116 protein-coding genes (2 of these 116 only partly in view) are annotated in these 111497 nt (G+C 70.9%); 52 read left to right on the top strand and 64 right to left on the bottom strand.

Translation table 11 applies throughout. From position 1 onward, the window contains the following. The 3 genes from BLV96_RS40105 to BLV96_RS40095 all read left to right on the top strand — a co-directional run. Positions 1–1055, top strand: the 3' portion of a protein-coding gene (locus BLV96_RS40105; RefSeq protein WP_086677147.1) for an acyl-CoA dehydrogenase family protein. Its footprint begins 82 nt before the window's first position; the window shows 1055 of its 1137 coding nt (coding positions 83–1137); its start codon lies off the left edge, out of view; the stop codon is at positions 1053–1055. Positions 1056–1140: 85 nt separating this feature from the next. Further along, a complete protein-coding gene (locus tag BLV96_RS40100) occupies positions 1141–1692 on the top strand; it encodes a Uma2 family endonuclease (protein ID WP_086677146.1) in 552 nt (183 codons plus the stop codon). A 54-nt stretch (positions 1693–1746) separates the two neighbouring features. Further along, on the top strand, positions 1747–2274 hold the full coding sequence (locus BLV96_RS40095; RefSeq protein ID WP_086677145.1) for a Uma2 family endonuclease: 528 nt from the start codon (positions 1747–1749) through the stop codon (positions 2272–2274). A 54-nt stretch (positions 2275–2328) separates the two neighbouring features. Here BLV96_RS40095 and BLV96_RS40090 read toward each other — a convergent pair whose 3' ends face one another. The 3 genes from BLV96_RS40090 to BLV96_RS40080 are packed head-to-tail and all read right to left on the bottom strand — an operon-like array spanning position 2329 to position 4927. Continuing rightward, positions 2329–3546 (bottom strand): amidohydrolase, encoded by a 1218-nt coding sequence (locus tag BLV96_RS40090; RefSeq protein ID WP_086677144.1) that lies wholly within the window; start codon positions 3544–3546, stop codon positions 2329–2331. 11 nt (positions 3547–3557) lie between these two features. Further along, positions 3558–4055, bottom strand: coding sequence for a GNAT family N-acetyltransferase (locus tag BLV96_RS40085; protein WP_091390244.1), 498 nt, complete (start codon positions 4053–4055; stop codon positions 3558–3560). After that, positions 4022–4927, bottom strand: coding sequence for an aldose 1-epimerase family protein (locus BLV96_RS40080; RefSeq protein WP_086685052.1), 906 nt, complete (start codon positions 4925–4927; stop codon positions 4022–4024). The genes BLV96_RS40085 and BLV96_RS40080 overlap by 34 nt, the downstream gene beginning before the upstream one ends. Positions 4928–4994: 67 nt before the next feature. On the opposite strand from BLV96_RS40080, the gene BLV96_RS40075 reads away from it, so the two are divergent. Genes BLV96_RS40075 through BLV96_RS40065 form a run of 3 tightly spaced genes read left to right on the top strand, consistent with a single transcriptional unit; the run spans position 4995 to position 7227 of the window. Next, positions 4995–5573, top strand: a complete 579-nt coding sequence (locus BLV96_RS40075; protein WP_086685054.1) for a TetR/AcrR family transcriptional regulator — start codon at positions 4995–4997, stop codon at positions 5571–5573. Further along, on the top strand, positions 5573–6406 hold the full coding sequence (locus BLV96_RS40070) for an MBL fold metallo-hydrolase (protein WP_086685057.1): 834 nt from the start codon (positions 5573–5575) through the stop codon (positions 6404–6406). The genes BLV96_RS40075 and BLV96_RS40070 overlap by 1 nt, the downstream gene beginning before the upstream one ends. Beyond that, positions 6403–7227, top strand: a complete 825-nt coding sequence (locus BLV96_RS40065) for an MBL fold metallo-hydrolase (RefSeq protein ID WP_086685060.1) — start codon at positions 6403–6405, stop codon at positions 7225–7227. The genes BLV96_RS40070 and BLV96_RS40065 overlap by 4 nt, the downstream gene beginning before the upstream one ends. Here the strand turns inward: BLV96_RS40065 and BLV96_RS40060 are convergent. The 3 genes from BLV96_RS40060 to pdxH form a co-directional block, all read right to left on the bottom strand. Continuing rightward, positions 7224–7778 (bottom strand): DUF3558 family protein, encoded by a 555-nt coding sequence (locus BLV96_RS40060; RefSeq protein ID WP_086685063.1) that lies wholly within the window; start codon positions 7776–7778, stop codon positions 7224–7226. The two genes, BLV96_RS40065 and BLV96_RS40060, sit on opposite strands and share 4 nt — an antisense overlap. Positions 7779–7802: 24 nt before the next feature. After that, positions 7803–9050 (bottom strand): MFS transporter, encoded by a 1248-nt coding sequence (locus BLV96_RS40055; protein WP_086685066.1) that lies wholly within the window; start codon positions 9048–9050, stop codon positions 7803–7805. 881 nt (positions 9051–9931) lie between these two features. Further along, entirely contained in the window at positions 9932–10609 is a 678-nt protein-coding gene (gene pdxH, locus BLV96_RS40050) for a pyridoxamine 5'-phosphate oxidase (protein WP_086680267.1), read from the bottom strand. A 218-nt stretch (positions 10610–10827) separates the two neighbouring features. Between pdxH and BLV96_RS40045 the strand changes: the two genes are divergently transcribed. Further along, positions 10828–12489, top strand: a complete 1662-nt coding sequence (locus tag BLV96_RS40045; protein ID WP_086680265.1) for a purine-cytosine permease family protein — start codon at positions 10828–10830, stop codon at positions 12487–12489. Between the two features lie 46 nt (positions 12490–12535). Here the strand turns inward: BLV96_RS40045 and BLV96_RS40040 are convergent, their stop codons facing one another. Beyond that, positions 12536–13246, bottom strand: a complete 711-nt coding sequence (locus tag BLV96_RS40040) for a TetR/AcrR family transcriptional regulator (protein WP_086680263.1) — start codon at positions 13244–13246, stop codon at positions 12536–12538. Positions 13247–13335: 89 nt separating this feature from the next. Between BLV96_RS40040 and BLV96_RS40035 the strand changes: the two genes are divergently transcribed. Next, on the top strand, positions 13336–14436 hold the full coding sequence (locus BLV96_RS40035; RefSeq protein WP_086680261.1) for a lipase family protein: 1101 nt from the start codon (positions 13336–13338) through the stop codon (positions 14434–14436). 74 nt (positions 14437–14510) lie between these two features. Here the strand turns inward: BLV96_RS40035 and BLV96_RS40030 are convergent, their stop codons facing one another. Genes BLV96_RS40030 through BLV96_RS40005 form a run of 6 tightly spaced genes read right to left on the bottom strand, consistent with a single transcriptional unit; the run spans position 14511 to position 18888 of the window. Further along, positions 14511–15209 (bottom strand): urease accessory protein UreD, encoded by a 699-nt coding sequence (locus BLV96_RS40030; RefSeq protein WP_086680259.1) that lies wholly within the window; start codon positions 15207–15209, stop codon positions 14511–14513. Continuing rightward, the gene (ureG, locus tag BLV96_RS40025; protein WP_086680257.1) at positions 15206–15892 is read right to left on the bottom strand and encodes an urease accessory protein UreG; all 687 of its coding nucleotides are present in this window, start codon (positions 15890–15892) and stop codon (positions 15206–15208) included. Before ureG ends, BLV96_RS40030 begins: the two co-directional genes overlap by 4 nt. Continuing rightward, positions 15882–16553, bottom strand: a complete 672-nt coding sequence (locus tag BLV96_RS40020; protein WP_086680255.1) for an urease accessory protein UreF — start codon at positions 16551–16553, stop codon at positions 15882–15884. The genes ureG and BLV96_RS40020 overlap by 11 nt, the downstream gene beginning before the upstream one ends. Beyond that, positions 16553–18268 (bottom strand): urease subunit alpha, encoded by a 1716-nt coding sequence (locus BLV96_RS40015; protein WP_086680253.1) that lies wholly within the window; start codon positions 18266–18268, stop codon positions 16553–16555. Before BLV96_RS40015 ends, BLV96_RS40020 begins: the two co-directional genes overlap by 1 nt. Position 18269: 1 nt before the next feature. Then, on the bottom strand, positions 18270–18575 hold the full coding sequence (locus BLV96_RS40010; protein ID WP_086680251.1) for an urease subunit beta: 306 nt from the start codon (positions 18573–18575) through the stop codon (positions 18270–18272). A gap of 10 nt (positions 18576–18585) precedes the next feature. After that, on the bottom strand, positions 18586–18888 hold the full coding sequence (locus BLV96_RS40005; RefSeq protein WP_086680249.1) for an urease subunit gamma: 303 nt from the start codon (positions 18886–18888) through the stop codon (positions 18586–18588). 289 nt (positions 18889–19177) lie between these two features. Here BLV96_RS40005 and BLV96_RS40000 point away from each other — a divergent pair, with 289 nt between their 5' ends. After that, complete coding sequence (locus BLV96_RS40000; RefSeq protein ID WP_086680247.1) at positions 19178–20326, top strand: citrate synthase 2; 1149 nt, start codon at positions 19178–19180, stop codon at positions 20324–20326. 52 nt (positions 20327–20378) lie between these two features. On the opposite strand, the gene BLV96_RS39995 is transcribed toward BLV96_RS40000, so the two are convergent. Then, positions 20379–20963 (bottom strand): TetR/AcrR family transcriptional regulator, encoded by a 585-nt coding sequence (locus tag BLV96_RS39995; protein ID WP_086680245.1) that lies wholly within the window; start codon positions 20961–20963, stop codon positions 20379–20381. A gap of 14 nt (positions 20964–20977) precedes the next feature. After that, the gene (locus BLV96_RS39990; protein ID WP_086680243.1) at positions 20978–22672 is read right to left on the bottom strand and encodes an SDR family oxidoreductase; all 1695 of its coding nucleotides are present in this window, start codon (positions 22670–22672) and stop codon (positions 20978–20980) included. Between the two features lie 230 nt (positions 22673–22902). Between BLV96_RS39990 and BLV96_RS39985 the strand changes: the two genes are divergently transcribed. Genes BLV96_RS39985 through BLV96_RS39965 form a run of 5 tightly spaced genes read left to right on the top strand, consistent with a single transcriptional unit; the run spans position 22903 to position 27746 of the window. Beyond that, positions 22903–23742, top strand: coding sequence for an ABC transporter ATP-binding protein (locus tag BLV96_RS39985; protein ID WP_086680241.1), 840 nt, complete (start codon positions 22903–22905; stop codon positions 23740–23742). Next, entirely contained in the window at positions 23739–24611 is an 873-nt protein-coding gene (locus tag BLV96_RS39980; protein ID WP_244180848.1) for an ABC transporter permease, read from the top strand. The genes BLV96_RS39985 and BLV96_RS39980 overlap by 4 nt, the downstream gene beginning before the upstream one ends. Beyond that, a complete protein-coding gene (locus BLV96_RS39975; RefSeq protein WP_086680239.1) occupies positions 24608–25765 on the top strand; it encodes a sensor histidine kinase in 1158 nt (385 codons plus the stop codon). Before BLV96_RS39980 ends, BLV96_RS39975 begins: the two co-directional genes overlap by 4 nt. Next, on the top strand, positions 25762–26382 hold the full coding sequence (locus BLV96_RS39970) for a response regulator (RefSeq protein WP_086680236.1): 621 nt from the start codon (positions 25762–25764) through the stop codon (positions 26380–26382). The genes BLV96_RS39975 and BLV96_RS39970 overlap by 4 nt, the downstream gene beginning before the upstream one ends. Positions 26383–26405: 23 nt before the next feature. After that, positions 26406–27746 carry a serine hydrolase domain-containing protein gene (locus BLV96_RS39965; protein ID WP_086680234.1) on the top strand — a complete coding sequence of 447 codons (1341 nt, stop codon included), beginning with the start codon at positions 26406–26408 and terminating at the stop codon, positions 27744–27746. A 149-nt stretch (positions 27747–27895) separates the two neighbouring features. Here the strand turns inward: BLV96_RS39965 and BLV96_RS39960 are convergent, their stop codons facing one another. Further along, a complete protein-coding gene (locus tag BLV96_RS39960; protein WP_143051091.1) occupies positions 27896–28765 on the bottom strand; it encodes a hypothetical protein in 870 nt (289 codons plus the stop codon). 197 nt (positions 28766–28962) lie between these two features. Here BLV96_RS39960 and serC point away from each other — a divergent pair, with 197 nt between their 5' ends. Beyond that, positions 28963–30087 carry a phosphoserine transaminase gene (serC, locus tag BLV96_RS39955; protein WP_086680230.1) on the top strand — a complete coding sequence of 375 codons (1125 nt, stop codon included), beginning with the start codon at positions 28963–28965 and terminating at the stop codon, positions 30085–30087. On the opposite strand, the gene BLV96_RS39950 is transcribed toward serC, so the two are convergent. The 6 genes from BLV96_RS39950 to BLV96_RS39925 form a co-directional block, all read right to left on the bottom strand. Further along, on the bottom strand, positions 30080–31297 hold the full coding sequence (locus tag BLV96_RS39950; protein ID WP_244180847.1) for a glycosyltransferase 87 family protein: 1218 nt from the start codon (positions 31295–31297) through the stop codon (positions 30080–30082). The genes serC and BLV96_RS39950 overlap by 8 nt on opposite strands. Positions 31298–31345: 48 nt before the next feature. Continuing rightward, on the bottom strand, positions 31346–32863 hold the full coding sequence (locus BLV96_RS39945; RefSeq protein ID WP_244180846.1) for an amidohydrolase family protein: 1518 nt from the start codon (positions 32861–32863) through the stop codon (positions 31346–31348). Positions 32864–33071: 208 nt separating this feature from the next. Continuing rightward, positions 33072–34277, bottom strand: coding sequence for an ABC transporter permease (locus BLV96_RS39940; protein ID WP_086680228.1), 1206 nt, complete (start codon positions 34275–34277; stop codon positions 33072–33074). Beyond that, positions 34274–34960: an ABC transporter ATP-binding protein gene (locus BLV96_RS39935; RefSeq protein ID WP_086680226.1), complete on the bottom strand. Its 687-nt coding sequence runs from the start codon at positions 34958–34960 to the stop codon at positions 34274–34276. The genes BLV96_RS39940 and BLV96_RS39935 overlap by 4 nt, the downstream gene beginning before the upstream one ends. Continuing rightward, on the bottom strand, positions 34957–36051 hold the full coding sequence (locus BLV96_RS39930) for a peptidoglycan-binding protein (protein WP_208608453.1): 1095 nt from the start codon (positions 36049–36051) through the stop codon (positions 34957–34959). The genes BLV96_RS39935 and BLV96_RS39930 overlap by 4 nt, the downstream gene beginning before the upstream one ends. Continuing rightward, positions 36048–36590 (bottom strand): hypothetical protein, encoded by a 543-nt coding sequence (locus tag BLV96_RS39925; protein ID WP_086675162.1) that lies wholly within the window; start codon positions 36588–36590, stop codon positions 36048–36050. The genes BLV96_RS39930 and BLV96_RS39925 overlap by 4 nt, the downstream gene beginning before the upstream one ends. A gap of 110 nt (positions 36591–36700) precedes the next feature. On the opposite strand from BLV96_RS39925, the gene BLV96_RS39920 reads away from it, so the two are divergent. From BLV96_RS39920 to sepH, 3 genes are all read left to right on the top strand, one after another. Continuing rightward, positions 36701–37363: a response regulator transcription factor gene (locus BLV96_RS39920; RefSeq protein WP_086675163.1), complete on the top strand. Its 663-nt coding sequence runs from the start codon at positions 36701–36703 to the stop codon at positions 37361–37363. Further along, positions 37360–38508, top strand: coding sequence for a sensor histidine kinase (locus BLV96_RS39915; protein ID WP_086675164.1), 1149 nt, complete (start codon positions 37360–37362; stop codon positions 38506–38508). Before BLV96_RS39920 ends, BLV96_RS39915 begins: the two co-directional genes overlap by 4 nt. 192 nt (positions 38509–38700) lie before the next feature. Continuing rightward, positions 38701–39543 carry a septation protein SepH gene (gene sepH, locus BLV96_RS39910; protein WP_086675165.1) on the top strand — a complete coding sequence of 281 codons (843 nt, stop codon included), beginning with the start codon at positions 38701–38703 and terminating at the stop codon, positions 39541–39543. Here the strand turns inward: sepH and BLV96_RS39905 are convergent. From BLV96_RS39905 to BLV96_RS39895, 3 genes are read right to left on the bottom strand one after another with little or no spacing between them, the layout of a single operon-like run. Beyond that, the gene (locus BLV96_RS39905; protein WP_086675166.1) at positions 39540–39893 is read right to left on the bottom strand and encodes an MmcQ/YjbR family DNA-binding protein; all 354 of its coding nucleotides are present in this window, start codon (positions 39891–39893) and stop codon (positions 39540–39542) included. The genes sepH and BLV96_RS39905 overlap by 4 nt on opposite strands. An 18-nt stretch (positions 39894–39911) precedes the next feature. Then, complete coding sequence (locus BLV96_RS39900) at positions 39912–40523, bottom strand: DUF2537 domain-containing protein (protein ID WP_086675167.1); 612 nt, start codon at positions 40521–40523, stop codon at positions 39912–39914. Positions 40524–40534: 11 nt separating this feature from the next. Then, a complete protein-coding gene (locus BLV96_RS39895; protein ID WP_086675168.1) occupies positions 40535–41341 on the bottom strand; it encodes a TrmH family RNA methyltransferase in 807 nt (268 codons plus the stop codon). 212 nt (positions 41342–41553) lie between these two features. Here BLV96_RS39895 and BLV96_RS39890 point away from each other — a divergent pair, with 212 nt between their 5' ends. From BLV96_RS39890 to BLV96_RS39870, 5 genes are all read left to right on the top strand, one after another. Further along, positions 41554–43053 carry a glutamate-cysteine ligase family protein gene (locus BLV96_RS39890; RefSeq protein WP_208608452.1) on the top strand — a complete coding sequence of 500 codons (1500 nt, stop codon included), beginning with the start codon at positions 41554–41556 and terminating at the stop codon, positions 43051–43053. Between the two features lie 49 nt (positions 43054–43102). Continuing rightward, positions 43103–43699 (top strand): TetR/AcrR family transcriptional regulator, encoded by a 597-nt coding sequence (locus BLV96_RS39885; protein WP_086675170.1) that lies wholly within the window; start codon positions 43103–43105, stop codon positions 43697–43699. A 74-nt stretch (positions 43700–43773) separates the two neighbouring features. Then, positions 43774–44433 (top strand): biliverdin-producing heme oxygenase, encoded by a 660-nt coding sequence (locus BLV96_RS39880; protein ID WP_086675171.1) that lies wholly within the window; start codon positions 43774–43776, stop codon positions 44431–44433. Between the two features lie 189 nt (positions 44434–44622). Next, positions 44623–45246, top strand: a complete 624-nt coding sequence (locus BLV96_RS39875) for a superoxide dismutase (RefSeq protein ID WP_086675172.1) — start codon at positions 44623–44625, stop codon at positions 45244–45246. Between the two features lie 103 nt (positions 45247–45349). Then, positions 45350–46156: an arylamine N-acetyltransferase family protein gene (locus BLV96_RS39870; RefSeq protein ID WP_086675173.1), complete on the top strand. Its 807-nt coding sequence runs from the start codon at positions 45350–45352 to the stop codon at positions 46154–46156. A 210-nt stretch (positions 46157–46366) separates the two neighbouring features. On the opposite strand, the gene BLV96_RS39865 is transcribed toward BLV96_RS39870, so the two are convergent. From BLV96_RS39865 to BLV96_RS39855, 3 genes are all read right to left on the bottom strand, one after another. Further along, a complete protein-coding gene (locus BLV96_RS39865) occupies positions 46367–46588 on the bottom strand; it encodes a hypothetical protein (protein ID WP_086675174.1) in 222 nt (73 codons plus the stop codon). 185 nt (positions 46589–46773) lie between these two features. Further along, positions 46774–48030 carry an MFS transporter gene (locus BLV96_RS39860; RefSeq protein WP_086675175.1) on the bottom strand — a complete coding sequence of 419 codons (1257 nt, stop codon included), beginning with the start codon at positions 48028–48030 and terminating at the stop codon, positions 46774–46776. Positions 48031–48143: 113 nt separating this feature from the next. Continuing rightward, on the bottom strand, positions 48144–48575 hold the full coding sequence (locus BLV96_RS39855; RefSeq protein ID WP_086675176.1) for a MarR family winged helix-turn-helix transcriptional regulator: 432 nt from the start codon (positions 48573–48575) through the stop codon (positions 48144–48146). Between the two features lie 100 nt (positions 48576–48675). On the opposite strand from BLV96_RS39855, the gene BLV96_RS50085 reads away from it, so the two are divergent. Continuing rightward, positions 48676–49251, top strand: coding sequence for a hypothetical protein (locus BLV96_RS50085; RefSeq protein ID WP_086675177.1), 576 nt, complete (start codon positions 48676–48678; stop codon positions 49249–49251). On the opposite strand, the gene BLV96_RS39845 is transcribed toward BLV96_RS50085, so the two are convergent. Beyond that, on the bottom strand, positions 49252–50721 hold the full coding sequence (locus BLV96_RS39845) for an NCS2 family permease (RefSeq protein ID WP_086675178.1): 1470 nt from the start codon (positions 50719–50721) through the stop codon (positions 49252–49254). It lies immediately after the preceding gene. A gap of 82 nt (positions 50722–50803) precedes the next feature. Here BLV96_RS39845 and BLV96_RS39840 point away from each other — a divergent pair, with 82 nt between their 5' ends. Further along, positions 50804–51031 carry a DUF2530 domain-containing protein gene (locus tag BLV96_RS39840; protein ID WP_086675179.1) on the top strand — a complete coding sequence of 76 codons (228 nt, stop codon included), beginning with the start codon at positions 50804–50806 and terminating at the stop codon, positions 51029–51031. Between the two features lie 3 nt (positions 51032–51034). Here BLV96_RS39840 and BLV96_RS39835 read toward each other — a convergent pair whose 3' ends face one another. After that, the gene (locus BLV96_RS39835) at positions 51035–53854 is read right to left on the bottom strand and encodes a sacsin N-terminal ATP-binding-like domain-containing protein (RefSeq protein WP_086675219.1); all 2820 of its coding nucleotides are present in this window, start codon (positions 53852–53854) and stop codon (positions 51035–51037) included. Further along, positions 53835–55889: a DUF3027 domain-containing protein gene (locus BLV96_RS51500; RefSeq protein ID WP_341866141.1), complete on the bottom strand. Its 2055-nt coding sequence runs from the start codon at positions 55887–55889 to the stop codon at positions 53835–53837. Before BLV96_RS51500 ends, BLV96_RS39835 begins: the two co-directional genes overlap by 20 nt. Before the next feature lie 51 nt (positions 55890–55940). Here BLV96_RS51500 and BLV96_RS39825 point away from each other — a divergent pair, with 51 nt between their 5' ends. Genes BLV96_RS39825 through BLV96_RS39815 form a run of 3 tightly spaced genes read left to right on the top strand, consistent with a single transcriptional unit; the run spans position 55941 to position 59141 of the window. Then, the gene (locus tag BLV96_RS39825) at positions 55941–56720 is read left to right on the top strand and encodes a glutaminyl-peptide cyclotransferase (RefSeq protein WP_086675180.1); all 780 of its coding nucleotides are present in this window, start codon (positions 55941–55943) and stop codon (positions 56718–56720) included. 49 nt (positions 56721–56769) lie between these two features. Next, positions 56770–58653, top strand: a complete 1884-nt coding sequence (locus tag BLV96_RS39820) for an MFS transporter (protein ID WP_086675181.1) — start codon at positions 56770–56772, stop codon at positions 58651–58653. 11 nt (positions 58654–58664) lie between these two features. After that, complete coding sequence (locus BLV96_RS39815; protein WP_086675182.1) at positions 58665–59141, top strand: DUF2771 family protein; 477 nt, start codon at positions 58665–58667, stop codon at positions 59139–59141. A 10-nt stretch (positions 59142–59151) separates the two neighbouring features. Here the strand turns inward: BLV96_RS39815 and BLV96_RS39810 are convergent, their stop codons facing one another. Further along, positions 59152–59538 carry a cold-shock protein gene (locus BLV96_RS39810; RefSeq protein WP_013230216.1) on the bottom strand — a complete coding sequence of 129 codons (387 nt, stop codon included), beginning with the start codon at positions 59536–59538 and terminating at the stop codon, positions 59152–59154. Positions 59539–59670: 132 nt separating this feature from the next. Here BLV96_RS39810 and BLV96_RS39805 point away from each other — a divergent pair, with 132 nt between their 5' ends. Next, positions 59671–59907, top strand: coding sequence for a hypothetical protein (locus BLV96_RS39805; protein WP_167379892.1), 237 nt, complete (start codon positions 59671–59673; stop codon positions 59905–59907). On the opposite strand, the gene BLV96_RS39800 is transcribed toward BLV96_RS39805, so the two are convergent. Next, positions 59904–60521, bottom strand: coding sequence for an HAD family hydrolase (locus BLV96_RS39800; protein ID WP_086675183.1), 618 nt, complete (start codon positions 60519–60521; stop codon positions 59904–59906). The two genes, BLV96_RS39805 and BLV96_RS39800, sit on opposite strands and share 4 nt — an antisense overlap. Before the next feature lie 95 nt (positions 60522–60616). On the opposite strand from BLV96_RS39800, the gene BLV96_RS39795 reads away from it, so the two are divergent. After that, positions 60617–61216: a TetR/AcrR family transcriptional regulator gene (locus tag BLV96_RS39795; protein WP_086675184.1), complete on the top strand. Its 600-nt coding sequence runs from the start codon at positions 60617–60619 to the stop codon at positions 61214–61216. After that, positions 61213–62181: a R2-like ligand-binding oxidase gene (locus BLV96_RS39790; protein ID WP_086675185.1), complete on the top strand. Its 969-nt coding sequence runs from the start codon at positions 61213–61215 to the stop codon at positions 62179–62181. Before BLV96_RS39795 ends, BLV96_RS39790 begins: the two co-directional genes overlap by 4 nt. Positions 62182–62224: 43 nt before the next feature. On the opposite strand, the gene BLV96_RS39785 is transcribed toward BLV96_RS39790, so the two are convergent. The 5 genes from BLV96_RS39785 to BLV96_RS39765 form a co-directional block, all read right to left on the bottom strand. After that, on the bottom strand, positions 62225–63364 hold the full coding sequence (locus BLV96_RS39785) for a hypothetical protein (protein WP_086675186.1): 1140 nt from the start codon (positions 63362–63364) through the stop codon (positions 62225–62227). Between the two features lie 86 nt (positions 63365–63450). Then, on the bottom strand, positions 63451–65109 hold the full coding sequence (locus BLV96_RS39780; protein WP_086675187.1) for an AMP-binding protein: 1659 nt from the start codon (positions 65107–65109) through the stop codon (positions 63451–63453). A 38-nt stretch (positions 65110–65147) separates the two neighbouring features. Continuing rightward, a complete protein-coding gene (locus BLV96_RS39775) occupies positions 65148–65792 on the bottom strand; it encodes a hypothetical protein (RefSeq protein WP_086675188.1) in 645 nt (214 codons plus the stop codon). Then, positions 65785–66519: an HMG-box domain-containing protein gene (locus tag BLV96_RS39770; RefSeq protein ID WP_086675189.1), complete on the bottom strand. Its 735-nt coding sequence runs from the start codon at positions 66517–66519 to the stop codon at positions 65785–65787. Before BLV96_RS39770 ends, BLV96_RS39775 begins: the two co-directional genes overlap by 8 nt. Continuing rightward, positions 66516–66857, bottom strand: a complete 342-nt coding sequence (locus tag BLV96_RS39765; RefSeq protein WP_244180845.1) for a PadR family transcriptional regulator — start codon at positions 66855–66857, stop codon at positions 66516–66518. The genes BLV96_RS39770 and BLV96_RS39765 overlap by 4 nt, the downstream gene beginning before the upstream one ends. Positions 66858–66964: 107 nt before the next feature. Between BLV96_RS39765 and BLV96_RS39760 the strand changes: the two genes are divergently transcribed. The 11 genes from BLV96_RS39760 to BLV96_RS39710 all read left to right on the top strand — a co-directional run bounded on the left by BLV96_RS39760 (position 66965) and on the right by BLV96_RS39710 (position 75465). Further along, entirely contained in the window at positions 66965–68590 is a 1626-nt protein-coding gene (locus BLV96_RS39760) for an AAA family ATPase (protein WP_086675191.1), read from the top strand. Beyond that, positions 68587–68802 (top strand): DUF2997 domain-containing protein, encoded by a 216-nt coding sequence (locus BLV96_RS39755; RefSeq protein ID WP_086675192.1) that lies wholly within the window; start codon positions 68587–68589, stop codon positions 68800–68802. The genes BLV96_RS39760 and BLV96_RS39755 overlap by 4 nt, the downstream gene beginning before the upstream one ends. Next, positions 68790–69365: a 4Fe-4S single cluster domain-containing protein gene (locus BLV96_RS39750; RefSeq protein WP_086675193.1), complete on the top strand. Its 576-nt coding sequence runs from the start codon at positions 68790–68792 to the stop codon at positions 69363–69365. Before BLV96_RS39755 ends, BLV96_RS39750 begins: the two co-directional genes overlap by 13 nt. After that, a complete protein-coding gene (locus tag BLV96_RS39745; RefSeq protein ID WP_086675194.1) occupies positions 69362–69799 on the top strand; it encodes a hypothetical protein in 438 nt (145 codons plus the stop codon). Before BLV96_RS39750 ends, BLV96_RS39745 begins: the two co-directional genes overlap by 4 nt. Continuing rightward, complete coding sequence (locus tag BLV96_RS39740) at positions 69796–70998, top strand: hypothetical protein (protein ID WP_086675195.1); 1203 nt, start codon at positions 69796–69798, stop codon at positions 70996–70998. Before BLV96_RS39745 ends, BLV96_RS39740 begins: the two co-directional genes overlap by 4 nt. A gap of 33 nt (positions 70999–71031) precedes the next feature. Next, on the top strand, positions 71032–71724 hold the full coding sequence (locus BLV96_RS39735; protein ID WP_244180844.1) for an ESX secretion-associated protein EspG: 693 nt from the start codon (positions 71032–71034) through the stop codon (positions 71722–71724). 46 nt (positions 71725–71770) lie between these two features. Then, complete coding sequence (locus tag BLV96_RS39730; RefSeq protein WP_244180841.1) at positions 71771–72292, top strand: hypothetical protein; 522 nt, start codon at positions 71771–71773, stop codon at positions 72290–72292. Beyond that, positions 72289–72849: a DUF3558 family protein gene (locus tag BLV96_RS39725; RefSeq protein WP_086675196.1), complete on the top strand. Its 561-nt coding sequence runs from the start codon at positions 72289–72291 to the stop codon at positions 72847–72849. The genes BLV96_RS39730 and BLV96_RS39725 overlap by 4 nt, the downstream gene beginning before the upstream one ends. Positions 72850–72863: 14 nt before the next feature. Continuing rightward, entirely contained in the window at positions 72864–74276 is a 1413-nt protein-coding gene (locus tag BLV96_RS39720) for a hypothetical protein (RefSeq protein ID WP_086675197.1), read from the top strand. A gap of 65 nt (positions 74277–74341) precedes the next feature. After that, positions 74342–75091: a PhzF family phenazine biosynthesis protein gene (locus BLV96_RS39715; protein WP_086675198.1), complete on the top strand. Its 750-nt coding sequence runs from the start codon at positions 74342–74344 to the stop codon at positions 75089–75091. Beyond that, positions 75091–75465 carry a YccF domain-containing protein gene (locus tag BLV96_RS39710; protein WP_086675199.1) on the top strand — a complete coding sequence of 125 codons (375 nt, stop codon included), beginning with the start codon at positions 75091–75093 and terminating at the stop codon, positions 75463–75465. Before BLV96_RS39715 ends, BLV96_RS39710 begins: the two co-directional genes overlap by 1 nt. Here BLV96_RS39710 and BLV96_RS39705 read toward each other — a convergent pair whose 3' ends face one another. Together BLV96_RS39705 and BLV96_RS39700 are read right to left on the bottom strand one after the other, a co-directional pair. Continuing rightward, positions 75466–76266 carry a metallophosphoesterase gene (locus tag BLV96_RS39705; RefSeq protein ID WP_086675200.1) on the bottom strand — a complete coding sequence of 267 codons (801 nt, stop codon included), beginning with the start codon at positions 76264–76266 and terminating at the stop codon, positions 75466–75468. Between the two features lie 37 nt (positions 76267–76303). Then, on the bottom strand, positions 76304–77098 hold the full coding sequence (locus BLV96_RS39700; protein ID WP_086675201.1) for an HAD-IIA family hydrolase: 795 nt from the start codon (positions 77096–77098) through the stop codon (positions 76304–76306). A 192-nt stretch (positions 77099–77290) separates the two neighbouring features. On the opposite strand from BLV96_RS39700, the gene BLV96_RS39695 reads away from it, so the two are divergent. Continuing rightward, positions 77291–79060, top strand: a complete 1770-nt coding sequence (locus tag BLV96_RS39695; RefSeq protein ID WP_086675202.1) for a multicopper oxidase family protein — start codon at positions 77291–77293, stop codon at positions 79058–79060. A gap of 2 nt (positions 79061–79062) precedes the next feature. Here the strand turns inward: BLV96_RS39695 and BLV96_RS39690 are convergent, their stop codons facing one another. The 5 genes from BLV96_RS39690 to BLV96_RS39670 are packed head-to-tail and all read right to left on the bottom strand — an operon-like array spanning position 79063 to position 82676. Continuing rightward, positions 79063–80130, bottom strand: a complete 1068-nt coding sequence (locus tag BLV96_RS39690) for a sulfate/molybdate ABC transporter ATP-binding protein (protein ID WP_086675203.1) — start codon at positions 80128–80130, stop codon at positions 79063–79065. Beyond that, positions 80127–80894, bottom strand: coding sequence for an ABC transporter permease (locus BLV96_RS39685; RefSeq protein ID WP_086675204.1), 768 nt, complete (start codon positions 80892–80894; stop codon positions 80127–80129). The genes BLV96_RS39690 and BLV96_RS39685 overlap by 4 nt, the downstream gene beginning before the upstream one ends. Before the next feature lie 58 nt (positions 80895–80952). Then, on the bottom strand, positions 80953–81762 hold the full coding sequence (modA, locus tag BLV96_RS39680) for a molybdate ABC transporter substrate-binding protein (RefSeq protein ID WP_086675205.1): 810 nt from the start codon (positions 81760–81762) through the stop codon (positions 80953–80955). Beyond that, positions 81759–82163 (bottom strand): TOBE domain-containing protein, encoded by a 405-nt coding sequence (locus BLV96_RS39675; RefSeq protein ID WP_086675206.1) that lies wholly within the window; start codon positions 82161–82163, stop codon positions 81759–81761. Before BLV96_RS39675 ends, modA begins: the two co-directional genes overlap by 4 nt. A 33-nt stretch (positions 82164–82196) precedes the next feature. Continuing rightward, entirely contained in the window at positions 82197–82676 is a 480-nt protein-coding gene (locus tag BLV96_RS39670; protein WP_086675207.1) for a MarR family winged helix-turn-helix transcriptional regulator, read from the bottom strand. 151 nt (positions 82677–82827) lie between these two features. Between BLV96_RS39670 and moaA the strand changes: the two genes are divergently transcribed. The 3 genes from moaA to BLV96_RS39655 all read left to right on the top strand — a co-directional run bounded on the left by moaA (position 82828) and on the right by BLV96_RS39655 (position 85802). Next, positions 82828–83835, top strand: a complete 1008-nt coding sequence (moaA, locus tag BLV96_RS39665; RefSeq protein ID WP_086675208.1) for a GTP 3',8-cyclase MoaA — start codon at positions 82828–82830, stop codon at positions 83833–83835. Position 83836: 1 nt separating this feature from the next. Continuing rightward, positions 83837–84097 carry a MoaD/ThiS family protein gene (locus tag BLV96_RS39660; RefSeq protein ID WP_208608451.1) on the top strand — a complete coding sequence of 87 codons (261 nt, stop codon included), beginning with the start codon at positions 83837–83839 and terminating at the stop codon, positions 84095–84097. A gap of 1072 nt (positions 84098–85169) precedes the next feature. Beyond that, positions 85170–85802, top strand: coding sequence for a LysM peptidoglycan-binding domain-containing protein (locus tag BLV96_RS39655; protein ID WP_086675209.1), 633 nt, complete (start codon positions 85170–85172; stop codon positions 85800–85802). 391 nt (positions 85803–86193) lie between these two features. On the opposite strand, the gene BLV96_RS51350 is transcribed toward BLV96_RS39655, so the two are convergent. Then, entirely contained in the window at positions 86194–86649 is a 456-nt protein-coding gene (locus BLV96_RS51350) for a MarR family winged helix-turn-helix transcriptional regulator (protein WP_086675210.1), read from the bottom strand. A 51-nt stretch (positions 86650–86700) separates the two neighbouring features. Here BLV96_RS51350 and BLV96_RS39640 point away from each other — a divergent pair, with 51 nt between their 5' ends. After that, positions 86701–87144 (top strand): nitroreductase/quinone reductase family protein, encoded by a 444-nt coding sequence (locus tag BLV96_RS39640; protein ID WP_208608450.1) that lies wholly within the window; start codon positions 86701–86703, stop codon positions 87142–87144. Here BLV96_RS39640 and BLV96_RS39635 read toward each other — a convergent pair. The 6 genes from BLV96_RS39635 to BLV96_RS39610 all read right to left on the bottom strand — a co-directional run bounded on the left by BLV96_RS39635 (position 87131) and on the right by BLV96_RS39610 (position 92646). Continuing rightward, on the bottom strand, positions 87131–88051 hold the full coding sequence (locus BLV96_RS39635; protein WP_086675212.1) for a molybdenum cofactor biosynthesis protein MoaE: 921 nt from the start codon (positions 88049–88051) through the stop codon (positions 87131–87133). The genes BLV96_RS39640 and BLV96_RS39635 overlap by 14 nt on opposite strands. Further along, complete coding sequence (gene moaC, locus BLV96_RS39630; RefSeq protein WP_086675213.1) at positions 88048–88518, bottom strand: cyclic pyranopterin monophosphate synthase MoaC; 471 nt, start codon at positions 88516–88518, stop codon at positions 88048–88050. Before moaC ends, BLV96_RS39635 begins: the two co-directional genes overlap by 4 nt. Before the next feature lie 9 nt (positions 88519–88527). Next, the gene (locus BLV96_RS39625) at positions 88528–89139 is read right to left on the bottom strand and encodes a putative PII-like signaling protein (RefSeq protein WP_086675214.1); all 612 of its coding nucleotides are present in this window, start codon (positions 89137–89139) and stop codon (positions 88528–88530) included. Positions 89140–89398: 259 nt separating this feature from the next. Next, on the bottom strand, positions 89399–90892 hold the full coding sequence (locus BLV96_RS39620; protein ID WP_086675215.1) for an alpha/beta hydrolase: 1494 nt from the start codon (positions 90890–90892) through the stop codon (positions 89399–89401). 77 nt (positions 90893–90969) lie between these two features. Next, positions 90970–92361, bottom strand: a complete 1392-nt coding sequence (locus BLV96_RS39615) for an NAD-dependent malic enzyme (protein ID WP_086675216.1) — start codon at positions 92359–92361, stop codon at positions 90970–90972. A 105-nt stretch (positions 92362–92466) separates the two neighbouring features. Beyond that, complete coding sequence (locus BLV96_RS39610; RefSeq protein WP_086675217.1) at positions 92467–92646, bottom strand: hypothetical protein; 180 nt, start codon at positions 92644–92646, stop codon at positions 92467–92469. Between the two features lie 152 nt (positions 92647–92798). On the opposite strand from BLV96_RS39610, the gene BLV96_RS39605 reads away from it, so the two are divergent. Beyond that, complete coding sequence (locus BLV96_RS39605; RefSeq protein ID WP_091390242.1) at positions 92799–95036, top strand: helicase-associated domain-containing protein; 2238 nt, start codon at positions 92799–92801, stop codon at positions 95034–95036. On the opposite strand, the gene BLV96_RS39600 is transcribed toward BLV96_RS39605, so the two are convergent. The 6 genes from BLV96_RS39600 to BLV96_RS39575 all read right to left on the bottom strand — a co-directional run bounded on the left by BLV96_RS39600 (position 95033) and on the right by BLV96_RS39575 (position 101724). Next, a complete protein-coding gene (locus BLV96_RS39600) occupies positions 95033–95911 on the bottom strand; it encodes a DUF742 domain-containing protein (protein ID WP_091390239.1) in 879 nt (292 codons plus the stop codon). The two genes, BLV96_RS39605 and BLV96_RS39600, sit on opposite strands and share 4 nt — an antisense overlap. A 6-nt stretch (positions 95912–95917) precedes the next feature. Continuing rightward, complete coding sequence (locus BLV96_RS39595; RefSeq protein WP_091390236.1) at positions 95918–96334, bottom strand: roadblock/LC7 domain-containing protein; 417 nt, start codon at positions 96332–96334, stop codon at positions 95918–95920. 367 nt (positions 96335–96701) lie between these two features. After that, on the bottom strand, positions 96702–97310 hold the full coding sequence (locus tag BLV96_RS39590) for a GTP-binding protein (protein WP_086676271.1): 609 nt from the start codon (positions 97308–97310) through the stop codon (positions 96702–96704). Next, positions 97291–98070 carry a DUF742 domain-containing protein gene (locus tag BLV96_RS39585; RefSeq protein ID WP_086676269.1) on the bottom strand — a complete coding sequence of 260 codons (780 nt, stop codon included), beginning with the start codon at positions 98068–98070 and terminating at the stop codon, positions 97291–97293. The genes BLV96_RS39590 and BLV96_RS39585 overlap by 20 nt, the downstream gene beginning before the upstream one ends. A 25-nt stretch (positions 98071–98095) precedes the next feature. Beyond that, complete coding sequence (locus BLV96_RS39580; protein WP_086676266.1) at positions 98096–98557, bottom strand: roadblock/LC7 domain-containing protein; 462 nt, start codon at positions 98555–98557, stop codon at positions 98096–98098. A 20-nt stretch (positions 98558–98577) separates the two neighbouring features. Next, the gene (locus BLV96_RS39575; protein ID WP_086676264.1) at positions 98578–101724 is read right to left on the bottom strand and encodes a sensor histidine kinase; all 3147 of its coding nucleotides are present in this window, start codon (positions 101722–101724) and stop codon (positions 98578–98580) included. 728 nt (positions 101725–102452) lie between these two features. Between BLV96_RS39575 and BLV96_RS39570 the strand changes: the two genes are divergently transcribed. From BLV96_RS39570 to BLV96_RS39555, 4 genes are read left to right on the top strand one after another with little or no spacing between them, the layout of a single operon-like run. Further along, entirely contained in the window at positions 102453–103460 is a 1008-nt protein-coding gene (locus BLV96_RS39570; protein WP_167379890.1) for an ABC transporter substrate-binding protein, read from the top strand. 5 nt (positions 103461–103465) lie between these two features. Further along, positions 103466–104236: an ABC transporter permease gene (locus BLV96_RS39565; RefSeq protein WP_086676261.1), complete on the top strand. Its 771-nt coding sequence runs from the start codon at positions 103466–103468 to the stop codon at positions 104234–104236. Further along, positions 104233–105066 carry an ABC transporter permease gene (locus BLV96_RS39560; protein ID WP_086676259.1) on the top strand — a complete coding sequence of 278 codons (834 nt, stop codon included), beginning with the start codon at positions 104233–104235 and terminating at the stop codon, positions 105064–105066. Before BLV96_RS39565 ends, BLV96_RS39560 begins: the two co-directional genes overlap by 4 nt. 19 nt (positions 105067–105085) lie before the next feature. Further along, positions 105086–105949, top strand: coding sequence for an ABC transporter ATP-binding protein (locus BLV96_RS39555; RefSeq protein WP_086676257.1), 864 nt, complete (start codon positions 105086–105088; stop codon positions 105947–105949). 53 nt (positions 105950–106002) lie between these two features. Here the strand turns inward: BLV96_RS39555 and BLV96_RS39550 are convergent, their stop codons facing one another. The 6 genes from BLV96_RS39550 to BLV96_RS39525 all read right to left on the bottom strand — a co-directional run. After that, positions 106003–106470 carry a hypothetical protein gene (locus BLV96_RS39550; RefSeq protein ID WP_086676255.1) on the bottom strand — a complete coding sequence of 156 codons (468 nt, stop codon included), beginning with the start codon at positions 106468–106470 and terminating at the stop codon, positions 106003–106005. A gap of 1 nt (position 106471) precedes the next feature. Beyond that, positions 106472–108058, bottom strand: a complete 1587-nt coding sequence (gene mdlC / locus BLV96_RS39545) for a benzoylformate decarboxylase (protein ID WP_086676253.1) — start codon at positions 108056–108058, stop codon at positions 106472–106474. Positions 108059–108067: 9 nt separating this feature from the next. After that, the gene (locus BLV96_RS39540; RefSeq protein ID WP_086676251.1) at positions 108068–108229 is read right to left on the bottom strand and encodes a DUF397 domain-containing protein; all 162 of its coding nucleotides are present in this window, start codon (positions 108227–108229) and stop codon (positions 108068–108070) included. A 2-nt stretch (positions 108230–108231) separates the two neighbouring features. Further along, complete coding sequence (locus BLV96_RS39535) at positions 108232–109074, bottom strand: helix-turn-helix domain-containing protein (protein ID WP_086676249.1); 843 nt, start codon at positions 109072–109074, stop codon at positions 108232–108234. A gap of 82 nt (positions 109075–109156) precedes the next feature. Next, positions 109157–110803 carry a S53 family peptidase gene (locus tag BLV96_RS39530; RefSeq protein WP_086676247.1) on the bottom strand — a complete coding sequence of 549 codons (1647 nt, stop codon included), beginning with the start codon at positions 110801–110803 and terminating at the stop codon, positions 109157–109159. A 167-nt stretch (positions 110804–110970) separates the two neighbouring features. Continuing rightward, on the bottom strand, positions 110971–111497 hold the final stretch of the coding sequence (locus BLV96_RS39525; protein WP_482746380.1) for an NsdA family TPR-like regulatory protein. Its footprint extends 727 nt past the window's final position; the window shows 527 of its 1254 coding nt (coding positions 728–1254); the start codon falls outside the window, past its right edge; its stop codon occupies positions 110971–110973.

Raw genomic sequence — 111497 nt, 5'->3', positions numbered from 1 at the left:
CGCCCCGAGCGGCGGCGGCCGAGGAGGCCGAGCAGTTCCCGCGGGAGCAGTTCCGCCTCCTGGGCAAGTCCGGCCTGCTGGGGCTGCCGTACGCGGAGCGCTGGGGCGGCGGCGAGGTGCCGTACGAGGTGTACCTGCAGGTCCTGGAGGAGATCGCGACCGCGTGGATGACGGTCGGCGTCGGCCTGTCGGTGCACACGATGTCCTGCTACGCGCTGGCGGAGTACGGCACGGACGCGCAGCGAGCGGAATGGCTGCCGGAGATGCTGGAGGGCTCGCTGCTGGGCGCGTACGCGCTGTCGGAGACGCACGCGGGTTCGGACGCGGCCGCTTTGTCGACACGCGCGCGTCTCGACGGCTCGGACTACGTCGTCAACGGGACGAAGGCGTGGATCACGCACGCGGGAGTCGCGGACTTCTACACGACGATGGTCCGGACGGGTTCTTCCGAGATCTCGTGCCTGCTGGTCGACTCGGCCACTTCGGGCCTGTCGGCGGCCCCGCGCGAGCGCAAGATGGGCCTGACGGGCTCCCCGACGGCCCAGATGGTCTTCTCCGACGCCCGGGTGCCTGCGTCGCGACTGCTGGGTTCCCCGGGCGACGGCCTCCGGATCGCGCTGTCGTCGTTGAGCTCGGGCCGGCTCGGCATCGCGGCGTGCGCGGTGGGCTTGGCGCAGGCGGCGCTGGACGAGGCGGTGGCGTACGCGAAGGGGCGGACGCAGTTCGGCCGGTCGATCATCGACTTCCAGGGGGTGGAGTTCCTGCTGGCCGACATGGCGGCGGTGGTCGAGTCGTCCCGGGCTTGCTATCTGGAGGCGGCGCGCCGGCGTGACCGCGGGTTGCCGTTCCAGCGCCAGGCGTCGATCGCGAAGCTGGTGGCGACCGATGGGGCGATGAAGGTGACGACGGACGCCGTGCAGGTTCTGGGTGGGGCCGGGTACACGCGGGACTTCCCGGTGGAGCGGTACATGCGGGAGGCGAAGGTGCCGCAGATCTTCGAGGGGACCAATCAGATCCAGCGGGTGGTCATCGCGCGGGAGCTGAAGAAGGCGTAGCCGGTTGAGGGAAGGGTGTCGCACGCTCGGTACAGATAGCGTTACTCACGGTCGGCTCGGGGGGCCGGTCACGTGAGGAGGCGCGATGACCGCAGTTCCGGTTCGGCTGTTGACCATCGAGGAGTATTCGTCGCTCGGCGAGACCGAAGTGGGCTTCACCGAACTCGTGGAGGGCCGGGTGGTGACGTCACCCAGCCCGGGCGCGGTGCACAACCGGGCTTCGTTTCAGCTGGCCAGCCGGCTCGATCCGCAGTTGCCACCCGAGCTGAGGATCATCCCCGGCATCGACATCGACCTGCGGCTGGCGCCTGCCGATCGTCCCGGCTTCTCGCGCCGGCCCGACCTGACGGTTTTCGACAGAGCCGTGCTTGCGCGGGGTGACGACGAGATGCTTCGCGCCGACGAGGTCGCGGTGGTGGTCGAGGTCGTGTCGCCGGAATCGACGCGCACCGACTACCGGGTCAAGCGCGACGAGTACGCCGACGCCGGCATCCCGCACTACTGGATCGTCGACCTCACCGAGCCGGTCTCGCTGATCGCCTGCCAGGGCTACCGGAGCGCCGCCGCGGTCACCGGGACCTTCGCCACCGACGTCCCCTTCCCGGTCAAGATCGACCTGGACGCCCTCCTCGACTGACCCGACCCGGTCGAGCGACCCCTGTCCCACTCATGCGACAGCTACCGTTTTCCCATGCCCGATCAGCTGCTGTCCACAGAGGAGTACCGAGCCCTCGGGGAGACCGACCGCGGCTTCACCGAACTGGTGGAAGGCCGCGTCGTGCCCTCGCCCGGCGCCGGCCGCGCTCACAACCTCGCCGCGTGCCGGCTGGCCGGGCAGCTGGAACGGCAGCTGCCGCACAGCCTCGCTTTCGTCCTCGGTACCGACCTGGACCTCGACCTGGCACCGAAAGGTGAGCCCGGCTTCTCCCGCCGTCCGGACCTGCTGATCCTCGATCGGGCAGCCGGTGACCCGATCCGTACCACCGACGTGACGGTCGTCGTCGAGATCGCGACCTCGCACTCCCGGCGCACCGACTACCGCGTGAAGCACGACGAATACGCCGATGCCGGGATCCCGCACTACTGGATCGTCGACCTCACCGAACCGGTCACCCTGGTCGCCTGCCAGGGCTACCAGGACGCCCCGCCGGTCGCCGGGACCTTCACCACCGACGTCCCGTTCCCGGTCAAGATCGACCTGGACGCCCTCCTCGACTGAACCTGATCGGACGGCACGCCGGAACCGCCCGGTTACCGGCGTGCCGTCCGAAGCTCAGCGGGTTTCGCGGTACCGGCGGTCCTTCGACACGCCTTCGCCCAGCGTCTCGTCGAAGTGGTACACCTCGTCGCCCCGCACGAAGACTCGCAGGGCGCGGTTCATCACGTCCAGCGGGTCACCGCTCCACAGCACCACATCGGCGTCCAGCCCCGGCGCGAGCGACCCGATCTGCTCGTCCAGCCCCAGCATCGACGCCGGGTTGATGGTCAGCGAACGCAGCGCCGTCACCGGGTCGAGGCCGTCCTTGACCGCCAGCGCGGCCTGGTAGACCAGGAAGTTGATCGGGATCACCGGGTGGTCCGTCGTGATCGCGATCTTCACACCCGCGCGGGCCAGGATGCCCGCCGACCGCAGCGTGCGGTTGCGCAGCTCCACCTTGGACTTCGTCGTGAACAGCGGCCCGAGGATGACCGGCACCTCTCGCGAAGCCAGCAGGTCCGCGATCAGGTGGCCCTCGGTGCCGTGGTTGATCACCAGCTTGTAGCCGAACTCGTCGGCCAGCCGCAGCGCCGTCACGATGTCGTCCGCGCGGTGGACGTGCTGGTCCCAGTACAGCTCGCCGTCGAGGACCTTCGACAGGGTCTCCATCGTCAGGTCGACCTCGTGCGGCTTGCCCTCGGACTCGGCGTGCGCGCGCTTCGCCTGGTAGTTGCGGGCCTTGGTGAAGGCCTCGCGCAGGATCGCCGCGACGCCCAGCCGCGTCGACGGCGTCTGCTTCTTGTCGCCGTACACGCGCTTCGGGTTCTCGCCGAGCGCGCTCTTCACGCTGACGTGCTCCGCGAAGATCATGTCGAGGATGCTGCGGCCCCAGGTCTTGACGCCGATCGTCTGGCCGCCGATCGGGTTGCCCGACCCGGGCTTGATGACGACGCTCGTGACGCCGCCGGCCAGGGCGTCGTCGAAGCCGGGCTCGTACGGGTCGATGCCGTCGATGGCGCGGAAGCGGGCGCCGTTCGGGTCGGTCATCTCGTTGGTGTCGTTGCCGGCCCAGCCCTCGCCGTCCTCGTGGACGCCGAGGTGGGCGTGGGCGTCGATGAAGCCGGGCAGCACCCAGGTGCCGGCCGCGTCGACCAGTTCGGCGTCTTCCGGGATGTCGACATCGGCCTCGGTACCGATGGCGACGATCTTGCCGCCGTCGATCAGGACCGTGCCGCCGTCGATGGGATCACCGTCGATGGGGACGACATAGCCCCCGACAATTGCCTTCGCCATAGTTCGCCACGCTAACGAACTCCGCCGGGCACCTCCACACGGGCCTTCTCCAAGTGCACCAGTTCGTGGTTGTTCTCCGGCGTCCGGTGCGTCTCCCGGTACCCGTTCTTGGCGTACAACGCCAGCGGCCCAACGCTCTTCGACCCGGTGAACAGCCGGAACACCGTCACCGCAGGCGGGGCCGCCGACTCCGCGAACCGCAGCAGCGTCCCGCCCAGCCCTGCCCCTTGCCGGTCCGGCGCGACGACCAGCCGCCCGATCACGCCCACCGAGCCGGTCACGGTCAACCGCACCGACGCGACCAGCCGGCCCGCCTCGCGGATGCCCCACGAGAGGCCCGCGAGCGCCGCCCGCGTCTCGTCCAACGTCTCCAGCAGCGGCGGCAGATCCCAGTCGTCGTGTGCCCGAGCCTCTGTCACGTACGCCGCCCGCTGCAGCGTCAGCACTTCGCCCGCGTCGGCGGGACCCAGCCGGTTCACCGGACGCGGATGCCCCAGCTGCCCGACCACGACGACGCCGGCTCCAGCTCGATCAGGTCCGTGCCCGTGTTGAGCGCGTCCGCCGGGCAGGTCATCGGCTCGATCGCCACCGCGCGGCCGCGGCCGACCAGGTCGTCCGGGGTGAACACCTGCGCCCAGCGGAAGTCCGGGCCGGTCCACACGACCAGCTGCTGCTCCTCGTGTGACAGCACGAAGTGGTGCTCGCCATCCGAGGCCGCCGACAGCGCGCCGAACGCCGTGTCCAGGTTGACGCCTGCCAGCACCCGCCCGGCGCGGAAGTCGTACTCCGTGCCCGCGACGTCCTGCTCCGGCGCGTACGGCATCTGCTCGTCACCGAGGTACGGGCGCACCCGGCTCGCCGGCAGCGTCAAGGTCAGCTCGTCGGTCGGGACGTCGCCGATCCGGAAGTACGGGTGCGTGCCGACGCCGACGCCGATCGGCTGCTCGCCCTCGTTGCGGATCTCGTGCGTGACGATCAGCTCGCGCGGCGCGACCTCGTACGTCACGGTCGCGCGCAGCGGCACCGGCCAGCCCGGCTGCACTTCGACGTCCACAGCCAGGGTGATCGACGACTCGGCGTGCTCCAGCAGCTCCCACTCGAGGTGGCGGGTCAGGCCGTGGATCGCGTTCCCGCGCGCCTCCTCGGTGATCTCGAGCTGCTGCTCCTCACCCTGGAACGTCCACTTGCCGGCCTTGGTCCGGTTCGGCCAGGGCAGCAGCACCTGCCCGGCGCCCTTCGGCGGCTTCGCGTCTTCGGGGAACTCCTCGACGTACGGCACTCCGCCGACTTCGAACGCGCGCAGGCCCGCACCGATTTCGGTGACGACGGCGCGCGCGTTGCCGCGGGTGATCTCGAACTGCTGACCGGTCGGGTTGCCCATGCGGACGACCTTACCGATCCAGAATCTAATTAGACCGGTCGTCATAGTTTGAGTTACAGTCGGCGCCATGGTCCGTCGCACCGACACGCGGCAGCGGATGCTCGACACCGCCGCCGACCTGTTCCAGACCCAGGGCTACCACGCCACCGGCCTCACCCAGCTGACGACGGCGGGCGGCGCGCCGAAGGGGTCGCTCTACTTCCACTTCCCCGGCGGCAAGGAGCAGCTCGCCGCCGAAGCCGTCCGGCTGTCGGGCGAACGCACCGGTGCACTGCTCGAAGCGGTCCTCCGGGATGCGCCCGACGCGCCGACCGCGATCGACCGGGCCGTCGAAGCACTGGCGACCTTCCTGTCCGAATCGGACTTCCAGCGCGGGTGTCCACTCGCGACGGTCGCGCTGGACGCCGCCGCGGAGAGCGAACCGATCCGCGAAGCCTGTGCCGACGGCTATTCGTCGTGGCACGAGATCCTGCGTGAATACCTTGCCGGGAAACAGATCTCGGCGGAGCGCGCGGACGAGCTGGCCACCGTCGTGCTCGCCGCGATCGAAGGCGGGCTGCTGCTGGCCCGCACCCGCCGCGACCTCGCACCGCTGCGGGCCGTCGCCACCCACCTGCACACGACCCTCGACCGGGAGTTCTCCTGATGCGCGTCCACCACCTGAACTGCGGCACGATGCGGCCGCTCGGCGGCAAGCTGATCGACGGCCGGCCGGGCCTGTTCCGGCGCGCCACCATGGTCTGCCACTGCCTGCTACTGGAGACCGGCGCCGGTCTCGTGCTCGTCGAGACCGGCATGGGCACGCCCGCCGCCGTCGACCGGACCGCCTGGCTGGGTGCGGGTTTCGTCCGCCAGTCCAACCCGGTCGCCGACCCGGCGCAGACGGCGATCGCCCAGATCCGCGCGCTCGGGTTCGACCCGGCGGACGTCCGCGACATCGTCCTGACCCACCTCGACCTCGACCACGCCGGCGGGCTGATCGACTTCCCGTGGGCCCGCGTGCACGTCTACGCCGAAGAGCTGCGGGCGTTCACCGAACCGCGTGACGCCGCCGAACGCGGCCGCTACCGCCGGATCCAGTTCGCGCACGGTCCACAGTGGACGTCCTATGCGGACACCGGCGAGCCGTGGTTCGGTTTCGAGGCCGTCCGCTCACTGCGGGGCCTGCCGGAGGACATCCTGCTGGTTCCGTTGTCCGGGCACACGCGCGGGCACGCCGGGGTCGCCGTCGACACCGGGGCCGGCTGGCTGCTCAACGCGGGTGACTCGTTCTTCTTCCACGGCCAGGTCGCGGCCGACCCGCACTGCCCGCCGGGCCTGAAGTGGTTCGAGGGCCACATGGAGACGGTCAAGCGCGCCAGGCTGGACAATCACCGCCGCCTCCGCCAGCTTGTTCAGGAGCACGGCGACGAGGTGTCCGTCTTCGCCGCGCACGACGAGACCGAGTTCGTCCGCCTAAGCGCCAGGAGCAGGGTATGAGGGTGCACCACCTGAACTGCGGATCGATGCGCCCGGTGGGTGGCAAGCTGCTCGACGGCGAGCCCGGCCTGCTGCGGCGCTCGGAGCTGGTGGCCCACTGCCTGCTGATCGAGACCGGCGACAGCCTGGTGCTGGTCGACACCGGGTTCGGCACGCAGGGCGTGGCCCGGCCGGGCGAGTGGCTCGGCCGGCCGTTCCTGGCGATGGTCGGCGCGAAGCCGGCGGCCGCCGAAACGGCCGTCGCACAGATCAAGGCGCTCGGCCTGGACCCGGCCGACGTCCGGCACATCGTGATGACGCACCTCGACGTCGACCACGCGGGCGGGCTGGCGGACTTCCCGAACGCCGTCGTGCACGTCCGTGCGGAGGAGCACCGCGGGGCGACGTCGCCGGCGAACGCGGCGGAGAAGAACCGCTACCGCGCGGCGCAGTTCGCGCACCGCCCGCTGTGGAGCACGTACGACGAGCTGGGCGAGCCGTGGTTCGGTTTCGAGTCGGTCCGCTCGCTCAAAGGCCTGCCGGAGGAGATCCTGCTGGTCCCGCTGACGGGCCACACGCGCGGCCACACGGGCGTGGCGGTCGACACGGGCGAGGGCTGGCTCCTGCACGCCGGCGACGCGTACTTCTTCCACGGCCAGCTGGACCCGATCGCGCCGCACTGCCCACCGGGGCTGACGGCGTTCCAGAACATCGTCCAGACACTGCGCGGGCCGAGGCTCGAGAACCTGGCGCGGCTGCACGAACTGGCGCGGGACCACCAGGACGAGGTCCGGGTGTTCTCCGCGCACAGCCCCGTCGAGCTGGCGGCGTTGCGGCGTTAGCTCGCTTCGAGGGCCGTCTTCAGCAGCGGCGCCATCTGCTCCGGCGTCATCTTGGCCGGGCCGGTGTAGTTGACCAGCACCGGCGTGCCCGACACCAGCTCGGCCGAGGCGAGCGTCGCCGTCTTCTGCTCGTCGACGTAGTAGACGGCGCCGTCCGGGAAGCCGGCGACGTCCTGCGCGCCGGCCTTCGCCTTCTTGATGGACGCGACCATGTCGGCCGGCTTCGCCTGGCGGCCCTCGTAGCGCGTCACCGCGAGCGCGCCCGCGGCCTTGCCGTTCAGCTGGTACTCGCAGCTGCGAGCCTTGCCTCCGTTGGCCGCGTTGTCCTGCACCGGGCCCGCGACCGCCTGGAGGTTGTCCAGGAACAGGGCCTTCGACACGGCGGCGGCGGGCAGCAGCTTGCACGGATCGAGCGAGGCCGCGGCCGCGTTGGAGCTCGGCTTCGGCGCTTCGCTCGGCTTCGAGGACGACGGCGCCTTCGACGGCTCGTCGCCCGAGGAGCAGGCGGTCAGCGCGGCACAAGCAACCAGGACGACGGCGAGAGTACGCATATCGGGCACCCTAGTCCGATCGGCCTACGCCGTGGGTGCCCGGTACCGCCAGAACGCCGGGAGCAGGAACATCGACGCGCACACGCACACGATCACCAGCACGCCGCCGACGGACGCGGCGGCCGCGGTGCCGAACGCGGCCGCGCCCCAGCCGTGCACGAGGTCGGCGACCCGCGGGCCGCCGGCGACCACGACCGTGAAGACGCCCTGGAGCCGGCCGCGCATCTCGTCGGTGGTCGCGACCTGCAGGATCGCCATCCGGTAGACGGCGCTGACCATGTCCGCGGCGCCGGCGAGCGCCATGAAGACGACGGCGAGCCACAGCGAGTGCGCGAGCCCGAACGCGGCCACCGCGGCACCCCACGCGCAGATCGCCACGACGACCGCGACACCCTGGCGCGGGATGCGCGTCAGCCAGCCGGAGAAGAGGCCGATCAGCATGGCGCCGGCGGGCAGGGCGGCGTAGAGCCAGCCGAGCGCGGGGCCGCCGCCGGGTGGGTCGCCGAAAGTGCGTTCGGCCATCTCGGGGATCAGCGCGCGCGGCATGCCGAAGACCATCGCGATGATGTCGGCGACGAACGAGGCCAGCAGCACCTTCTTGGTGGCGAGGTACTTGAAGCCGTCGATGACGTCGCTGACGCCGGCGCGGCGCGAGGGGCCGTTGAGCGGCGGGATGGCCGGCAGCCGCCAGACGGCGACGAGCGTGATGGTGAGGGCGACGACGTCGATCAGGTAGAGGGTGGAGAGGCCGAGGACGGGGATGAGAGCGCCGGCGAGCAGCGGCCCGAAGACGGCGCCGAAGGTGGACATCGTCGAGCTGAGCGCGTTGGCCGACGGCAGCAGTTCGTCCGGCACGAGCCGCGCGACGACGGCGCCGCGGGTGGGCATGTTGATCGCGAAGAGCGCCTGGTTGACGGCGAGCAGCCCGAGCACGAGCCAGACGGAGCCGAAGTTCAGGAAGGCCTGCAGCCAGAGCAGGGCGGAGGTGACGGCGACGAGGACGTTGGTGACGACGAGCAGCTTCCGCCGGTCGACGGCATCGGCGACGGCCCCGCCCCAGAGCCCGAAGATGAGCAGCGGAACGAGGGCGACGAGCCCGGTGAGGCCGACGTAGGCGGAGGACCCGGTGAGGTCGAAGACCTGCTTCGGCACGGCGACGGCGGTCAGCTGGGTCCCGACGGCGGTGACCACAGTGGACAGCCAGAGCCGCCGGAAGGCGGGGATCTTGAGTGGCCGGGTATCGACGATGATGCGGCCGAGGAGGCTACGCACGCGGCCCGACCGGGACGGCAGGGTCTCGGGCTCAGAGGTCACAACGGATGAGTTTAGCTCGGCTAACTATCTCGGGTCGCGTGATTTCCATCGCCTGGGGTTCCGGGGGTGGGCGGCCTGGGATTTTCGGGGAGCGCTTTCGGGCGAACGGTTCTCGGGGCGCGCTCCCCCGCCGGGCGGCTACTGGACTACGCGGTGCCGGGTGGGCGATTCCCGCGGTGGGGTTCTCGCCAGCCGGTCCCCGGTGTTGCGGCTCCCGCCGAGCGGTCCCCACCCCCGGGACTCCCATCAACCGGCTCCCGAGGTTGCGATCCCCGCCGAGCGATTCCCAGGGCGAGGTCCCACCAACCGGCTCCCCAGGACCATGAGCGACCCTGTGCGAGGTCTCGCCAACGGGCTCTCGTGCCCGCGATCCCGGCTGGGCGATCCCCACCGCAAGGTCCCCACCAAGCGGCTCCCGGGCCCGCGGCCACCGCCGAGCGGTCCCTCCGCCGCGCCGGCCGAGCGGCCGGTTGTGGCGCCCCGGCCGAGCAGTCCCGGCCGAGCAGAGCCGCCCAGGCCGAGCAGCCCCGCCAAGCAGAGCCCGCCCAGGCCGAGCAGTCCCGGCCGAGCAAAGCCCGCCCAGGCCGCGCAGCCCCACCGAGCAGCGCCCGCCCAGGCCGAGCAGCCCCGCCGAGCAGAGCCCGCCCTCCCTGGGGGAGCCCCCGCTTTCAGCGTATCCGCCCCACCCGACAGAAAGCCGGGAAAGCGCAGGTCAACCCACCATCCATCCACATCACGGACCACCTGTGGACAACCGCGCAGGCCCCCAGCCGAAGGCCCAAAAGAAGCCGCGGCCGTGACGTGGTCACCCACATCACGGCCGCGGCCACAAGCCAAACTCAAGGAGCGACGCGCTCGATGTTCCACCCGTCGTCGTTGCGCACGTAGCGCAGCCGGTCGTGCATCCGGTCCTCGCGGCCCTGCCAAAACTCGACCAAGTCCGGCCGGATCCGCCAGCCGCCCCAGTGCGGCGGGGCCGGGATCTGCTCGACGTCCGCGAACCGGCGCTCGATCCCGTTCAGCGCGTTGTCCAGCGCCCGCCGGCCGTCGACCACCCGGGACTGCGGCGATGCCCACGCCCCCAGCTGTGATCCGCGCGGCCGCTGGGCCCAGTACTCCGCCGTCTCCTTGACGCCGACCTTCTCGACCTCGCCGCGCACGTGGACCTGGCGGTGCAGCGCGTACCAGGGGAACGTCACCGACGCGTACCGCGTCGCCGTCAGGTCGTGGCTCTTCTCCGACGTGTAGTTCGTGTAGAACACCACGCCTCGCTGGTCGAGGCCCTTGCACAGCACCGTCCGGGACGACGGCCTGCCTTCGGCGTCCGCCGTCGCCAGCACCATCGCGTTCGGTTCGGCGATCCCGGCGCCGACGGCCTGGTTCAGCCAGCCCTGCAGCTGATCGGTCCACGTGGCCGCCAAGGCGGACTCGTCGAACGCCGCGCCGTCGTACGCGACCCGCATTCCGGGCAGGCGAACTACGGCGTCTTCCACGTGGTCCTCGATCCTCGGCGTCATCGCCAAACCTCCACGCCCGGTCGGGGCATCAGTCGACTTCGGCTCTAGGCACGTTAGGGCCTTCCGAGCTGCGGCGGAACCCACTGAACGGTGACACCCGCCACGACCTCGGCGTAACCGCTGGACAACAGGCCGTAACCCGCGCGTTACCCGCTGGACCAGGATCGATACAGGACACACCTACCTTCGGCCCGTTCCCCATCACCCCGGAGGCAGGCATGACCGAGACCCTGTCGAACGCCGAAGAAACCGCGAAGCGCCGCTACGCCCCACTCGCGGCCAACGAAAACCGCGAGGACTACTCACTGCGCTTCGCCGCTCATTCATTCCGGAAATGGTCACCGTTCGTGGTCGCGACGACGGCGCTGGGCGGCATCGCCTACCTCGCCGACTTCGCGATCGGCGCCAGCATCGTCCTCTCCTACGGCTTCACCTCGGGCGTCCTGGCGATCCTCGCCGCGGCCGTCGTCATCTTCGTGACCGGCGTGCCCATCGCCGCCGCCTGCGCGAAGTCCGGAGTGGACATGGACCTGCTGACCCGCGGAGCCGGCTTCGGCTACTTCGGGTCGACGCTGACGTCGCTCGTCTACGCGAGCTTCACCGTCATCTTCTTCTCGCTCGAAGGCTCGATCATGGGCCAGGCGTTCGAGCTCGCCCTCGGCATCCCGCTGCCGATCGGCTACCTGCTGGCGACGCTCATCGTGCTGCCCTTCGCGCTCTACGGCATGGGCGCGGTCGCGAAGATGCAGACCTGGACGCAGCCGCTGTGGATCGCCGGCCTGGTGCTGCCGTTCGTCGTCGTGCTGGTCCGCGAGCCCGGCAAGTTCGCCGAGTTCGCGCACTTCGGCGGCACCGAAGGCGCGGGCTCCGGGTTCTCCGCGATCGGGTTCGGCCTCGGCATGGGCGTCGCCCTGTCACTGATCGGGCAGATCGGCGAACAGGCGGACTACCTGCGGTTCATGCCCGAGAAGACGGCGGAGAACAAGCGGTCGTGGTGGGCCGCGGTGCTCGCCGCCGGCCCCGGGTGGGTGATCCTCGGCGCCGCGAAGCAGATCGGCGGCGCGCTGCTGGCGTTCCTCGCGCTCGGCGTCGTCGGGAAGACGCACGCGCTCGAGCCGATCGCGCCGTACCTGGAAGCGGTGAAGCCGGCACTGGGCCCGGTGGCGCTGACGTTCGCCGCGCTGTTCGTCGTCGTCTCGCAGATCAAGATCAACACGACGAACGCGTACTCGGGCTCGCTGTCGTTCGCGAACTTCTTCTCCCGCGTGCTGCACAAGCACCCCGGCCGCGTCTGGTACGTGCTGGTCAACTGCGGGATCGCGCTCGCGCTGATGGAGTTCGGCGCGTTCGGCTTCCTGAACAAGATCCTCGGCTTCTACTCGAACGTCGCGATCGCGTGGATCGGCGCCGTCTGCGCGGACCTGGTGATCGCGAAGCCGCTCGGCCTGTCGCCGCGCTACATCGAGTTCAAGCGGGCCTACCTGCACAAGATCAACCCGGTCGGGTTCGGCTCGATGCTGGTCGCGTCGGCGGTCTCGATCGTGGCGTACTTCGGGGCGTTCGGGGAGTTCCTGGCCGCGTTCAGCCCGTTGCTCGCGCTGGTCATCGCGATCGTGCTGGTGCCGACGCTGGCCGTCGCGACGAAGGGGAAGTACTACCTGGCGCGGGAGAACACGGTCATGACCACGGGAGCCGATCCGCGCGCGACGCACACCTGCTCGGTCTGCGGCGACCCGTACGAGCTGCCGGACGTCGCCGACTGCGCGAAGCAGGGCGGCCCGATCTGCTCGCTGTGCTGCACGCTCGACAACACCTGTCACGACGTGTGCCAGACGGTGGGCCCCGTGTCGCTCGGCTTGCCGGCGGTTCGCGCCACCTAGAGTCCGTGCGGGCCCTTTCCCGGCGTCCGCGGCCGGGAAAGGGCCCTCACGTGAGCCGGCTTCCCCCCGGGTCCCCCTCCCGGCTCGACTGGTTCACGTTCGAACCCCCGCCGGGGTTGCCCGGCAGTTCCAAGATTTTTTCCGGCCGCATGATGGCGGCCAGCATCAGCGCGCGCAGTTCCGCGCCGACGTCCTCCACCGGCAGCGGCGGCTCGTGCGCCTGCCACTCGCGCAGCAGCCCGGTGGCCGCGCCGACCAGCGCGATCGCCGTCAGCCGGTAGTCGCGGTCGGGGGCGACGCCGTGTTCGGCCGCGCGCCGCGCCTCCGTCTCGATGAACGTCGCCCAGCGGTCGACCCATACCTGGTGCTGCTCCTCGAGGTCCGCGCTGACGCCGACGGCTTCGACGTAGTTGAGGCGCGGCAGCCGCGGGTCGACGGTGACCGTGTCGATGAAGACGTCCAGCAGCGTCGCGATGCGGGTCATCGCGTCGGCGTCGGCGACCTTGTCGAGCGCGGCGGTGACGTGGTCGAGGGCGAGGCTGTTGATCCGGTCGTGGAGGGTGCGCAGCACGTCCTCCTTGCCGGTGAACTCCTCGTAGAAGTTCCGCGTCGAGACGCCGGCGCGGCCGCACACCTCGGTGATCTTGGTGTGCCGGAAACCGGCCGAGGTGAACAGCTCGAGGCCGGCCGTGAGCAGCCGCTCGCGGCGATCGGCGCGACGTTGCTCGGGTGCGACGCCGCCGTACGTGCGAGCCACCGGTTGTCTCCTCCTTCTGAGGGATTGCCAGATCCTACCGGGCTGGCTACTTTGTGAAAATCTCGATTACCAAAGAGCCGGAGGCAACGATGCTTCGTCGGTTGCTGGTCGCCGTCACCCTGTTTTTCGCGGTGCTCACCCCCGTCGCGCACGCGGATTCCGGTGTCCTGTTGTCCGCGCGGCCGGTGACCGTGTTCGTCGGCCCGCTCCCGGCGCCGGTCCGGGCGTGGCACCTGCTGTACCGCTCGACATCGGCGACCGGTGCGGCGAACGCCGTCTCCGGAACGCTACTGGTTCCGCCGGCACCGTGGCTGCGCGGCGGTCCGCGTCCGCTGATCACGTACGCGGTGGGGACGCACGGGCTCGGCGACCAGTGCGCGCCTTCCGCGTTGCTGGCGCGCGGCATCGAGAACGAAAGCGCGTTGCTGGCCCAGGCGTTGTCGCAGGGCTGGGCGGTGGTCGTGACGGACTACGAGGGACTCGGCACGCCGGGAACGCACACGTACGCGGTGGGCCAGTCGGAGGGCCGGGCGGTGCTGGACGCGGCGCGCGCGGCCGCTTCGGTGCCGGGCGCGGGGTTGTCGCCGTCCGGCCCGGTGGGCGTGTTCGGCTATTCGCAGGGTGGTCAGGCGGCGGCGTGGGCAGCGGAGCTGCAGCGGTCGTACGCGCCGTCGGTGAACGTGGTCGGGGTGGCGGCGGGCGGCGTCCCGGCGGACCTGAACGCGGTGTTCGCCGCGAACGACGGCGGCGCGGCATTCGGCTTGGTATTAGGCGCGGCAACGGGTTTCGCGGCGGCGTACCCGGACGTTCCGTTCACGTCGATCCTGAACGACCGCGGCCGCGAAGCGGTGGCGCGGGTGTCCCAGGCGTGCACGGTGGAACTGGGCGCGGCGGCGCCGTTCGCGCACTTGCAGGACTTCGTGACGGTGCCGGACCCGATCCACGATCCGCGCTGGCAGGCCCGGCTGGCCGAGAACTACCTGGGGACGACGGCGCCTTCGATGCCGGTGTTCCTGTACCACGCGACGTTGGACGAGCTGATCCCGTTCAGCGTGGGGACGGCGTTGCGCGACCGGTGGCGGTCGGCGGGAGCTGCCGTCACGTGGCAGGAGTTCCCGCTGCTGGAGCACATCGGCGGGGTGTCGGTGGGCGGTCCGGTGGCGATGACCTGGCTGGGCACGAAGTTCTAAAACTGTCGGTGGCCCCCGGTAGCGTGGAAAACGGGGGCTGCTCAGCACGATCCCGCGGCGTGGGGGCCGCGGGATCACCCTGCCAACGGCGCCAGGGCCATGACCGCGTCCGGGGCCAGTGAGGTCGTCAGCGTCCCGCCCGCCGCCAGCGGCGTCCGCGACCACCACTCGCCCGAGGCCGCCGGCAGTTCCGGGCCGCCGACCACCAGGTCCGATGCCAGAACCCGCCGGCCTGCCAGCACCGCCAGGCTCCCGTCCAGCCCCGAGCCGATCGACAACGTCTGACGCAGCACCGGCATCCCGGCTCGTACCACGTCCTGGGTGCTCGTCAGCGAGCCGGGATGCTCCCCGGCCCGCCCCAAGACCAGCACCTCCCGCGTGTGCAGGTACGCGTCCGCGGCCAGCGAAGCCCGGAACACTGCCTCATGACGAGCCCGGGACGTGATCACCGTCGGCTCCGGGAGGTACTCCAGCGATCCACCCTCGGCAACCTCGACGTCTACTGTGGACAATGAAGACTCACCGTGCAGACCGGGCAAAGCCAAAGTCGCTGCCACGCCGGACAGCCGGAGCGAAGCCCCTGGCCCCACCCGCACCGTCAGCAGCAGATCGTCTCCACCCAAGGGGGACGTCGCCGAGTTGACCAAGTGGACCACCGCCGTCGGACCCCGACCCCGGCGGGGGAACAACGTCAACGGTGCCATCGAACGCAGCTCGCGCAGAACCGTGCGCGTGCCGTCGAAGCACGCCGTCAGCCGAGCGTGGGCCTTCACAGCAGGGAACGGACCCAGGCCGCGACGTCGGGGGCGTCCGGCGTGTCCACAAGGGACTGGGTGATCACCGGTAGCGACCCCCGCATCCGGTGCGCGTCCGACGTCATCACCGTCATGTCCGCGTTCACCAGGTGCGCGATGTCGATCTTGTTGATCACCAGCAGGTCCGCCGTCGTGACGCCGGGGCCGCCCTTGCGCGGCACCTTGTCGCCGCCCGCCACGTCCACCACGAAGATCTGGCTGTCGGCCAGGCCGCGGCTGAACACCGCCGTCAGGTTGTCGCCGCCGCTTTCGATGATGACCAGGTCCAGGCCCGGGAACTTCTCCTCCAGGCGCTCGACGGCGTCCAGGTTCGCCGTGATGTCGTCGCGGATCGCCGTGTGCGGACACGCTCCCGTTTGGACCGCTTCGATCCGCGCCGGGTCCAGAACCCCCGCGCGACGCAGGAAGTCCGCGTCCTCGGTCGTGTAGATGTCGTTCGTGACGACCGCGAGGTTCACCTCGTCACCCAACGCGCGGCAGAGGGCGGCGGTCAGCGCCGTCTTGCCCGAACCCACCGGGCCGCCGATGCCGATCCGGTACGCGCGGCCGGCCGTCGGCGCCGCGTCGTAGTGGTCCGGCTCCGACGCCGTCGGGTCGAAGTTGACCTCGTGAAAATGTCCGTGACCGTGCTCAGCTGGCAAAGAGACGCACCTCTTCCTGGTGGTGCCGGGCGTGCGCCTCGGCGAACAAATCCAACGCAGGCGACCCCGGCGACGGCAGCGACGCCGGATCGTCTCCCGCCACCGCGGCCGCCTCCTCCGCCACCGAGCGGAGGTCGAGGCGCGCGACAACGGCGTTGACGGCAAAGGGATCCAGCCCGAGCAGCCGCACCACCGCGCTCGCCGGCCCGCTCACCGACAGGTACGCGACCGCCATAGCGGCGTCGTACGGCGAGCCGCCCGCGACGCCGACCAAAGCCCCCAATATCACCGGATGGTGCGGCCGCGGAGTCTCGGCGAGCAACGCGTCGAGCACCGGCGACGGCCACGAGATCCGGCCGGCCCGGGCGGCGCCGCGCCCCTGAGCCCGGGACGCCTCGCGCTGCGCGAGCGACGGCGTGCGCGCATCCAGCTCACCGTCCAAAAGCGACCAGCTACCGCCAGCGACAGCCGTATGAGCCGAGGCAGCGGCGAAAACGGCCGCCAGGAATCCCGCCGTCCGCAACCGTCCGGAAAGGAACCCCGGCAGATCGCGCACCGAAGTCACCAGCCGCCGCGCGACGACTTCCTCCATCCCGCCACTGTGGACGTGCCCGCCGCCGGGAAAGCGGGAGTCCGCGAGGATCAGCGCCGAGAGGTCCATCAGAACAGGAAGTACCGTTGGGCCATCGGCAGTTCCGTCACCGGCTGCGGCTCGATCAGCTCGCCGTCGACGTGCACCGCGAAGCTGTCCGGCTCGACGCGGACGTCCGGCGTCGCATCGTTGAGCACCATGTCGGCCTTCGTCCGCGCACGCATGTTGGACACGGCGACCAGTGGACGCGTGATACCGAACGTCTCACGCAACGAACTGTCCAAAGCGGACGGCGCGACGAAGTGCAGGCTCAGCGCCGCGCCGATCGACGCCCCGAACATCGGTCGCGCCAGCACCGGCTGCGGCGTCGGGATGGACGCGTTCGCGTCACCCATCGCCGCCCACGCCGGGAACCCGCCCTTCAGCACCACGTGTGGCCGGACGCCGAAGAACTTCGGCTCCCACAGCACCAGGTCCGCGAGCTTGCCGACCTCGACCGAGCCGATCTCGGTCTCCATGCCGTGCGCGATGGCCGGGTTGATCGTGTACTTGGCGACGTACCGCCGCGCGCGCAGGTTGTCGGCCGCGCCGTCGCCGGGCAGCGCGCCGCGGCGGCGCTTCATCACGTGCGCGGTCTGCCACGTCCGGATGATCACCTCGCCGATCCGGCCCATCGCCTGCGAATCCGAGCTCATCATCGAAATCGCGCCCAGGTCGTGCAGCACGTCTTCCGCGGCGATCGTCGACGGCCGGATCCGGCTCTCGGCGAACGCGAGGTCCTCCGGCACCGACGGGTTGAGGTGGTGGCAGACGACCAGCATGTCGAGGTGCTCGTCGAGCGTGTTGGCCGTGTGCGGCCGGGTCGGGTTGGTCGACGACGGCAGCACGTTCGGCAGCGAGACGACCTCGATGATGTCCGGCGCGTGCCCGCCGCCGGCGCCCTCGGTGTGGTACGCGTTGATCGAACGCCCGCCAATGGCATCCACAGTGGACTCCAGGAAGCCGGCCTCGTTCAGCGTGTCGGTGTGGATCGCGACCTGGACACCGGCTTCGTCGGCAACCGTAAGACACGCGTCGATCGCCGCCGGCGTCGTGCCCCAGTCCTCGTGCAGCTTGAACCCGCCCGCGCCGGCCGCGAGCTGCTCGCGCAGGGCCTCGTGCCGGACCGTGTTCCCCTTGCCCAGCAACAGGACGTTGACCGGGTAACCGTCCATCGCGGACAGCATCCGGCCGAGGTTCCACGCGCCGGGCGTGACGGTCGTGGCCTTGGTGCCTTCGTTGGGGCCGGTCCCGCCCCCGACCAAAGTGGTCAGTCCCGCGGCCAGCGCCGTGTCGACGAGCTGCGGGCAGATGAAGTGGACGTGGCAGTCGATGCCGCCCGCGGTGAGGATCTTGCCGTTGCCGGACAGGACTTCCGTCGACGGCCCGATGACCAGGGCCGGGTCGACGCCGTCCATCGTGTCCGGGTTGCCCGCCTTGCCGATGCCGACGATCCGCCCGTCGCGGACGCCGACGTCGGCCTTGACGACACCCCAGTGGTCGAGGATCACCGCGCCGGTGATGACCAGGTCCGGCGCGCCCTCGGCGCGGGTCGCCGTGCCCTGGCCCATCGACTCGCGGATGACCTTGCCGCCGCCGAAGAGCACCTCGTCGCCGGAGCCGCCGGGCCCCATCGAGCGGTCTTCGGTGACCTCGATCAGCAGGTCGGTGTCGGCGAGCCGGATCCGGTCGCCGGTGGTCGGGCCGAACAGCTCGGCGTAGCGCTCGCGGTCGATCTGCGGCATTTCAGAACTCTCCGGAAAATTCGGTCCGCAAGCCCGGAACGCGGCGGGCCCCGGCGAGCGGGACGAGATCGACTTCCCGTTCGACGCCGGGTTCGAACCGCACCGACGTCCCCGCCGGGACGTCCAGCCGGTGACCGCGGGCCAGGTCGCGGTCGAATTCGAGGCCGGGGTTCACCGCGGCGAAGTGGTAGTGCGAGCCGACCTGCACCGGCCGGTCGCCGAGGTTGCGCACGAGCAGCCGGACGCGCGGGCGGCCCGGGTTCAGCTCGGCCGGCTCGTCGCCGGGGATGATCTCGCCAGGGTGCATCCGGCCCTCCTCAGACGATCGGGTCGTGCACGGTGACGAGCTTCGTGCCGTCCGGGAAAGTGGCCTCCACCTGCACGGAGTCCACCATTTCGGGCACGCCGTCCAACACCTGCGCCCGGGAGAGCACGGTCCGGCCACTGGCCACGAGTTCGCTGACCGTGCGCCCGTCGCGGGCCCCTTCGAGGACGTGGTCGGTGATCAGCGCGACCGCTTCCGGGTAGTTCAGCCGGACACCGCGGTCCAGCCGCTTCCGCGCGACGTCGGCCGCCACGTGGACGAGCAGCTTGTCGCGCTCCTGCGGGCTGAGGTGCATCGCACAGGTCTATCACCCGGACCACGCCCTCGCCTGGTTCGGAAACATACCTTTAACCTGGGCTTCGTCACACAGTGTGGTGAAAATTCTCCTGCTGGACGGCCTCGGTGACTGAATCGTTCTCGTAATCGTGACCGAAACCACCGCATCTTTCGATTGCCCCCCGGCGATCGAGGGAGCAAGGTCTATCCATCCGTGCGATGGTGCGCGCTTTCCGTGCGCTATTCCGTCCGCGCGAGCACCACCACCAAGACGGGGAAAAAAGCGCACCGAAAGGTTCCGCGAAACAGTGACTACCTCCACGATCAGCAAGCCACAGCCGTCCGGCCAACCCGACGACGGCTTCCGACCGGGCCTGGAGGGCGTCGTCGCCTTCCACACCGAGATCGCCGAACCCGACCGGGACGGCGGTGCGCTGCGCTACCGCGGCGTCGACATCGAGGACCTCGCCGGCAAGGTGACCTTCGGTGACGTATGGGGCCTCCTCGTCGACGGCCGCTTCGGCCACGGCCTCCCGCCCGCCGAGCCGTTCCCGCTGCCGGTGCACACCGGCGACGTCCGGGTGGACGTCCAGGCCGCGCTGGCCATGCTCGCGCCGATCTGGGGCTACCGCCCGCTGCTCGACATCACCGACGAAGAGGCCCGCGAGCAGCTGGCCCGCGCCTCGGTGATGGCCCTGTCCTACGTCGCCCAGTCGGCGCGCGGCATCGGCCAGCCCGCCGTCCCGCAGACCCGCGTCGACGAGGCTCACTCGATCACCGAGCGGTTCCTGATCCGCTGGCGCGGCGAGCCCGACCCGGCGCACGTCAAGGCGCTCGACGCCTACTGGGTGTCGGCCGCCGAGCACGGCCTCAACGCGTCGACCTTCACCGCCCGCGTCATCGCCTCGACCGGCGCGGACGTCGCGGCGGCCATGTCCGGCGCCATCGGCGCGATGTCGGGCCCGCTGCACGGCGGCGCGCCGGCGCGGGTGCTGCCGATGATCGAAGAGGTGGAGCGCACCGGCGACCCGGCGGGCCTGGTCAAGGGCATCCTCGATCGCAAGGAGCGCCTGATGGGCTTCGGGCACCGCGTCTACCGGGCCGAGGACCCGCGGGCGCGCGTGCTGCGCCGGACGTGCCAGGAGCTGGGCGCGGCCCGCTACGAGGCGGCCGCGGCGCTGGAGCAGGCGGCGCTGAAGGAGCTGCGCGAGCGGCGTCCGGACCACCCGATCGAGACGAACGTCGAGTTCTGGGCCGCGGTCATCCTGGACTTCGCCCAGGTCCCGCCGCACATGATGCCCGCGATGTTCAGCTCGGCGCGCACCGCCGGCTGGGCCGCGCACATCCTGGAGCAGAAGCGCACCGGACGTCTGGTGCGGCCGTCGGCCAAGTACGTCGGCCCGGCGCCCCGCACCCCGGAAGACGTCGAGGGCTGGGAACTGGTCACCAAGCACTGACCGAAGTCCGTGAATGGCACATTGAGGGACGCTAAGTCCCTCAATGTGCCATTCACGGCTTTGGGGCGACCTCGTGGGCGGCGGTGGCGTCGAGCATCGCGGTGAGCTGGTCGACCAGCCACGTGTCCAGGTGCTCGCGCGGGACCGTGCGTTCTTGGAGCCAGGACAGAAGAGCGCCCTCGACTACCGCCGTCCAGCAGCGCAAGGTGAGCGACAACAGCGGCGAGGGATCTTCGACGGCGAGGGCGTCCAGGATCAGGGCCACCGCTCGGTTGCGGACCTCGTCGATCGCCGCGTCCGTTTCGGACGTCGCGATCACCGAACCGCTGCGCAGCAACGCGATGTAGCCCGCGCGGTAGTGGTCGGCGACGTCGATCAGGCCCCGGACAGCCGCGCGTAGACGCGCCTCGGGTGGTCCTTCCTCGAGTCCGGCCAGGCCGTCGATGAGCCCGACGGTGACCGTCCGCAGCGCCTCCACCTGCAGCTCGCGCAGGCTGGAGAAGTACCGGTAGAACAGCGGCCGCGACACCTCGGCGCGCCCGACTATGTCGTCCACCGTGACCAGCTCCGGCGCCCGCGAGCCGAACAGGTCGAGCGCGGCGCGGATCAGGTCGTCGCGGCGGGCCTGCGGCGACATCCGCCGCGGCCGGCTCACGGCGTCAGGTCCAGCTTCGCCGCCGCCCGCAGCAGCCCCGGCGTCAGTCGCGAAAGGACCAATGCGACCTTCGCCTCCGGTGTGGACGGTGCGATCGCGGTGTCCTTCTCCACAGCCCGAAGGATGTCCTTCGCGACACCCTCGGGGCCGAATCCGCGCCGGGCGTACAGCTTCGAGCTTTCCTTCTGACGCCGGCGTTGCTCCTCTTCGGACACCCCGACGAACGTCGTCGTGTTGGTGATGTTCGTCTTGACGATGCCCGGGCACACCGCCGTGACGCCGATGTGGTGCGCGGCCAGCTCCGCCCGCAGGCAGACGCTCAACGTCAGCACCGCGGACTTCGTCGTCGCGTACGCGGTCAGGATCTTCGACGGCAGGTAGGCGGCCGCCGAGGCGAGGTTGACGATCTGGCCGCCCTCGGCGCGTTCGGCGAGCATCGGCGCGAACGCGCGGCAGCCGTGGATGACACCCCAGAGGTTGACGTCGATGACGCGTTCCCAGTCTTCGACGGACGTGTCGAGGAACGGGCCGGACATCCCGATGCCCGCGTTGTTGACGACGATGTCCGGGACGCCGTGGTTCTCGCGCACATCGCGCGCGAAACGGTGCACGGCCTCGCCGTCCGACGAGTCCACTGTGTACTCGGCGACGCCGTGGTCTTCCAGCAGCTTCACGGTTTCCGCAGCGGCCGCAGGATCGATGTCGGTGATGACGACGTCGGCGCCTTCCGCCGCGAAGGCGAGCGCGGTGGCCCGGCCGATGCCGCTGCCGGCGCCGGTCACGACGACCAGCTTGTGCGCGAACCGCCCGGCACCCACCCGCGCCTGGCGCAGCGCCCGGCTCTCGATGCCGGTTTCGGCGTACTCGATCAGCTCGGCGGCGGCCCGCGCGACCACGTCCGGCTTGGCGCGGGTGATCCAGTGCGTCCCGACGACCCGGCGGATCCGCAGGTCGGGCACCCAGCGTGCGACCTCGGTCTGCAGCGGCGTGGTGACGTAGGCGTCGCCGGTCGGCGCGAGCACCTGCACCGGGATGTCGGCGGCGCGCGGGGCGGGCCGCGAGAGCCGGGTGAACATGTTGGCGCGGTACAGCTCGAGGCCGTGCCGGCCGTCGGACTTGTCCGGCGGTGCCGCGTCGGGCTCCATGCGCTGGATCTGCTTGCCCAGCAAACCGGTGCGCCACAACAGGTCCGGGATCAGCGGCACCTGGAACGCGAGGATGTACCACGAGTGCAGGAACTGGCTCAGGGCGTTCTTCAGCCGTTTCGGCGTCGGCCGGGTGAGCTGGGCGCGGAACCAGGCGCCGGCGTGGTCGAGGCTCGGCCCGGAGATCGACGTGTAGGACGCGACCCGGCCACGCAGCCCGTCACCGGTGACGGCGTGCCAGGTCTGGATCGAGCCCCAGTCGTGGGCGACCAGGTGCACCTTCCCGGCCGGCTGCACCGCCTCGACGACCGCGCGCAGGTCGTCGGCCAGCTGGTCCAGCCGGTAGGACGCGCGTCCCGGCGGCTTGTCCGACTGTCCGGCCCCGCGGACGTCGTAGGTGACGACGCGGTGGTCCGCCGTCAGCGACGCGGCCACCCCGCCCCACATCGAGCTGTTGTCGGGGTAGCCGTGCACGAGCACGACCGTGGGCCCGTCTTCCCGGCCGTCGATGGTGACGGAGAGGCGGACACCGTCGCTGGCGGTCACCCACTTGTGAGACATTCTGTCATGTTAGACAAGTTGTCAATAGCCGCGTTCACCCTCACGGCGGTTACGCGTGATCGGAAGTTCAGATTTTCCCTTGTATGACAGCGTTTTCGAGGTTTCCCGTGGAACCAAGCGGCCGCGGCTGACGACTCTGTCCACCGAACGGTGGACACCGGGATTCAGCTGAGCGTTGCTCCCGATCGAGCCGCCGCGCGAGCAGGCTGTGAGCCATGACCACAGCAGTGAGCGTGCGCGGCCTGCGCAAGCAGTACCCCGGTCACCTGGCGGTGGCCGGGCTCGAACTCGACATCGCCCCGGGCGAGGTCTTCTCCCTGCTCGGCCCGAACGGCGCCGGGAAGACCACGACCGTCGAGATCCTCGAAGGCCACCGGCAGCGGACGGCCGGCGAGGTCACCGTGCTCGGCGAGGACCCCGGCAAGGCCGGCCGCGCGTGGCGGTCGAAGATCGGCATCGTCCTGCAGACCGCCAACGACGCCGCCGAGCTGAGCGTCGCCGAGACCGTCCGGCACTTCGCCAAGTACTACCCCGACCCGCGTGACCCCGACGAGGTCATCGAGAAGGTCGGGCTCACCGAGAAGGCCAAGGCGCGGATCAAGTCGCTCTCGGGCGGGCAACGGCGCCGCGTCGACGTCGCGCTCGGCATCATCGGGCGGCCCGAGCTGCTCTTCCTCGACGAGCCGACCACCGGCTTCGACCCCGAGGCCCGCCGGCACTTCTGGACGCTGATCAGCGACCTCGCCGCCGAGGGCACCACCATCCTGCTGACGACCCACTACCTCGACGAGGCCGAGGCGCTCGCCGACCGCGTCGCGGTGATCGCGCGCGGCGAGATCGTCGCGCAGGACACGCCGCAGAACCTGGGCGGCCGGGCCGCGGCCGAGGCGACCGTGCGGTGGACCGACGAACGCGGCGCGCACGTCGAGCGCACCGCGTACCCGACCAAGCTCGTGAACGAGCTCTCTACTGGGGGTAGGGAGCTCGCGGGGCTGACGGTGACCAGGCCGAGCCTGGAGGACATCTACCTGGACCTGATCGGAGACAAGGCATGACCGCTGCGACATCCGGGGCTTCGCCCCAGGCCGGGGGCTCCGCCACCCGGAACCCCCGAAAAGCGGGGGGCGCCCTCCCCGGCCCGCTGTCGCTGGGGCTCGCCCGCGGCGGTACCGAACTGCGGCAGTTCTTCCGGCACAAGGAACAGGTGGTCTTCACCTTCTCCCTGCCCGCCGTCCTGATGATCCTGCTCGGGTCCATCCTGGACGGTCCGACCGCGCTCGCCGGCGTCACGTCCGGGCAGCTCCTCGCCGCCGGGATGATCGGTTCCGGCATCGTCTCGACGTCGTTCAACAGCATCGCGACCGGCGTCTCGGCCGACCGGGAAACCGGGGCGCTCAAACGCCTTCGCGGGACGCCGATGCCCTCGTCGTCCTACTTCATCGGCAAGATGGTGCTGGTCGCGGTGTCCAGCCTGGCGCAGACCGTGCTGATGGTCGCCGTCGCGACGCTGCTGTTCGGGCTGAAGCTGCCCACCGAGGCCGACAAGTGGCTGACGCTGCTCTGGGTGTTCGCGCTGGGGATCGTCTCGTGCACGCTGCTCGGGATCGCGCTCAGCTCGCTCGCCAAGTCCACCACCGGCGCGGTCGCCGTCGTGCAGATGCTGTACCTGGTGCTGCAGTTCATCTCCGGCGTGTTCGTCACGCCGATCACCAACCTGCCGAAGATCATGGTTGACATCGCGTCGTTCTTCCCGCTGAAGTGGATCTGCCAGGGGTTCCGGTCGGTGTTCCTGCCGGACGGCGCGGTCGGAATGGAGATGGCTGGGTCATGGGAACTCCCGCGGGTGGCACTGGTGCTGGGGATCTGGTGCGTGGTGGGCGCGGTGCTGGCGCGGCTGACGTTCCGGTGGACCGACGCGAAGTGAAGGACGCCTGGGACCGGTTCAACTGGCTCTGGGAGATCCTCTTCGCGGTCGCGTACCTGGCCACGACGACGCTGGTGGTACTGGACGAAGCCGATCCGGTGCGCACCGTCGTCGCGGTCGGGGCGCTCACCGCGCTCGCGCTGACCTACCTGCTGTGGGGACGGCGGGTGGTGCGCGACGACGGGCACCTGAAGCAGCGGTGGCTGCTGGCGGTGGTCGTCGTCGCGCTGGTCGCGGTCGCGATGTTCGCGAACACGACGTCCAGCTTCATCCTGTTCATGGTGTGCCCGCTGCTGTTCTCGACGCTCGAGTTCCGCCCGGCCGCGGTGCTCACGTCGGCGGTGATCGTGCTGAGCCCGGTGTCGGCGATCGCCGCGGACGGACTGCAGGGGCCGGCCCTGCACATCCTGCTGCCGATGACCGCGATCCTCGTCGTGTTCGGGATCCTGTCCGGCAAGTTCATCCTGCACGTCATCGAGGAGAGCCGGGCGCGGGCGGACCTGATCGCGAAGCTCGAGGAGAGCCAGGCGGAGGTCGCCCGGCTCTCCCGCGAGGCGGGCACGGCGGCCGAACGCGAGCGGCTCGCACGCGAAATCCACGACACGCTCGCGCAGGGCTTCACCAGCATCGTCACACTCGCCCAGGCGATCGAGTCCGAAGTGGACACCGATCCGGCGGCGGCCCGGCGGCACGCGGAGCTGGCCGCCCGCACGGCGCGGGACAACCTCACCGAGGCCCGGGCGATGGTCGCCGCGCTGGCCCCCGCCGACCTGGCTTCCGGGTCCCTTGTGGACGCCGTCCGCCGGCAGGCCGACCGGCTCGCGGACGAGACGAGCGTGGCCGTCCGGTACGAAGTGGACGATGCCATCCCGGCGATCGGCATGGCGGGCGAAGTGGTCCTGCTGCGGGGCGCGCAGGAAGCCCTGAACAACGTCCGGCGGCACGCGGCCGCGTCGTCGGTCTCGGTGCGGTTGTCCGTTGTGGACGATTCGGTCCGGCTGTCCGTCCGGGACGACGGCGCCGGCTTCGAGCCCGACGGCGTGACCGGCTTCGGCCTGCGCGGCATGCGGTCCCGGGCCGAGCAGGTGGGTGGCACACTGAGCGTCCGGAGTGGCCCGAGCGGCACCGAACTCACCCTGGAGGTGCCGGCTTGATCCGGATCATGCTCGTCGACGACCACCCGGTCGTCCGCGAAGGCCTGCGGGGCATGCTCGAAGCCGAACCCGACCTGACGGTGGTCGGCGAGGCGGGCTCGGGCGACGAAGCCGTCGCGCTCGACCGCGTCGAGCAGCCGGACGTCGTGCTGATGGACCTGCGGATGCCGGGCCTGGACGGCGTCGGCGCGACGAAACGCATCCTGCGTGACCAGCCCGGCCGCCGGATCGTCGTCCTGACGACGTACGAAACGGACGCCGACATCCTGCGCGCGGTCGAAGCGGGCGCGTCGGGCTACCTGCTGAAGGACGCGTCGCGCACGGAGCTGGCGAACGCGATCCGGGCGGCGTCGCGCGGGGAGACGGTGCTGGCGCCGTCGGTGGCCGGGAAGCTGGTCAACCGGGTGCGCAACCCGGAGCCGCAGTCGCTGTCGGCGCGCGAGGTCGAGGTGCTGCGGCTGGTCGCGAAGGGCGGGACGAACGCGGACATCGGCCGCGCCCTGCACATCAGCGAGGCGACGGTGAAGACGCACCTGCTGCGCGTGTTCGGCAAGCTGGGGGTGTCCGACCGGACGGCCGCGGTGACGACGGCGATGGCCCGGAACCTGCTCGGCTGAGCTCGGCGCGGCAGAATGCCTTCATGCTTGAGTCGACCGAACACGCCCTGCTCCGCCGGATCGCCCACGAGCAGGCCGCCTGCCGGGCTCCCTCGCTGGTCGCCGCCGTGGTGCGGGACGGGGAGATCGTCTGGTCCGGGGCCCGGGGCCGCGTCGGCGACCGGCCGCCCGGCACCGACACCCAGTACCGGCTGGGCTCGATCACCAAGACCCTCGTCGCGACCGCCGTCATGCGGCTGCGCGACGAAGGCCTGCTCGACCTCAACGACCCGCTCGAGAAGCACGTCCCGGGCACGCCGTTCGGCGCCGCGACCGTCGCGCAGCTGCTGTCGCACACCTCCGGCCTGACGTCCGAATCGCCCGGTCTGTGGTGGGAGCGCACGCCCGGCGGCGACTGGGACGCGCTCGTCGGGAGCCTGGCCGAGGGTGCGACCAAGCACCGGCCGGGCGCGCGGTTCCACTACTCGAACGTCGGCTACGGCGTGCTCGGCGAGCTGATCTCGCGCCACCGCGGCAAGGGCTGGCTTTCCGTGCTCGACGAGGAGGTCCTCGGCCCGCTCGGGATGACCCGCACGACGCCGCACCCGACCGGCGCGCACGCGGACGGCTTCGCCGTGCACCCCTTCGCCGACGTCCTCCTGCCGGAGCCCAGCCCGGACGCCGGCGCGATGGCGCCCGCCGGCCAGCTGTGGTCGACGGCGAAGGACCTCGGCCGCTGGACGGCGTTCCTCGGCGGCTACGGCGGCGGCGTGCTGTCCACCGAGACCCTCGAGCAGATGCGGACGATGGTCACCGTCGACGACACCGACGTCTGGACGACGGGATTCGGCCTCGGCCTGATGCTGGTGCGCTACCAGGGCCGCCGGCTGGCCGGCCACACCGGCTCGATGCCGGGCTTCCTGGCCGTGACGCTGGTGGACCCGGTCGCGCAGACGGGCGCGCTGGTGCTCACGAACTCGACGTCCGGCGTCGGCATCACCCAGCTCTGCCTGGACCTGATCACGATGACCGACGACCTGGAGCCGCGACTGCCGGCCGAGTGGCAGCCGGCGGCGGTCGACCCGGCGCTGCTGGCGCTGACCGGCCTCTGGCACTGGGGGCCGACGCCGTACCACCTGCGCATCCAGGGCGACGGGCTGCTGTTGCTGGCCCCGGCCGAGGGAGCGGGACGCAGTTCGCGGTTCCGCGCGACGGGGCGTGACACGTACGTCGGGCTCGACGGGTACTACGCGGGCGAGACGCTGGAGGTGGGCCGGGACGCGGAGGGGGTGGCAACGCACCTGGACCTGGCGACGTTCATCTTCACGCGCACGCCGTACGACCCGGCGGCGCCGGTGCCGGGCGGTGTCGACGGCTGGCACTGACTCGCCCGGACGTCATGAACGACTCTTTCAGGGCGCCGGACGCGGTGAACGACTCGTTCATGACGTCGCGGCCGGCATCCGCGCCGACCCGCCGGGCCCCGCTCACACCCCCAGGGTGGTGAGCGGGGCCCGCAAGCCAGTGCAGGAACCTACCGGCGCCCGGAACCGGCGGGAACCGTGTTTTTACCCCCACGGCCCGCGTGCCCGATGGTCCCGACGGCGTAGCTGTCCCCGTCCGGCAAACCGGCGACCAGGTGTTCCGACGGCCAGCCGGCCAGCCACAGCCGGCGCCGGCCGGCCAGCTCGGCCGCGATGTCCGGCGGCGTCACGGGCAGGTGGAACCGGATCCGGACGTCGTCCGGCAACACCGCCCAGCCGTCCACCGGCTCGCCCGGGCGCACGTCGAACGACGCGGCCGCGACCGGCGTCCACCGGTCGGTCGCGAGGCAGCGGGCCGGGCCCGCGAGGTCGGACCGCCACACCGCAAGCGCCACCACGGCCACCCCGCCGGCGATCGGGATGAACCACGGCAGCCAGCCGCCGGTCAGGACGATGGCACCGGCCTCGAGGGCGAGCAGCCCGGCGCCGGCCGACCACACCGCGGCGGTCGCCGCCCACAGGCGCCGCCGCAGGCTCGCGCGCCGGGTCGACGGCCGCCTCGGCACCAGCCGGGAAGCGGCGAACGCCGTCCCGCCCCCGAAGATCGCGACGACCACCCCGGCGTTGACCACGTCGGCGCCGTGGGGCGGGTGGGCGAACAGCGCGGCCACGATCACCGCGTCCAGCAGCGCCAAGCCTCCGAGACCGGCCAGGATCAGGCCCCGGCGCCGGGCGGGCAGCTCACCGGTGAGCCACCACGGCAGCCGCCGGACGAACACCAGCACGAGGGTCACGGCCAGCCCGATCGGCAGCCCGATGGTGGTCTCCGGCGTCCAGCCGCCGTTCGCCACCAGGTGCACGACGGTGATCCCGCCCAAGCTCCACAACAGCCACCACCGCGGCGCTCCCTCCCCGTTCACGGCCGTGAAGCTACCGAGCGTCCCCGGGTCGCGGACAGCGGTTTTACCCCCACGGCCCGCCGCGAGAAGCCGCCGGACGGGCTAGCCCCCTACAGTCGACGGCGGGCGTCCCGGTGCCCGGAACACCTCTTGTTTCACATATTGGACACCAAAGAACCACCTTCACCAGCCGCATCCCGACCTGAGAGACTGGCCACATGACCGACGCTGAGTTGACCATCCCCGCAGACCTCAAGCCGGCCGACGGCCGCTTCGGCTGCGGACCGTCGAAGGTCCGCGCCGAGCAGCTGAGCGCCCTGGCGGAGTCCGGCTCCACCTACCTCGGCACGTCGCACCGGCAGAAGCCGGTCAAGTCCCTCGTCGGGCGCGTGCGGGCGGGCCTGGCCGAGCTGTTCTCCCTGCCCGAGGGCTACGAAGTCGTCCTCGGCAACGGCGGCACCACGGCGTTCTGGGACGCGGCCGCCTTCGGCCTGGTCCGCGAGCGCGCCCAGCACTTCACCTACGGCGAGTTCTCCTCGAAGTTCGCCACCGTGACCAAGGGCGCGCCGTTCCTGGCCGACCCGATCGTCACCAAGGCCGAGCCGGGCAGCGCGCCCGAGATCGTCTACGAAGCCGGCGCCGACCTCGTCGGCTGGGCGCACAACGAGACGTCCACCGGTGTGGCCGTGCCGGTCCGCCGTCCCGAAGGCAGTGGCGACGCGCTCGTCGCGATCGACGCCACCTCGGGCGCCGGCGGGCTCCCGGTCAAGGCCGAGGACTTCGACGTCTACTACTTCGCGCCGCAGAAGTCCTTCGCCGCGGACGGCGGGCTCTGGATCGCGCTCGCCTCGCCCGCCGCGGTCGAGCGGATCGGCGAGATCGGCGGCGGCGACCGCTGGATCCCCGAGTTCCTGTCGCTGACCACCGCGCTGGACAACTCCCGCAAGGACCAGACGTACAACACCCCGGCCGTGGCCACGCTGTTCCTGCTCGCCGAGCAGATCGAGTGGATGAACGGCCAGGGCGGTCTCGCCTGGACGACCGCGCGCACGAAGGACTCGTCGTCGCGGCTGTACGAGTGGGCCGAGAAGACGAGCTACACCACGCCGTTCGTGAAGGACCCGGACCTGCGCTCGCAGGTCGTCGGCACCGTGGACTTCACCGACGACGTCGACGCCGCCGCGGTGGCGAAGGTGCTGCGCGCCAACGGGATCGTCGACACCGAGCCGTACCGCAAGCTGGGCCGCAACCAGCTGCGCGTCGGCCTGTTCCCGGCCATCGACCCGGACGACATCACGAAGCTCACGCAGAGCATCGAGTACGTCGTCGAGCGGCTCAGCTGACTTTGTCCGTGAATGGCACATTGACGGACTCAGCGTCCCTCGATGTGCCATTCACGGCTTTCAGACGGGGTGCGGCGAACGCGGCGAGGACCAGCAGGACCAGGCCGAACAGCTCGTAGGACTCCGTCGCGAGCCACCAGCCCACCGAGGGCGCCGGGCGCGGCGCGAACCACATCGGCCCGACGATGAACAACGCCAGTCCCGCCGCGACGACCGCGGCCGCCACCCACCGGATCGCCCGGTCGAAGCGCCACGCGTACCACCCGGCGAGCACCAGGATCGGCACGCACCACGTCCAGTGGTGGGTCCACGAGATCGGCGAGACCAGCAGCCCGCCGAGCGCGCACGCGGTGAGCCCGAGCACCGGTTCGGCGCGCGCGATGATCACCGCGACCAGGGCCATCACCACCAGCGCGGCCAGCACCCAAGCGAACTCCGGCCAGCCGGCACGCACGGTCAAGCCGTGCAGCGACTGGTTGCCCACGTAGTCGACGCCGCCGATGCGGCCCGCGTCGAAGACCAGCTTCGTCCAGTACGTGACGGACGCCGACGGCCGGATCAGCCACAGCAGCGCCCCGGCCGCGACGAACCCGGCGACCACGCGCGCGGCCGAGCGGAAGTCGCGGCGGAAGAGGAAGTAGACGACGAAGACGGCCGGCGTCAGCTTGATCGCCGCCGCCACGCCGATGAGCAGGCCCTTCGTCCGCTTGCGGTCACCGGGGAGCAGGACGTCGAGGACGGCCAGGACCATGAGCAGCGCGTTGATCTGGCCGAAGCCGAGCGTCGAGCGCACCGGCTCCAGCAGGGCCCCGGCGAGCTGCGCGCCGATCGCGACCAGGGCGGCGACCGCGCGGCCGTTGACCTTCGAGGCGTCGGTGAGCGAGCCGTTGAGCGTCGCGACGTAGAGGTAGGCGACGACGCCGGTCGCGACGATCGACGCGATGCTGACCAGCTTCATCGTGACGGCGAAGGGCAGCAGCGTGCCGGGCCAGAACGCGGCCGCGGCGAACGGCGTGTAGGTGAACGGCAGCAGGATCTGGTGCGTGGTCGGCACCCAGGCGTCGTACGGCGAGCCCTGCTCGGCCAGCGCCTTGGCCCCGCCGAGGTAGACCTCGAGGTCCAGGCCGTCGAACCGCTTGAGGACCAGGACCACCACGACGGCGGCGATTTCGAGTACCGCGAGCGACCACGCCAGCTTCCGCCCAGTCAACGCGCCCCCTCGAACCCAGGTCTTCGACCGGCCGAGATTACCGGGCGCTCAGCAGCAGCTGTGCACCGGCAAGCCCACTGACCTGGCGTTCGCCCCCGCGCTCGTCGACGCTTCGACGTCGGCCAGCAGGCGGTCCAGCGCCGCGCGGTCGTACACCCGCCCGGCCGCGACGACCGTGTCGATCCGCCGGATCGCGCGGATGTCGGCCAGGGGGTTCGCGTCGAGGAGCACCAGGTCGGCCACCTTGCCGGGGGCGATCGTGCCCGCCGTCGCGGACCGGCCGAGGAACGCCGCCGCGTCGCGGGTCGCCACCTGCAGCGCCCGCCGCGGGGACAGTCCGGCGTCGACCAGGTGCGCCAGCTCGTCGTGCAGGCTGAAGCCGGGGAAGACGTACGGGTTCAGGCAGTCCGTGCCGGCGAGGAGGGGGACGCCGGCCCGGTGCGCCGCGCCGACCAGCTCCACCTGCGCGTCGAAGTAGGCAGCCTGCTGCGCGATCTCCTCGGGGGTGACCGGCGTGCGGATCCGCGCCTGCTCGACCCAGGCGTCCCGCACGTCCCGCGGCACGTACTTCAGCCGCGGGTCGTGCGCGTAGGTGTCGAGCGGCGAACACAGCACCTTGTTGACGGCCATCGTCGGGCTCAGCCGGGTTTCGTTTCCCACGAGCCGGCCGAAGAACTCCTGGGCGCGCCACGGGCTGAACGCCTCGGTCGCGCGCCGGTCCAGCTCCCGGGCGAGGACGAAGAAGGACCGCCGGTCCGCCGGGTCGAACGGCGTCGCGGCCAGCGTCCGGAGGAACTCGTCCCGGTGCGCCGACGTGTAGAGCGGGACGCCGAAGAGGTGCTCGAAGCTGCGCTGGCCGGCGTCGCTCGCGACCGGTTGCGGGACGCGGTACGGCCAGTGCCCGGCGAACGGCAGCCCGGCCCGGCGGCACTCGTCGGCGACCGCCGCGAAAGCCTCCGCGCCCAGGTAGGAGTACACCTTGACGAAGTCGGCGCCCTCGGCCACCGCGGTCCGGACGGCCGCGCGCGCCTCGGCCGCCGTCGCCACTGTCGTCACGGGCGGCTGCAGCATGGAGACGGGACCGTCGATGATCGAGCTGCCCATGACGACCCGCGGACCGGCCAGCTCGCCGCGGACGATCTTGTCGCGGGTCGCGCGGTTTTCGGGGTAGCCCCACATCTCGCGGATCCCGGTGACGCCGTTGGCCAGGTGCAGCGGCGGGAAGATCGCCTCGAGGTCGAGGCCGTGGGTGTGCAGGTCCCAGAGGCCGGGCACGAGGTAGCGGCCCCGGCCGTCGACGGTCCGGACCCCGGTCGGCGACGGCAGGTGCGCGGCGGGACCGGTCCAGGCGATCCGGTCGCCGACCAGCACGACGGCCGAGTCCGGGAGGGGCGGGCCGTCGGTGCCGTCGACGAGGGTGGCCCCGAGGACGACGACGGGTTCCGAGCCGGCCGCGGCGGCCTCCTGGGCGAAGACGGCGGGGGCGATCCCCGCGGTGGCGAGCCCCGCGCCGGCGGCTGCCAGCCCACGGAGGAAGTCACGCCGGTTCGCCTCGACCCGCACCACAGCGGCCCCCTTCGCTCGGGTTCGCCGCTCATTCAACCCGCCGGGCGAGGGGCAGGAATCTCCCAGCGTGCGGTGTTCCGGATCCGCACGCTCGGAGGTAGCGGGCGCCGGGCCAGTGCACGCACCAGGGCGGAGCTTTCCCTACGAAAGCTCCGTCCCGGTCCCACTCGGGGGCGGCACTTTCACGTGAAAGTGCCGCCCCCGGCCGTCAGGCCAGGGCTTGGGTCGGCGCCAGCCGGGCCGCGCGGACCGCCGGGTACGCCCCCGCGATCGCCCCCACCAGGGCCGCCACGCCGACGCCGCCGGCCAGCGTGGCCCACGGCAGGACCGCCGGCCAGCCCTGGCTCAGCGCGTACCCCGCCGTCACCAGCACGCCGGCCAGCACCCCCGCCAGCCCGCCCAGCCCGGACAACAACACCGACTCCGCCAGGAACTGGCCGCGGATCTGCCTCTTCGTCGCCCCGAGCGCGCGCCGCAGGCCGATCTCACGTCTCCTCTCCAGCACCGAAATCACCATCGTGTTCGCCACCCCGACCCCGCCGACCAGCAGCGCGACGCCACCCAAGCCCAGGAACAGCGCGCTGTACGTCGTGTCCGTGAGCTTCTGCGCGGCGAGAGCGTCCGACGGGCGGCGGACCTCGACCTCGTTCGGCGCCTGCGGGTTCAGCGTCGCACCCAGCACCGAGCGCACACCGTCCACTTGCGACTGTTCCGCACGGACGTACACAGTGGACGGATGGCCGTCGAACCCGAGCAGCCGCTTCGCGACGTCCCAGCCGACCAGCACCGACCGCTCGACCTCCGGGGCCAGCGGCATCGGCGAAAGGATCCCGACCACCGTGAACCACTGCGTCCCGATCAGCACCTGCGGCGGCCGCGCCGGGTCGACGTGGTCGATGCCGAGGCGGGCCGCGGCCTGCGAGCCGAGCACGGTCACCGGGTAGTCCTGGTTGCCCGCCGCGAGAAAGGCACCGACGCGCACCTTCCCGCCGAGCACGGCCAGCAGGTCCGGCTTCGCCGCGTACACCGCGAGCCCGGACGTGTCGTCCGGCGCGATCTTGTCGCTGCGCCGCACGCTCGCCGACGTGTTCCCCGTGCCGCTGGCCGCCTGGACCGGCCCGATCCGCTTGGCCATCGGGACGGCGTCGTCGGGCAGCGTCGCGTCCTGCCCGAAGAGCGTCTGCCCCGGCCCGGCGGTGAGCAGGTTCGTGCCGAGCGCGGCCAGCCGGTCGTGCAGGGCCTGCGCGCCGGACGCCGGGATCGCGAGCACGGCGACCATCGCCGCGACGCCGATCGCGATGCCCAGCGCGGAAAGCACCGCGCGCACCGGCCGCGTCCGCATGCCGTGGGCCCCGAGCGCGACGACGTCCGGCGGCTTGAGCCGGGCCGGTTCCGGCAGCAGCACCGCGGTCACCGCGCACCCACCAGGCCGGTGTCGAGGCGCAGGTGCCCGTCGAGCAGCTCGATCCGGCGCGGCATGCCCGCCGCGATCTCGCGGTCGTGGGTGATCACGACGATCGTGGTCCCATCCGCGGACAACTCGCCCAACAACGAAAGCACGGACGCGCCGGTGCCGGTGTCGAGGTTGCCGGTCGGCTCGTCGGCCAGCAGGATCGACGGCTCGTTGACGACGGCCCGCGCGATCGCGACGCGCTGGCGTTCCCCACCGGACAGCTCCCCCGGCCGGTGCCACGCCCGGTGTCCCAGCTTGACGCGGTCGAGCGCGGCCAAGGCCCGGTCGCGCCGCCGTCGCCGCGGCACCCCCGCGTACAGCAGGCCGGTGCACACGTTGTCCACCGCACTCATCCCTTCGTCGAGGAAGAACTGCTGGAACACGAACCCGATCCAGCGCGAGCGCAGCGCCGAGACCTTCCGGTCCGGCAGCGCGGCGACGTCGTGACCGTGCAGTTCGACGCGCCCCGACGACGGCCGGTCCAGCGTGCCCATCAGGTGCAGCAGCGTGGACTTCCCGGACCCGGACGGCCCGACGATCGCCACCATCTCGCCGTTTTCCAGCGACAGCGAGACGCCGTCGAGCGCGGCCACCCCGCCGGGGTAGGTGCGCGTGACCTCGTGGACGCGCAGCACGGGCGTCACGACGTCGTCACCACCCGCAGGCCCGCGGTCAGCCCGTTCCCGGTGACCTCGACCTTGCCGCCGCTGAACAGTCCGGTTTGGACACCGATCAGCCGCCGCTGCCCGTTTTCGTCGACCTCGACGGCGTAACCGCCCTCGGCGAGCGCGAGCAGCGCGCCGACCGGAACCGCCAGCACGCCGGAGTGGACGTCCTTGGTGAACCGGACACTCGCCGGCGCCGAATCGAGCGTGCCCCCGGCCGCCGGGTCGTCCAGCTTGACGGTCACGGTGATCTTGGGCTTGCCGTCGTCCTGGCCGGCGGCGTCCTTGCCCTCGACGGCGGTCCGCCCGACGTCGGTGATCGTGCCCTGCGTCGTCTTCCCGTTGATCGTCACCGACGCCTTCGCGCCCTGCTGCGCGAGATCCTGCTTCGCCGCGTCCAGTTTCACCTGCACCGAACGGACGGTTCCGCTGGTCTTGAGCACCTCGCCCTGCGCGGGCGAGCCCGGCTTCGCCGACAGCGCCGACACGCGGACCTCGCCCGCCGCGAGCACGACGTCACCCTGGCCGAACGCGCCGGTCTGCTCCAGCCCCAGCGACTTCTGCCACTTCTTCAGCGCGGCCGCCGTCGCCGAGGTGAACTTCTTGTCCGGCGTGCCGAACCCGCCGAAGCCGCACGCCTTGAGGTTCTCCTCCAGCTGCTTGACGTCGGCGCCGTCGTCCGCGCCCGTGGCGAGGTCGCGGTAGAAGGGCAGCGTCCCGTAGAACAGCGGCACCGGCTTCGCGTCCACTCCGTACACCGCCTGGCAGCGGGTGATCTTGGCGCCGGCTTCGGGCAACGACGTGATCGTGCCCGGCTTGCGGCCCTGGACGCTCGACTCGTCGCCGTACCCGAGCGTGCCGTCGGCTTCCTCTTCCTCGCTGAGGTCGGTCTTGACGACCTCGGCCGTCTCGACCGGCGGCGGCGCGGCCTCCTTGACCGGTGTCGCGCTCGACACGCGCGTCAGGACCACGACGGAGCTGGTGCCCAGCACCACGACGAGGACCGCGCCGGCGACGAACCAACGCGTCCGGCCGCGGCGGCGGGGCTTGAGGTGGGTCACTTCGGTCACTTGCCCGCCGCCTCGGAGTGGACGGACATGCCCAAACCGCACGCCTTCGCGGCGGCTTCGAACTTCTTCGGGTCGTCGCCCGGTCCGCCGATCCGGGTCGCGCCCTTGCCGGTCGGGTCGGGGTCCGGCATGTCGATGCCGTGCTCACGCATGCACTTGGCCTGCTGGCGCATCTTGTCGAGCTCCTCGGCGCTCGGCGGCTTCATCTCGCCGCCGTTGGGCATGAGGTGCTTGCACGCGTTCTGCGCGGTGTCGATCTTCCCCTTGTCCGCGCCGTCGCCGCCCAGGGTGATCGCCATGCCGCCGCCGTCGCCCGCCGGTTTCGGGTCGGGCATGTCGACGCCGTGCTCGCGCATGCACTTGGCGAAGTCGCGCATCTTGTCCTCGTCGCTCTTGCCGCTGTTGTCGGCGGCGGTGGGGCCGCCCGACTTCGGCGGCGTCGAGATCGACGCGACCTTCGACCCGTCGTCGCCCTTCGCGCCGCAGCCCCCGAGCAGCAGCGCCGCCCCGAGCGCCGCGACGAAGATCCGTGTCCGCATGGCTCGCTCCTTTCGTCCGATGGGTGCCAGGTCTACGGATCGGGGGATTCGGGCGCGCTAAGCGACGTCGCTTATGCGCTCCTTATGGCCTCCCTGCGCAGACTGGGTGAGTGCGCGTGCTGGTGGTGGAGGACGAACGGCTGCTGGCCGACTCGGTCGCGGAGGGGCTGCGGCGGTTCTCGATGGCCGTCGACGTCTGCTACGACGGCGAGCAGGCCCTGGAACGCGTCGGCGTGCACGGCTACGACGTCGTGGTGCTGGACCGCGACCTGCCGAAGGTGCACGGCGACGCCGTCTGCGCCGCGGTCGTGCGGGCCGGTGGCGAGGCGCGGGTGCTGATGCTGACCGCGGCCGCCGACGTCACCGACCGCGTCGCCGGCCTGGGCCTCGGCGCCGACGACTACCTGACGAAGCCGTTCGCGTTCGCCGAGCTGGTCGCCCGCGTGCAGGCGCTGTCGCGGCGCGCGCGGCCGGCGTTGCCGCCGGTGCTGGAGCGCGGCGGCGTCGTGCTCGACCTGCCGCGGCACCAGGCCGCCCGCGACGGCCGGTTCCTGCTGCTCTCGCCGAAGGAGTTCGCCGTGCTGGAGGTGCTCATGCGGGCCGAGGGCGCGGTGGTCAGCGCCGAAGACCTGCTGGAGAAGGCGTGGGACGAGCACGCCGACCCGTTCACGAACGCGGTGCGCGTCGCGGTGATGACGTTGCGGCGCAAGCTCGGCGACCCGCCGGTGATCGAGACCGTGCCCGGCGCCGGCTACCGGTTCGGCACGCCGTGAACGCGCTGTCGGTCCGGACGAAGCTGACCGCCTGGTACGGCGGGCTCTTCCTGCTCGCCGGGCTGGTGCTGGTCGTCATCAACTACCTGCTGGTGCAGAGCACGCTGCCGGACCCGGCCCGGGTCGCCTCGACGACGATCGGCTCGGCCGACGCCACCTACGGCATCGCGGCCGGCACGCCCTTGCCGTCCGAAGGCGTGGCGGTGCGGCTGCTCAGCGGGTCGCTGGACGAGTACCGCTCCTCGACGCTGTCCACGCTGGTCGTCGGTTCGGCGATCGCGCTGGTGGTGACGGCGGCGCTGGCCGTGCTGTTCGGCTGGCTGATGGCGGGCCGCGCGCTGCGGCCGTTGCACGACATCACGTCGGCGGCGCGACGGTTGGAGGCGGGCAAGCTCGATCGGCGGATCAACCTGGAGGGCCCGCCGGACGAGCTGAAGGAGCTGGCGGACACCTTCGACGGCATGCTCGACCGGCTCGCGGAGTCGTTCGACAGCCAGAAGCGGTTCGTCGCCAACGCGTCCCACGAGCTGCGGACGCCCCTGGCCGTGCAGCGGACGCTGGTCGAGGTGGCGATGGCCGACCCGGACGCGGCGCCGGAGCTGCGGAAGCTCGGCACGCACCTGCTGCACACGAACGAGCGCAGCGAACGGATGATCGAGGGCCTGCTGGTGCTGGCCCGCAGCGACCGCGGCCTGCAGGCGCGGGCACCCGTCCGGCTCGACGAAGTGGTGCGGGCGGTGGTCCGGGCGACCGCGGCGTCGGCGGAGGCGGCCGGGGTGGCGGTCGAGACCCGCCTGCGGCCGCGCGTGGTGGCGGGCGACCCGGTGCTGCTCGAGCGGCTGGTGACGAACCTGGTGGTCAACGCGATCACGTACAACGCCTCGGGCGGCTGGGTGTACGTCGAAGTCCGCGGGGATCCGGCTCTGGAGGTCCGGAATTCGGGGCCGGTGGTGCCACCCGAGGCCGTGCCGACGCTGTTCGAGCCGTTCCGCCGGGTGGGGTCGGAGCGGACCGGCGACACGCGCAACGCGGGGCTGGGGCTGTCGATCGTGCGCTCGGTGACGTCGGCGCACGGGGGTTGGGCCGACGCCCAGCCCGGGCGGCGTGGCGGGCTCACCGTGACGGTCCGGCTGCCGCCTTCTTGATCCACTCGATCGTGACTGACCGTGTCCGGCGTGTCACACAGCAGCCGCTGACCTGGGTGACCCATGATGCGGGAGTCGCTAAGTGAACAGTGGGCAGTTCGATGCGGACTCGGCGCGCCTCGCACGTCAAGCCGACGCGCCGTTCTAACGTGGGCACCCACAACGGTGAAGAAGATCGGGGAGGCGAGAACAATGCGGGCGCTGCGAGTGGTCGGGCTGCACGAGGACGGCAAGTCCATCGTGCTCGAAGACCCGGCGAGCCGTACTCGTTTCCTGCTCCCGGCCGATGAGCGACTGCGCGCGGCGGCGCGAGGTGACATCACCCGCCTCGGCCAGATCGAAATCGAGTTGGAGAGCCAGATGCGCCCACGCGAGATCCAGCAGCGCATCCGCGCCGGCGAGTCCGTCGAGCAGGTCGCCGCGAGCGCGGGTGTGTCGACCCAGCGCGTCGAGCGCTACGCCTACCCCGTCCTGCTCGAGCGGTCCCGGACCGCCGAGCTCGCCCAGAGCGCCCACCCGGTCCGCGAAGACGGCCCCGACGTGCAGACGCTCGGCGAGGTCGTCGCGTACGGCTTCGGCGTCCGCGGGCACGACTACTCGCAGGCCACCTGGGACTCCTGGAAGGGCGACGACGGCCGCTGGGTCGTCGTGCTGCGGTGGAAGGCCGGGCGGTCGGACAACCGCGCGCACTGGGCGTTCTCGCCCGGGGCGCACGGCGGCACGGTCGTGGCGCTCGACGAGAACGCCGAGGTCCTGCTCGACCCGAACGCCTACCGCGCCCCCCGCACGGTCCGCGCCCTCGAGCCGGCCCGCGAAACGGAGTTCCAGCCGACGCTGGACTCGGTGGAGCCGGAACGCGCCGAGCTGCCGGCCGCCGAGCCGGACCCGGACGACGACACCCGCGAGATCCCCCGCGTCCCGGCGGATCCGGAAGAGGACCACGCCGACCAGCCGCGGCCGAAGGCCAAGAAGAACCACCCGATCGTGCCGTCCTGGGAGGACGTGCTGCTCGGGGTCCGCTCGCAGCGCGGCTAATCCAGCCGCGCGGCGAGCGTCTTCGGCGCCACCTGCCGGTAGGCCTCACGCACGATCCGTTCGATCTCGCCCCAGTCGACGTCGACGTCCAGCCGCACGCCCAGCCACCCGTGGTGCCCGACGTAGGCCGGCCGGAAGAACCGTTCGGGCTCGGTCCGCACGAGCTCTTCCTGCACCCCGGGCGGCGCCGGGCACCAGAAGGCGAGCCGGCCGTCGCCGTGGTGGTCGTTCTGGAACATGACGAAGGTCTTCTTGCCGCGCACGAACCAGGCGGGCGTGCCGTGGCTGAGCCGCTCGGTCGCTTCGGGCAGGGCCAGGCACAACGTCCGCAAGGCGTCCAGCTGCCGCATGGGAACAGGCTAAACGCGTCAGAAAGCGATCACCAGCACGCCGACCCACGCGATCACGACGCCGCCCGCCGCACCATACGCGGCCCACCGCAGGATCGGCGTCCGGCGGATCAGCCACAGCGACGGCGTGATCCCGGCCGTCACGACGACCGACGCCACCAAGGCCAGCCACCCGCTCGTCTCCCGCGCCAGCGTCGACGCCAGCGCCAGCATCGCCACCACGACCACGGCCGCGATGAACGCCGACACCGTCAACCCGGTCAGCCACGGCGTCGGCTCCCCCGGCGGACCGATCGGCCCGAGCACGGTCCGCACGAACTTCCGGCCGGTCGCGCCCTCGCGCGGGGGCGGCTCGACGACCGTGTCGGCGCCCGTCACCGGGTCCACGAACCGGACCGTCGTGCCCATCACCGAGGCGAGCCGGCCGGCCAGCTGCCGGCCGCGCTGCGAAACGACCGCGCCCGCTTCCGCCCCGGAACCCGCCGAAACCGCGGACGCCACGCGCGCCCACTCGTGCAGCGCCTGCGCCAGGTCGGCGCCGATCGCGAGCTTGTGCGGGTCGACCTCGCGCGCCTGTTCCCCGCCCGGTCCGGCCAGCACGGCGCGCTCACCGCGGATCCGCAGCTCCATGAACCGGAACCTTAGTCGGCCCGCGCCAGTTCGTAGAAGGCCACGGCGGCGGCCGTCGCGATGTTGAGGGAGTCGACTCCGGCCGGCATGGGTATCCGGACGGCGTGATCAGCCGCCGCCAGCGCCGTTTCCGTCAGCCCGGGACCTTCGGCGCCGAACAGCAGGGCCACCCGGCCGGGCGCGTGCGTCCGCAGGTCGCGCAGCGGGATCGAACCCGGCCGCGGCGTGAACGCGGCGACGGCGAACCCGCGCGCCCGCAGGTCGTCGAGCCCGCCCGGCCAGTCCGCGAGGTGCCCGAACGGCACGCGCAGGACGTGTCCCATCGACACGCGCACGCTGCGCCGGTACAGCGGGTCGGAGCAGCCGGGGCCGAGCAGGACGCCGCCGACGCCGAGCGCGGCCGCGTTGCGGAAGAGCGCGCCGAGGTTTTCGTGGTCACCGACGCCTTCCAGCACGGCGATCGTGCCCGCGCCGGCGACGACGTCGGAAACCGTCAGCGGCGCCGGCCGGTCCGCGACGGCGAGGACCCCGCGGTTGAGGTGGAAGCCGACGATCCCGGCCATCGTGCCGGCCGAGGCGGCGTACTGGGGCACGTCGAGGCCGACGAGGTCGTCCGCCAGTTCGGCGAACCGCCGTTCGACGCCGAGCAGCGCCCGTACCGGGTACCGGGACGCCAGCAGCCGGGACACCACGACGGTGCCCTCGGCGATGACGAGTCCCTTGCCACCCGGGCGGTCCGGGCGGCGGTCCGCTGTGGACAGGTCGCGGAAATCGTCGACGCGCGGGTCGTCGATTTCGTCGATGTGGATCACGCCCATCCGCCCAGTGTGTCACCCGCTTGCCGGGCGCTTCACTGGTCCGAACGTCGAGCCGCGAGTGGTACGAACGGGGTCATTTTGCTGTCAGTTAACTCGTCGTGACGGAGAGCACCAGTTTGGCCGCTAGCACGGGTGCATCGCCTGTGTAACGGTTGTCCGCCAGGACTTGAAACACGTCCTAGTTCACGCCGACGCACGAAGCAGGGATGGTCATGGGGATGGACCTCGCGGCTCAATCGTTCAACACACTGGACCGCGGGCGGTACCGCCGCAAGGTGCAGCGTTGCCTGGACACGTTGGCCCGCATGCTCACCGATGGCAGTTTTTCGTTCCCCCGCAAGAACATCGGCCTCGAAGTCGAGCTGAACCTCGTCGACCGCGAGCTGCGCCCGTCGATGACGAACACCGCCGTGCTGGAAGCGCTGGACGACCCGTCGTTCACCACCGAACTGGGCCAGCACAACATCGAGCTGAACGTGCCGCCGCGGCCGCTGGCCGGGGATTCCGCGCTCCAGCTCGAAGACGACCTGCGCGCGTACCTCGCGACGGCGGCGTCGAAGGCCCGCGACACCGGGTCGCAGCTGGCCATGATCGGCGTCCTGCCGACGTTGAAGCACGAGCACTTCGACCAGAAGTGGCTCACCAACAAGGCCCGGTACTCCACGCTGAACGACCAGATCTTCGCCGCGCGCGGCGAACGCACGGTGCTGGCGATGGAAGGCGCGGCCCTGCCGGGCCAGCAGCCCGAACGCCTGCGCAGCTACGCGGAGTCGATCCTGCCGGAGGCCGCGTGCACCAGCGTGCAGCTGCACCTGCAGGTCGCGCCCGAGGAGTTCGCGGCGCACTGGAACGCGGCGCAGTGCCTGGCGGGGCCGCAGATCGCGCTCGCGACGAACTCGCCGTTCCTGCTGGGGAAAGCACTCTGGCACGAGACGCGGATCCCGCTGTTCCTGCAGGCGACCGACACCCGGCCCGAGGAGCTGAAGAACCAGGGCGTGCGCCCCCGCGTGTGGTTCGGCGAGCGCTGGATCACGTCGATCTTCGACCTGTTCGAGGAGAACGTCCGCTACTTCCCCGGCCTGCTCCCGGAAACCGACGCCGAAGACCCGATCGAGGCGCTCGACGCGGGACAGGCGCCGAAGCTGACCGAGCTGCGCATGCACAACGGGACGATCTGGCGCTGGAACCGTCCGGTGTACGACGTCGTGGACGGCCTGCCGCACCTGCGCGTGGAAAACCGCGTGCTGCCCGCCGGGCCGACGGTGGTCGACACGGTCGCGAACGCGGCGTTCTTCTACGGCGCCCAGCGCGCGCTCGCCGAGGCGGAACGCCCGGTGTGGAGCCAGATGTCCTTCCAGGCGGCGGAGGAAAACCTCTACGCCGGGGCCCGCCGCGGGTTCGAGGCGCAGCTGTACTGGCCGGGCATCGGCTGGATCCCGCCGGACGAGCTGGCGCTGCGCGTGCTGCTCCCGCTCGCCCACGAGGGCCTGCGCCGCTCCGACGTCTCCGACGAAGCCCGCGAGCGCTACCTGGGCATCATCGAGCGGCGGTGCCTCGCGCGGCGGACGGGGGCGACCTGGCAGCGCGACTACGTCCTGCGCGCGCAGGAACGCGGGCTCGACCGGGAAGAGGCGCTGACCCGCATGCTGGGCCGCTATCTGGAGCTGTCGGAGTCCGGCGAGCCGGTGCACACCTGGCAGTTGTCGGACTGACAACAGCGTAGCTTTCACGTGAAAGCTACGCTCCCGCTAGCCTGGGTCGATGCCGAAGATTCTCGGTGAGTCGCTGGAGGCGCACCGGCGCGAAGTCCGCACGCGGGTCTTCGAAGTCCTGCGCGCCCAGCTGTACGAACGCGGCTTCGACGCGATCACGCTCGCCGGCGTCGCGTCGGCGGCCGGAGTGGGCCGGACCGCGCTCTACAACCACTTCCCCGACAAGGAAAGCCTGCTGGTCGCCTTCGTCGAGGACGAGGCCGCCCGGTACGTCACGCGGCTGACCGAAGCCGTCGAAGCCCAAGCCGATCCGGTCGGCCAGCTCGCGACGTTCGTCCGGCTGCAGCTGCGCGTGCTGGCCGAGTACCACATGCCGCCGGGCACGGCGCTCGCGTCGGCGCTGGCCCCCGCGGCCTACCGCCGGATCAGCGCGCACGCCGACCCGATCACCGACCGGCTGCGCGCGATCCTGGCCGGCGGCGTCGACCTCGGGCGCTGGCCCGCCGAGGACCCGGACGTCCTGATCCCGATGATCACCGCGGCGCTGGGCAACCGGACGCTCGTCGACGGGCCCTCCGAGCAGCTGGAAGAGGTGATCGAAGCCGCGGTCCGGTTCGTGCTGCGGGCGGTCGGCGCGACGATTTAGGGTAGCCTAACCCGGAAATATGCCCTACGATCTTTCTGACAGCGTGTCAGATCGATCGCCGGGAGGCTGCCCCCATGACGGTGACCACGGACGCTCGCCCGTTCTCGGCGACCCTGCGCGCGTCGACGCTCGAGGTGCACGAGAAGGCGAACTACTCGACGTACATGCGGGCCCTGCTCGGCGGCGAGCTGACGCAGGAGGGCTACACCCAGCTGGCGATCCAGTACTACTTCGTCTACGGCGCCATCGAGGCGGCGAGCGACCGCATGGCGGGCGACGCGGTCGGCGGCGAGTTCGTCTTCGACGAGCTGCGGCGGTTGCCGAACCTGGAGCGCGACCTGGCCCACCTGGTCGGCCCGGACTGGCGCTCGACGATCTCACCGCTCGCTTCCACCCAGGCATACGTCGCACGGGTCGAGGAGGCGTCGTCGTGGGCCGGCGGGTACGTCGCCCACCACTACACGCGCTACCTCGGCGACATCGCCGGCGGCCAGGCCATCCGGCGGCTGCTGGAGCGCCAGTACGACGTCGCCGAAGCGGGCACGCTCTTCTACCACTTCGAGGGGATCGGCAGCGCCCCGCGTTTCCGGGACGCCTACCGCGCGAAGCTGGACAACGCGCCCTGGGACGAGGCCGAGCGCGCACGGGTGATCGACGAGACGCTGGTGGCGTTCGAGTGCAACGTCGCCGTCTTCGAGGAGCTGGCTTCGCGCCTCGAAGACTTCCGTGCCTGATCTCACAGCTCGTTGACCTCTAGTTAGGTCCAGGTAGCAGGCTCGGTTTCGGGTGCCGGACCCTCGGGTACGCCACTTGCAGAGCCGCCGTCCCGGATGGTGACGGCCACGTGCCCCCGCTCGCCGCGGAGAGGCGTGTGCTACTAGGTTCGATACCGGAAACTTGTGTCGAAGACAGAAGGAGGGCCAATGGCCCGCTACGAGCTCCCCGATCTCGACTACGACTACAGCGCCCTCGCGCCGCACATCTCCGGCGAGATCAACGAGCTGCACCACAGCAAGCACCACGCGACCTACGTCAAGGGCGCGAACGACACGCTGGACAAGCTCGAAGCCGCTCGCGAAGCGAACGACTTCGGCTCGATCGTCGGCCTGGAGACCACGCTGGCCTTCAACCTGGCCGGCCACGCCAACCACGTCGTGTGGTGGAAGATCCTGTCGCCGGAAGGTGGCGACAAGCCGACCGGCGAGCTGGCCGCGGCGATCGACGAGGCGTTCGGCTCCTTCGACAAGTTCAAGGCGCAGTTCACCGCCGTCTCGACCACGATCCAGGGCAACGGCTGGGGCGCGCTCTCCTGGGACCCGATCGGCAAGACGCTGATCACCCAGCAGCTGCGCGACCACCACAACAACCTGATCCTGCCGACCGTGCCGATCCTGCTGGTCGACGTCTGGGAGCACGCGTTCTACCTGGACTACAAGAACGTGAAGCCGGACTACGTCAAGGCCCTGTGGAACATCTTCAACTGGGCCGAGATCTCCAAGCGGTTCGACAACGCCGTCGCGGGCGGCAACGGCCTGCTGCTCGGCTGAGTTCTTCGCGCTGACGGGGTCCTCCTTCGCGGGAGGGCCCCGTTTTTCGTCGTTGAGTGAATTCGCTTGACCTCGAGTGCGGTCGAGGTGTTTGAGTTGTCCCATGGACGTCGACGCGTATCTGGACCGCCTCGGCGTCGCGTGGCCGGCGGCGCCCGACCTCGCGACGCTGCGCCACCTGCAGGAACGGCACCTGGCCGCGGTGCCGTTCGAGAACCTGAGCATCCACCTGGGCGAGCCGGTCGAGCTGACCGAAGACGCGTTGTTCGGCAAGATCGTGCGCCGCCGCCGGGGTGGGTTCTGCTACGAGCTCAACGGCCTCTTCGCGGCACTGCTGCGCTCCTTGGGGTACGACGCGGCGCTGCACGCGGCCCAGGTGTTCCGCCCGGACGGCACGCTCGGCCCGCCCCTGGACCACGCGGCGATCGTCGTGTCCCTGGACGAGGAAGACTGGCTGGTCGACGTCGGCTTCGGCCGTTTCTCCCGTCACCCGCTGCGCCTGTCCGGTGTGGACGCGCAGTCCGATCCGGACGGCGAGTTCCTCCTGCTGGACGCGCCCCACGGCGACGTCGACGTGCTGCTGGACGGCAAGCCGCAGTACCGCCTGGAACGTCGTCCACGACCGCTGTCGGACTTCGTCCCGATGGCGTGGTGGCAGGCGACTTCCCCGTCGTCGCACTTCACGAAGTCGCTGACGTGTTCGCGCCCGACGTCCCAGGGCCGCGTGACGCTCTCGGGCGACCGGCTGATCGAGACGGTCGACGGCGTCCGGCACGAGGTGGTCCTGGAGTCCGAAGCGGCGATCCGGCTGGCCTACCGGGTCTACTTCGGCATCGCGCTGAGCCGGCTGCCCACGCCACCGGGTGAGAGTCCCTTGACGAGAGGCGAACTCAGCCCGACACTGCCGTGAAGTGAACGAAGCCCCGGCCTGGGGTTCCCAGGGCCGGGGCTCCGTCCGTTCCCGAACTGACTGCCGCTCCCACCACGAAGCGGACATGTATGAGGTTAGCCTAACCTCATCTTTCTCGGCAAGGGGTCATTCAGGGAGACTCGGATCTCACTCGTTCGAGTGACACCGGGGTCCTGGAGGCCCATTTTTTGTCGGTGCGTGCCGATACGGTTACGCCGTGAACATGAGGGGGATGCGGAAGGACCGCACCGTGCTGATCGCCGTCTCGTTGACGGCGGTCCTCGTGCTGGCGGCCGGGCTGGCCTGGTGGTCGTCCCGCGACTCACCAAATCCACCGAGGGCACTGCCGTCGCCGTGGCCGTCCGCGGACGGCGAGGTGCTCCGCCCGGTCCCGATGCCGACCGGGGAGATGGCCGCGGCGCTGCCGTTCACGACTCCGTTTTCGGCGACAGCTCCGCCGGCCGGCCGGCGGACGTCAGCGAGCCGGGCGGGGTCGTCGAAGTCCAGCTCGTCGACGGTTCCTCGCAGACCCTCACCGTCTGGCTGTTCGACCTGGACCGCACTTTGCCGGGGATCCGTGAGCTGGCCGGGAAGGTGGTGCCACCGCTACTGGGCCGCTAGACCTTGGCCCGCTTCAGAATCCGCAGCCCGAACCCCCGCTGAACCGGCCAGGAAACCCCACCCCGACGGATCAACACCACCGCACAGACAACCGCGGCCAAAGCCGAAACCGCCCCACCGATGTAGAACGGAGACCGCCCGCCGAACGCCTGAGCCATCCACCCCACCATCGGCCCGCCGATCGGGTTGCCACCGATGAGCACCAGCACGTACAGCCCCATCACGCGGCCGCGCATCTCCGGGCTGACCGACGTCTGCACCAGCGCGTTCGCCGTGTTGAGGAACGTCATCGTGGCGAAGCCGAGCGGGATCAGGCCGAGGCCGAACGTCAGGTACGTCGGCATGAACGCCGTGATCAGCTCGAACACGCCCAGGAAGAACGCGGACACGAGCATCAGCCGCACCCGCGGCCGGCCCTTCGTGCCGCGGCGGGCCGACATGATCGCGCCCGTGAACGTGCCGACCGCGACCAGCGTCGACAGCAAGCCGTAGCCGTCGGCCGCGGTGTGGAAGACGTTCGCCGCCACGATCGGGAGGGAGCTGAAGTAGGTGATGCCGAACGTGCTGACGAACAGGACCAGCACCATGACCGTCATCAGGTCCGAGCGCCGCCGGACGTAGCGGAGGCCTTCGGCGAGCTGGCCCTTCTCGCGCGGCACCGCCGCGACGCGGAAGAGCTTGTCCGGGTTCATCAGGATGAGCCCGGTGATCACCGCGACCGTGCTGAGCGCGTTCGCGATGAACAGCCAGCCGGTGCCGATCCACGTGATCGCGAACCCGGCGATCGCCGGGCCGACGATCCGCGCCATGTTGAAGATCGACGAGTTCAGCGCGACCGCGTTCGCGATCTGGTCCCGGCCGACCATTTCGGCGACGAACGACTGCCGCGTCGGCACTTCGAGCGACGCCGTGATGCCGAGCGTGAAGCATAGGACGTAGACCTGCCACAGCGCCACGAGCCCGGTGATGTCGAGGACGCCGAGCACCACGGCCTGCGAACACGCCGCCGCCTGGATCCAGGTGAGCAGCCGCCGCTTGTCGACGCGGTCGGCGAGGACGCCGGCCCACAGCGAGAGGAACAGCGTCGGCGCGAACTGCAGCGCGACGGCGATGCCGAGGGCGATCGGGTTGTTGCCGCTGAGGGTGAACACCAGCCAGTCCTGGGCGATGCGCTGCATCCAGGTGCCGATGTTCGAGATGACCTGGCCGGTGAAGAACAGCCGGTAGTTGCGGACGCGCAGCGAGGCGAACATGCTGCCGCGCTTCGAAGGGGATGGTGGCGAAGCGGACGGCGGTGGTGCCGTGTCCCGGGTAGCAGTGGTCTCGATCGAACGCTTCGTTTCGCTACCCGTGGCCGTCACCGTGGTTAGTTCCCCGCCATCCTGTCTATGATTTCGGCGGCTTTCGAGAGCACTTCGCGCTCTTCGTCGCCGAGTTCCGCCAACTGCCGGTCCAGCCACGCCTCCCGCACGGAGATGGCCTTCTGCACGTAGGCCAGCCCGCTTTCGGACAGCTCGACGATGGCCTGCCGACCATCGGTCGGGTGCGGGCGCCGCTCGACGAACTTCATCTCTTCGAGCGCGGCGATCACCCTCGTCATCGAGGGCGGCTGGACGCCTTCCTTCGCGGCGAGCTGACCCGGGGTCAGCGCACCGCACTTGTGCAAGGTGGACAGCGCGGCGACCTGAGTCAGCGTGAGGTCGTCCCCGACGCGCTGTGCCCGCAGCCGGCGGTTGAGCCGGACCACCGCGAGACGCAGACGGCTCGCCAAGGAGCGTTCGTGCGTGTCGCCGGACATATAGTTAGCATACCTTACGAAACTTCGGGCGAACGGGTGATCTCCACCGCAACCCCCGCGAACCCCGTGCGTCCTCCTCAGGACGAGACCTGGGGGTCGGATGAACAAGAAGCTGGCGGGCTCGGCCGTGGTGGGCGCGGCGGTCCTGGCGATCGTGGCGGCGCTGATCTGGGGCGGCGAAGAGGCACCGGCGGCCGCACCACCGCCGCCGCCCACGCCGACGACCACGACGCTGCCGTACCAGGCGACCAAGGAGATCTACGACTTCCCCGCCGAGCCCGGCAGCGAGAGCGGCGGCTTCGACTTCGAGATCCCGGTCCCGACCGGCTGGGCCGTCACGCACGACAAGGACCGCGCGACCTACCGCAGCGGCGAGCTGGTCCTGGAGACCGACCGCGTGCCGATCACGCAGGAGGATGCGCTCGGCGGCCTGCAGGCCATCGCGAAGGCGAGCCCGTACGGCGGCACCGTCGCGAAGCACGCCGATGTCGCCTACGACGAAGCCGCCGAATGGGACTACTCCTACGTCCGCGACGGCGTGCTCCGGCAGGTGAACCTCGTCGGCGTCGGTGTCGGCGACGTGCTGATCACCATCCGCTACGAGGCTCCCCAGCCGGAGTTCCTCGGCCACCTGAACGTCCTGGCCGATGCTCTCGAGGTCAGCGGCGCGGGCTGATCACTTGAACGCCGCCTGCAGCGGCCCGACCGCGAAGTACGCCACGAACGCCAGCGCGATCACCCACATCAGCGGGTGGACCTGGCGCGCCTTGCCGGTCGCCGCGCGGATGACGGCGTAGCTGACGAAGCCGGCGCCGATGCCGTTGGCGATCGAGTACGTGAACGGCATGACGACGATGGTCAGGAACGCCGGCAGCGCGATCGAGTAGTCGGTGAAGTCGATGTCGCGCACTTGCGCCATCAGCATCGCGCCGACCACGACCAGCGCCGGCGCGGCCGCCTCGACCGGCACGACCTGGTAGAGCGGCGTCAGGAACATCGCGGCGATGAACAGCAGACCGGTGACGACGTTCGCCAGGCCCGTCCGCGCGCCCTCGGCGATGCCCGACGCCGACTCGACGAACACCGTGTTCGAGCTGGCCGAGCCGAAACCGCCGGCCGCGCCCGCGAGGCCCTCGACGAACAGCGCCTTGCCGACGTTGGGCAGCTGGCCGTCCTTGGGCAGCAGGTCGGCCTCCTTGGCGAGGCCGGTCATCGTGCCCATCGCGTCGAAGAAGTCGGCGAGCACCAGCGTGAACACCAGCAGGACGACGGTGATGATCGGCAGCCGCGTCCAGGCGCCGAACGAGACGTCGCCGACCAGGGAGAGGTTCGGCAGGCCGACGACCTGGTCCGGCAGCGCCGGGTAGCCGAGGTTCCAGCCCTTCGGGTTCGTGCCCTGCGACGGCCCGGCCTTGACGATCGCCTCCACGACGATCGCGAGCACCGTCGAAGACAGCACGCCGATCAGGATCGCGCCCTTGACCTTGCGCACGACGAGGACGCCGGTGATCAGCAGGCCGACGACGAACACGGCGGTCGGCCAGGACGCGATCGAGCCGTTGATGCCCAGGCCCACCGGGACGGTCGTGTGCGCGTCGTCCGGCAGCCGCCGCACGAACCCGGCGTCGACCAGGCCGATCAGGCAGATGAACACGCCGATGCCGACGGCGATCGCGGACTTGAGCGCGGGCGGCACGGCCCGGAACACCGCGGTGCGGAACCCGGTGAGCACGAGCAGGACGATGATCACGCCCTCGATGACGACCAGGCCCATCGCCTCGGGCCAGGTCATCTGCGGGGCGATGGTGACCGCGACCAGGCTGTTGATGCCCAGGCCGGTCGCGATGGCGAACGGGTAGTTCGCGACCAGGCCCATCAGGATGGTCATGACGCCGGCGACGAGCGCGGTGACCGCGGCGACGTTCGACACCGGCAGGATGCCGCCGAGGAGGTCCTTGTGCGCGCCTACGTCGTCGGCCGAGAAACTGCCGATGATCAGCGGGTTCAGCACCACGATGTAGGCCATCGTGACGAAGGTGACCAGGCCGCCGCGCAGTTCGCGCGGCACGGTCGAGCCCCGTTCGGTGATCTTGAAGAACCGGTCCAGTGTGGACGTCCCGGCGCGGGTCGTCTCCTGCTCCGCCATTGGCCTGCCCATTCTGTCGCTGCTGCGGAGTACCCTGCACCTCGTGAGTGAACCGATCAATCCACCGGAGGTTACGGGCTCGTTGCGGCACACGCCGGAGCTGCCCAAGAAGCTGACCGACCTGACGCCGGTGGTGATCGTAGGCACCTCGATCTGGGCTGTCGCGCTGGTGGTGCTCTTCTTCACGACTTCGGGGCTGTGGGTGCAGACGGCGCTGTCCGGGTTCGTGCTCGGGTTCGTCGGCCTGGCGATCATCGGCTGGCAGCGTGCCGCCGCCCGCCGGGGGTCGAAGTCGGCCCAGCGGCTCTGACGCTTACGCCAGCAGTGTCCGCGGCGAGGGGTCGTCGAGCAGCGCCGTGATGAGGTGCCGGTCGGGCCAGCGGCCGGCCGCCCAGGCGAACGCGCGCGCGAGGCCCTCGGAGGTGTCGGCCGCGTGCAGCCGGCCGTCGGACCACCACTGGACGTCGTGCTCGGCGTCCTGGATCCGCACGGTGAGCGGATCGTGCACCAGGACACCGCCGTCGGGCAGCCGCAGGCCGAGCTGATCGGCGACGAGCTTGAGCGCGGGCAGGTCGGCCCAGGGCGCGTACTCGCCCTCGCTGGTCACCGTGGCGTCTTCGGTGCTCGCGAGCGGCAGGTCGAGCAGGTCGGCCAGCCGCTCCGGCTCCTCGGGCGCGACGACGTACCGACCGGGCTCCAGCGCCCCGGCCACCCACGGCACGTCGAGCACGAGTGCACCGTCCACAACGGACCCATCGGCAGCCCGCACCGCTTGCGGCGGCCGGGGTTCGAACCCGGACTCGACGACGGCGTCGTAAGCGCGGGTCACCAGTCCCGGTGAAATGGTCCGTTCGGGGTCGGCAAGGCGCTCGAGGACGTCTTCCGCCTCGTCCACAGTGGACAGTCGCAGATCGGTCCGGACACCGGCCGTCGTCAGAAGATCTTCACCCAGACCGAGATCCGGGACCTCGTCGTAGAGCCCGGCCAGGTCGGCACCGGGCATCCGCCATTCGGCGGGTGCGGCGTCGCCGAGGACCGCGTACTGCGCGATCCACCACGCCGCGTGCCCCCGGGGCGCACGCAGGGCGTGCAGCGTTTCCGGCCGCGCGGCGAGCAGCCGGAGAGCGGCGGGCCAGGCGTCATCGCCGACGAGATCGAGGTCCCGGATCGCGACGAGCGTCGACGGCGGCTCGGGCAGCGAGTCCCACCAGGCTTCCTCGTCGGGCAGGTCGTGATCGGGTTCGTGCGGCTCGTCGTCGACGACGACCGCGAACGAGTCGAGCACACCGGCGGCTTTGAGCGTGTCGGCGGGCCAGTCTTCGGCGAAGTCCTCGTCGAGAACGTCGAGGGCGCCATCTTCTTCGAAGACTTCTTCGTCGAAGACGTCCAGCAGCGGCGAATTCGGAAGCACCAGCTCATCGGCGCGTCGCCAGGTATCGGTGGCGGGCAGGGCGAGGGCACCGACCCAGCTTGGCGCGTCGTCCCCGCAGTCGGCGATCAACCGGAGGACGGCACCGGCGAGCGTCGTACCGTCCAAACCGGACCGGACGTCTTCGACACTGCGCTCGACGGCATCGCGCAGCTGGTCGGCGTTGAGCAGCTCGCGGGCGTCGGCTTGCTTGGCGCCCAACCGTTCCAGCAGCGGGTGTGACGCGGCGGGGTGCACGAGCCGCAGTCCCGGAATGTCCACATCGGACAGCAGTTCGAGCAGCTCGGCCGAGCCCTCGACGAGCAGGCACCCGCGCGCTCCCGGCAACGTCCGGCCGTCGGAGAGCGGGACGGGAAGCCCATCCAGCCGTTCACTCGCGAGTGCGTGCGACTCGACGGCCCGGGCGAGCGCCGCGTAGACGTCGTGCCACCAGCTCGGTTCCCGGGAGGTGCCGGTAAGCGTTTCCAACACTTCTTCAATGCTGACAACCTGAACGGAAACGGCTTTCAGCACACTGGCGGGCGCGGCGCCCTTGAGCAGCCCCGGAACGACGTCGGCGATCAGCTCGGGCAGTCCGTCGACCTCGACGTCGAGGACTTTCGCCTGCCTCCCGGCGACGTCGCGACCATCCTGAGTGGACAGCCACGGTTCGGCGCTGAGATTGGCGATCACTTCGTCGCGCAACTGCGCGTCCACAGTGGACTTCGGGAACCTGGGTCGAGGAACCAGCGCGAACCGCTGTTCGGCGGGCAGCAGCCGCACCAATTGCACGTACTCGGCGGCGGCACTCTTGAGCGCTGTGCTCAGTTCAGCCCCCGGCAGTGCGCGGCGCCGCGAGGGTTCGACTGGCACAGTCGCGAGAAGTCGCGCGGGCAGCGAGAGCCCGTCGTCGGTCGGGGTGGGGGCGTGCAGAACGTCTTCTTCGAGGGGTTGCGGGAGACCGTGTTCGTCGACCGGGATGGCCCAGACGACGTCACCGCGATGAGTCAGCCACCGGGTTTCCTTTTGCGGTCCCCGAATCTCGACGACATCGTCCTGACTTTGACGAGTCCAAACGCGACCGTCCACATTGGCTTCAGCGAGCCAGGGCAGAGCGAGGAGAAGGTCGCCGATGTCTTCGGCAAGCTGATCGAGAAGAGCCCGTCCGTCGACATCTTCCCTGAGCGGGAGCCGAACTTCGGTGTCAAAGCCGTCCGGAACATCAGCCGCTACAGGCCAGGGAAGCCTGAGAACGGGAACATCCCCTTGGATGCCCGCGACCTCACGGGTCTTCTCAGCGGAGAAGAGGACACCACCACTGGTCGAGACGACGCTGGGGGCATCGGAGACGGTACGAACAGCGGCAAAGCCGACGCCGAATCGTCCAACGGTGTCACCGGTCTTACCGGAGGCCCGCAGCGAGGCAAGTGAGGCAACACCCCTCGCGTCGAGGGGCGCACCGGTGTTGGCGAAGCGAAGCTCCCGGTCCACAAGGGACACCCGAATCTTCCCGGGCGTCCCCTGAGCCATGGCGGCATCGGCGGCGTTCTGGGCAAGCTCGACGAAGAGCCGATCCCGATAGGCGCCAACGCGCAGATCGCGCTCGACATTGGTGTCCTCGATCAGCCGCGTGGGCGAGTCCCGCCAGGCGCGCAGGGTGGAGTCACGGAGCTGCGCGGTGCCGTAGGGGTCGGTCCCGTGGGCCTCAGAGGTCCCGCTGCTCACGGGCGGCTTCACCACCGGGGGTATCGATCCGAGCCTGAGCCTCATCGGCCGGCGCCAGAGCCGATTCACCGGTTCCCGGGGCAGCCTCCGGCTCGGCAACCGCATCGGTCACCTCAGCCTGGGTCGGCTCAGCCTCGGGAACGTCAGCCTCGACGACCGCATCGGCCTGCGCGGGCTCAGCAACCTCGGCCGCTTCCGGCTGGTCGCCTGCACCGGTCGGCGCCGGCTCAGCCTCGGCCACAGCGACATCGCCCTGCACCGACGGCTCCTCAACCGCATCGGTCGCCTGAGCCTCAGCCGGCTCGCTCACCGCAACATGACCCTGCGCCGACTCATCCGCAGTGGGCTCTACAACCGCATCGGTCACCTCGGCCTGGGTCGGCTCCGCCTCGGCAGGTTCGGGAACATCAGCCTCGACAACAGCCGCCTCGGCCGCTTCCGGCTCGGCGACTGCATCGGCCTGCGCCGACTCCGCCGGCGAAGCAACCTCGGCCGCTTCCGGCTCAGCATTGGGCGCGGCCACCTCCGCCTGCGGCTCGGCAACCGCATCGACCGGCTCGACATCGGCCGTGGCAATGCGCTCGACCTCGGACTCCGCCACCGCTGCCTGCGGCTCGGCAACCTCGTCGGCCGCAGCCGTGGGCTCGACCTCGGGCTGCGCCACCGCTGCCTGCGGCTCGATAACAGCATCGGTCGGCTCCGCGACCGGCTCGGAGCCAGGAGCTGCCGCCTCCACCGGCGCGGAATCCGCCGCACCCGCAGAAGCAACCACCTCGGCCTCCACTGGCGAAGCAACCTCGGCTGCTTCCGGCTCAGCATCGGGCGCGGCCGTGGGCTCGACCGCCGCAGCCTTCGGCTCGGCAACCTCGTCGGCCGCAGCCGTGGGCTCAACCTCGCGCTCCACCACCGCTGCCTGCGGCTCGGCAGCCACCTCGGCCGGCTCGGCTGTCACGGATTCGGCCACGGGAGTTGCCGCCTCGACCTGCGCGGAACCGGCCGCTTCCGCGGAAGCAGCCGTCTCGAGCTGCGCCGTCCCGGTGCTCTCGGCCTCGGCTGCAGCCGGCGCTTCCACCTCGGCCGATTCGGGCTGGGCGGTCGCCTCGGCCGGCTCCGCGACCACGTCAGTCGCCGCCGGCTCCGCGACCACAGCAGCCGGCTCGTCGACCGCGTCCGACTCCGCCGCCTCCGTGGCGAGCTCCGGCTCCACCTCCGCCGGCGATACATCCGCCTCCGCGATCGCCGTCTCCGGCTCGGCCGCCGGTGACTCCACCAGCGATGGCGCCGGTGTGAAGTCCAGCAACGAATCGTCGTACACCAGCTCCGCCACCGGGACCGATGACGTCACCTCGACCTCTACCTCCGAGTGCGCTCCGCAGCCGTACTCCACGTCCACCACGTGGCCGTCCGCCGGGGCGATGTCGTTGCTGCACACCCCGAACACCCCGCGCAGCGAACCCGCCAGCGGCACGAAGAACCCGCACGTCCCGCACACGTCCGGGGCGCTGCGGGCCATGTCCGAACGAGGCCCGAACTCGCCTCCGTGCCAGCGGGCCGCCGCGTCCGTGCGGCCGAAACGGGACAGCACGTGGACGCGTCCCAAGCCCGCGTCGAGTGCTGCCTCCTCCACCGCCGGGTCGTCCGACTGCACGTACGCCGGGGCCAGGCGGGGGTCGTTCTCGTCCGTCGGGAAGATGTCGCCGACGCCCAGGTCGCCCGCTCGAACCCGGCGCTCCCACGGCACCCACGCCGGGGCGATCAGCGCCGACGGGCCCGGCACCAGGACGACCTCGCTGACCGTCACCGGCTCGTCGTCGCCCGCCAGGGCGACCGTCACGCACCAGCGCCAGCCGCGGTAGCCCGGGACCTGGGCCTCGAACAGGTGACTCGCCGTGACCGCGTCCTCGCGTGAGACACCCACGTGGGTGCCGATCTGCTCCTCGGGCGTTTCTTCGAGCACCGCCGCGCGCGCGAACTCCACCGCATCGGCGAGCTTGCGCTGCACGGAACCGTCGTCGAGGGTCAGCAGCAGCGTCATGCGGCCAATTGTGCCGCACGCCTCCCCGGCGCCCGTGCCAGGCTGTTCATCGTGCGCACGCCGATCGTCACCACCCTGCTGGCAGCCGCCGCGCTCAGCGGCTGTGCCGCCGCCCCCGGCCAGGAACCCGGCCGGGAAACCGCCCCCGAACAGCTCACCGTCCAGGTCGTCTCGACCCTGCCGCACGACCCCGCCGCCTTCACCGAAGGCCTCGAGTTCGCCGGCGACCTCCTCTACGAAAGCACCGGCCTCGCCGGGCAGTCGACGCTCACCGCCGGCCCCGCCGGCGGCCCGCCCGCCACGACGGCCATCCTCCCCGCGCCTCTCTTCGGCGAAGGCGTCACCGTCCTCGGGCCGAAGCTGTGGCAGCTCACCTGGCAGGACGGCGTCGCCATCGAACGCGACTCGAAGACCCTCGCCGAGCTGCGCCGCGTCAAGTATGACGGCGAAGGCTGGGGCCTCTGCCACCAAGCCGACGGCCGGCTCGTGATGAGCAACGGCTCGTCCAAGCTGACCTTCCGCGACCCGGCGACCTTCGCCGTCACCGGAAGCGTCGACGTCGGGCGCGACCAGCTCAACGAGCTCGAATGCGTCGGCGGCGACGTCTACGCAAACGTTTGGCACACCGACACCGTCCTGCGGATCGACGCCGCCACCGGGCACGTCACCGCGACGATCGACGCAGGCCGGCTGCGCTCCCAGGTGAACACGACCGACTCCGAAGCCGTGCTCAACGGCATAGCGGCCGTCCCGGGCACCGATGAATATTTGCTCACGGGGAAGCAGTGGCCGGTCACGTTCCGGGTGAGGTTCGTCCCGAAGAACGCGTAAAGCACGGATGAGCAGGCGGAACCGGCCCCCGGTAAGGCAGGATTGAGACGTGGCACTCTTCGGCTCCCGCTCCGACGGCTCCGGCTCGCAGCCGCGCGGCCGGAAGTCGAAGCGACGCTGGACGCCGGAACCGGGCGCCGGGCAGGCCAAGCCGTGGCGGGAAGCGGTCGCGCCGCCGCGGGCGGAGCACACCCGCGTCGAACACCGCAGCGCGCCGCCGCCCACCCGCGTCGAACGACCCGTTCAGCGTGGCGGCTACTACGACGCGAACGAGGCCCCGACCGCCGCCGCGCCCACCGGGCACCGGCCCCCGCCACCACAGCCACCGCGTGGCGCGCGGCCGTACCCGCCGCACGACCCGAACCGCACCGACCGGATCCACCGCGAGCCGCCCGGCTTCTACCAGGGTGAGCGCCGGCCCGGCAGCGGTGAGTACGAGCACTACGACACCGGCGGGTACAACGGCGAGCCGCGGCCGCCAGAGCCGGAGCCCCTGCCGCCGCGGGAAGAACCGCGGACGCCGGGTGGCACGCCGAAGCTGCCGAAGAAGATCACCGTCACGCGGGTCGCGGCGATGCGCAGCCGGCAGCTGACCGGCCAGGCCGTCGGCGCCTTCCAGCGCGCGACGAAGGCCGACGGCGCCGAAAAGTCCGGCCTCACCTCGCTGACCTACGCCGTGATGCTGAACTACGCCAGCGACGCGGCGATGGCGATCGCGCTGGCCAACACCCTCTTCTTCGCCGCGACCAGCGGCGAGAGCAAGGGCAAGGTCGCGCTCTACCTGCTCATCACGATCGCGCCGTTCGCGCTGGTCGCGCCGGTGATCGGGCCCGCGCTCGACCGCGTGCAACGCGGGCGGCGGCTGGCGATGTGCGCGTCGTCGATCGGCCAGGGGCTGATGGCCGTCGTCATGGCGCTGCACTTCGACGACTGGCTGCTCTACCCCGCCGCGCTCGGGATGATGGTGCTGTCCAAGTCGTTCACCGTGCTCAAGGCCGCGGTGACGCCCCGGGTGCTGCCGTCGGAGATCACGCTCTCCAAGACCAACGCCCGGCTGACGACGTTCGGCCTGGTCGCCGCGGGTGTCTTCGGCGCGCTGGCCAGCGGCGTCAACGCGATCACCGGCTCGGCCGGCGCGCTGTGGTTCACGGCGCTGATCTGCGTCGCCGCCGCCGTGCAGTCGATGCGGATCCCGGCCTGGGTGGAGGCGACCGAGGGCGAGGTCCCGACGTCGCTTTCGGCGCACCCGACCGAGAAGAAACGCCGCCAGCCGATGGGGCGCCACATCGTCGTCGCGCTGTGGGGCAACGGCTCGGTGCGCGTGCTCACCGGCTTCCTCATGATGTTCGCCGCGTTCGCGGTCAAGGCCCAGACCGAAGGCACCGGCCAGACGCCGTTCATGCAGCTGCTGCTGCTCGGCGTGATCGGCGCCGCGGCGGGCGCCGGCGGCTTCCTCGGCAACGCGCTGGGCTCGCGGCTGCACTTCGGCAGCCCGGACCAGGTGATCGTCGGGTGCGTGGCGGGCTGCGTGCTCGCCGCGCTGGTCGCGACGATCCTGCCCGGCCTGGCCACGGCCGCGATCGTCGGCCTGGTCGGCGCGACGGCCAGCGCGCTGGCGAAGATCAGCCTCGACGCCGTCATCCAGGAGGACCTGCCCGAGGAGTCGCGCGCGTCGGCGTTCGGCCGCTCGGAAACCGTGCTGCAGCTGGCCTGGTGCCTCGGCGGTGGCGCGGGCCTGCTGCTGCCGCCGACGTACTGGATCGGCTTCCTGGTCATCACGGTCGTGCTCGCGGTCGGCCTCACGCAGACGTACCTGGTGCGCCGCGGCGGTTCGCTCGTGCCGGGCCTCGGCGGCGACCGGCCGCTGCGCCCCGAGCCGACCGGCAGCTTCCCGGCCCAGGGCCTGCCCAGGGACCCGGCGCCCCGCCGGTAGGGTCTGAACCCATGCGACGTTCCCGGGTGGTGGCCCTGCTTGCGGCCGGTGGGTTCGCGGTGGCCGGCTGTTCGGCACCCGGCCCGGCCGAGGTCACGTTCTACGCCGACGGCCACACGATCAACACCACGCCGGTGCTCACGTGCGACTACTCCCAGCAGCTCGCGCAGCCGTGCAGCGCCAAGGGCGACACGCGCACGCTGAAGGTCCGCCCGGGCAAGCCCGTGCAGATCTCCGTGCCCGGCGAGGTCGCCGAAGCGCCGTGGCAGATCGTCTACGAGTACGTCACCCCGCAGGGCGAGTACAAGCAGAGCGACCCGATCCCGTTCACGTCACTGGACCGCTACGCCTACACCGTCACGCCGCCGACGCCCGCCGACCGCATTTCCGCGGTGGACGTGCAGAAGTACACGGCCGTGCTCAACGCGGGCACCGGCGAGTCGGGCCTGCTGCCCAGCGACGTGTGGGGTCTCCGGCTGGAGGCGTAGGGATCGCTCTTTAAGGATCGATGTCCCGGGCGACCGCGCGCATGATCTCGGCGATCTGCTTGGTGTGCTTGCGGTCCGGGTAGCGATTGCGCCGCAGGTCCGGCTGCACCTTCAGCTCGAGGAGCTTGATCATGTCCTCGATCAGGCCGTGCAGCTCTTCCGCGGGGCGGCGGCGCGCCTCGGCGACGGACGGCGGCGGGTCGAGCAGCCGGACGGAGAGCGCCTGCGGACCGCGACGGCCGTCGGCGACGCCGAACTCGAGCCGCTGCCCGGCTTTGAGCCCCTCGACGCCCTGCGGCAGCGCGGCCTTGCGGATGTAGACGTCGGCGCCACCGTCCTGCGTGACGAACCCGAACCCCTTCTCCGCGTCGTACCACTTGACCTTGCCGGTCGGCACTTCCCTCACCAATCCTTCTGCTGTCCCGCTCATGACGAACGCGCCCGGGGGCGTACCCAGGGCGCGCTGGGTAAAGGGTATCTCGCCACATGCCCTGGGGAGAAGTCGATACCGGCGGATACCCTCTCCGTCATGAGTAAGGCGACGAAGGAGGCCGCCGTGGCCGCCACCGGCAAACCGTTCCTGATGCGCATCGGCATCGGGCTGTTCGGCATCGGCATGCTGGCCGTGCTCACCGTGTTCATCCTGTTCGCCGCCGGCCTCGAGAACCTGCCGATCTGGCTGTCCGTCGGTGCCGGTGTCGTCACCCCGCTGGGCCTGCTCCTGGGCCTGATCGCGCTGGTCCGCGAGGCACGCGCCAAGAACTAAGGCACGGCCGCAAAGGTCTTCTCGAACCACTCCGGGAACTCCGTCAGCGACTCGAACACCACCTCCGCTCCTTCGCTCAGCAGGAGCGCGCGGTCGCACGGCCCGGTCGTGACGCCGACGGCGATCGCGCCGGCCGCCAAAGCGCCCCGGATGTCGCCCGCGTGATCTCCGACATACACGCGCGCGTCGTGTGCCACGAGCGCCTCGGCCTTGCGCGTCGACCACAGCTCGCCGACGACCTCGTCGACGTCCAACCCGAGCGCGTCGACGTGCAGCTGCGCGTTGGGCCCGTACTTGCCGGTGACGACGAGCGTGCGCCCGCCGGCCTCCCGGACCGCGCGCAGCGACTCGACCGCGCCCGGCAGCGCGACCGTGCTCGGCACGACCACTTCGGGGTAGATCGCGCGGAACCGGTCGACGAGGCCGGGGATGCGCTCCTCCGGCGCTTCGAAGCCGCGCAGGATGTCGTCGAGCGGCGGGCCGAGGTTGGCCGCGAACGCCTCGCCGTCCAGCGGCAGGCCGGATTCGGCGCCGAGCGCGTTCATCGCCGCGGCCATGCCCGGCCGCGCGTCGATCAGTGTCATGTCGAGGTCGAACCCCACCGTTATGCCCACAACCGACACGGTAGCCGCAGGGTCCGACAGTTTTACACGTCAGCTGATCATGTACACCGTCTTGACAGCACGCCCATCTGTGTCAAGGTGAGGATGTGACCAGCTTCACTGACCGGACGAAGGCGTCCCTGCGGGAAGCGCTCCTCGACGCCGCGGCCGACCTGCTGCCGGACCGCGGGCACGCGGGCCTGCGGATGGCCGACGTCGCGGCGAAAGCGGGCGTGAGCAGGCAAACCGTCTACAACGAGTTCGGCAACAAGGCGGCGCTGACCCAGGCGGTGGCGCTGCGGACCGCGGCGGAGTTCCTCGACGGGATCCGGCAGCGGTTCGAAACGGCGGACGGGCTGCTCGCGGGCATCCACCACGCCGTCGTCTACACGATCGAGCACGCGCGGGAGAACCGCCTGGTCGCGGCGGCGCTCGGCACCGAAGCGGGTGAGGACCTGCTGCCGCTGCTCACGAGCCGGGGCGAGCCGATCCTCACCGCGGCCGCGGACCTCGCCGCCGAGCAGTACCGCGAATTCGAACCGGGGCTCTCGGCCGAAGCCGCCGCCCTGCTCGCGGAGACCGTCGTGCGGCTTTCCCTGTCACACCTGGTGCTCCCGACGCACTCGGCGACGGAGGCCGCCGACTCCGTCACCACCGTGCTCGAACCCGTCATCCGCCAATTCGTCCACAATGGAGTGAAACGATGACCGACACGCTCTCCGAACTGCGGACCGGCTTCTCCTCCCTGCGCAAGGGCGGGCTGAACTGGGATTCGTTCCCGCTGCGCCTGTTCGTCAAGGGCAACAAGAAGTTCTGGAACCCGGCCGACATCGACTTCAGCCGCGAGCGCGCCGGCTGGGACACGCTGAACGACGAGCAGAAGCGTTCGACGACGTACCTGGTCGCGCAGTTCATCGCCGGCGAAGAGGCCGTCACGGAGGACATCCAGCCGTTCATGCGGGCGATGTCGGCGACCGGCCGCTTCGGCGACGAGATGTACCTGACGCAGTTCTGCTTCGAGGAGGCCAAGCACACGGAAGTGTTCCGGCGCTGGATGGACGCGGTCGGGCTGACGGCGGACCTCCACCCGTATGTCGCCGAAAACCCGCACTACCGCAAGCTCTTCTACGAAGAACTACCGCAGTCGCTGCGGGCGCTGGAGGACGATCCGAGTCCCCTCAACCAGATCCGCGCGAGCGTGACGTACAACCACGTGATCGAGGGCAGCCTCGCGCTGACGGGGTACTACTCCTGGCAGCTGATCTGCACGCAGAACGACATCCTGCCGGGCATGCAGGAACTGGTCCGCCGCATCGGCGACGACGAGCGCCGCCACATGGCGTGGGGGACGTTCACGTGCCGCCGCCACGTCGCCGCGGACGACGCGCTGTGGGACGCGGTACAGCAGCGGATGGGTGAGCTGCTGCCGCACGCGCTGAACATGATCCAGTGGGTGCAGGACCAGTTCGAGGAGGTCCCGTTCGACAACGATCCGGAAGAGATCATCCAGTACGCGGCGGACCGCGCCCAGCGCCGCCTGGGCGCGATCGAGTCGGCGCGCGGGATGCCGGTGGGGCAGATCGATCTGGACTATTCGCCGGAGCAACTTGAAGAAACCTTCGGCGAGGAAGACGCGAAGGCGATCGCGGAAGCGGCCGCGTCGGTTTCCTGAGCCGTGCCACGAGGGGCACCTGCCCAGGTGCCCCTCGTGGATTTCAGCCGGCCGGCCAGTAGACCGCGTGCCAGCCGTAGTCCAGGTCGGAATACCCGATGATCGTCCCGTCGGGGGCGATCCCGGTCGCCCAGCTGTGCTCACCGCCGGGCAGGGCGCCGAGGTTCGTCTCCGTGCCGTCGGCGTCCCAGCGGGCCGCCACCGATTCGACGTTGCCGACAACCGTGCCCGACGCATTGAGCGCCACCGCTTCCGAACGCCGCTCGCTCTCCAGCACGGTCACGCCGCCGGCGGTCCAGCGCAGGGCCCGGTACTGGGCGAAGTCGACGTACCCGCTGCCGACGACCACCCCGGCGCGGTTGATCGCCCGCGGCGTCGCGGAGGCCGGTGACGCCGGCCAGCCGAGCCGCACCTGCCGGCCGTCCCGCGTCCAGGCCACCGGGGCCGGCCAGCCGGCCTCGGTGACGGTCCCGGCGATCACCCCGAAGTCGTTGATCGCGACCGCCGTGGCGCCGGGGTTGCCCTGGTTGCCCGGCGAGAGGTCGGTGATCGCGCCGGTGGCGGTCCAGCGGACCGCGTGCTGGTTGCCGGCGGCGTCCACGGCGTTGCCGCTGATCAGCGCCCCGTCCCCGGTGATCCCGGTGACGATGGCCTGCCCGCCGCCGGGCAGCGACGCGAGCCGGGTGACCGAGCCGTCCGGAGCCCAGCGGACCGAGACGTACGTCCCCTGCGAGTCGCTTCCGCCGCCGGCGACCACGCCGGTCCGGCTGATGACGACCGCGTCGGACGACCCCGCCCACGGCAGCGCGGTGACCGAGCCGTCCGGGGCCCAGCGGACCGCGTGCTGGTCGCCGTTCGCGTCGTCGGCCCAGCCCACGGCGACCCCGGCGTCGTTCACGGCGACCGCGCTGCCCAGCTCGCCGCCCAGCGTCGGCAGGGCGCTGATCCGGCCCTGCCGGTCCCACTTCACCGGGTGGTACCGCAGGCGCGCGTCCTGCGGGTACGACTCGCCGACCATGGTGCCGCCGGCGTTGATCGCGGCCACGGAGCTGAACCGGTCACCCGGCAGGGTGCCCAGGTCGACCGGCGCGACGGCGGCCGCGGCCGCCACCCCCGGCAGGCCGACCGCGGCCGCCACGAGCAGCGTCCCCACGGTGAGCGGCTTCTTCAGGCAGGACAGCATGACTCCCCCTCCGGCGGCTTCCGTCGCTTCCGGGTGGAAGCGCCCCCTCCGCCGCGAAGGGTCAACGCACGGCCGCCCCGGCCGGTTTAGGCGTGCTTGGCCGCCGCCGCCTTTTCCAAGCCCAGCAAGCTGATCGACTTCTCGCGCATCTCGACCTTGCGGACCTTGCCCGTCACCGTCATCGGGAACTCCTCGACGACGTGCACGTACCGCGGAACCTTGTAGCGCGCCAGCTTGCCTTCGCAGAACTCGCGCACCTTCTCCGCCGTCAACGGCTCCGCGCCTTCGCGCATGCGGACCCACGCCATCAGCTCTTCGCCGTACTTCTCGTCCGGGACGCCGATGACCTGCGCGTCCAGGATGTCCGGGTGCGTGTAGAGGAATTCCTCGATCTCGCGCGGGTACAGGTTTTCCCCGCCGCGGATGACCATGTCCTTGATGCGGCCGGTGATGTTGAGGTAGCCGTCGCCGTCCATGATCGCCAGGTCGCCCGTGTGCATCCAGCGCGCCTTATCGATCGCTTCCGCCGTCTTGTCCGGCTGCTCCCAGTACCCGAGCATCACCGAATACCCGCGCGTGCACAGCTCGCCCGGCTCGCCGCGCGGCACCGTCAGACCCGTCTCCGGGTCGACGACCTTGACCTCCAGGTGCGGCCCGACGCGCCCGACCGTCGACACGCGGCGCTCGATCGAGTCGTCCGCGCGGGTTTGCGTCGACACCGGAGACGTCTCGGTCATGCCGTAGCAGATCGACACCTCGCCCATGCCCATCCGGTCGATGACCTGCTTCATCACCTCGACCGGGCACGGCGAGCCCGCCATGATGCCGGTGCGCAGCGACGACAGGTCGAAGCTCGCGAAGTCCGGGTGGTTCAGCTCGGCGATGAACATCGTCGGCACGCCGTAGAGCGACGTGCACTGCTCGGCCGACACCGCTTCCAGCGTCGCTTTCGGATCGAACGCGGGTGCCGGGATCACCATGCACGAGCCGTGGCTGGTGCACGCGAGGTTGCCCATCACCATGCCGAAGCAGTGGTAGAAGGGCACCGGGATGCAGACCTTGTCCTGTTCGGTGTAGTTGCAGAGCTCGCCGACGAAGTAGCCGTTGTTCAGGATGTTGTGGTGGGACAGCGTGGCGCCCTTGGGGAAGCCGGTGGTCCCGGAGGTGTACTGGATGTTGATCGGGTCGTCGGCCGACAGCCCGGCCTGCAGGTGCGTCAACTGCCCCGGGTCGCCCTGCCAGCCCGCGTCCATCAGCGCCTGCCAGCTGTCGCCGCCCAGGATGACGACGTGTTCGAGCGCGGCGCACTTCTCGCGCACCTCGTCGACCATCGCCGGGTAGTCGGACGTCTTGAACTTGTCGGAGGCGACCAGCAGCCGGATGCCGGCCTGGTTGAGCACGTACTCCAGTTCGTGCGACCGGTAGGCGGGGTTGATGTTGACCAGGATCGCGCCGATCTTGGCCGTCGCGTACTGCAGGAACGTCCACTCGGCCCGGTTCGGCGACCAGATCCCGACCCGGTCGCCCTTGCCGATCCCCTGCGCCACCAGCCCGAGGGCGAGGGCGTTCACCTCGGCGGCGAGCTCCCGGTACGTCCACCGGCGGCCGGCGGTCCGGTCGACGAGGGCGTCCCGGTCCCCGAAGGCGGCCACCGTCCGGTCGAAGTTGTCCCCGATGGTGTCCCCGAGCAGCGGGACCTCGGAGATTCCCGAGGCGTAGCTCGGCAGGGCGGGCGCGTCAGGCATGGTGCCTCCCAGTGACGTCTTCGTCGGGCGACCCGAGTCTAGGAAGCGAACCCGCTCGCAGCCAGCTCAGCGGGGTACGGGTGATCGGGACGGCAGACCCAGCCGGTCGTCACCGTTTCCTTCACCTCGACCGCCACGGGCCGGAACGTGGCGGGGTCGATCGCGCAGCTGTGCCGCACCACCTCGTCGAAGAACCATTCGGAGGTGACCACGACGAGCACGCCGGGCGACGTGCGCAGCTCCCTTTTGACCGGTTGCGCCTCGAGCAGCCGGAAGGCCTTGTTGATCGCCGGCGCGGTGACGCCCCGGTCGTCGAAGGCGACTTCCCCGGCGTGCAGCGCCATCCGCAGCCGGATGCGCTCCTCGGCCGGGTGGCTCTTGTTGTGCTGCCGCAACGCATCGGCCAACGCGTAGGGCAGCGACTCGACCAGCGGGCCCTTCGGGATCTGGGCGGGAACGAGGATGAACGCGCCGTCTCCGCAGTCCTCCACCCGGCAGTCGGCCAGCGCGACGCCGGTGTCGTCGAACGCCCGGCGCAGGGCCCGGTCCAAGCCCTCCCGCAGCGCGAGCCGGTGCGGCGTCGTCCGCCACGCCTGCCCGTACTCCTCGACGTCGACGACGAGCACGGTCCGGTGGACCGCGGCCCGCGCGTGCGTCCTCCGGCCCCGGCCGTCGTCACACATCGGACCACGGGGTGATCAGCCCGGCCAGGCGGGACATGGCCGTGCTCCTCGCCCGCGGCGCCTGGGGTTCGGTGGCGCGCAACGCGAACCTCAACGCCGGGGTGCGCGCCAGCAGCCGCAGCGCGTGCCAGAGCTGGGCCCGCCGGGACAGGTTCTCGGTCTGCGCCAGCTCGTCGAGTTCGCTGACGTACTCGTCGAGGTAGCGCTGGCGTTCCTCCCAGGGCAGGAGCCGGACGGCGAAACCGGCCACGCGCTGCGACACCCACAGGGGCGCGCGACGCGCCGACGCCGCGGGCTCGGGCGATTGCGCGCAGACGCCCGTCAGCGCCGCGACCGCGGCCACGGAGTCGTCGAGGGCGTGCGCCACGGCCACGAGAACGGCCGAAGCGGGCCGTTGGTCGAGGTCGAGGAGGCCGCCCAGTTCCAGCGTCCGCCCGAAGGACACGGCGAGCTCCTGAGCGCGGCCGAGGCTCCGTTCGACGCCGGCCGCGAGCTCACCGGCTCGCGGGCCGACGGCGTGGACGTCGACGCCGTCCAGCAGCGCCCGCTCGCGATCGAGGTTGCCCACGAGCTGGTGGACCCGCTGCCGCAGCCGGAGGCGGGCGGTTCCGCGGAAGTCGATGTTGAGCGCCTGGGCCCGGCTGAAGATCGAGTCCAGCTCTCCGACCAGATCGCGGTCCTGCGCGAGCGCGCGGGCGACGACCCGGAGGTGGTCGGCACTGCTCATGAGGCACCGTCGGCCAGGTGCGGCCGCAGGCGGCCCAGCCCCTGCGCGGACGCCTCGGCCCGCAGCAGGGCCGCGTGCACGAGCCCCATCGCGGCCGGGTCGATGCGGTAGTACCGGCGCCGGGGCCGGCCCTCTTCGCGCGTGTCGACCGTCTCCCAGCGGCTGGACAGCCAGCCGACCCGCTCGAGCCGGGCCAGGATCGGGTGGATCGTGCCGCTGGGCAGCCCCGCTTCGCCGCAGATCTGCAACCCGTACAGCTCCCTCGCCGGATCGGCCATCAGCACCCGCAGGACGAGCTGCGTCGGCAGCGTCATCCTGGGCTCCCGGGATCGAGTCATGATCGTACTCTACCTAGCCCCTAGGTAGAGGACAACCTACGAGCGCGCGGAGCCGTTCCGCGATCGCGGCGCTGGTAAGGTCCGGACGGACTTCGAGGGGGCGATCGATGGCCGGCCAGGGGTTTCGCGACGAGCTGACCCAGCTGCTGCAGGCGCGCTACCCGCTGCTGGTCGTCGAGACGCACGAAGAGCAGCGGGTGCTGCGGGAGATCCGCGCGGTCGCCGAAGACCAGCAGCGGCTCCGCACGCCGCGGCGCGTGTACGTCTGGTCGTCGACCACCGGGCTGGCCCCCGCGGGTGGCCCGCCGATCAGCGAGACCCGCAGCGCGGCCGCCGCGCTCGAACGGATCTACGGCTGGGGCGAACCGGCCGTGTTCGTGTTCGCCGACCTGCACCCGTCGCTGGTCTCCGAAGGCGGGCACCGCCCCGATCCCGACGTCGTGCGCCGGCTGCGCGAGCTCGCCGCCGCGTTCAAGAACCGGCCGGTGCCGCTCAGCCTCATCCTCGTGTCGCCGTCGCTGCCCGTGCCGCCGGAGCTGGAACACGACGCGACCGTCGTCGACTTCCCGCTGCCCGACCAGCGCCAGATCGGCGAACTGCTGGACGGCATGGTCGCCGCGCACCGGCAGAACGTCCGGATCAGCATCGACCGCGACGACCGGGACATGATCGTCGCCGCCGCGAGGGGTCTCACGCTGCCCGAGGCCGAGAACGCGTTCGCCCGGGCGCTCGTCGAGGGTGGCGGGCTCGACCCCAGCGACCTCGAGCTGATCCTCGCCGAGAAGCGCCAGGCCGTCCGGCGGTCCGGGATGCTCGACATCGTGCCGGCGGAAACGAGCTTCGACGCCGTCGGTGGCCTCGACCGGCTCAAGCGGTGGCTCACCAAGCGCACCGGCACCTGGACCCCGGCCGCGTCGGCGTACAACCTCGCCGCGCCGAAGGGCCTGCTGCTCACCGGCGTGCCCGGCTGCGGCAAGAGCCTGTCCGCGGTGTGCGTCGCGAACATGTGGCGGCTGCCGCTGCTGCGCCTGGACCTGGGCCGCGTCTTCGCCGGGCTGGTCGGCTCCAGCGAGAAGAACATCCGCACGGTCATCCGCACCGCGGAGGGCATCGCGCCGTGCGTGCTGTGGGTCGACGAGATCGAGAAGGGCCTCGCCGGCGCGGGCGGCGGTGGCGACGGCGGCACCGCGCGGCGCGTGTTCGGCACGTTCCTGTCGTGGATGCAGGAGAAGTCGGCGCCGGTGTTCGTGATGGCCACCGCGAACCAGGTCGATTCACTGCCGCCGGAGTTCCTGCGCAAGGGCCGGTTCGACGAGATCTTCTTCGTCGACCTGCCCTCGGGCCCCGAGCGCGCCGCGATCTGGCGGATCCACTTGCGCCGGCGCGTCACCGACACCTTCGTGGCGAGCGAGCTGCGTCTCGAAGACGCGCTGTTCGCCGAGCTCGCCGACGTCAGCGCGGGCTACAGCGGCGCCGAGATCGAGCAGGCCGTGCTGGCCGCCCTGGTCGACGCGTTCGCCGAGAAACGGCCGCTGCGCCGCGACGACCTCGTGCGCGCGGTGAAGTCGACCGTGCCGCTGTCGGTCACCCAGGCCGACGAAATCCTGGCCATCCGGAACTGGGCGCAGACCCGGGCCGTCGCGGCGACGGACACTTCCGACGACGTCGAGGCGCCCGTCGCACCACCGCCGCCGCAGCCGGAATCCCCGAGGGGAAGGACGATCGACGTATGACGCACCGCGTGACCGTCACCATCGGCAAGGACGGCTCGATCAGCGCCGAAACGCACGGCGTGACCGGGTCCAAGTGCCTCGACTACATCCCGCTGCTGGAGGACCTGCTCGGCGCGGAGACCGTGACGTCGGAGTTCACCGAGGACTACCGGCGGACGTCTTCCGAAGCCGGGAACACGGCGTCGCAGCAGCAGTCGCAATGGAACTCCTGAACCTCCACCGGATCGTCGACGTCACCGCGGCCGAAGGCCCCGGCCTGCGGTGCGCGGTGTGGACGCAGGGCTGCTCGGTGCGCTGCCCCGGCTGCTTCAACCCGCAGACGTGGACGACCCGCGGCGGCACCCTCACGCCTTGGCAGGACCTGGTTTCCCGGGTGCTGGCGATCTCCGGGATCGAAGGCGTCACGCTGCTCGGCGGCGAGCCGTTCGACCAGCCGGGGCCGCTGGGACTCTTCGCCTCCGCGGTGCGGTCGGCGGGTCTTTCGGTGATGACGTTCACCGGGCACGTCCGGGAGGACCTGCCGCCGTCGAAGCTCCTGGAGTCGACGGATCTGCTGGTGGACGGGCCTTTCCTGGCCGATCGGCCGGAGCCGTCGCGGCCGTGGGTCGGTTCGGAGAACCAGCGGTTCCACTTCCTCACCGACCGCTACGACGAGTCGATCTTCACGACCCCGAACCGCCTCGAACTGACGATCGCCCCGGACGGCGCGATCGAGCTGAACGGGTTCGCCACCACCGAAGTGCTCGAAGCGCTGCTCGAAAGGGATCACCGATGAGTGTCACGCTCAAGCTGCGCAGCGAGGCGCTGGCCCAGCTCAACGCCGCGACGATCGCGGCGCACCTGCAGGCCGGTGTGGTCACCGTCCGGACCCGGATGCGCCACCGCGACCTCCTTTCCCGCGCTCTCACCGGGTTGCGGGCGCAGGTGACCGACGACGGCAACTCCGTCGTCGCCGCGTGGGAGGGGCGCCGGATCACGTTCGTCTACGGCCCCGAGGGCGTTCAGCTGGCGCACGTCGACGGCCCCGGCCTGGCCGAAGCCGAGGCGCAGCGGCTGGTGCTGTCGGTCGACGAGGCGTACGCGGCGGAGGTGCAGCGTTCGGTGCTCGCGCGGCTGAAGGAGCGCGCGGCGCGGTCCGGGATGGTCATCGAGTCCGAGCGCGTCAACGCCGACCAGTCGATCAGCGTCACCCTGGCCGCCACGTCGTGACCGAGGTCAGGGTCGGGCTGATCGAGTTCGGCAAGGCGCTCAACGACTCGGTCGCCCTCCCCGGCCTCGGGGAGCTGCCCGGCGGGCAGGTGAGCATCGGGCGCGCGGTCCGCGGCGCCCGCGCGCGGCTGCTGCGGGGCGACCGGATCCTGGCCGACAACCTGCGCCTCGGGATCATGGTGCGGAAGAAGTTCTTCTCCAGCGACGTCGAGCCGGTGACCGACGCGGGGTTCCTCAAGGACGTCTTCGTCGCGGTCGGGCGGCACGACCTCGTCAAGGGCGATGCGCTGGAGCTGTACACCGACGACGTGGTGGGCCCGGACTTGAGCCGTCGGGAGTCGGTTTCCCAGGTCGTCGCGCCGGGCTACGACCAGGTGACCGGGTTCCACGCCCAGGTGGTCGTCCGGGACGGTGTCCTGCGGTTCGGTTCGTTGGTTTCGCTGTCGCGCGGAGGCCAGCCGATGCGGGTGCTCGGGCTGTTCGGACCCGCCGGCGTTCTCGAGGAGCTGCCGGCCGGACAGCAGGGCACGGTGCTGCTGGGCTTCCAGTGCGATGTGGCGCCGATGGCGGGTGACGGGCTGACCGCCTTCGAGGAGCCGTCGCACGACCACTTGGAGCGGCGCGAGGGCGTCGCCGTCGTGCACGGGCTGAACGACCTGGGCAACGGCACGGTGGTGGCGGCGGTCGAGGTGCCGGAGGGGCGCGGGTCGCTGTTCACCGTCGGCACGCGGGCGCGGGTGCTGCGGCCGAACGGGACGACGTTCAACGAGCGGAGCACGGTCGTGGGGTCGGACCTGCGGATCCTCTCGCTGGCCCGGGACGGGGTCGCGGTGCGGACGAACGGCGGGACGCGGACGTTCACGGTCGGGTTGGCGTTTCGGGACCTGCGACAGAACGACACGATCGAGGCGTACGTGCCGGCGGACTTGGTTCCGCTGGCTCCGCCACCTTTGCCGGCGCCCGCTGCTGTGCTTTTGGACGTCAACTCGGCTTCCGGACCGGAGCTGGCGCGGGTGCTGTCGCCGGAGCAGGTGACGAAGGCGCTGGAGCTGCGTCAGCGGCAGGGCGGGTTCCCGGACGTGGAGGCGTTCGGCGTCGCGATCGGGTTACAGCCACACGAAATCGTCCGCTTGCGCAAACAGGCGACGGCCGGCCGGGTGACGTTCCGCGAGACGGGCGTGCGGCAGCTCGACATCTGAGCGCGGGGTGGCCGTTCCGCTACGCTCGGGGACGTGCCGGAGGAATTCTCACTGGGCCTGGCTGAGGTCGACACGGCGGTCCGGCGTACCGGTCTTCCGGCGAACTGGCACCCGTTCGAGATCCGCAGCCCGGGCCGCACGCTGGTGGAGAACGAGCGCATCGCGGCCGCTTCCTGGGAGTCCATGCGGGCGCGGGGTCTCGCGGGTCCGGACAAGCTGGACATCGAGGTGGAGCAGACGCTGCGGGCGTGGACGGAGCCGGACGTGCTGGTCGTCGTCCGCGCGGCGGAGGAGGGCCGCCAGGTGTTCTACCGCGCGGCGATCGGCCACGGGCTGGGGGTGTTCTCGGAGCTGGCGGGCGAGGAGGTCCTGTTCGCGCAGACCCGTCCCGACCGGCTGGTCGACCTGGTGGTCGGCATGCTCCCGGCGTACCGCCCGGTCCCGCTGGCCGAGCTGACGTTCATCGAGCCGGGCACCCGCCGCGACACCGACGCGGCGACGGAGTTCTCGTCGTGGCCGCTGCACCGGTACGGGACGTTCGAGCTGTCGGTGCGGTCTTCCGGGGCGCTGAAGCCGGCGGGAACGGTGACGTTCGTGGACAACGAGGGCGGCCGGTTCTTGATGTTCAGCGAGCCGTTACCGGGCGGCGAGACCCGGGTGACGTTCACCCCATCGGACGGTTCTCACCTGCGGACGTGGCTATCGGAGCGTGGCCGGAACCACTGACGCGGGAGGTTCGTCACTAGTACAGTGCGAGGGACCACGCAGGGTGGTGAGCGACGGCTGGGAGGGCGTCATGAGCGGTTCGCAGTTCGGCGCACCGGGATCGTTCACACCCCCACCCGGCGAGGGGGACGCGGGGTCCAACTTCCTCTCGGGACTGCTTGACGGGCCCACCGACTCCGAGGCCGCGAAGCGGGTCAGCGAGGGTGGGCACCACTTGAAGTCGCTGGCCGAGGGTGGGCAGTTCGCGGTGAACGAAGAGGGATTCCAGGCGTACATCAAGGCCTGCGACTTCTTCCTCGACGGCTACAACCGGATGATCGTCGACGTTCGCGAACTGTCGGCTCAAGCCAAGATGGGCGGCAGCGAGTACGCCAAGGCCGTCGCCGCTTTCAATGTGAAGGTCGCCGACGGCGACGAACAATCGTTGATCCCCAATCTGCTCCGCATGCGCGATGGGATTCAGCAAGCGCGCGAAGCGATGGTGATCGCGCGCAAGAACTACCGCGAGACAGAGGATGCTCACAGCATGACTTTCAGCCAGCTCGGCAAGGGGCTGCAGGAGCAGTGACCGCACGACGCGCTGCGGCCGCGCTCGCCGTGTCAGTACTCGCCTTGACCGCCTGCACGAGTCAAGTGGGTGGGCAAGCCACGCCCAGCTCGCAAGCGGACGAATCGACCACTTCGGCTCCTAGCAGCACAAGCACTGACCCGAACAACCCCTTCGCCGGCGTGAGTCCGTGCTCGATCATCGACCAAGCGCTCGCCGGCCAGGGCTATCCCAAAGCCGAGCCGCTGGTCGCGAATCCGAAGACCGGTTGCCGGACCACCAAGCCGACGGCCGGCGATTCTCCGGGCGTGGACATCGGCCTTTCCCTGGACTCGGGGCGGGGATACAAGGAAAACGTCGGTAACCCCAGCCAAGCGAGTGACGGCAACGTCAACGGGCGGCCCGCGGTCATCGAGCGCGAACCGATGAACTCCCCCGGCCAGTGCGATGTGTGGCTGGAAGTGAAACCCGACTCTCGCGCCTTCGTGCTGCTGGCTTCCGGCTCGGATACCGCCAAGGCCTGTCAGCTGGTCGAAGACGTCGCCGCGAAAATCGAGCCGCTACTGCCGAAGAACTGAGACGGAGTTCTGCCATGAGTCAGCCGCACCGGGCGCAGCATCGCCAGTCCGAGGGTGACTACTACGCTGAAACTTCCCAAAAACTCCAAGGTCACGGCTCGGACGGCCAGCGGGCCACCCAGCAAGCGGCCTCGGATTACTCGGTCGCGCAAGGGAAACTCCTGCAGCAGGGGCAAAGCCTTCGCGGTGACTCGCCCGCGCCCGGTGAGAACTACGCCAACAGCCCGCACGAAGTGCTGTACGACATGGTGCACAAAGACCTCGACATCGAGGGCATCAACGATCGCAGCCGGGTCGCGAACGTCTACGGCAACTGGCTCGCCGATGCCTCCAACCAATTCCGCGACGCCGCCACCGCGGCCGGTGGCTCGTGGCAAGGACCCGCGGCCGAGCAGGCGAACGGCTTCTTCCAGAACACCGCCAGCCACACCGAGCAAACCGGCGACGCGATGCAGCTGGTCAGCAACCACTACTCCCAGCAGTCCGCCGCGGCCCACTATGCCAAGACCAACATGCCCGAGCCCACCGGGTTCGACCAGCAAGCCGAGCTCGACAAGGCCAAGCAGCAGTACAACTCCGGCAACCTCATCGGCATGAGCAGCACCATGGCCGGCATCCAAGCCAAGCAGCAACAAGCCGACGCCGCGCACCAGCAAGCCGTTCAGGTGCTGCAAAACCTCGATGGCACCTACCACGAAACCGCCAGCTCCCAACCCACCTACGCCCCACCCCCGCAGCTCGGGAACGGCGATTCCACCTCCGTCTCCGGCTTCCACGGCACCAGCAGCACCAGCTTCACCGGCACCCCCACCATCGGCGGCACCGGGCCGGGCGGAACCAGCGGTACCTACATCCCAGGCGGCACCACCCCGCCGGGTGTGGCACCCCCGGGCACGACGCCGCCCAGCTTCGTCCAACCCGGAACCACCAGCGGCGTCGGCGGCACCAACTTCACCGGTGGCAACACGAACTTCCGCGCCACCCCCGCCGCGAGCGGCTTCCCGCGCATGACTCCCGATGGCCTCGCCATTCCCCCTGGCACGCCGGGGGGAAGCACCGGCGGGGACACCGTCCGTGGCAAGTCCGGCGTCGGACGCGCCGGGAGCGGGTTCGCCGGCTCGCGCGTCTCCGGGGGCGGCCTCACCGGTGCCCCGAAAGAGGCCGCTGGTGAAGGCAAGGCTGCTGGGGCGGGCAAGACCGGCGGGAAGGCGCCCGGCGAACGGCTCGAACGCGGGGCCACCGCCGCCGCGGCCGCCAAGGGCAAAGGCGCGACTGCCGGAGCCGCCGGAGCCGGTGCCGGCAAGAAGAAAGAAGACGACAAAGAACACAAGAACAAGTTCGCCGTCGACGAGGACGTTTTCGACCTCAAGCCCGAACGCGGCCCCGACGGCGAAAAGATCGTCAAGCCCACCATCGGGGAGGCGTAGGGGACAACCCCTGAATCTCCCTGATAAATGATCAACACGCCGGCATCCCGGGCTACATTGGGAGCATGCGCTTCTTCGTCGTCGACGCCTTCACCGACCGGGCCTTCGCCGGGAACTCCGCCGGGGTCGTCCTGCTCGACGAGCCTGCCGATCCGACCTGGATGCAGGCCGTCGCTACCGAAATGAAGCACGCCGAGACCGCCTTCGTCGTCACCACACCCGAAGGCCCCAAATCGCTCCGGTGGTTCACGCCCGCCGTCGAAGTCGCGCTGTGCGGGCACGCCACCGTCGCCGCCACGCACGTTCTCGGCGGCGAGCAGGTCTACACCACCAAGAGCGGCGAACTGCGCGCCAAAGCACAAGACGGCTGGGTCGAGCTGGACTTCCCCTCCGACCCGCCGACCCCGACCGACGACGACCTCTCCGAGATCCTCCCCGGCGTCGAAATCGAGTACGTCGGACGCGGGGTCGAGAACCTCTTCGCCGTCCTCGAAGACGCCGAAACGGTCAAAAACCTCGAGCCCGACCTCGCCAAGCTCAAGGACACCTGGACCGGACGGCTGCTGGTCACCGCGAAGGGCGACGACTACGTCAGCCGCTTCTTCGCGCCGGGCGTCGGCATCGACGAAGACCCCGTCACCGGCTCGGCGCACTGCATCCTGTCGCCGTACTGGTCCGAAGAACTCCAGAACAAGGACCTGACCGGTCACCAGATCTCCGCGCGCGGCGGGGTCGTCCGGACCCGTCAGGACGGCGACCGCGTCCACCTCGCCGGCCAGGCCGTCACGATCGTGAGTGGGGAGCTGCACGTCTGATGCGCACGCTGCTGAACATCATCTGGCTCGTCCTGTGCGGCTTCTGGATGGCCCTGGGCTACCTGGTCGCCGGCGTCATCTGCTGCATCCTGATCGTCACCATCCCGTTCGGGCTGGCGTCGTTCCGGATCGCGAACTACGCGTTGTGGCCGTTCGGCCGCACGGTCGTCGACCGGCGGGACGCCGGTGCCGCGTCCTGCCTCGGCAACGTCATCTGGTTCGTCTTCGCCGGGCTGTGGCTGGCGATCGGGCACATCTTCACGGGCATCGCGCTGTGCGTCACGATCATCGGCATCCCGCTGGGCGTGGCGAACTTCAAGATGATCCCGGTGTCCCTCATGCCGCTCGGCAAGGAGATCGTCGAGATCCCCTGATCACGACTCCGGCTCGTACGGCAGCTGCACCACCAGGCAGGGGCCGCCGACGAACAACCCGCCGTCGACGCCCAGCGCCTTGCCGCCCGCGTAGAGGAACGGTCCCTCGATCTGCGTCGGGTGGATGCCCAGCTGGTCGGCGATGACGCTGTGCCCGTGCACGATCCGGGTCCCGCCGAGGGCGTCCATCAGCTTCTGCGCGTTCTCCTCGCCGTCCGGGCCGCGGAACGCGTACCGCGTCGTCATCCGGCGCCAGACGTCCCACCACGCCTCGATGTCCGAGCCGGCGAGGATGTCGGCCGCCGCCTCGTTGATCTCCGGGACCGTCGACCCCCAGTCGAGGTACTCCAGCGTGTCGGAGTGCAGGAGCAGGTGGTCGGCCGCCAGGGCCGCCAGCGGACGCCGGGAAAGCCATTCGATGTGCTCGGGGGTCAGCCGGTCCTGGTCCGACAGGAGGCCGCCGTTGATCTCCCAGCTGCGGGCGAAGCTGCGCGGGCCGAAGTCGGACGGCACCGGCTCGTCGCCGAAGTGGTACATCCCCAGCGCCAGGATCTCGTGGTTGCCCAGCAGCGTCTGCACCTGGCCGCCCGCCTCGGCCGCCTGCTCTTCGAGCCGCATGACCAGGTCGATCGCGCCGACGCCGTCCGGGCCGCGGTCGACGAAGTCCCCCAGGAACCACAGCTGGTCCGCCGCCCCCGACCAGTTGTCTTCGTCGTCCACCAACCCCTCGGCGCGCAGTGCGTCGGCCAGCTCGTCGCGGTGGCCGTGCACGTCGCCGACAACGTACGTGGAGTTGCTCATCCGGTGACGATAAGCCCTTCGCCCACCCGGCCGGTGGTCAGCCTTCGCCGAACGGGTCCACGGTCCGCCCGATCAGGTCAGCGACCGAGTCGATCACCAGTGTGGGCCGATACGGATAGCGTTCGGCCGACTCCCGGGTGGATATGCCGGTGAGCACCAGGATCGTCTGCAACCCGGCCTCGATGCCCGAGTGCACGTCGGTGTCCATCCGGTCGCCGATCATCAGCGTCGACTCCGAATGCGCACCCAATCGGCGCAACGCCGAGCGCATCATCAGCGGGTTCGGCTTGCCGACGTAGTACGGCGACCGCCCGGTGGCCTTCTCGATCAGCGCCGCGACGGACCCGGTGGCCGGCATCGAGCCCTCGACGCTCGGGCCGGTCGCGTCCGGGTTGGTCGCGATGAACTTGGCGCCGCCCTCGATCAGCCGGATCGCGCGCGTGATGGCGCTGAAGCTGTACGTGCGGGTCTCGCCGAGCACGACGTAGTCCGGGTCGCGCTCGGTCAGGACGTAGCCGACCTCGTGCAGCGCCGTCGTGAGGCCCGCTTCGCCGATGACGTACGCCGAGCCGTTCGGCCGCTGCGACGAGAGGAACTTCGCGGTCGCCAGCGCCGAGGTCCAGATCGACTCCTCCGGGATGTCGAGCCCGGTGCGCTCCAGCCGGGCCCGCAGGTCGCGCGGGGTGTAGATCGAGTTGTTCGTCAGCACCAGGAAGTCGATGCCGTTCGACTTCAGCTCGGCGAGGAACTCGTCGGCCCCGGGGACGAGGTGCTCCTCCTTGACCAGGACGCCGTCCATGTCGGAGAGATACGTCCACCGGCGATCGTTCATGCGCGGAACCTATCACGCGCGCGAGGCACCTGCGGGCAGGCGCGAAAACGGCTACAGTGGGAATTGCCGGTACCGCGAGGGGAGTCGCGTTCCCGGTCACCGAGGGGGTTCGGGGGAATACATTTCGAGGTCGTCGGCGCACGTCGTCGTCGCGCAATTCTTCCTGCCCCCGAACGCGAAGGGGGAGATCAAATGACCGAAATCATCGAGCGCCCGGCGGCGGCCGCGCCGATCACCGGGCCGAACTGGGGACTCACCAAGTTCCTGGACCCGCTGCCGGTTCCGCCGCTCTTCCGGGCCCGCGGCCGGGAAACGATCACCATTCCGATGGTGACCAAGCGGCAGCGGCTGCACTCGCAATTGCCCGAAACCACGCTGTGGACGTACGCGGGGCATTTCCCGGGTCCGACGATCGAAGTGCGCAGCGGCAAACAGCTGCGGATTTCGTGGTCGAACGAAATCGACGGCGAGTTCCCGCTGGTCGCCGTTCAGGGGCCGGTGACGGACGCGCCGACGAGCCGCCCGGGCCGCGAGCTCGGCAAGAAGGACTACTCGATCGTCGAGGGCGTCGCCGACCTGCCGGCGTGGACCGTCGTCCACCTGCACGGCGCGCGCACCAACGCGGGCAACGACGGCTGGGCGCACAACGCGGGCCTCAAGGGCACGTCGCAGCTGACCGAGTACCAGAACCGGCAGCCGGCGATGCCCCTCTGGTACCACGACCACGCCATGGCGATCACGCGCTTCAACGTCCACACCGGCCTGGCCGGGATGTACCTGATCCGCGACGACGAGGAGGACGCGCTCGCCCTGCCGCACGGCGACCGCGAGATCCCGCTGATCCTCACCGACCGCAACCTCGACACCGACGCGACCGGCGCGCTCACCGGGCAGCTGCTGTTCAAGTTCCCGTTCGTCCCGAACGGCCCGATGATCCCGTTCTCCGGCCCGTTCAACCTGGTGAACGGCGTGATCTGGCCGCACCTGGACGTCGACGCGAAGTGGTACCGCTTCCGGCTGCTCAACGCGGCCAACTCGCGGTTCTACACGCTCAACCTGGTCGACGAGAACAACAACCCGGTGAACGACGCCGTCCGCCTGATCGGCACCGACGGCGGCCTGCTGCCGGTTCCGACCGAGCTGCCCCGCACCGGCCTGACAGTCGCCCCGGCCGAGCGCTTCGACGTGCTGATCGACTTCAGCCGCTTCAAGGGGCAGAAGCTGAAGCTGCGCAACGCCGACCCGCGGCTCGGCGGGGTCGAGCCGGACCTCATGGAGTTCCGGGTGGACGGCCGCGCGAAGCACGACTCCTTCACGCTGCCCGAAAAGGTGTCGACGTCCTACGTGCGGCTGCAGCACGGCACGACGCTGCCGGAGGACCACGACCACGTCTGGGTCGCGCTGCTGCTCAACAAGGACGGCCACCCGGAGATGTGGGACCTCGAGCAGGTCGACGCCGACCCGGGTGGCGAGGGCGTCATCCAGGTCCAGGACCCCGCGGGCGGGCTGAAGACGTTCCGGATGACCGGGCGGCTCTTCGACGACACCACGGGCATCTTCATCGACCACGACCGGTGGGCGGTGTGGAACATCCTGCACGTCGCGAACGGCGGTCCCGCGCACCCGATCCACATCCACCTGACCGAGTTCCAGGCGCTGTTCCGGCGGAGCTTCACCACGACGTTCGACCAGCCTTCGGAGCGGACGACGGCGCCGATCAGCGGGTTCACCGACGTCCCGCTGGAGAAGTACGAGGAGGGCTGGAAGGACACGATCATCGTGAACCCCGGCCAGTGGGTGAGCGTCGCCGGCCGGTTCGGCGGGGGCACCGGCGAGTTCATGTTCCACTGCCACATCCTCGACCACGAGGACGAGGGCATGATGCGGCCGTTCGTCGTGCACCCGCCGGAGGTGGCGAAGTTCCACGTCCACCCGGGCGGCGGCCACCACCACGAGGGCTGAGGTCAGGAGGCCGCGGCCGGGTGCACCGCCACGGTCGCGGCCTTCACCGAGAGCGTCACCGCCGAGCCGGGCTCCAGCGCGAGCTCGGCCACGGCGGCCGGCGTCAGGTCGGCGGTCAGGCCGTGCGCCCAGCCGTCGCCCTCGGCCCGGACGCGGATCACCGGCCCGTGCGGTTCCAGGGCCGCCACGACGGCGTCGGTCGTGTTGCGCGGGCTGCCGCGGTGGTCGCCGTCGTGCGGGTAGACCGCGACCGCGTTCGGCGGGAACACCGCCACCGCGGGCTCCCCCAGCACCACGTCCGCGGCGGGGATCCCGCTCACGATCGAGCCCGACTCCGTTCGCAGGCCGTCGGCGACCGCCGTCCCGGCGACGAGGTTGAGCCCCGCGATCCGCGCGGTGAACGCCGTTCGCGGCGCGGAAAGCACTTCACGGGTCGGGCCGCGTTCGACGATCCGGCCACCGTTCAGCACCGCGACGTGGTCGGCGAGCGCGAGCGCGTCCAGCGGGTCGTGCGTGACGAGCACCGTCGTCGGGCCCGTCTTGAGCACCCGCCGCAGCAGGCCGCGGATCGCGGGCGCGGCGTCGACGTCGAGGGCGGCGAACGGCTCGTCGAGCAGCAGCAGGTCCGGCTCGGCGGCCAAGGCCCGGGCGATCGCGACGCGCTGGGCCTGGCCGCCCGACAGCTGCCCCGGCCGCCGGTCCGCGAGCGCGACGGCGTCCACTTCGGCCAGCCAGTAGAAGGCCCGCTCGCGCGCGGCACGGCGGCCGGCGCCGGTCGAACGCGGCGAGAAAGCGACGTTGTCGGCCGCGGACAGGTGCGGGAAGAGCAGCGCGTCCTGGGACAGCAGGCCGATCCCCCGCCGGTGCGGCGCGACGCCGGCCAGCGCGCGCCCGGCCACGGTGATCTCCGCCGCCGTCGGCGTGATCAACCCGGACAGGCAGCCCAGCACGGTCGACTTCCCGGAGCCGTTGGGCCCGAGCAGCGCCAGCACCGTGCCGGTGGGGACGTCGAGGTCGACGTCCAGCGAGAACGAGCCGCGGACGGCCTCGATCCGGGCGGTCAGGCTCACCGGAGGCCGCCTTCCCACGAGCGCGGCCGAGCGACGGCGATCACGATGACCGCCACGACGATGAGCAGCAGCGAGAGCGCGACGGCGCTGTCGATGTCCACTTCGGCCTGCGTGTAGACCTCGAGCGGCAGCGTGCGCGTGACGTCTTCGAGGCTGCCGGCGAAGGTGATCGTCGCGCCGAACTCGCCGAGCGCGCGGGCGAAGCTCAGCACCACACCGGACCCGAGCGCGGGCAGCAGCAGCGGCAGCGTGACGCGCCGGAAGACCGTCCACGGGCGCGCGCCGAGCGTCGCGGCGACCTGCTCGTAACGGTCGCCGGAACCGCGCAGCGCGCCTTCGAGGCTGACCACGAGGAACGGCATCGCGACGAACGTCTGCGCGATGACCACGGCGGTCGTCGTGAACGGCACCGACTCCCCGGTCAGCGTGGTGATCAGCATGCCGAGGAAGCCCTTGCGGCCGAGCAGGTAGAGCAGCGCGAGACCGCCGACGACCGGCGGCAGCACCAGGGGCAGCAGCACGATCGAGCGCAGCAGCCGGACGCCCCGGAACCGGGCGCGCGCGAGGACGACGGCCAGCGGCACACCGAGCACCACGCAGGCCGAAGTGGACAAAGCGGCCGTGATCAGCGACAGCCGCAGCGCGTGCCACGACGACGGCGTGGCGACCAGCGACGGCAGCCGCGTCAGGTCCGAGCGCACCAGCAGCCCGACGACCGGCAGGACGACGAGGGCCAGCGCGAGCGTGGCGGGGATCGCCAGCACCCACGGGACGCGCGAGCGGCCGGCCGGGACGGATCCCGGCCGGCCGCTCGCGGAACGCTTACTGCGCAGGACCGAACCCGACCTTGCCCAGCTCGGTCTTGCCCTCGTTGCCGAGGACGAAGTCGTCGAACTCCTTGGCCAGCGCGGCCTGCCCGCCCTTGACCACGGCGATCGGGTAGTTGTTGATCGCGCCGGACGCCTCGGGGAAGTCGACCTTCTCGACCTTGCCCGCGGCCGAGGTGGCGTCGGTGACGTAGACCAGGCCCGCGTCGGCGTCACCGGAAGCGACCTTGTTCAGCACCTGCTTGACGTCCTGCTCTTCGCTCTTCGGCTTGAGCGTGACGCCGGTGGCGGTCTCCACCTTCTTGGTCGCCGAGCCGCACGGCACCTGCGGCGCGCACGTGACGACGGTCAGGCCGGCCTTGTCGAGGTCCGCGAAGGACTTGATCCCCTTGGGGTTGCCCGGCGCGACGGCGATGGCGAGCTTGTTGGTCGCGAAGACCGTCGGCTGGCCGTCGATCACGCCACCCTGGACCGCTTTGTCCATGTTGGCCTGGTCGGCCGAGGCGAAGACGTCCGCCTTCGCGCCGTTGGTCAGCTGCTGGACCAGGCCGGACGAGCCCGCGAAGCTGAACTTCACGGTGACGCCGGGGTGCGCGGCCTCGAACTCCTTGCCGAGCGCGGTGAACGACTCGGTGAGGGACGCGGCGGCGAACACGGTGAGCGTCCCGGTGCCGGCGTCGCCGCTGCCCTTGGGCGCGGGGGCGCTGGCCGACGACCCGCCGGACTGCGTGCTGGGCTCGTCCGAGCTGCTGCACGCGCCCGCGAACAGGGCCACGGCCGCGACAGCAAGAGCAAGCTTCTTCATCGACTTCCTTCCGGTGTTTCCACCACGACAGTGGTCGCCTTGACCACCGCGACCGCGAGCACCCCGGGGCGCAGGCCCAGCTCGCGGACGGCTTCCGTACTCATCAGGGACACCACGCGGTGTGCCCCGCACTGCAGTTCCACCTGCGCCATCACCTTGTCGGCGATGACCTCGGTGACCAGCCCGACGAACCTGTTGCGGGCGGAGCGGCCGACGGTGGAGGGGTCCTCGGGGCCGGAGGCCTGGGCCCGGGCGAAGCCCGCGAGCTGGGCGCCGTCGACGACCTTGCGGCCGGCGGCGTCGTCGGTCGCGGTCAGCTGCCCCGCGCGCACCCACCTCCGGACGGTGTCGTCGCTGACGCCGAGCAGGCGCGCGGCCTCGGACAACCGAAATTGCGGCATGGCGCAGACATTATCTCCGCAGTTGAGGAAAAGCTACGCGGGGCGCGAATTGTGCATGACTTCGGCACGCAGCTGTTCCAGGATGACATTCTGATAACGCTCGATCGCTTTTCGCTCGGCCGGGGAGAACTGCGCCAGCGTCTCGCGGAGGGCGTCGAAGGCCGACTCGAAGAGGGGCGCGAACCGCTCGGCGGCCCCTGGCACGACCTCGACGAGGACCTTGCGCCGGTCTTCGGGATCGCGCACGCGGCGGACCAGCCCGACCTTCTCCAGGCGGTCGATGACGCCGGTCACAGCGCCGGTCGACAGGCCGGTCAGCTCGGCGATCCGCCCCGCGGTCAACGGTCCGCCCGATTGGATGACCAGGTCGAACGTCTTGTGGTCGGTGCCGGACAAGCCCATGCGTTCGGCGATCCGCGCGTGGCGCAGGACCGTGAACGTGCTGCCCGCGCGGCCCAATTCCGCGAAGCGGAAGAGTTCCTCTTCGGTGACCGGGTAAGTCTTTTCCGTCACAGGCCCTCGTTAGTTCGGCAACTGAACCACTCACTCGGCAAAGGATCCTACTTGGGCCGGTTGGATCGCGCGTTCCGGAGCTACTCTGTGCGTAATGACAGCAGTGGATCTCGGGTTTCCTCGCGTCCCCGGTACACGAGGGTCATCTCGCGTGCCCAGGCCCGAGAACCCGCACCTCATAGACACCTTCGGCCGGGTGGCCACCGATCTGCGGGTTTCCCTGACGGATCGGTGCAACCTGCGCTGCACCTACTGCATGCCCGCGGAGGGCCTCGACTGGATGCCGGGCGAGCAGGTGCTGAGCGACGACGAACTGGTCCGCCTGATGCGGATCGCCGTCGAGCGGCTCGGCGTCACCGACATCCGGCTCACCGGCGGCGAACCGCTGCTGCGGCCGGGCCTCGAGGACATCATCGGGCGGGTCACGGCGTTGTCGCCGCGGCCGCGGCTGTCCATGACCACCAACGGGATCGGCCTGGCGCGCCGCGCCGCGGGCCTCGCCGAGGCGGGGCTGAACCGGATCAACGTCTCGCTCGACACCATCGACCCGAAGACGTTCCTCGAGATCACCCGCCGCGACCGGCTCTCGCACGTGCTGGCCGGCATGGCGGCCGCGCGCGACGCCGGGATGTCGCCGGTGAAGGTCAACGCCGTGCTCATGCGGGGCGTCAACGAGACCGAGGCCGTGCCGCTGCTGAAGTTCTGCCTCGCCGAGGGCTACCACCTGCGGTTCATCGAGCAGATGCCGCTGGACGCCCAGCACGGCTGGAACCGCGGCGAGATGATCACCGCGGCGGAGATCCTCTCGATGCTGGGGGGTTCGTTCGAGCTGACGCCGTTCCCCGCGGCGCGGGGCGGCGCGCCGGCCGAACGCTGGCTGGTCGACGGCGGACCGGGCGACGTCGGCGTGATCGCGTCGGTGACCCGCCCGTTCTGCGCGGCGTGCGAGCGAACGCGCCTGACGGCCGACGGCGCGGTGCGGTCGTGTCTGTTCAGCAACGACGAGACGGACCTGCGCGCCCTCGCGCGCGCGGGCGCGCGCGATGAAGAGATTGCCGACGCCTGGCGCGCGACGATGTGGGGCAAGCTCGCGGGACACGAGATCAACGACGCCGGATTCGCCCAGCCGATCCGGCCGATGAGCGCGATCGGCGGCTGAGATGACCACCTTGACCATCGTGGTGCGGTACTTCGCCTCGGCGCGGGCCGCGGCGGGGGAAGAAGAGGAGAAGGTCCAGCTGCCGGCGGGGGCTTCGGTGGGCGACGCGGTCGCCGAGCTGCGGCGGTTGCACCCGGTGGGGTTGCCGCGGGTCTTGGACGCCGCCAGTTATCTGGTGGACGGGGTCGCAGTGCGGGATCCGGGGCGTTCGCTGCGGGATGGCGCCGAGCTGGACGTGCTGCCGCCCTTCGCGGGCGGCTGAGGCCGGCTTCGACGCTGGTCGGCCGCGGAGCCCTGCTGAGCCGACGCCCCGGAAAGCAGACCCCACCCATCCCGGGGGACGAGCCCCGCTTCAGCGTATCGGGCAGGTCCGTCGAAAAAGCCGAAAAGCGAGGGTGACGGCCCGGATCATCCACATCACGGTCGGCCTGTGGACACCTCGGCGGCCTCGCTCGGCCCGCGGGCCCGTGCCGAGCCACCGGCCTGCCGCACCGCCACGCCCCTGCCCGCGCAGCCGGGCCCCGGAAGCTGCTGGCGTTCGCCCGGCCGACGCGCCGCCCCGAAGCTTCACCCTTCCTATAAACAGGCGACCGCTCGCGCCCCGCCGCCGACCGCTCGGCGAACCCCCTTTCGGCCCCGGCGTGGCGCGTCACCAATTACGGCTGTTCGCGAGAAGCTGATCCCGCTTCGCCACCACGCCTTCCGGTGACACGTTTCGCCTGGTCCGTCGCGGTGCGTCGCCTCCACCAGGCGTCCGCACGAGCCCGCACGGTTCCGGCGGTGGCATCAAACCCCACGAACAGGTGGGGCTGTTGTGACTCACGGGGTACATGAGGCACAGTTGTCAAGTCTGGCGCCGTCCGGCGGGCAGTCATAAGATGCGCGCTTCAATCGCCGACCGGGCGCCGCGAATGGTCCATTCGCTGCGCAAAACACGTGATGCAAGCCTCACGATCCGTGTTTTATCTCGGCAAGGAAACGGGCAGATAACGGCCCGCTGACCTGCGCAAACATCCGTATCGACACGGGTTGCGTGCTGTTACTGTGACGTAGGTCACGCCCCGAATAATTTCCGATCACGGCCATCGTTACGTACCGTCGCTTTTCGGTTGGCCCCGACCAACCAGCACGACCGGGAATCCGTAGCGCCTAGCCCTGTCCAACGGATCCCGGACCCATACCCCGAGCGAAAGCATTTCCGGACAGGGACGAGGGGACGAGGAAGACGCGCCGTGCGTCGGACTCGCCCGCCGGTCTGAGACGGCCGGCGCCAGGACCCCGATCCTGACCCTCAGCACAGGTTCGTAGGCGCTGGGAAACCGAGAAGCATCCAAATGTCTTACCGAGGCAAGCACCGCAAGATGTCCGCTGCCACCCGCACCGTCGCTCGCGTCGCCATCGCGGGCATTGCGGTCGGCGCGCCCCTCGCCATCGCCGCGACCCCCGCGTCGGCGACCAACTGGGACGCCATCGCGCAGTGTGAGAGCAGCGGCAACTGGAACACCAACACCGGCAACGGCTACTACGGCGGCCTGCAGTTCTCGCAGAGCACGTGGAAGGCCTACGGCGGCACCGGCAGCGCGGCGAACGCTTCCCGCGAGCAGCAGATCGCCGTGGCCGAGCGCGTCCTGCAGGGTCAGGGCATCGGTGCGTGGCCCGTGTGTGGCAAGAAGGGCGGCGGCTCGTCGGCCCCCAAGGCCACCCACAAGACCACCCCGAAGCAGTCGACCACGCCGAAGAAGACCACGACCGCCCCGAAGAAGGCGGCGGCCCCGGCTCCGGCGGCGACCGGCGTGGCGAGCTCCAACCCGGCCGGTGACTACACCGTCGTGGCGGGCGACACCCTGTCGAAGATCGCCAAGCAGTTCAACGTCCAGGGCGGCTACCAGAAGCTGCAGGACCTGAACGCGAAGTACATCCCGAACGCGGACCTCATCCTCGTCGGCCAGAAGATCGCCACCAAGTGACGATCGCGCGCAGCGATGCGTGAGTCCGGCCTCGAGCCGTGACCGTCAAGCCCTCCACCGCCGATCCCCCGGGCGGTGGAGGGCTTGCGCGTTTCCCGGGTGCGGATGAGTGCGGTCGAGGTGACCGGTCACGCCTGATCCGGCGAACGGGTTGCGGCCCCGCCGCCCGCCTCAGTGCGAGCCGGCACCCGGCTCAACCCGGCGCGAGCGGGCGATCGCCGGCCGACTGCGCGAGCCACCGCGCCAATCGCCGCGCAAGCGAGCGTGCTGCGGCCTCAGCGCCGCACCTAGCCTCCGCCATGCCAACCGGCGGCTCAACGCCCGCCTGAGTGGCTCTCAGCGCCCGTCTCGCCCTCGGATGCCCGGTTTGTGTCGCCGTGCCGGCAGCGCCTCAGAGCCCGCGGATCCGCTCCGCCTCTCCCAGCTGCATCTCCGCACCCCGCCGCAGCACCTCCACCACCAGCTCCAGCTGCTCGGCCGAGTAGTCCTCCAGGATCGCCCGCCCCGCGCGCTCGATCGGGGCGTAGATCTCCTCCAGCAGCCTCGCCGCCGCCTGCGTCAGCTCCACCACCGCCCGGCGCCGGTCCTCCGTGGCCGTTCGGCGGGTCAGGTGGCCCGCGTGCGTCAAGCGCTGGATCGCCGTTGTCGTCGCCGCCGGGCTCAACCTGGCCCGCGTCGCCAGCTCGCCCGCCGTCAGCGTCTCCGCCGCCGCGACCAGGCCGATGATGCGCAGGTCCGTCCGGTTCACCCCGAACGCCGCCGCCGCGGCTTCGTCGACCACGTCGCTCGCCGCGCCCGAGGCCGCCGCTGCCAGCGTTGCCTCCGTGACCAGAGATTGCTTCGACACTCGAAAGAGTCTACCGTCACCACCAATACTTCGATAATCGAAAGGATTGTGGTGACACCTCGACCCCTGCCCGGCTGGCTGCGCCCGGCCAACCGGTTCGTCCGGCTGCTGACCCGCCTCGGCCTGCGGCTCGGCACGATCCACGTCCTGACCGTCCCGGGCCGGAAGTCCGGCGCGCCGCGGCCCACCCCCGTCTCGCCGCTGACCGTCGACGGCCGGCGGTACGTCATCGCCGGCCTTCCGCAGGGCGATTGGGCGCGCAACGTCCGCGCCGCCGGCCGGGGCGTACTCGCCCACGGTCGGCGGAAACAAGCCGTGACGCTCGAGGAGGTCGGCGACCACGACGTCCGTGCGCGGGTCATGCGTGCCTTCCCGCGCGAAGTGCCGCACGGGGTTCCGATGTTCGTCAAGCTGGGCCTCGTCGCCGAGGCCGACCCGGACGAGTTCGCCGCGGCCGCCGACCGCGTCGCCGTCTTCCGGGTTACGGCGAGTTGACCCACTCGTCCGAGCCGTCGGTGAAGTGCTGGTGCTTCCAGATCGGCAGGCGCGCCTTGACCTCGTCCACCAGGTCCGAGCACGCCGAGAACGCCTGGCCGCGGTGCTCGGCCGCCACCGCGCACGCCAGCGCCACGTCGCCGATCGCCAGGTGACCGACGCGGTGGCTCACCGCCACCGCCCGGACGCCGATCCAGCGGGCCGACAGGTCGGCCACGACCTCGGCGATCACGTCACCCGCGCTCGGGTGGCCCTCGTACGTCAGGTCGCGCACGCCCTTGCCGCCGTCGTGGTCGCGGACCACGCCGGCGAACGTCACCACCGCGCCCGCCGCGTCGTCCTCGACGAGCCGCGCGTGCTCCTCGACCGACAGCGTCTCCTCGGTCACGAGGGCCCGCGCCACGCGCACCGGCGCCGCCGCGACGGCGGGACGCGGGTGGTCGCCGCCGGCCAGCTGGTCGACCGCGTGGTCCAGGATGCCGTCCAGCACGCCCAGCCCGTCCTTCACGCCGCCGCTGGAGCCCGGCAGGTTCACGACCAGCGTCCGCCCCGACACGCCCGCGACGCCGCGCGAGAGCACCGCCGTCGGCACCTTCGGCAGCCCCGCCGCGCGGATCGCGTCCGCGACGCCCGGCAGCTCGTGGTCGAGGACCGCGCGCGTGACGTCGGGGGTGCGGTCGGTCGGCGAGATGCCGGTGCCGCCGGTGGTGAGCACGACGGCGACGTCGTCGGCCAGCGCGGCCCGCAGGGCGACGCCCACGGGGTCGCCGTCCTCGACGACGACCGGCGCCGGCACGTCGTAGCCGCGTCCGGCCAGCCAGGCGACGATCACCGGGCCCGTTTTGTCCTCGTAGACGCCCTTCGCGGCGCGGTTGGACGCCACGATGACGCGTGCGGTGCGCTTCACGGCCGCTCCCAGGTCCCGGTCTTGCCGCCGTCCTTGCGGAGCAGGCGGACGTCGTCGAGCGTCGCCGCCGGGTCGACGGCCTTGATCATGTCGTGCAGGGTCAGCCCGGCCACCGCGACCGCGGTCAGCGCTTCCATCTCGACGCCGGTGACGTCGGTGGTCTTCGCCGTCGCGCGGATGCCGACCTCGGCCTCGCCGAGGGTGAACTCGACCTTGACCCCGGACAGCGCGATCTGGTGGCAGAGCGGGATCAGCTCGGGGACGCGCTTGGCGCCCATGATCCCGGCGATGCGCGCGGTGGCGAGGGCATCCCCCTTGGGGAGGCCATCGGTGGCGAGCAGCCGAAGCACCTCGGCGGTGGTCCGCACGGTCCCGGCGGCGAGCGCGGTGCGCGCGGAGGCGGTCTTGCCGGAGACGTCGACCATCCGGGCGGCGCCGGTCTCGTCGACGTGGCTGAGTTCACTCACATGGCGAGGCTACTTCCGTAGCCGCCGGCGGGTGTCGGCACCACGGTCATCAACGGCGGTCCGGGGATGCCGAACCTCGACGATGGTCGCGGTCCCGGCGACCGGCGGTCGTTCGTGCATGGTGATCGAGTCCCCGGGGGTGAGGTGGCGCCAGTTCGGCGGCGTGAGCGGGGCGAGCCGGACGGAGCCTCGGCCGCCGGGCTCGATCTCGGGAGCGGACTCGACCCAGATCTTCGCGATGTGCAACTCACCGGGCCCGCCGAAGCCCCACATCGGCCGCAGAACCCCTGCGCCCGGAATCGGTTGGAGACGGCCGCCTGCTTCGGGGGCGACCAGCTGGAGGTCGGCTCGGATGATGCCGTGGCGGGTTTCCCATCCTCGCCACTGGCACCAGGCGGTCCTGCGGGCGAGGAACATCCGCTTGGCGGCCTGGGCGAGGAAGTCCCAGTATTCGACGGTCTGCCATTCGATGCCGTCGAAGTCCTCGAGAATGCTGAGTGCGACGTCCCATTCGTCTTCGCGGAGGTAGTCGCGGACGTCGGCGGCGGTGAGACCAGCGTCGCTTCTGGCGTCGTCCGGGATCAGGTCGGTGGCGCGCCGGAGAAGCTCGGTGGTGTCCATGGGGGTGATTCTCGTGGCTGGGCCGCCGGGGCAGCGGTCGCCGGGCCGGGCCGACGGCGGCCGATGGACCGGCGACAGCTTGGCGGCGACTGCCTGGCCGACGGCGAGCGACGCGCCGCGCCGCAGCCGGCAGCACCGAAACGAGCCCGGCGACAACGGCCGCAGGCCGGGCAGCCATCGACAGCAGGCCAGGCAGCGGCCGGCGAGCCCGGCAGCCGGTAGCCCGAGCGGCGGGCGGCGCTCCCGTTGAGCGCCGGGCTCAGAACAGCCGGACCGGCAACACCTCCGCCGCCACTGCCGCCGGCGCCTGGTCAGCCGGCTCCGCGGCGCACGCCAGGTCCCGCGCGGGCCGGACCCCGGTGGTCAGGAAGGCCGTCGCCGCGTTGTTCGCGCACGTGTTGCCGTTGAACAGGTACGTGCCGTGGCCGCCCTGGTCGGCCGTCACGATCCGCGTGCGGTCGCCGAGCGCCCTGCGCAGCCTCAGTGCTCCCGTCAACGGTGTCGCCGGGTCACGCAGGTTCTGCACCATCAGCACGTCCGATGGGCCCCGGTCACCGATCCGCACCGGCGGCTCCAGCGGCTCCGACGGCCAGTACGCGCACGCCCAGACGTTGGCCGCCGCCGCTCCGAACATCGGGTGCCGCGCCCGGTCGATCGCCACGTTCTTCTGGTACGTCCACACCGACTCCGGCCAGTCGGAATCGCCGCACACCACGTACAGCTGGCTCGAAAGCAGGTTCTCCACGTCCGGGATCGAACCGCCGGGAGGCTGGGTGATCGGCTGCCCGGTGTCGAGCGCGTGCCACGCCGAAGCCAGGTACGGCAGGGTGGCGTCGTAGTAGAACATCCCGAACGTGATCTGCCGGAACAGCTTGCCGTCGACGCCTTGCGAGTTCGGCCGCGCGTCCAGCCGCGCCGCGATGTCGAAGTACTTCGCCTTCACCTGCGCCGGAGTCGCGCCCAGCGCGTACTCGGGGTGCGCGACGGCGAACGCCGCGAAGTCCGGGAAGCGGTCGTCGAAGCCCTGGGCGAACATCCGCGAGCCGGTGACGTCCAGGCCGCCCGGCCCGACGTTGCTGTCGAGCAGGATCCGGTCACTGCGCTGCGGGAACAGCGTCGTGTACACCGCGCCGAGGTACGAACCGTACGAAACCCCGTAGTACGACAGCTTCGGCTCGCCCAGCGCCGCGCGGATGCGGTCCATGTCGCGGGCCGTGTTCGCCGTCGTCACGTACGGCAGCATCGACGCCGTCCGCGAGGCGCCGCACTGGTGCGCGATGCCCTTCACGTACTCGGCGCGTGCCGTGACGTCGGCCGGGTTCAGCGCGTACGGCGGCACGTTGCTCGTCTGCTGCGCCAGTGCCAGGTCGCACGTCACCGGCGTGCTGTGGCCTACCCCGCGCGGGTCGAACCCGATGACGTCGTAGGTGTCCAGCACGCTCTGCGGCCACCCCAGCAGCTTCAGCTGCGCGGGCAGCTCCAGGCCCGGGCCGCCGGGACCACCCGGGTTGGTCAGCAGGATCCCGCGCCGCTGCGCCGGGTTCGCGCTCTTCAGGCGCGAGACGGCGACCTCGATCTGCCGTCCGTCCGGTTTCCGGTAGTCCAGCGGGACCTCGAGCGTCGTGCACTCCAGGCCGGGCGCGGTGACGTCCGCCGGGCACGCACCCCACTGTGGCGCGCTCGACGCCGAAGCCACGCCCGGCACCACCGACACCGCGATGGCCACCACAGCGGCCGAAAAGCTCTTCCGCATCACGAACTCCCCCCACGCGAGCCGAAAGCTCAGCGTAGGGCGATCGCGGTGCTCGTGGTGTCCGCCGGACGGACGACTCAGCCCTGTTCGGCCCGCACGGCCTTCCGGACGGCCTCGGCGACCGCCGGCGCCACCGCGCTGTCGAACACGCTCGGCACGATGAACGACGCGTTGAGCTTGCCGTTGTCGACGACGTCGGCGATCGCGTCGGCCGCGGCGAGCAGCATCGAGTCGTCGATGTTGTGCGCGTGCGCGTCCAGCAGGCCGCGGAAGACGCCCGGGAAGGCCAGGACGTTGTTGATCTGGTTCGGGAAGTCGCTGCGGCCGGTCGCGACGACGGCCGCGTGCTTCTGCGCCTCGAGCGGGTCGATCTCCGGGTCCGGGTTGGCCAGCGCGAAGACGACCGCGTCGGACTTCATCGTGGCGACCTGCTCGGCCCCGAAGAGGTTGGGCGCCGAGACGCCGATGAAGACGTCCGCGCCGGCCAGTGCCTCGTGCAGGGTGCCGCTGACCTGCTCCTTGTTCGTGTGCGACGCGATCCACGTGAGGTTGTCGTCGAGGTTGCCGCGCGCGGAGTGGACGACGCCGTCGATGTCCGCGGCGACGATGTCGCCCGGGTTCTTGTGCAGCAGCAGGCGGATGATCGCTGAGCCGGCCGCGCCGACGCCGCTGACCACGATCTTGCAGTCCTCGATGTTCTTCCCGACCACGCGCAGGGCGTTGCGCAGCGCGGCGACGACGACGATCGCCGTGCCGTGCTGGTCGTCGTGGAACACCGGGATGTCCAGCTGCTCGCGCAGGCGCTTCTCGATCTCGAAGCAGCGCGGCGCGGCGATGTCCTCGAGGTTGATGCCCGCGTACACCGGCGCGAGCGCCTTCGCGATCAGGATGATCTCTTCGGTGTCCTGGGTGTCCAGGCAGACCGGCCACGCGTCGACGTCGGCGAACTTCTTGAACAGCGCCGCCTTGCCCTCCATCACCGGCAGCGCGGCGGCCGGGCCGATGTTGCCGAGACCGAGCACCGCGGAGCCGTCGGTGAGCACCGCGACGGTGTTGCGCTTGATGGTCAGCCGGCGCGCGTCCTCGGGGTTGTTCGCGATCGCCTGGCAGACGCGGGCGACCCCCGGCGTGTAGGCGCGGGAGAGGTCGTCACGGTTGCGGAGCGCGACCTTGGGGGTGACCTCGATCTTGCCGCCGAGGTGGATCAGGAACGTCCGGTCGGAGACCTTGCGGACCTTGACGCCGGGCAGCGAGTCCAGCGTCTGGGTGATGTCGTTCGCGTGGTTCTCCGACAGCGCGTTGGCGCTGATGTCGACCACGATCGAGTCGGAGTGGGACTCGACGACGTCGAACGCGGTCAGGACGCCGCCGACGCGCCCGACGGCCGTGGTGAGGTCACCGGCCGCGCTGGACGAGGCCGGGGCCTCGACCCGGACGGTGATCGAGTATCCGGGACCGGGAACCGGCATGGCACTTACCCCCGCATGGGAAAGGTGGGCTGGGACGGGAGCGAACCTACTCCCGTGACCGCCCTCACCAGGGCCCCGTACCGGTACTGACCAGTAACTATGCGATCAGCGGTTGATCTCGGTCTCGGGGTGCACGTAGGGCACCGAGTCGAGCGGGAACGTGATGTCACCGAACGGCGACAGCGAGCCCTGGCGGTCGGACGCGAGTTCCGTCACGGGGTGCTCGCCGGCTTCGCCCGGCCAGGTCGGGTCGACACCGTTGTTCTTCTTCTCACCCTTGGCCACAACGTCCTCCACAGCCGTTCTCGGTCCCTCTGTAACACTCGGGGCTTCGCCCCGGCCGGGGGCTCCGCCACCCGGACCCCCGAAAAGCTCTCCGGGCACAGTCTGCCTGAGCCGGAGCGAGCTGTCGCAACCGCCCGGTATCCTGGCCTTCTATGCCCGCGACCTCTCTGGCGGACTGGCTGCGCGCGGAGTCCGACACCGCACTCGAAGACCTGCTCCGCACGCGGCGCGACCTGTCCACGCCGCCGCCCTCCGACAGCACCGTGCTGGCCACCCGCGCCGGCACGCCCGGCTCGGTCGCGCGCGCCTGCGAAGACCTCGACACGGTCACCATCGCCGTGCTCGAAGCGTGCCTGCTGGCCGGCGCGGACCGCGACCCGGTGCCGGTCGCCGAGGTCGCCGGCCTCGTCGGGGCCGACATCGCCGCGCCGCTCGCCCGGCTGCGCGCGCGGGCGCTGGCCTGGGGCCCGGACGACGCGCTGCGCGTGCCGCCCGCGGTCCGGGAGGCGCTCGGGCCGTTCCCGGCCGGGCTCGGCGCGTCGTCGCCGTCGCTGGCCGGCGAGGACCTCGCGGCCCGGCTCGCGGACCTGCCCGACGACGAACGCGCCGTGCTGAACGCCCTCGCCGCCGGCCCGCCGATCGGCCGCACCCGCGACGCCGGGCTCGACCTGACGCTCGAGAAGGCCGCGACACCGGTGCAGAAACTGCTGGCGCGCGGACTGCTGCTGCGGCGTGACGACCAGACCGTCGAACTGCCGCGCGAGCTCGGGGTCGCGGTGCGCGGCGGCGTCTTCGCGCCGGGCGCGCTCACCGAACCCGAACTGCCCGTGCACCCGCACCGGACGTCCACTTTGGACGAAGCAGCGGCCGGCGAGGCGATGGAGTTCCTGCGCCACACAGAATCCCTGCTGCGCTCATGGTCCGCGGCGCCGCCGCCGGTGCTCAAGTCGGGCGGCCTCGGCGTGCGCGAGCTGAAGAAGCTCGCCAAGGACCTCGAGATCGACGAGACGCAGGCGGTGCTGCTCGCCGAGCTGGCCGTCGGCGCCGGGCTCGTCGCGGACAGCGAGTCGACCGCGCCCGAGTGGGTGCCGACGACGCTGACCGACTCGTGGCTCGCGTCGCCGACCGCCCAGCGCTGGATGACGCTCGCGCAGGCGTGGCTGGAGCTGCCGCGGCTGCCCGGGATGGCCGGCGGGCGCGACGCCAAGGACAAGCCGATCGCGCCGCTGTCGGAGGACCTGCGCCGGCCGCTGGCGCCGGTCACGCGGCGGCGGGTGCTCGCCGCGCTGGCCGACCTGCCCGAGGGCGCCGGCGTGAAGAGCGTCGACGAGCTCGTCGCGGTGCTGGCCTGGCGGGCCCCGCGGCGCGGCGGGCGGCTGCGGGACGAGACCGTCCGCTGGACGATGGCCGAGGCGTCCGCCCTGGGGATCGTCGGGCTCGGCGGCCTCACGACGGCGACGCGCGCGCTGCTGGCCGACGACCGGCCGGGCGCCGTCGAGGCGATCCTGGACGCGCTGCCCGCGCCGGTGGACCACGTGCTGCTGCAGGCCGACCTGACGGTCGTCGCGCCGGGGCCGCTGGAGCCGGAGCTGGCCGCCGAGATGGACGCCGTCGCCGACGTCGAATCGGCCGGGCACGCGACGGTCTACCGGATCACCGAGGCGTCCGTGCGGCGGGCGCTGGACACCGGGCGCACGGCTGACGAGCTGCACGCGCTGTTCAAGAAGAAGTCCGCGACGCCGGTCCCGCAGTCCCTGAGCTACCTGGTCGACGACGTCGCCCGGCGCCACGGCCGGCTGCGTGGCGGCGCGGCGGCGTCGTTCCTGCGGTGCGACGACGAGGCGCTGCTGGCGGAGGTGCTGGCCAACCCGGTCGCGGCGGAGCACGACCTGCGGCTGATCGCGCCGACGGTCGTGGTCAGCCCGGACCCGCTGCACGAGGTCCTGGCCGGCCTGCGCGCGGCGGGGTTCGCCCCGGCGGCCGAGGGTCCCGACGGCCGGGTCGTCGACATCCGCCCGGGCGGGCGCCGGCTGCCGGCCAAGGCACGCGGACCCAAGCGCAGCCCGGGTGAGCAGGCGGTGCTGACGCCGGACCAGGCGACGCGGATCGTCTCGAACCTGCGAGCGGGCGACGCGGCATCCGCTCGACGCCGCGGCTCGGCGGTGCGGGCCCCGGTGGGCGGCGGCGCGGACACGTCGGCGACGCTGGAGCTGCTGTCGCGGGCAACACTGGAACGCCGTGAGGTCTGGATCGGCTTCGTCGACTCACGCGGAACGGCGAGCCAGCGGGTGATCCGGCCGATCCGCGTCGGCGGCGGCATCCTCGAAGGCGACAACAACGAGCGGTACTCCCTGCACCGCATCACATCCGCGGCGCTGGTCGAGGACTAGAGCGCGCGCAGGCCGGCCAGGACGCGCTCCATGAACTCGCGGGACGAGCGGTCGCCGAGGATCAGCTCCGTCTGGTGGATCAGCACCAGCCCGATGTCGGACATGTCGCCGACCAGCACCTTCACCACGCCCAGCGGCAGCCTCAGGTGCGCCGCGATCTCGGCCACCGAGCGCGTGTCCAGGCACAGGTCGCAGATGCGGCGGTGCTCGACCGACCGCACGCCGCGGTAGCGGCGGCCGTCGTCGGACGTCGAGACCAGGGCCTCCAGGGCCAGGTTGTGGTCGGACCTCGTGCGCCCGCCCGTGCGCGTGTACGGGCGCACGCGTGAACCCGAGGGGGCGACGGGCGCCGCGACGCGGGCCGGCTCCTCCCACGGCTCGGGCTGCGGGATCCAGCGGGTCTCCGGGTCCGGCGGGGGCGTCCAGCCGGTGCGCGGGTCGATCGGCGGGGCCCACGACGGCGGGGGCGCCGCCGGGGTTCTGGACACCGGGGGTCTCGGCGCCGGCGGCCGGGGGGCCGGCGGGGCCGGGGGCCGGGGCGGCGCGGGCGGCCGGGCGCCGCGCGGGGGCGTCCACGCCGGCTCGAGCGGCGGGGGCTCCGGCTCGTAGCGCTCTTCGTCCTGCCACTCCGGCTCGCCGGGCTCGTACCCGTCGTCGTACTCGTCGGAAGACGACGAGGAACCCCACTCGCGGGTGTCTTCGTCGGTGTAACCCTGCGGATCCGGCTGCGGTCGCGCCGGCTTGCGCTTGGGCATGATCATCGACAGCGTCGACATGTCGAACTTGCTGGGCGAATCGAAACCCTCGCGCTCGGTGCCGCGGTGCAGCGCGTCCCAGCCGCTGGAGTCCGGATCGTCGAATCCCGAAATCCTCATCTCGCCCTACCCACGCACGCCACCCTGCAGCTGGGCGCGCAGCTCGGGGGTGATCTGCTGGCCCACGCGCTCGACGAGCAACGTCATCTCGTACGCGACCGTGCCGATGTCGCACGTCGGCGCGGCCAGCACCGCCAGCGACGAACCGTCCGAAACGGACATCAGGAACAAGTAGCCGCGCTCCATCTCCACCACGGTCTGGTTGACGCCGCCCGCTTCGAAGCAGCGCGCGGCGCCGAAAGTCAGGCTGATCAGCCCGGACGCCACCGCGGACAGCTGCTCGGCGCGCTCCTGCGGCAGCCCTTCCGACGGCGCGAGCAGCAGGCCGTCCGCGGACACCAGAACGGCGTGCGCGGCGCCGGGTACCCGGCGCACGAAGTCCGTGATGAGCCAGCCGAACGAACCCTGGCCGGAAGCCGTCACTACTGCCCCTCCTTGCTCCTGCGACGCCGCGCGCCGCACTCCGGAGTGGCCGGCACGGCCCACGCTCAAGCGTATTCGCCCCGCCGGAAGTGTCGAGTCGACCACCGGCCGGCCGCTGCGCACCCTACGTGTGCGCCCGGCCGCGCTCCGCGCCGGCCCGGTCCGGGCGGCGCGGGCGGAACTCACCCCGCGATCCACCCCGGCCGGGTGTCCGCGCAGGTCAGACCGGCGGAGGGCAGGCCGAGCCGGCACCGGTACCGGACGGCGGCAGCCGTCATGTCCTCCGGACGGCGGCAAGGCTCCCCGAAGTGGGTGAAGCCCGTGGAGTTCACTCCAACGGCCGCATCCGGTTCGGGGCGACATACCCTCAGCCCGCGCGCAGCGCCGTATCGTGCGCGATCGCGTGCTGGACGACGGAGATCAGCACCTGCTTGGCGGAGTCGCGCTCACGCGCGTCGCACGCCATGATCGGGACCGACGGCGCGATGGTGAGCGCGTGCCGCACGTCCTCGATCTGGTGGTGCAGGAGCCGGTCGAAGCAGTTGATCGCGACGACGTAGGGCAGCTTCCGGTTCTCGAAGAAGTCGATCGAGGGGAACGCGTCGGCGAGCCGCCGCGTGTCCACCAGCACGACCGCCCCGATGGCACCGACCGCGAGGTCGTCCCACATGAACCAGAACCGGTGCTGACCCGGCGTACCGAAGACGTACAGCACCAGGTCCGAGTCCAGCGAGATGCGCCCGAAGTCCATCGCCACGGTCGTGGTGGTCTTGTTGGGCGTGGCCGAGGTGTCGTCGTGTCCGACGCTCGCCTCGGTCATCATGGCCTCGGTGGTCAGCGGGTCGATCTCGGAGATCGCCCCGACCAGCGTTGTCTTCCCCGAACCGAACCCGCCGGCGACCACGATCTTGGCCGACGAGGTCGGACCCGTCACCTGCGGCGCGTTCGCGTCGGAGTCAAATTCTCCGAAGCCCACTGAGCACCCTTTCCATGAACTCGATACTCGGGCGGTCGCCCACGGTCGGGCTGCTGGAGTGCACCAGCACCAGCCCGAGGCCCGCCACGTCACCAATCAACACCCGCACCACGCCGAGCGGCAGGCGCAGCAGCGCCGCCACTTCGGCCACCGACCGGGTGTCGAGGCACAGGTCGCAGATCGACCGGTGCTCGGGCACCCGGACCCGGTCGAGCATCCGGCCTTGTTCGCTGGTCGAAATCAGCGCCTCGATCGCCAGGTCGAGCGTCGCCTTCGTCCGGCCCCGGGTCCGGAAGTACGGCCGGACGAGTCCGGACGTCTCCATCTCCGTCGGCGCCGGCGCGTCGACGTACTCCTGGTGGGCCTGCTGCGGCAGCGCCGCGGCGAGCTCACCGGAGTCCGGGCCCGACGAGAAGTCGCGCTCGGTGCTGTACGCGGCGAAGTCCCGCGCGTCGTACAGCGGCCCGCTCGACCCGCCGAACAGCTCCGCACCGGGCCCGCCGAGCAGCCGGTCGCGGTACTCACCGCTCCCGGCGATCGGCCGGATCGGCTCCTGACCGGCATTGCTGTCGGTCAGCCAGTTCGGCGGCTCCCGCACGGGGTCGCTGTCGGACGCCTGCACCCGGCGCGACCGCCACTCGCGGTCGACCCGGTCCCGGAACGACTGCCAGTCTTCCCGGCCGTCGTCCGAGTGCTCGGACCACCCGCCGGAGAAGTCGTCACCGAGCCGGCCATCGCCCCTCAAGCGCCCGTCGTCCACGGCTCTCTCCTCGGTTCCCGGGTCCTCAGCGGCGGATCGCCGCACCCTGCAGTTGCGCCCGCATCTCCGGAGTCAGCTGCTGGCCGACCCGCTCCACCAGCAGGGTCATCTCGTAGACGACCAAGCCGATGTCACTCTCCGGCGAACCGAGGACCGCCAGGCACGAACCGTCGGAAACCGACATGAGGAAGAGGAAGCCGTTGGCCATCTCGACGACGGTCTGCGCGACCGTCCCGCCTTCGAACACCTTGGCCGCGCCGCGCGCGAGGCTGGTGAGCCCCGACGCCACCGCGGCCAGCTGGTCCGCCCGGTCCTTCGGCAGGCCACGCGAAGCCGCCAGGAGCAGGCCGTCGGCCGACACCACGACCGCGTGGGCCGCGCCGGGCACCCGGTGCACGAAATCCGTGATCAGCCAAGCGAAGCTGCCGGCATTGTTCGCCTTGGCATGCGCCTGGCCGTTCGGCTGCGCGGAGCCACCCGGCTGCATTGCACCCGCCCGTGTCACTTTCACTCCTCACTGCTGTCTGTGGTGTTGCCACGTCCCGGAACCCTGCTGCTTTCCAGCTGTTCCTCGCCCGGGAGTTCCTTCAACGCATGTCGTCCCGAGGTGTAGCCCCGCTGGAAGCTTGCCATCCGGCTCCGCGCCGCGGACGCCGAGCGGGTGATCGCACCCGTTCCGGGCATCCCCGCGGTGTTGTCCGCGAAGCTGTTCTGCGCCGGCGCTTCGGCCGAAGGACCGTTGATCGACCCCGGCACCAGGTACTGGTTCGGGACGCGCTTGGGCAGCCCGGCCGGGGTGATCTCCTCGTTCTTGGACTCCAGCAGCGACTGCGCCGCCTGCCAGCCGTCGTCGGAGGCGCTGTGCCAGCCGTCGTCGGCGGGGAGGAGCGGGTGCCGGGTCGCGGCGGTCGGCTGCAGCTCGTCGGCGACGGGCTCCTGGCGCCGGGCGACGACCGGTTCGGGCGCCGCCGGCTCCGGGGTGCCGGTGAGCGGCGGCAGGTTCGGGTCTTCACCCTCGCTCTGCGGCTGCACCGGGTCGGCAGCCGAGTCGTCGCCCTCACTGAACCAGCGTGACAGCACCGACTGGTAGATGGGCAGCCGCCGGGTGGGTACATCGTCCTCGAGGGCCGACGACCCGACCTCCACCGCGGGCGGCGGGGGTGGTGGCGGCTCCTCCGGGGGGACGTACTTCGGCTCGCGCTTCGGCAGGACCAGGGGCGCGAACTGCGTGTCACCGGCCCGGGAGCTGGCGCCTTCGCCGTTCGACCGCGGGGTCAGCGGCGCGAGGTCCTCGGCGGTCGGCCAGGCCGGCGTCTCGGGCTTCGGCAGCTCGGGCGACAGGAACGGGCCCGCCGCGCGGCCGCCGCTGACCAGGTCGTCCAGGCTGATCGGCTGGTCGAGTGGCACCAGCCCGCCCTGGTTCGCCACCGGCTCGGGAGCCGGCGGAGGCGGTGGGGGCGGCGGTGCCGAAGGCGGCACCGGCGTGTGCGACTGCGTCTGGTCGAAGTCGGAGCGCGCGGCCGGGATCGGGATGCTCGGCATCGACATCGACGTCTCGGACCGGTTCGCCGGCGGCGGGGACTGCCGCGCCATGCCCGGGCGCAGCGGCGTGAGCAGCTCCGCCGGGACGACGACGCGGGCGATCACGCCACCCTCGATGTCCTCGTTCTCACGCAGGCGGACCTCGATGCCGTGGCGCTTGGCCAGGCGCGAGACCACGTACAGACCCATCCGGCGGGTCACCGACACGTCCAGGTCCGGCGGCTCGGCCAGGCGCGCGTTGACCTCGGCCAGCCGGTCCTCGGTCATGCCGACACCGTGGTCGGTGACCTGGATGGCGAGCGCCTTGCGGCGGGTCACCACGGCCCGGACGATGACCTTCGTCTCCGGTTCGGAGAAGTAGGTCGCGTTGTCGAGCAGCTCGGCGAGGACGTGCACGAGGTCGTGGATCGCGAGGCCCTGGACCGCGACGTCGGGCACGATGCCGACCTCGATCCGGGCGTACTGCTCGATCTCGGACACCGCGGCGCCGATGACGTCGGCGGCGGGCACCGGCTTGGGCACGGACTTCGCCAGGCCGGCACCGGAGAGCACCAGCAGGGACTCACCGTTGCGCCGCAGCCGCGTCGCGAGGTGGTCGAGCTCGAACAGGCTCGCCAAGTGGTCCGGGTCCTGCTCGTCGGCCTCGAGCCGGTCGATGACGCCGAGCTGGCGTTCCACCAGCCGCTGCGACCGCCGGGACAGGTTCACGAAGATGCCGTTGACGTTCTCGCGCAGGAGGGCCTGCTCGGCGGCCATCTTGACGGCTTGTTCGTGGACGATGTCGAACGACCGCGCGACCTCGCCGATCTCGTCGCGGGAGGTGACGGGCACCGGCTGGACGGCCTTCTTCGAGGCGCCGACCGGGTCCGGGTCGTCGAGGATCGCCTGCACCGTTTCGGGCAGCCGGGTGTAAGCCACGTCGAGCGCGCTCTTCCGCAGCACCCGCAGCGGGCGCAGCATCAGGCGGGCGACGACGAGCATCAGCGCGATCGCGGCCGCCAGCGCGGCGAGCACGATGGCACCGCCGACCCAGGCCGAGTTGACCGCCGCCGTGGCGAGGTCGTCGGCGCGGGTCTTGAGCTGGGCCAGCAGGTTCGACTCGACCGCGTGCAGCTTGTCCGCCGACACGGTGCTGTCCTTGCCCAGGGCCGTCGTGTCGATGCTCGGGGCCTCACCCAGCTGGGCGAAGGCGAACGCGGCGGTCTGGATCCGGCGGCGGTCGTCGACCTCCGGGCCGGAGTAGGTGTCGTTGTAGAGCTGGCGCTGGTCGTCGTCGGCGTTCGCGAGGAAGGCCTGGACGGAGGCGTCGGCACTGGACGCCGACGCGCGCGTCTGGTCCAGGAGGTCGCCGGGGAAGTTGCCGCGGAACGCGGCGATCTGCAGCTCGGCGTCGGAGCGGGTGGTGAACTCCTTGGCCTCGCTGACCGCCTGCGTGCTCGTACCCAGCCGCAGCACGTCCCGGTCGGTGACCGCGGTGGTCACCTCGCGGCCGAGCTCGATGAGCGAGTCGAGGATGCCCGAGTAGGCGGTCATCACCGTGATGTCGGGCAGGCCGCTCGAGGTGTTGAACGCCGCCCGCAGCGGGCGCAGGGCGTCGAGGCGCTGGAGACCGCGGGTGTAGCGGTCCTTGGTCGCCTGGTCGTCGTAGTTGAGGGTCGCGGCCGCCGAGCGCAGGTTGGTGACCTCGCGGTCGACCTTGGCGATCTGCGCGTCCAGCCCGGTCTGCAGCAGCTGGTTGTTGGACGAGATCCGCGCGACGGCCAGCGAGCGCTCGTTCTGCAGCTCGTGGACCACCGTGGTGACCTTGACGGCGAAGGCGACCTGGTCGGCCGTCCGCTGGAACTCGGCCGCCTGCTGGGCGTCGTCGACGACGCGCAGCGTGCCCAGCACGAGCGCGGTCAGCGTCGGGATCAGGAGGATGGCGGCCAGCTTCGAGCGCAGCCGCCAGTCGCGCATGCCGGAGAACAGCCCGGCCTTCCTGCCCGGAGCATCTCCGGGCGACTGCGCGGGGGTCCCTCCCACCCCCGCGGCGTCTTCGTTCGGCACCGCCGCACCACCATCATCGTTCGTGCTCGTGAAGCTCTGCTCGGTCCAGCGCCCGCCAGGGCGCATCTGGTTCTCCTCAGCCACTCGTCAGCACGCTCCCGGCGTTCCGGCTCGGTGGCCGATCGGCAGGAACCAGCGCGAGACGCTACCCGTACGGGTGAAAAGATCGTCTTCAGTGTCGGCTTTGCGGGTTCCTGAACCCCGTCCGGCCGGACGGAATCGGTTCAGCTCGAGCATCACGGTCGGGTCCCTGCGCTGGTCTGCATCGGTCTGTTTGGTCGGTCAGCCCACCGGCACGGCGGCTGAGCACGGCCAGGCAGTGGTCTCTGCGGGGGAGAATCTCTCAGGAAAAGCACAGTGAGCCCTGGTACACCGAAGTGGTCCGTCTTGATCGGCCATCCAGGCACTCTCTCTCACTACATCGGAGGTTGATACCTCCCCGCAGGTGCAGAGGGTAGCGAACGGCCGGGGAAGATGTAACCCTCCCGACGCTTCGTGCCCGATGTTGCACAGCGTTCGCTCAGCCGGCCCACAGCTGGCCATCCGGAATTCGCGATCTAGGCCCTACGCTGGGTGAACGGCTACGGCGAGTGGAGCAGTGGGTCTAGACCAGAGGCCAAAAGAGTGACGTGTGCCACCCTCTTAGGTATTGATCCCACCCGTTGTGAGCGAGCTGTCACCGCCTCTACAGTGGCCCGCGGGCCGTCCCGAGAATGAGTTACGTACTTCCCCGGGATTCGGTCCGCCAACCGTCAATTTTTTCACCCAAGGAGCAGGCCTTGCTTGGAAACGCCATGAGCAGTGGCCGGGTTCGCACTCGCCGCGCCGCGCTCGGGCTCGCCCTCACCGTCGCAGCCGCCACAGCCCTCACCGGCTGCAGTGCGCTCGGCTCGGACGACTCGAGCGCCTCGTCGAACGGGGGCGGCCTGGAGAAGTCGAAGATCAAGGTCTCGATCATGCCGACGACCGACCTGGGCCCGTTCTGGCTGGCCCTGGACGGCGGTTACTTCAAGGCCGAAGGCCTCGAGGTCGAGCAGATCGTCGCCAACAGCGGTCAAGCGTCGATGACGAAGGCGATCTCCGGTGAAGCGGACATCGCGCTGTCGACCTACACGCCGTTCTTCATCGCCAAGAGCACCGGCGCCGCGGACGTGCAGCTGGTCGCCGACGGCACGTCGGTCAACGCCAAGAGCAACGCGATCGTCACGGTGCCGAACTCCACGGTGAAGACGGTCCAGGACCTCAAGGACAAGCGGATCGCGATCACGGCGAAGAACACCGCGTCCGACATCCTGACGAAGTCCGTCATGAAGGACCACGGCGTCGACTTCTCCAAGGTCAACTGGGTGCTGATGCCACTGCCGAACATGGCCGCGGCGCTGCAGCAGGGCCAGGTGGACGCGGCTTACATGCCGGAGCCGATGCTCTCGCAGGCGGCGAAGATCGCCGGGGCCACCCCGGTGATCGACATCAACACCGGCGCCAGCCAGGACTTCCCGCTGACCGGCTACGGCGCGGCGACGAAGTGGGTCCAGGCGAACCCGAAGACCCTCGCGGCCTTCCAGCGCGCGATGAAGAAGGCCACCAGCGACGCGCTCAACGACCGCTCGAAGGTGGAGCCGCTGCTGGTCAAGTACGCGAAGATCGACGAGGACACGGCCAAGCTGCTCACCCTGCCCGGGTACGGCTCCACTCTGGACGCCCGGCGCCTGCAGCGGGTGCCCGACCTGCTGCTGCAGATGGGCGTCATCAACACCAAGGTCGACGCCGCGGCGATGATCGCCCCGCAGGCAGCCAGCTGACAACCGTGAAGAAACTGCTTCGCGGCCTGGCCGGCCTGGTCGGCTTCCTCCTGCTCTGGGAGGTCGTGGTCCAGGTCGGCCTGGTCAGTAAGACGTTCACCCCGCCGCCGAGCGTCGTCCTGGTCACCGTCGGGGACCTGCTGGGCGACCCCACCTTCCTCCGCGACATCGTCGCGACCATGCTGGCCTGGCTGATCGCCATCGCCATCGCGATCGCCGTCGGCGTACCCGCCGGGCTGCTGCTGGGCAGCGTCCCGGCGCTGCGCACCGCCACCGCCGCGATCGTCGAATTCCTCCGCCCGATCCCGGTCACCGCGCTCGTGCCGCTGGTGCTGCTGGTGATCGGCTCCGGTCCCGACGCGAAGATCACCCTCGCGGTCTACGCATCGCTGTGGCCGATCATGTTCAACACCATCTACGGCATGGGTGAAATCGACCCGGTCCTGATGGAGACCGCGCGCGCCTGCGGGACCAGCCGGTTCCGCATGCTCTCGTCGGTCGCGCTGCCGCAGACCGCGCCGTTCGTCTTCACGGGCATCCGGCTGTCGGCGATCATCTCGCTGATCGCCGTCGTCAGCGTCGAGTTCCTGGCCGGTTCCGAAGTCGGCCTGGGCAGCTTCATCCTGGTGGCCAGTACCGGCTCGATCCGGTTCGACCTGGTCCTGGCCGGTACCGTGGTCGCCGGGGTCCTGGGCTACCTGATCAACGAAGGACTCGAGCAACTGGGCAAGCGGCTGTTCAAGTGGAGCACCGTCGACCGGGAGGCGATCGCATGAGCACGGCGACACTTTCCGGGCGGGTGGGCCGACGCGCCGCCCGCGGTGCCGCGACCGTCGCCCGCAACTGGCTGCTCTTCGCGATCCTCGTGGTCGTCTGGGAGTTCGCCGCCCGCGCCGGCGGCAGCAAGTTCTTCCCGCCACCGACCGAAATCGCCGTCGCCGCCGCGAAGCTGTGGTTCACCGGGCCCGCGTCGCACCTGTTCCTCACCGACGCGGTGTTCGACAACGTGTTCCCCAGCCTCGGCCGGACGCTCGGCGGCTGGGCGCTGGCCGCGATCGTCGGCGTCTTCCTCGGCGTGCTGCTGGGCCGTTCCAAGACCGCGATGGACTACGTCGGGCCGTTGTTCGCGTTCTTCCGCGCGATCCCGCCGCCCGCGCTGATCCCGGTGTTCGCGGTGCTGTTCGGGCTGAGCTCGGGCATGCAGATCGGGTCGATCATCTTCGGCGCGATCTGGCCGGTGCTGCTCAACGCGGTCGACGGCGTCCGGTCGGTCGACCAGGTGAAGGTGGAGACCTCGCGGTCCTTCCGCACGCCCAAGCGGTACTGGATCACGATGGTGGTGCTGCCCGCGGCGGCGCCGAAGATCTTCGCCGGGCTGCGGGTGAGCCTGTCCATCTCGCTGCTGCTGATGGTGGTCTCCGAGCTGGTCGGCGCGTACAACGGCATCGGGCGGTCGCTGCTGAACGCCCAGCAGGACTTCGACTTCCCGACCATGTGGTCGTGGCTGGTGCTGCTGGGCATCCTCGGCTACGTCTTCAACACGATCTTCCTGGCCGCGGAGCGGCGGGTGCTCGCCTGGCAGCCCACCCGCCTCGGCCGCGACTGACGCTGGAAAGGCCTCTCCCATGTCAACCATGCTCGAAGTGTCCGGCCTCAGCCACCGCTACGGCTCGGGCCCGAAGGCGCACACCGCGGTCAACGACCTCTCGTTCACCGTCGAGGCCGGGCAGCTGGCCAGCATCGTCGGCCCGTCGGGCTGCGGGAAGTCGACGCTGCTGCGCTGCGTCGCCGGGCTGACCCCGCCGACCGAGGGCACGGTGAGCCTGCACGGCGACCGCGTCAACGGCGTGCCGGACGACCTCGCCGTCGTGTTCCAGGACTACAGCCGGTCGTTGTTCCCGTGGCTTTCGGTGCAGAAGAACGTCGAGTTCCCGTTGCGCTGGCGGCAGATCTCGCGGGCCGAGCGGCGTTCGCGGGCCGCGGAGGCCCTGGAGCAGGTCGGGCTGTCGGGCGTCGGCGGCAAGTTCCCGTGGCAGCTGTCGGGCGGCATGCAGCAGCGGGTGTCGATCGCCCGCGCGCTGGCCAGCCGGCCGGCGCTGCTGCTGATGGACGAGCCGTTCGCGTCGGTCGACGCCCAGACGCGGTTCGAGCTCGAGGACCTCACCCGGCGCGTGCAGCGCGAGCAGGGCAGCACGATCCTGGTCGTCACGCACGACATCGACGAGAGCGTGTACCTGTCCGACCGGGTGCTGGTGCTGTCGAAGTCCCCGGCGTCGATCGTGGCGGACCTGCCGGTCGGGCTGCCGACCGCGCGGGACCAGATCACGACGCGCGAGTCGGCGGAGTTCGTGACGTTGCGCAGCGAAGTGGCGCGGCTGCTGCACGGCGGTGGCACGCCGGAGGCTGCTACGGCCGCTTCCGATGCTGCTGAGTGGGAGCTGGCGGAGCGAGGTTCGAACGTGCCCGAGGGCAGCAAGACCCGCAGCTGAGTCCACTTAGGACTTGTAGAGCCGCGGCGGACCGTTCCGGTCCGCCGCGGCTTTTACTTGCCCGCCGAGTCCGGGTAGACGAAGTGCCGGCTCGTGTCGTGCCAGTCGAACAGCCGCCACTGCTCGACGTTGCGGCCCCCACACGCCGGGAAGACTTCGACCACGACGTTGCCGCTGAGCCGCGCCGACAGCAACCCGACCGGGCCGAGCGCCGCCGACTCGACGAAGCACTCGTGCTCGGTGACCATCCCGGTCAGCTGCCGGGCCTGGCGGTCGAACTTCGTCCGGTACTCGTCGAACGCCGTCTCGGCGTCACCGGTGTCCCGGTAGAGCATGTCGACCGAGCCGAACAGCAGCTGCTCGCGGTGCGTCACCCGGAACGGGCACTGCGCGTGCAGCCGCTTTTCGACGCCGTCGCCCTGGAAGCCGACGATCGCGATGTTCACCGTCCGGCTGAACTCGACGACCCGGCAGCCGACGAGTTCGGCCACCGCCGCTTCGAGCTCTTCCGTTGTCGACAAGTCAGTACAGCGTCCGCTCCGAAGGGGCCACCTTGACGTGCACCAGGGTCGGGCGCGGGTCGGCCAGTGCCGCCGTCAGGCCTGGGACCAGGCCGGCCGGCTCGGTGATCGTCACGCCCTGGCAGCCCATGCTCGACGCCAGCGCCGCGAAGTCGATGCCGCCCAGCTCGGTTCCCGGGAGCTTCGCGCCGCCGATCGTCTCGCCGAGGATGCGGACCGCCGCGTACTCCGTGTTGTCCATGATCAGGATTGTCACCGGGAGCTCCTGGCGCGCGGCCGTCCACAGTGCCTGGATGCCGTACATGCTGGAGCCGTCGCCGATCACGCCGACGACCGGGCGGTCCGGGCGGGCGAGCGCCGCGCCGACCGCGCCCGGGACGCCGTAGCCGAGCGAGCCGCTGGCCATCGTCAGGAAGCCCATGTCGGTCGCCGTGATCGGCAGGTGGTCGTGCAGGATGCCGCGGTGGCTCGGCGTCTCCTCGACGACGATCGCGTTGTCCGGCAACAGGTCCGCGAGCGTCGAGTAGACGTATTCGGCGGTCAGCTTCTCGTCGCTTGGCTTCGCGGGGCGCTCCAGCGGGGCCGGCGCCGGGCGGGCGCTGCGGTCGACGACGTTCAGCAGCGCGCGGATGCCCAGCTTCGGCGTCGCGCGGATGCCGGTGCCCTCGAAGGCGCGGGCGAGGATCTGTTCGTCGTCGCTGAGGATGAACAGCGGCGGCAGCGGAGCTTCCCCGCGCCCGCGGTCGACGTGGTAGGTGAAGGCGGGCGCCCCGAGCACGAGGACGAGGTCGTGCCCGGCGAGCTTGTCCGAGACGGCGCCGCGTTCGGGGTCGAGGAAGCCCTGGAACAGCGGGTGGTCCTCGGGGAACGAGCACCGGAACGACATCGGCGCGACGTACACGGCGGCGTTCAGCCGTTCGGCGAGCGCGACGGTTTCGACGACGGCACCGTCCTGGTCGACGGCTCCCCCGACGACGACGGCCGGCCGTTCACTGGCTTCGAGCGCGGCGACGAGTTCGTCGATCGCCTCGGGATCGGGCGCGAACCCCCGGATCCGCGGCCGGCTGATGATCGGGCGTTCGGTGGCGGCGGTCCAGTCGTCGGCGGGGACGGACACGAAGACGGGACCGGACGGCGCCTGCGTCGCGACGTGGTAGGCCCGGGCGAGCGCGGCGGGGACGTCTTCGGCGGTGGCGGGCTCGATGGACCACTTGACGTAGGGCTTCGGGAACTCGGGCGCGTCCATGGCCCCGAGGAAGGGATCGTGCGGCAGCAGGTTCCGCGTCTGCTGTCCGGCGACGATGATCAAGGGCGTCCGGTTGCGGTAGGCGCTGAAGAGGCTCCCGAGCCCGTGGCCGACACCGCCGGCGGAGTGCAGGTTGACGAGCACGGCCTGCCGCGTGGCCTGGGAGTAGGCATCGGCCATCGCGACGACGGCGGACTCCTGCAGGCCGAGGACGTAGTCGAAGTCGTCCGGCCAGTCGGTGAGGAAGGGCACCTCGGTGGTGCCGGGGTTGCCGAACACCGTCGTGAGGCCGAGGTCGCGGAGGAGTTCCCGGGTGGCGTCCAGCACCGTGCGCTTGATCATGCCAACAGACTAATGCTTAGTCTTGCGAAGGAAAGCCCTCCAAGTGGCCGCAGTGACGGTCAGCGTGCCCCCGGAGCGGTCCTTGGTGTCACGGATCTGCGACACCGGGCCGAGGCGCACCTCGACGCAGTTGGTTTCGTCGGTGTAGCTCGACTTGCGCCACTCGCGCATTCTCACTCCAGTCCGGTGATCACCCCCTGGATGAGTGCGAGCGATTCCCGCTCACTCAGCGCCAGGTCCGCCAGGGTTTCCGCGGCCGCCCGGAAAGCGGCCACGTGATCCCCATCGTAGAGGTGGGCACTGCCCCGGAGGTGCTCGATGTGAACCACCGAAGGGAGGTGGGCGAAGTCGAAGATGACGAAGTGCCCGGCCAGCCCGGGGTGGTAGCCCGCATCCGCGGGCACCACGCGGATGCTGCTGGTGCGCGGCTGCGCCGCGCGCACCAGCAGCAGCAACTGCTCGGTCATCACGGCGGGCTCGGCGATGGGCCGGCGAAGGGCTTCTTCGCCGAGAAAGAGCTTGAGCACCAGCGGTTCGCGACGGGTGAGCACCTCTCGCCGCCGGAGGCGGACCGCCACTTCCCGCTCGATCAGCCGAGGCGGGAGCCGGTGGGCGCTCAGGATGGCTTCGGCATAGCCGGGGGCTTGGAGGAAACCGGGCACCAGGAAGGGTTCCCAGTCGACCATTCCCGTGGCGGCGCGCTCGTACTCCACGTAAGTCGCCGTAGCCGAGGAGACACCCGGCACCGTGCGTTCGAGCCAGTTGGGCTCCCGCGCGTTCCGCGCCAGCTCCACCAGCCGTTCCCGCTCCACCGGCGCCACCCGCAGCGCCCCGAGCAGCACGCCCAGCTGCTCCATCCTGGGTACCCGCAGCCCGCTCTCCCAGCTCGACACATCCTGCGCCACCACCTGCGCCAGCCGGGCGAGTTCGCGCACGCCCAAGCCCCGCGCCTCCCGCGCGTGGCGGAGCCCGAAACCCAGCGCGCGGGTTCTCGGTGTCGCTACCAGTGTCGCCATGTGCACAGTGTGTCAGCGACCACCGACAAAAACGGGAACCGGGGCTGTCGCACAGTTGCGACAGCCCCGGCCTCCACAAACCTCAGCCGATCAGGCCCGACAAGCCGCTCCCCTTGAACGACCCCCAGCCCGTCACCTGGTCATACCCGGTCCCCGCACTGAACCCGGTCGTCCCGTGCAGGGTGTTGTTGCCCGTCGTCACGTCGTGGAAACCAGTCCCGTACGACGACCCGTTCCCGATCGAATAGAACTTCGGGTTCAGGTTGCCCAGCCCACCGCCGTGGACCTGGTTCTGCAGCGTCGCGAACGCCGCCCACAGCGGGGCCGCTCCCGACGTTCCCCACACCGTCTCCCACGCGCCCGCCGTGTAGATGTAGTAGCCCGAGCCGCTCGCCGCGTCGGCGGACACGTCCGGGACCTTGCGGTTCGTCGTGCTCTGGGAGGACTGCCACGACGGGGCCGTGAACACCGTCGAGATGCCGCCGCCCGTCGAACCGTTGGACGCGCCGTCGTTCCACGCCTTCTCGCTGCTGTACGCGTTCGACGACGTCACCGTCAGCTGCGTGCCACCCACGCCCGTCACGTTCGGGCTGGACGCCGGGAAGTCGACCGCCTTGGCCGTCGAGCCCGTCTGGCGGTAGCAGTCGGTTGTTCCGTCGTCGCCCGCGGCCGCGAAGTACGAGATGCCCTCCGCCGTGCCCGTCGCGATCGCGTTGCTGACGCTCTTCGCCGCGCTCGAACCCTCCGCGGATTCGCAAGCGCCCCAAGAGATCGAGACGACGTTGACCGTGTGGTCCGACGCGATCTTCTGGTACATCGCCAGTTCGCCGGCGCCGCTGTTCGGGGCCTCGTACACGTAGTCGTTCGCCGCGGCCGCCAGCGCGTGCACGACCTCGATGTCGAGTTCGACCTCGATCTGGCCGTCGCCCGGCGACGAGTCGTAGTTCGCGCCGCTCACCGGGACCGTCGTGACCGAGCCCGCCGAAAGGCCGTACGTGCTGTCGTACTTGGTGATGTTGGACTTCTGGTAGCCGTCGAACTCGACGAAACCGACCTTCACGCCACTGCCCGTCGCCGACAGACCACTGGTGCCGTAAGCGGTCTTGAGCACCGGCGGGGTCACCGCCTTGACGACGTTGGGCTTCGCGACGGCCTGGGCGTGCGTCCGCAGCGCGTGGTTGTCGAGGCCGACCACGTTGGCCACGACGCTCGAGACGTCGGCCGGCACGGCGGGAACCGCGTCGTTGGCGAAGAAGTCACGGCCGGACGCCTGGTCGTGGTAGTTCCCGATCCGGGTGTGGAACGCCGATTCCAGTTGCGCCGCCGAACCCGTGAACGTGATGGCCTGACGGTTACCGGAAACCTCGATCCCGGTCGCGCCCGATTTCCCGAGGAATGAGACGGCCTTGCTCACATCGGCCTGCGTCGGACCGAACTCGGCATTGAACTGCGCCGGGGTCAGAAAGTGGTGGTATTGCGGCGACGCGGGGTTCTGGACATCGGCGAGGAACTTTTCCAGCGCCTGCTGGTTGTGCAGTTTCAACGACAGCGCGGCGGTGATCTGCTGCCCGCCCGCGACGTCGCCGATGCGGGCGCTGTTGACCAGCGGGGCGGCACTGTCGACCAGGGTGACCAGGGGTTCCGTCGCCGCGGCGGCCGGGACGGCCACGGCGAGGCCGAGCAACGCCGGCAACGGCACGGCGGCCGCGACGAGCTTGCGCAAGCGCATGGGGGATTTCCTCTCGGCGGTGGGGACCGGGCCTGCGCTCCAATACTCACCGCAGGTTGCCGAGAAGCATAAGAAGCCATCCGGCCGCCCAGGAACCTACTTTTGGCTGCCGTTTCGCGGATCTCCTTTTCACTTTCCGGGACGTTTACCTTTCCATGGCCATTCGATTATCGTCCGGAATGCCCGAGATCGTCGACGCGGTCGACTATCTCCTGTGCGTCCGCGTTGCCGGAGAACCGCCGCGCGGCCGCCGACAGCGAGTGCAGCCGCTGGCGCGTGCGCGGCGACCGCAGCGCACCCGCGAGCTCGATCGCCTCCTCGCCGACGGCGATGGCGACGTCGAGGTCGCCGTCGAGCGCGTGCACGGTGGCCAGCCAGATCAACGTCAGTGACCGGCTGCGCGTCATCCCGCCCTGGTACCCGGCGATCGCCTCGGTGAGCGCGGGGATGCCGTCGCGGCCGTGCCGGACGTCGACCACCTGGGCCAGTTCGCCGTGCACCGTGCCGACCATGGCGGCCATGTCGGCGGGGCCGAAGAACGCGGCCCACGGCGACGTTTCGCGCCCCTCGGCCTCCGCGAACTCCTGGCGGGCGCGGCGCAGGTGGGTCAGCGCTTCGGTGACGTCGGCCTTCTTGGCGTGCGCCCACGCCTGGCTGGCCGACAGGATCGCCTGCGCGAGCTTGGAGTGCGCCT

This window comes from Amycolatopsis pretoriensis (genome assembly GCF_900107925.1).
Lineage (GTDB): Bacteria > Actinomycetota > Actinomycetes > Mycobacteriales > Pseudonocardiaceae > Amycolatopsis > Amycolatopsis pretoriensis.
This window is presented reverse-complemented; position numbering and strand designations above follow the sequence as displayed.

Bases quoted from the DNA above. Each gene is read 5' to 3' on its own strand.
- BLV96_RS40100 (WP_086677146.1), top strand. From the start codon at position 1,141: ATGACCGCAGTTCCGGTTCGGCTGTTGACCATCGAGGAGTATTCGTCG.
- BLV96_RS40095 (WP_086677145.1), top strand. From the start codon at position 1,747: ATGCCCGATCAGCTGCTGTCCACAGAGGAGTACCGAGCCCTCGGGGAG.
- BLV96_RS40090 (WP_086677144.1), bottom strand. From the start codon at position 3,546: ATGGCGAAGGCAATTGTCGGGGGCTATGTCGTCCCCATCGACGGTGAT.
- BLV96_RS40080 (WP_086685052.1), bottom strand. From the start codon at position 4,927: ATGGGCAACCCGACCGGTCAGCAGTTCGAGATCACCCGCGGCAACGCG.
- BLV96_RS40075 (WP_086685054.1), top strand. From the start codon at position 4,995: ATGGTCCGTCGCACCGACACGCGGCAGCGGATGCTCGACACCGCCGCC.
- BLV96_RS40070 (WP_086685057.1), top strand. From the start codon at position 5,573: ATGCGCGTCCACCACCTGAACTGCGGCACGATGCGGCCGCTCGGCGGC.
- BLV96_RS40065 (WP_086685060.1), top strand. From the start codon at position 6,403: ATGAGGGTGCACCACCTGAACTGCGGATCGATGCGCCCGGTGGGTGGC.
- BLV96_RS40060 (WP_086685063.1), bottom strand. From the start codon at position 7,778: ATGCGTACTCTCGCCGTCGTCCTGGTTGCTTGTGCCGCGCTGACCGCC.
- pdxH (WP_086680267.1), bottom strand. From the start codon at position 10,609: ATGACGCCGAGGATCGAGGACCACGTGGAAGACGCCGTAGTTCGCCTG.
- BLV96_RS40045 (WP_086680265.1), top strand. From the start codon at position 10,828: ATGACCGAGACCCTGTCGAACGCCGAAGAAACCGCGAAGCGCCGCTAC.
- BLV96_RS40035 (WP_086680261.1), top strand. From the start codon at position 13,336: ATGCTTCGTCGGTTGCTGGTCGCCGTCACCCTGTTTTTCGCGGTGCTC.
- BLV96_RS40020 (WP_086680255.1), bottom strand. From the start codon at position 16,553: ATGGACCTCTCGGCGCTGATCCTCGCGGACTCCCGCTTTCCCGGCGGC.
- BLV96_RS40015 (WP_086680253.1), bottom strand. From the start codon at position 18,268: ATGCCGCAGATCGACCGCGAGCGCTACGCCGAGCTGTTCGGCCCGACC.
- BLV96_RS40010 (WP_086680251.1), bottom strand. From the start codon at position 18,575: ATGCACCCTGGCGAGATCATCCCCGGCGACGAGCCGGCCGAGCTGAAC.
- BLV96_RS40005 (WP_086680249.1), bottom strand. From the start codon at position 18,888: ATGCACCTCAGCCCGCAGGAGCGCGACAAGCTGCTCGTCCACGTGGCG.
- BLV96_RS39995 (WP_086680245.1), bottom strand. From the start codon at position 20,963: ATGTCGCCGCAGGCCCGCCGCGACGACCTGATCCGCGCCGCGCTCGAC.
- BLV96_RS39985 (WP_086680241.1), top strand. From the start codon at position 22,903: ATGACCACAGCAGTGAGCGTGCGCGGCCTGCGCAAGCAGTACCCCGGT.
- BLV96_RS39980 (WP_244180848.1), top strand. From the start codon at position 23,739: ATGACCGCTGCGACATCCGGGGCTTCGCCCCAGGCCGGGGGCTCCGCC.
- BLV96_RS39965 (WP_086680234.1), top strand. From the start codon at position 26,406: ATGCTTGAGTCGACCGAACACGCCCTGCTCCGCCGGATCGCCCACGAG.
- serC (WP_086680230.1), top strand. From the start codon at position 28,963: ATGACCGACGCTGAGTTGACCATCCCCGCAGACCTCAAGCCGGCCGAC.
- BLV96_RS39925 (WP_086675162.1), bottom strand. From the start codon at position 36,590: ATGCGGACACGGATCTTCGTCGCGGCGCTCGGGGCGGCGCTGCTGCTC.
- sepH (WP_086675165.1), top strand. From the start codon at position 38,701: ATGCGGGCGCTGCGAGTGGTCGGGCTGCACGAGGACGGCAAGTCCATC.
- BLV96_RS39905 (WP_086675166.1), bottom strand. From the start codon at position 39,893: ATGCGGCAGCTGGACGCCTTGCGGACGTTGTGCCTGGCCCTGCCCGAA.
- BLV96_RS39900 (WP_086675167.1), bottom strand. From the start codon at position 40,523: ATGGAGCTGCGGATCCGCGGTGAGCGCGCCGTGCTGGCCGGACCGGGC.
- BLV96_RS39895 (WP_086675168.1), bottom strand. From the start codon at position 41,341: ATGGGCGTGATCCACATCGACGAAATCGACGACCCGCGCGTCGACGAT.
- BLV96_RS39890 (WP_208608452.1), top strand. From the start codon at position 41,554: ATGGGGATGGACCTCGCGGCTCAATCGTTCAACACACTGGACCGCGGG.
- BLV96_RS39885 (WP_086675170.1), top strand. From the start codon at position 43,103: ATGCCGAAGATTCTCGGTGAGTCGCTGGAGGCGCACCGGCGCGAAGTC.
- BLV96_RS39880 (WP_086675171.1), top strand. From the start codon at position 43,774: ATGACGGTGACCACGGACGCTCGCCCGTTCTCGGCGACCCTGCGCGCG.
- BLV96_RS39875 (WP_086675172.1), top strand. From the start codon at position 44,623: ATGGCCCGCTACGAGCTCCCCGATCTCGACTACGACTACAGCGCCCTC.
- BLV96_RS39870 (WP_086675173.1), top strand. From the start codon at position 45,350: ATGGACGTCGACGCGTATCTGGACCGCCTCGGCGTCGCGTGGCCGGCG.
- BLV96_RS39860 (WP_086675175.1), bottom strand. From the start codon at position 48,030: ATGTTCGCCTCGCTGCGCGTCCGCAACTACCGGCTGTTCTTCACCGGC.
- BLV96_RS39855 (WP_086675176.1), bottom strand. From the start codon at position 48,575: ATGTCCGGCGACACGCACGAACGCTCCTTGGCGAGCCGTCTGCGTCTC.
- BLV96_RS50085 (WP_086675177.1), top strand. From the start codon at position 48,676: ATGAACAAGAAGCTGGCGGGCTCGGCCGTGGTGGGCGCGGCGGTCCTG.
- BLV96_RS39845 (WP_086675178.1), bottom strand. From the start codon at position 50,721: ATGGCGGAGCAGGAGACGACCCGCGCCGGGACGTCCACACTGGACCGG.
- BLV96_RS51500 (WP_341866141.1), bottom strand. From the start codon at position 55,889: ATGACGCTGCTGCTGACCCTCGACGACGGTTCCGTGCAGCGCAAGCTC.
- BLV96_RS39815 (WP_086675182.1), top strand. From the start codon at position 58,665: ATGCGACGTTCCCGGGTGGTGGCCCTGCTTGCGGCCGGTGGGTTCGCG.
- BLV96_RS39805 (WP_167379892.1), top strand. From the start codon at position 59,671: ATGAGTAAGGCGACGAAGGAGGCCGCCGTGGCCGCCACCGGCAAACCG.
- BLV96_RS39790 (WP_086675185.1), top strand. From the start codon at position 61,213: ATGACCGACACGCTCTCCGAACTGCGGACCGGCTTCTCCTCCCTGCGC.
- BLV96_RS39785 (WP_086675186.1), bottom strand. From the start codon at position 63,364: ATGCTGTCCTGCCTGAAGAAGCCGCTCACCGTGGGGACGCTGCTCGTG.
- BLV96_RS39780 (WP_086675187.1), bottom strand. From the start codon at position 65,109: ATGCCTGACGCGCCCGCCCTGCCGAGCTACGCCTCGGGAATCTCCGAG.
- BLV96_RS39775 (WP_086675188.1), bottom strand. From the start codon at position 65,792: ATGTGTGACGACGGCCGGGGCCGGAGGACGCACGCGCGGGCCGCGGTC.
- BLV96_RS39770 (WP_086675189.1), bottom strand. From the start codon at position 66,519: ATGAGCAGTGCCGACCACCTCCGGGTCGTCGCCCGCGCGCTCGCGCAG.
- BLV96_RS39765 (WP_244180845.1), bottom strand. From the start codon at position 66,857: ATGACTCGATCCCGGGAGCCCAGGATGACGCTGCCGACGCAGCTCGTC.
- BLV96_RS39760 (WP_086675191.1), top strand. From the start codon at position 66,965: ATGGCCGGCCAGGGGTTTCGCGACGAGCTGACCCAGCTGCTGCAGGCG.
- BLV96_RS39755 (WP_086675192.1), top strand. From the start codon at position 68,587: ATGACGCACCGCGTGACCGTCACCATCGGCAAGGACGGCTCGATCAGC.
- BLV96_RS39750 (WP_086675193.1), top strand. From the start codon at position 68,790: ATGGAACTCCTGAACCTCCACCGGATCGTCGACGTCACCGCGGCCGAA.
- BLV96_RS39745 (WP_086675194.1), top strand. From the start codon at position 69,362: ATGAGTGTCACGCTCAAGCTGCGCAGCGAGGCGCTGGCCCAGCTCAAC.
- BLV96_RS39720 (WP_086675197.1), top strand. From the start codon at position 72,864: ATGAGTCAGCCGCACCGGGCGCAGCATCGCCAGTCCGAGGGTGACTAC.
- BLV96_RS39715 (WP_086675198.1), top strand. From the start codon at position 74,342: ATGCGCTTCTTCGTCGTCGACGCCTTCACCGACCGGGCCTTCGCCGGG.
- BLV96_RS39710 (WP_086675199.1), top strand. From the start codon at position 75,091: ATGCGCACGCTGCTGAACATCATCTGGCTCGTCCTGTGCGGCTTCTGG.
- BLV96_RS39705 (WP_086675200.1), bottom strand. From the start codon at position 76,266: ATGAGCAACTCCACGTACGTTGTCGGCGACGTGCACGGCCACCGCGAC.
- BLV96_RS39700 (WP_086675201.1), bottom strand. From the start codon at position 77,098: ATGAACGATCGCCGGTGGACGTATCTCTCCGACATGGACGGCGTCCTG.
- BLV96_RS39695 (WP_086675202.1), top strand. From the start codon at position 77,291: ATGACCGAAATCATCGAGCGCCCGGCGGCGGCCGCGCCGATCACCGGG.
- modA (WP_086675205.1), bottom strand. From the start codon at position 81,762: ATGAAGAAGCTTGCTCTTGCTGTCGCGGCCGTGGCCCTGTTCGCGGGC.
- BLV96_RS39675 (WP_086675206.1), bottom strand. From the start codon at position 82,163: ATGCCGCAATTTCGGTTGTCCGAGGCCGCGCGCCTGCTCGGCGTCAGC.
- BLV96_RS39660 (WP_208608451.1), top strand. From the start codon at position 83,837: ATGACCACCTTGACCATCGTGGTGCGGTACTTCGCCTCGGCGCGGGCC.
- BLV96_RS39655 (WP_086675209.1), top strand. From the start codon at position 85,170: ATGTCTTACCGAGGCAAGCACCGCAAGATGTCCGCTGCCACCCGCACC.
- BLV96_RS39625 (WP_086675214.1), bottom strand. From the start codon at position 89,139: ATGGACACCACCGAGCTTCTCCGGCGCGCCACCGACCTGATCCCGGAC.
- BLV96_RS39620 (WP_086675215.1), bottom strand. From the start codon at position 90,892: ATGCGGAAGAGCTTTTCGGCCGCTGTGGTGGCCATCGCGGTGTCGGTG.
- BLV96_RS39615 (WP_086675216.1), bottom strand. From the start codon at position 92,361: ATGCCGGTTCCCGGTCCCGGATACTCGATCACCGTCCGGGTCGAGGCC.
- BLV96_RS39605 (WP_091390242.1), top strand. From the start codon at position 92,799: ATGCCCGCGACCTCTCTGGCGGACTGGCTGCGCGCGGAGTCCGACACC.
- BLV96_RS39600 (WP_091390239.1), bottom strand. From the start codon at position 95,911: ATGAGGATTTCGGGATTCGACGATCCGGACTCCAGCGGCTGGGACGCG.
- BLV96_RS39580 (WP_086676266.1), bottom strand. From the start codon at position 98,557: ATGCAGCCGGGTGGCTCCGCGCAGCCGAACGGCCAGGCGCATGCCAAG.
- BLV96_RS39575 (WP_086676264.1), bottom strand. From the start codon at position 101,724: ATGCGCCCTGGCGGGCGCTGGACCGAGCAGAGCTTCACGAGCACGAAC.
- BLV96_RS39570 (WP_167379890.1), top strand. From the start codon at position 102,453: ATGAGCAGTGGCCGGGTTCGCACTCGCCGCGCCGCGCTCGGGCTCGCC.
- BLV96_RS39560 (WP_086676259.1), top strand. From the start codon at position 104,233: ATGAGCACGGCGACACTTTCCGGGCGGGTGGGCCGACGCGCCGCCCGC.
- BLV96_RS39555 (WP_086676257.1), top strand. From the start codon at position 105,086: ATGTCAACCATGCTCGAAGTGTCCGGCCTCAGCCACCGCTACGGCTCG.
- mdlC (WP_086676253.1), bottom strand. From the start codon at position 108,058: ATGATCAAGCGCACGGTGCTGGACGCCACCCGGGAACTCCTCCGCGAC.
- BLV96_RS39540 (WP_086676251.1), bottom strand. From the start codon at position 108,229: ATGCGCGAGTGGCGCAAGTCGAGCTACACCGACGAAACCAACTGCGTC.
- BLV96_RS39535 (WP_086676249.1), bottom strand. From the start codon at position 109,074: ATGGCGACACTGGTAGCGACACCGAGAACCCGCGCGCTGGGTTTCGGG.
- BLV96_RS39530 (WP_086676247.1), bottom strand. From the start codon at position 110,803: ATGCGCTTGCGCAAGCTCGTCGCGGCCGCCGTGCCGTTGCCGGCGTTG.